We start from the raw sequence: 115343 nt of genomic DNA, 5'->3' as shown, positions 1-115343 counted from the left end.
GGTGCACACCTGAAAGTAACGGATTCAGATGGCAATACAGTGGATGAATGGACTTCTACGGAAGAATCCCATGTGATCAAAGAACTGGTTGTTGGTAAGGAATACACCATGACAGAGACAAAACCGGCAGATGGATATGTCACTGCAGAAAGTATTACTTTCACAGTAGAGAATACAGCAGAGGTTCAGAAGCATGAGATGAAAGATGATGTGACAAAAGTGCAGATCAGTAAGACGGATATCACAGGAGAAACTGAGATTCCAGGTGCAAAACTGACGGTTCTTGACAAAGACGATCAGGTAGTAGAGAGCTGGACTTCCACAGAGGAAGCACACTATATCGAAAAACTTCCAATCGGTAAATATACCTTACGTGAAGAGCAGGCACCGAAAGGATATCTTCTGACATCTGATGTGACATTTGAGGTGAAGGATACCGGAGAAATTCAGAAAGTGGCTATGAAAGATGATACTGCCAAGGGAAAAGTGATTCTTAATAAGGCAGATAAATCGTCAGGAGAACCGCTGAAAGGGGTAGAATTTGAACTCCGTGACAGCAAAGGAAAGGTTCTGGAAACCTTAAAGACAGACGCTGCCGGTCATGCAGAAAGTAAGCTGTATGAGATTGCTACATTTAAGAACGGTAAATATGATACAGCAATCAAGTATTATCTGGTGGAAACAAAAACATTGGATGGATACACACTGGATCAGACCAGGCATGAAGTGACATTTGCTTATGCGAATGACAGTACACCAGTCGTGGAAGTTACTTTCAATCTGACAAATGAGAAACCGGAAGTTCCAGAAACACTGAACACACCGGATACACCACAGTCCCATGAAGAGACAAAGGTATCAAATGCACCAAAAACAGGTGACAGCACGAATATCTGGTTGCCGATTCTGCTTCTGGTAATCTCCACAGGAGGTATGGCAGGACTTTATATCAGAAAAAAGAAAAACAGAAAATAGTAAAGTAATTAATTTGCAGTAAAGGGGGCCCTGAATCAGGGCTCCCTTTTCAATACAACTAATGAAAGAAAGGAACAGAAAACTATGATGAAAACAATGGAAAAAAGACAGGAAGCAAAAAAGAACCAGGAGAAAACTTTAAAAAGAATGATGGCTTATCAGAAAAAAGCTGAGCAGATGATCAGCAGAAAAAGAATGAACCATCACATGATCAGAAAGGGGTAATAACGTATGATGAACAGAAAAGAATTTTATGAATATGTAAAAGATAATGTAAAGGCATATTTGCCAAAGTCTTATGAGGAAGGCGAGATTAAACTTCAGGAAGTTGAAAAGAATAATGGGTTGAAGCTGACAGGTATCACAATTCCAAATGGAGATCAGAGAATTGTACCGACAATCTATCTGGATTCCCTTTATCAGGAATATATCAATGGAAAAGATGTAGATTCTTGTGTTGGTGATGTAGCTGATATGCGTATTGAGGCACAGGGAAAAGCAGAGTTTTTGGATATGGGAGTTCCAGATATTCTTGATTATGAAAAGATGAAAGACAAATTACAGATGAGAATTTGTGACAAAGAATGGAATACCGATCGTTTGGCAGACAAAGTAGTCACAGAACACGGAGATTTTGCAGCTTATTATGCAGTAAATCTGGAAGAAAATGGAGAGGGAATCAGCAGTATTCCAGTAACTGTTTCTCTGATGAACGAATGGGGAGTATCTGGCGAACAGATTCAGGCAGATGCGATGATGGCAGATAAGAACAGAGGAGTGCAACTGGTGGATATGACACAGATTGTCGAATCCATGATTTTTGGAGGAACACCTAAGAATCTTTTGAATGAAAAATTGGATATGGAAACTGTGGAGAATCCAATGTTCTGCCTTACCAATGAATCTAAGATGAACGGAGCTTCCCTGTTACTGCAGGAAGATATTCGAAAACAGATTGGGGAATGCCTGGGAAGCGATTACTTTGTCATCCCATCTTCCGTCCATGAAGTACTGATTCTCCCTGACAATGGTATTTTTCAGGTTCCAGAATTAAATGCGATGGTACAGGAAGTCAATGAGACACAGGTGGAAAGACAGGAACAGCTTTCTGATAAGGTTCAGTTCTGTGATAAAAAGACCGCAGTAATGGAAAATGCTGAGCGCAGGGAAGCTCGTTTGGAGAAAGAAAAAGCAGCCGAAAAAGCGGAAGTAAAAGGTGGAATCCATGGAAAACTGGAGAAAGCTAAAGCAGAGATCAAGGCAAAAGAGGCAGACAAAGTGCTAAAGAATAAGTCAAAAGATCTTGCCGCAGCATTATAAAGAGAAGTAACGATGATTTTTAGGGGACTGTGCTAAGCAGTCCCTGATTTTATGAAAAGGAGTAGCGCATGGCAAATAAATTATATGCAATGGAACAGCTGACGGAAGAGGTGGCAAAAGATGTAGCTGCCAGTCCGCAGGAATGGATGCGGTTCCTAAACACTGCATCCAGACTGTACAAATACACTTTTCCAGAACAGCTTTTAATTTATGCACAGCGACCGGAAGCAACTGCCGTAGCATCCATGGAAATCTGGAATCAGAAGATGTACCGATGGATCAAAAAGGGATCTAAGGGGATTGCCTTGATTGACAATACTTCCGGACCGAAAACAAAACTTCGGTATGTATTTGATGTGCAGGACACTTATAAAGTGCGGAATCTTGGAAAGGATCCTCAGTTATGGAATCTTCCAGTAGAAGGAGAACATCTGGTGGCAGATTATCTGCAGGAGCAGTTATCACTGGAAGATACAGAAGGAGGACTTGCTGAAAGTCTGCATCAGGCAGCGAAGGAGAGTATGCAGGAATGGCTTCCAGATGCATTGGAAGAACTGAGACTGGATGTGACAGGGACATTTTTGGAAGAACTGGACGAACAGAATCAGGAAGTAGAATTCCGGGAACTGATGACCAATAGTGTCTGGTATGTATTACTAAACCGGTGTGGACTGGATGTACAGGAATATCTGGATGCAGAGGATTTTCGGCATATAACGGACTTCAATCAGCTGAAAATATTAGGACATCTGGGAAGTGCAGTCAACGAGATCAGCAGACCAGTCCTGATGCAGATTGGACGATATGTTCTGAATGATCTGGAAAATGACCTGAAAACGGTTGCAAAAGAAAAAGAAGTAGCTTATAATGAATTTAACACGTTAATTCGTGAAAGTAATACGGATAACACAGAAGATAGAGAAGAAAAAAAGGAGGAAACAGACTATGAGAGAGATCAGTTACAGCCAGAACGGAGAGTATCAGATTCCAGATATCAGCCTAGAAGAGACGAGAGGAACCATCGGGAAGTACGGAATGATGAGGAAAGAGTATCTGAGAAACCACAAGGTAGCCAGGTTCAACATTCTGACACTGCAGAACCGTCTGGACAGTCATCTGATGGAGATCGACAGCCAGGCAAGGCAGAGAGTAGACAACCTGATGATCGAACTTCTGGAGAAAGATCCGGCACCGGACAAGATGGCAGACACAATGGCGTGGACCAGACACATGAACCAGATCAAAGCACAGGCAGAGGAAATGGTAATTCAGGAGATTATTTACAATTGAGTCTATTCCCAACACAAGAGGAACAGTTAGGAGAAATAAGGAAAGCGGCAGCTGCATTAGAACAGCCAGCCGCTTTTCTTATTTCTGATGAAGTGGTAGACGATATTCTCCGAACAGGAAGCGGACAGAATAATACACTGTTTCACATTACTGCAAGATTGATCGAAGGTTTGGATAATGAAGAAATGCAAAGCTTCCTGAAAGATGAATATGGCACTGGAGGAAAAGGATTTACCATAGATGGGCAGAAAATCAGTATCTGGTATGACAACGATGGTATCCGTATCCGACGAGGCGACTCAGCAAGAAGAAACTTTGACCGTATCGTTACGTGGGAAGAAGCTGCTGACAGGATCCGGGATATGTATGAGGAGGGAAATTACGTTGATAATCTTATCTCCAATAATGCTATCGAGCAGGAACAGAAAGAAATGACAGATCTTCTGGCACTGCATTTCCGTGATACGAGCAGAAACAGAGAAGAACGGTTGTCTTATTCTGACTGGCAGGACGTAGTGGGGGCGGCTTGGACAGATCCGGAAGAAGCAGCTGCGACTGCCTATCGTTTTGAATGGCTTCAGGAAGATATGGAAAAGAATCCAGAAGATTACCATCGTTGGGAAATCCAGCATAATCCGGAATATTTCCAGCGTTATAAAGATCTCCAGAGGGAGCGTTCCTGGGTGGATCAGCAATTCAAGGTAGAGCGACCGGCACTATCCTTTATCACACAGGATGAAATTGATGCAGTGTTAAGAAGAGGTGGCATTACTGCCGGAGGACGTAACCGGATTTACGAATATTTCATGAAGCACCATGATATGAAAGATGCAGCTGAGTTCCTGAAAAATGAATATGGAACAGGTGGTTCTTCACCCGGAATACCAGGAGCAGGTGCTTCTGACGCATCTCACGATGCAAAAGGATTAAAGCTTGCGAAGGGGAAAATTGGCAACCCGGAGGTAGAAGTTTTATTAAAGTGGAACAAGGTTGCAGAACGTGTTCGCCAGTTAATCCGCACAGATGATTATTTGTCACCGGAAGAAATGGAAAAGTACGAAGAACGACAGGAAGCACAAAGACTGGCAGATTTGGAAGAAGCACAGCAGATGTTAGGAGAACAGCTGGAACAGGATGCTTTGACCGCTGAAGATATAACTGATTTGCAATTAGTTGATTCAGAATATATGTCCGGTTCCAGAACAACAATCCATGATTTTGATTGCAAAGTTAAGGGAGAAGTGAATCGACTTCAATACACATTAGAATATCATGATGATGGAGAAGGTTTCACGATTCATACGGAAAAAGATGATATTTGGAATCGAATGTCAACACAAGAATTGGAACGTCTGGATGTAAAACTTGGACAAGAAGTACTTTATTATCATTATCACAACAAAACTGTAAATGCGGATACCTTAGATGAATTACGGGAAATCAGGGAAGAAATTATGGAGGAAGAGTCCTCGTATTTTAGTGCTATTTCTGAACGTGTGTGGACAGATTATGATAAAAAAGAAAAAGAATTATCGGGAGAAGCTGAGGTATCGGAAGAAAAAGAATCTTTAGAAGAGATGAACGGAATAGCAGAACCGATTCAAGCAACGAACTTCCGCATCACAGATGATGAGCTTGGACAGGGTACAGCAAAAGAAAAGTTCCGTGCCAATATCATGGCTATCCAGTTGTTAAAGAAATGTGAGGATGAGAACCGCAATGCAACACTAGAAGAACAGGAAATCTTATCCCGGTACGTCGGCTGGGGAGGTCTTGCAGATGTATTTGATGAAACAAAAGCTGCATGGGAGACAGAATATCTGGAATTAAAGACTGTTCTTACACCAGAGGAATATGCTGCAGCCAGAGCTTCCACCTTAAATGCTCATTATACACAGCCGATTGTGATTGAAAGTATGTATCAGGTGTTGGAGGATCTGGGATTTACAAAAGGAAATATCCTGGAGCCATCTATGGGAGTCGGGAACTTCTTTGGAATGCTTCCGGAGAATCTGAATCAGTCCAAACTCTATGGTGTGGAACTGGACAGTATCAGCGGCAGAATTGCAAAGCTGCTCTATCCGGATGCTAATATTCAAATCAAAGGTTTTGAGAAGACAGATTATCCTAATGATTTTTTTGACGTGGCGATTGGAAATGTGCCATTTGGTGCATACAAGGTCAATGACCGTCAGTATGACCGCTACAATTTCATGATCCATGATTACTTTCTTGCCAAGACGATAGATCAGTTGCGTCCAGGTGGTGTGGCTGCGTTGATCACAACAAAGGGAACCATGGATAAGGCGTCACCGGAAGTTCGGAAATATCTGGCAGAGCGTGCAGACCTGCTGGGCGCAATCCGACTGCCGAATACAGCTTTTAAGGCAAATGCAGGAACAGAAGTCAGTGCGGATATCCTGTTTTTCCAGAAGAGGGAAAGCCTTACGAAAGAAATGCCGGAATGGATAAATCTGGATAGTGATGTCAATGGTATTACAGTCAATCAGTATTTTGTTCAGCATCCGGAAATGATTCTGGGTGAAATGAAAGAAGTGTCCGGTCCGTATGGTATGGAAACAACCTGTGCTCCAATGGAAGGAGCAGATCTGGAATTACAGTTACAAGAAGCTGTGAAACACATTAAAGGAAACATGGCTCCGGCAGTTGATGTGGAGGCGGAACTGGACGATGTACCGGAGAGTATCCCAGCAGATCCTAATATCCGTAATTACAGCTTTGCAGTTGTAGATAATCAGGTATATTACCGTGTCAATTCTTTGATGAATCAGGTGAAAATGCCTGCAGCTACTGCAGAACGTGTGAAAGGCATGGTTACAATCCGTGATACTGTCCGGGAGTTGATCGCTATGCAGATGGATGAATCCGTCACAGACGAAGAAATCCAGAAACAGCAGGAAAAACTGAATCAGGTATATGATACCTACACAGCAAAGTATGGGGTTATTGGAAGCAATGCTAACAAACGGGCGTTTTCTGATGACTCTTCTTATTGCCTATTGTGTTCTCTGGAAGATCTGAACGAAGATGGAACATTGAAGCGAAAAGCAGATATGTTTACAAAACGAACCATCAAAAAGGCAGTAGCAGTAACCAGCGTAGAAACAGCGACAGAAGCGTTAGCATTATCTTTGAATGAAAGAGCAAAGGTGGATCTGACCTATATGGCACAGCTGACTGGAAAGACAGAAGAAAAAATCACGGAGGAACTGGTTGGAGTTATCTTTAAGAATCCACTGACAGACCAGTGGGAGAGTGGAGATGAGTATTTATCTGGAAATGTCAGAGATAAATTAAACACTGCGAGAACCTTTGCAGAGAGTCATCCGGAATTTACACCGAATGTCCGTGCTTTAGAGACAGTTCAGCCGAGAAATCTGGAAGCATCCGAAATTGAGGTGCGTGTTGGAGCTACTTGGATTGAACCTTCAGATTATCAGGATTTTATGACGGAACTGCTTCATACGCCATGGTATCTTGCGCAGAAGGAAATACAGGTTAAATTCTCTGAAGTAAATGGTGAGTGGAGGATTACAGGAAAGAATGCCGACAGTCCAAGAAATGCGTTTGCCTATGCCACGTATGGAACTGAGAGAGCAAATGCCTATAAGATCCTGGAAGATACCCTTAACCTGAAAGATGTACGCATCTATGATAAGAGTGTCAATGAGAATGGTGATGAAATCCGTGTCCTCAATAAGAAAGAAACCATGCTGGCATCACAGAAGCAGGATGCCATGAAAGCAGCATTTAAAGACTGGATTTTTAAAGATCAGCAGAGGCGTGAACGACTGGTAAAGGTGTACAATGAACGATTTAACAGTATCCGTCCCCGTGAATACGATGGTAGTCATTTGACCTTCCCAGGAATGAACCCAGAAATAGAACTTCGTCCGCATCAGAAAAATGCTGTTGCACACCAGCTTTACGGAGAGAATGTGCTTCTTGCTCATGTAGTAGGAGCTGGGAAGACCTACGAGATGGTAGCTGCTGCAATGGAAAGCAAACGTCTGGGATTATCACAGAAAAATCTTTTTGTAGTTCCGAACCATTTGACAGAGCAGTGGGGAGCTGAGTTCCTACAGCTATATCCAGGGGCGAACATTCTGGTAGCAACAAAAAAAGATTTTGAACCGGCAAACCGGAAAAAGTTCTGTGCCCGGATCGCTATGGGAAATTACGATGCTATTATTATTGGACATTCCCAGTTTGAGCGTATTCCAATCTCTGATGAGAGGCAGGAAGCTATGCTGCGGAAGCAGATTGATGATCTGGAAATGGCAATCCAGAGTGCAAGGTATGAACAGGACGGCGGGCGTTATACCGTCAAACAAATTGAAAAGACCAGAAAAACACTGCACACAAGGCTGGAAAAACTGAATCAGAAAGAGAAAAAAGATCAGGTAGTTACTTTTGAAGAACTGGGGGTTGATCACTTATATGTAGATGAAGCACACAGCTATAAAAATGCGTTTCTTTATACAAAAATGAGAAATGTAGCCGGGATTGCACAGAATGAAGCACAGAAGTCGGCAGATATGTTCAATAAGTGTCAATATCTGGATGAGATTACCGGTGGAAAAGGCATTACCTTTGCTACAGGTACACCGATCAGCAATAGCATGACAGAATTATATGTCATGCAGCGGTATCTGCAGAACAGCAAATTACAAAATATGGGACTTGGATTGTTTGATTCCTGGGCCTCCACCTTTGGCGAGGTAGTAACGAGCATTGAGCTTGCACCAGAAGGGACAGGCTACCGTGCAAAGTCAAGATTTGCAAGATTCTATAATATCCCGGAACTGATGAATATGTTTAAGGAGATTGCAGATATCAAGACTTCCGATCAATTAACGCTTCCAGTACCGGAAGCGGAATATGAAACAGTGGTGCTGAAACCAACGGAACAGCAGAAAGAAATCGTAGAAAGCCTTGGAGAACGTGCAGAAGTTGTCAGAAACGGAGGGGTAGATGCCTCGGTCGATAATATGCTAAAAATCACCAATGACGGAAGGAAGTTAGCATTGGATCAGCGTTTGGTGAACGAACTATTGCCAGATAATCCGGAAAGCAAAATAGCAGTCTGTGCAGAGAAAAGCTATGAAATATGGAAAGATACAGCAGCACAGAAATCAGCACAGTTGATTTTCTGTGATTTGAGTACACCGAAAGGCGATGGCAGTTTCAATGTTTATGATGATTTGAAGAAGAAACTGATGGAGAAAGGTGTACCGGAAAAAGAGATTGTTTTTATTCATGATGCAAATACAGAAGCAAAGAAGACGGAACTGTTTGGAAAAGTAAAATCCGGGCAGGTTCGTTTTTTGATTGGCTCAACAGCAAAAATGGGTGCGGGAACCAATGTGCAGGACCGTCTGATTGCCCTGCATCATCTGGATATCGGCTGGAAACCGTCTGATCTGGAGCAGAGGGAAGGACGAATTATTCGTCAGGGAAATCATAATAAAAAGGTTCATATTTTCCGATATGTAACAGAATCCACATTTGACAGCTACATGTGGCAGCTGATCGAGAACAAGCAGAAGTTCATTTCCCAGATCATGACCAGCAAGGCACCGGTCAGAAGCTGCGAAGATGTGGACGAAGCGGCACTTTCCTATGCGGAGGTCAAAGCACTTGCAACCGGAAATCCGGCAGTAAAAGAGAAGATGGAACTGGATGTGGATGTAGCAAAGTTGAAACTTTTAAAAGCGAACCACATGAATAACCAGTACCGACTGGAAGATGATATTGCAAGAAATTTTCCACAACAGATTGCAAAACTGACAGAGATCATTGACAGCTACAAGACAGACATCGCTCACTTTTCTGAGCATAAAATCACAGATCCAGAGCAGTTTTCTATGGAAATCAGTGGCAAAGTGTTCACAGAAAAGAAAGAGGCAGGAGCGGCACTTCTGGTGGTCTGCAAAGACATTAAGTCTGTAGATGCAGCTATGGACATTGGAAGCTATCAGGGATTCAACATGAGAATCCAATTCGACAGCTGGAGCAAAGAGTTTATCCTGTCTGTAAAGCATGAATCGGTAGCTAAAGTTCGGTTGGGAGCCGATGCTTTGGGAAATATCACTCGTATCAATAATCTTTTGGAAAGTTATCCAGAGAAACTGGCAGAAGCAGAACAACGGATGGAAACGGTACAGGAGCAGATGGCAAATGCGAAAGCGGAAGTCGGAAAGCCATTTCCAAAAGAAGAGGAACTGAACCAGAAGCTGGAGCGGCTGTCAGAATTAAATGCACTTCTCAATATGGATGAACGGGAAGATACAGAAACAGAGCAGTCAGAATCAAAAGAGAAAGAAGAACGGCCGGCACGTGGTTCTATCCATGAAAAACTGCAGATCTATAAAGAAAAGAGTCAGCGGGAAAGTGAAACTGGCAAGGAAACCAGAAAACGGGACTTCGGTCTGGAATAAATAAACAGGAAAGATGGCATAATTTGGTAGAAGAAGGTTCTTCCGGTTATGCCATTTTTTAGAACACAGGAGGAATTTGAATGGCGAGAAATATGATAACAGGAAAAGAAACGCAGAAAATGCAGGAATATACGCAGGAACAGATAGACCGTGCAGAACACATGGGAATAGAGATTCCAGCGGATGTAAAAGAACAGATTTTTGAATATGCAAATCTGATTGGCGAGGAAGAGAAAGTAAGGACGTTGGTAAGAAATCTGACAGATGCAATCAATCAGGCAGATGAAGATAAAGTAGAGGAACTTCTGGATGATGCAAAAATGGATATTCATGACTTACCAGATCCAACCATAGGCAAGCTGGAATTACGTGACTATGGATATACAGCAGAGGATATGGTACCGCTCAGAAAAGAAGCAGCCTTGGATTATCACAGAATGGGTTCTAAGATTTATTGCCTGGACAGTGATGGCGGCAAGGGAGAGTATGCAAGTAAAGAAATGATACAGACGCATGAAGGTCTGTTTGGCATGGAATTACAGATGTGGGAACGGATAAGGGATCAGGATCTGGATTATGCCGATGAAGATTTTGGAGCATTTCAGGAGCCTATGAGTGTCATTGACCAGGAAGAAGCATTGAAATTATACGATGCCGGAGCAGATATCTATCTGATTACTAATTTTTCATCACCGGTCTATGTCACGGAACGCAAGGAAATCGAACGAGGACCGGAGCATTATCAGATGTCTATGACAGAACGGGAGCGTTTTCGTAACCTGGAATGGGAAATGCAAAAATATCCGCAGATTCAGTCTTTGAAAGAGGCAAACCTATTGTTAGGAACAAGGCGAACCTTTGGCATTTATCAGATCAAGGATGATTCACCGGGTGAAAACTATGCATTTATGAATATGAGTTTTATTGAAAGTCATAGTATGCAGATAAAAAAAGAAGATTATAAGCTGGTCTATGTTGGAGAATTACTGGGAAATACGTCACTGGATGATATTTTTGAAAGGTTCAACATTGACAGACCGAAAGACTTCCGTGGGCATTCCCTGTCTGTCAGTGATATCGTTGTTTTGAATGATGGGGAAAAAGTAACAGCTCATTTTGTAGACAGTATCAGTTTTGAACAGCTGGATTCTTTCCTGAATCTGGAAGAACAGGTTCTTAGTGAACTGGCATATGAGGTAGGAGAACGTTATTTTGCTATTCAGAGAACAGAAGAAGGATATGATTATTCCTTTTACGATGAAGATTTCCGCCTGATGGATGGTGGCGTCTATGAAAATGGTGAAATTTCTATTGAAGAAGCGGCAGAGGAACTTCTGAAAGACGAAGGCTGGACTGGAGAACGCATCCGTGGGGATTATGCTCAGTTGATGGAAAAAGTGGAAGAAATGGATGAGGTTGTAATGGCAGAGATTCAGAAAAGCCAGGGCGAATATAAGCCACTGGCAAAGGTAGAAGAACTGGAAGAGGCGAATTACAACATGATTGACAATGTTCTTAACAATATGCCAGCGAAGAAAGAACCGTATCTGGAATACTTTGCCACAGAATGTGATGAGTTCCATGATATGGGAGCTTATGAAAAAAGTACCGATGTTAATCAGATAGCTGCAGTCTATGAAAAATATAGGGAGAATCCAGAAACTGCGTATCTGGGATGCTCAATGGGAATTATTTATCGTGATCCGGAAGACAGTTACTATGATGAAGCTGAATTTGCAATCGTAAAAGGAAATACTGTATTTGGAAATCTGATGGATGATGTTCGATTTTATGGAGAACTTGCACTGGTACGGGAAGGGATTGAGAAAATTCATGAAGCATTGCCGGACTATAAGTATGTACCGATGCGGGATATTCGGGAAGCAATGTATCCAGAGAAGATGACCACAGAACAGCTGGCAGAGGCACTGGATGATATTGCAGAAGCTTTTGATCCGTATGAGTATCGAGATAATGTGGAGAGAGGAGAAAATACGGTACAGGAAGTAATGCTGGATTTACAAAGCGGCAATATTCATTACTATGTTTCTTACTTGAAGGATATTGTAGACGAAGAATGCGACCTGTCTGTTCGTGCAGGCGTATTGATGGAAAGACTGAAAGCCTATGAACCGGAGCTTCCAAAAGATATGGAACCGATGGTGTATGTGAATTATTGTGAGAAAAGTGAGTTTGAGAGTCCAAGATGTCAAAAGTTATCTGATCTGGATTCAAAAACCGTAGAACAGGACAATGCCTGGTATGCTGACCGTGATTCAAACACCAACGAACCAAAAACGACAGCACAGATGTTTTTTACAGTATATTATGCTGAGAAAGGTGACAAAATGCTGCACCATTTTCAGGGTAAGATAGAGATTGGTACCGGAAACGGCGGTATCATCAGTCAGTTAAAGATGCAGAATGAAATGAAATTGACGGATGAAAGCTGGATCAGTTATCAGCAAGGAAAAGGAAATGAAGAGTATCAGAAGTATATGGAAGATCTGACGGATATGCAGAATCATGTGTTGCCGTATTTGCAGAGCTTTTGCAGTCTGGAAGAAAAGGGTGTGAAGGAGAGACGAGAACAGCAGGTAGCAGAGAAAAATGAGAGCAGAGAAGCTGTGCCAAGAACTGGCGTTGAAACAAATATAGCAGTTAAGGACGCAGAGAAAGCTGAAAGAAAGGCAGTAGCACAGAAAAAGGCAATGCCAGGAAAAGAGAAAAAACCGTCAATCCATGAACGATTGGAAATCAATAAGAGAATTATCCAGGAAAAACAGGGAAAAGATAAGCCAGAGAGAGGGGCTGATTTGGGTGTAAGGACAGTGTAGTATAAGCAAAACGAGTCGGAGGTCACGGATGACAACGTGGCTTCCGGCTTTTTTGCTTTGAAAGGTTTGTGCTTCGAAGTTTTATGTGACAAATGAAATAACCTGTGATATTATAAAAATGATATAAGCGAAAATGACTTTTGCGGAAAAGAGAGTATCTTTATATTTTTTTATGCGTATACTTCCTATTATGGGATTAAATGATTGCAAAGTTGATTACTAATATTTTTTCATTATTACAGGTACAATAGAACATGTAATAGCGGAAATGAGGTATAGTTACTTGCAGATAGAGAAGTATATTGCGGATAAAATAACATCTTTATGTGAAAAGCGTGACATCAGCGACTGTAGGTTACACATCCGAAACATTATGATTTATGTATGCGGTCAGTGCAAGACGGTGGTTTAGGAATGAAGCGTGTCTTAGAATATATGGAAATTCCATTTGAAACATGGGAATCTGTAGGACAGATGCGGATGGAATTTGACAAAGAAGGGGAAATGAAAACAGCGTGATATAAAATAGAAAAAAATTATCTTGAGACATCGGTATGCGCCGATGTCTTTTTGTTTTGGTAAAAATGCTGAATTATCTACCACGAAAGTATACAAAGCTTACAAAGATGTATCTTTGCTCAAAAAGACTATATATGGGCGACCTTTTACGGGCAATTTATATAGAATAGAGAAAAGGTGGTAGAAATCATGGATATGAAAACAGCAGTTATATATCGTCTTGAAGAATTGATAAGGCAAAAGGATATTACCGTGAATGAGGCGGCGATACGTTCTGGTGTTCCGCCATCAACGCTGAAGAATATTTTGTATGGGCAGAGTAAGAATGTAGGCGTAGTTACAATCAAGAAATTGTGTGATGGATTAGAAATCACAATACCAGAATTTTTTGGAGATTCCATCTTTGCAGAGTTGGAACCGGAGTTATAGAAGTAAGAGATAATCTCATGGCAAAATTCTGCGGGATGGTTTTTTTATGAAAAAAGGTTAGTTGTAACTAACAATGAGGGAGGATTATGTATAAGATAGCGATTTGTGATGATGATAAAAGATATAGAAAAACGATCAGGGAGATTATAGAGCATGAAAATAGTTTGCCTGAAAATGAAATCAGATTTTATGAATACGAATCAGGAAATGAACTTTTGAAACATACGGATATTCTCCACGAATTAGTCTTTATAGATATCCGTATGCCGGGGCTGGATGGAAACCAAACAGCATTAAAATTGAGAAATTATAACAAAGATGCAGTTTTAATCTTCTATTCCAGTTATTTTGAGCCGACAGTGGACAGTATAAATTTCGGACAGCCCTTTCGGTATATTATGAAGGACTTACACGATACCAGCTTACGCCGGGAAATTGCAGCTATTATGACTGAGGTAAAGAGACGCTTTCTGAATGACTATGCGGTAACGGTGACATCGGCGGGGAAGATAATACGCATACATGTGGAAAATATCTTATATGTTTCCAGAGCCAAAAGAGGATGTGAGATAACCATTGTGAAAGAGCAAGAAAAAGAGACAGTTCGGTGCAGAGAAGCGTTTGGAGAATTATGTGAACAGCTAAAAGATCAGGGATTTGCACAGGCGCATTATAGTTACATTGTTAATTTGGGAAAAGTAGAAGGGTTAGAAAAAGGCGTACTACGGTTGAAATGCGGAATAGAACTGAATGTTTCAAGAGCAAAGAAAGAAGAGTTTACCGAGGCACTGTTTGAATATCTGAGGGAAAGGAATGGTTGATCTGATGAGTTTGCTAAGTGATGCTTTGATTGGCAGTTTCCAAATGCTTATGCTGAATGGTTTAGGAAAGAATATGTTCCCATATAGGATTAAAACCTGTTGGAAAAGGATTCTAATATTTGGCGTAACGGCATTGGTTATTCTTGGTGTGAATCATATAGAGTCTACGTTTATCAATATTATGATGGTTCCTGTCAGCTATACTATTGCCTCTATTGTCATTTTCCAAGGAAGTGTATGGAAGAAAATTATTTTGGCCTGTTGCTATTATATGCTGGCTATAGTACCTGAGTTTTTGTTTGCTGTAATTACAGGGGCTTATGGAGTAACCGGGACAGAAAATAACTTTCATTCAGAGTTGGAAAAGTTGCTGTCACTTTTGTTGATGAGCACAATTACATTTTTATTAGTAAAATGTGTTAACCAGATCACGAGAAAGAAAAATTACCAGACGATTGAAAATAAATTGTTTACTGTGCTGTTAACTCTGCCGGCGGCGACAATTATCATTTTTATGTGTATATATTATTCGCATATTTCTTTTACTGGCGTGAATCGTATCATGATTCCTATTGGGGCAGCATTGTTGTTAATGACGAATATCTGTATATTTGCAGTCTTTGATAAATTAATTGAGAAGTCTGAAGAAGTAAAAAAGATGGAATTGCTTTATCAGAAAAGTAAAGCTGAAAATATCAATCAGAAATATATCAATAAGGTAAACGAAGATAAAAGGGTTTTTCTGCATGATGTGAATAAATTTCTTTGTACTGCGGCGAGTTTGATAGAAAATGGGAAAAATCTTGAACTGGATAGCATGGTGAGACATTTGGGGATCCGGATGGAGGAACTGAAAAATTATAGTTACTGCGCTGATCCGGTTCTAAACAGTATTTTATGTGAAAGAAAATTTGTCGCCGAATCAAAAGGCATATTGTATAAAATCAAGCTTGGAAATAATCTTAGAACAGATTTTATAGAAGACCTGGATTTGATTTCTATTGTGGGGAATCTTTTGGACAATGCAATCGAGGCTGCTGAAAAGACGAAGAAAGACCAACATGTGATTTGTAATATGTATATGGGGAATGAGGGACATCTTTTGGTAATGGAGTTTTATAATAGCTATATTCTTCCGCTGATCAAGGAAAGAGAACACTATATAAGCACAAAGAGAAATCCGGAAGATCATGGAATCGGATTACATACAGTAGGTAAATTGGTTGAAAAATATGGAGGAGTCATGAGGATAGAAGCTGGCGAGGAGGAGTTTTCGGTTAAGATTGTTTTTACAGTTAAATAGTAGAATGCAAAAATCGCCCAAAAAATTACCATTTTAGCCGGGGTAATTGAAATAGGGGCGATTTTTTAGTAGAATCACGAAAAAAAGGAGGCAAATTGCTATGGAAAAAATATTAAATGTAATGACAACTAAAATATTAGAAGGAATCAATGCTTTGGCGCTCAGGCTGACGATGCGTTCAGCGAATCTTGCTTGCAATTGGTTATATTTTCAAGAAGAAGAACCGGACGAGGTTAAAAGACTGAGGAAATTTTAATGCAGAAGAAAGTGGTAGACTGGCTGTATAATTTACAAAGCCGATGGGGGATTCTTAAAGAAGAAGAACGCAGTTTGTATGAATATGCTTATCGACTGCTGTTAAGCAGAATCCTTATATATTCTATTATTATTGCATTGGGTATCATAACGGGAAACTGGTTAGAGATGTTCAGCTTTTTACTGCCATTTGTTATTTTAAGACAGTACGTTGGCGGAATTCATTTGAAAAGATCTGTAAGCTGCATTTGTGTTTCCGGTTTCCTGATTTTTATTTGTGGAAAATATTTAGCAATTAATTTGGAGCTTGGGATTACATTCTGTATAGTATGGCTCATTGCTATTGCTGTTATATTTTTGTTGTCTCCAGTAGACACTGGACACAAAAGATTGGATGAAAAAGAAAGAAAGGTTTATGGGAAATCTGCAAGAAAATTGCTAATTATTGAATTTGTATTGGCTTTCTGTTTTGGTGAAACCGGAATTTTAATAGTTGCTAAAGGGATTGCAGTGGCTCATATAATTTTAGCAAGTGGACTGATTTTAGGCAAAAGCCAAAATTTTTTTGGAAATAAGTTAGGGGTTACTAACTTGTGAAAGGATAAAGGATTGATAGATAATAAAAAACTATTGGGAAACGATAATGATATATTTCAAATTAAGGAAGTTTTAGAAAAATCTTTGGATAATAAATGGACTCAGGAATTTGTCTATTTGTTAAGAAAATTTTTCTATATAGAATATTGGTCAAATGTGGAAAAGAACGAAAGATATACGATCCAGATGATTCAAGAGATTTTAAAAAAGCATTTGGATTTTTTAGATGAAGATAGGGGAACAGAGGAAGTGCTGAGAAAATTTCGAGCAATGCTGCCCTACCTGCAGCAGTTGGTAATATCAGATATGAAAGCGGCATATGAAGGTGATCCGGCAGCGAAGAGTTATGAGGAAATCATAGCGGCTTATCCAGGTCCTTTGGCAGTACTTATTCAAAGGACGGCTAATTGTCTGTATAAATTGAAAGTTCCTATTTTACCAAGAATTATGACAGAGTACGCACATTCAATAACAGGAATAGATATCCATCCAGGAGCAGAAATTGGAGAGAGCTTCTTCATTGATCATGGAACAGGAGTTGTAATCGGAGAAACTGCTGTTATCGGGAATCATGTAAAAATATATCAGGGTGTGACTTTGGGAGCTTTGTCAACTCGCGGAGGTCATAAACAGAAATGGTTGAAACGGCATCCTACTGTTGAAGATAATGTAACAATTTATGCGGGAGCTACAATCTTAGGAGGCAATACAGTGATTGGAAAAAATTCTATTATTGGTGGAAACGCATGGGTAACGCAATCTGTACCACCTTCAACAAAGATATTTTCAGATTTTATGGAGATGAAATTACAACCGATTTCTGGAGGAGGATTAACATGAATCAAAGGCTTTTGAAAAACGGTGAGAATATTAACTCCCAAGATATAACATTATTTTGTTTCCCGTTTGCTGGAGGAGGGGCTTCCGCATACAATTCTTGGGTTCAAAAAATGAAAGGCAAAGTAACTGTTTGTCCGATCCAGCTACCGGGTAGGGAAGAAAGGATTATGAAAAAGCCGTATCATAATATGACGGATATGTTAGATGAATTGGAGGAAATAATATGGGAAAACATAAGAGGACCGTATGCATTCTGGGGACATAGCATGGGCGGAAAGATTGCCTATGAGTTAGAAAAAAGAATGGAAAAAAGAGGAAAGACAGCCCGATGCTTCCTGGTATCAGGAAGTCGTATCCCAAGTATTCCAGAACCCAATCCAATCTATCATCTTCCAGATGACGAATTTAAAAAGGCGCTCGGCAGATTTGAAGGAACGCCAAAGGAGATACTGGAAAACCAGGAACTTTTGGATTTCTTTCTGCCTATGCTGCGAGCTGATTTTACAATGGATGAAACGTATTATGATAAAGATCTTATCACTTTACGCAGTCCGATTGAGGCGTTTGGAGGACGAAAAGATCGGGAAGCAGATGAAGCAGCAATGAAAGAGTGGGGAAAATATACAGAAGGGGCGTTCCACTGCCATATGTTCGAAGGTGGGCACTTTTACATTCGGGAACAGGAAGAAGCTGTTCTGTCAGAAGTACAGAAATGCCTTCTGGGTGTTCCGGATGAAAATTGAATTATACGGAAACCGGGAACTTTTGAATATAGGAAAGCTGGAACTGCATACAGGAGAGGTACACATCTGGAAACTTCGGTGGAGAGAACTGGAAACTTTTTGGAATAGGCATAAACCTATTTTGGAAAAGGAAGAATGCCAGAAGGCGGAACATTACCGTTTTCATGAAGATAAAATGCGTTATCTTGCAGGAAAGATTGCTGTGAGAATGTTATTGAAAGAGTATTCAGGTGAGGACAAGATTGTTTTAAGACAGGGAAAATATGGGAAACTGTACTGGAAGGCACCGCCGGGACAAAGGCAGATCACATTTAACCTTTCCCATTCCGGAGAATGGGTGCTGGCAATATTTGCCAGCCGACAGGCTGTGGGAATTGATGTGCAGGAAATGGGAGAGATCTCAGAATATATGGAGATTGCCAAAAATTTCTTTACGGAAGAAGAGGCGACAGAAATTCAGAAAACAGAAAGCCCTGAACGGTTCTATCAGTACTGGGCAGCAAAAGAGGCGTATCTCAAAGCGCTGGGTATCGGTTTGAACAAGGGAATGGACTTCTTTTCTGTCAGGGAAAACAAGATTATAGAAAAAGGAAAGATAAAATCTGGATGGAAATTATATCCGATTCTGATAAAAGATTATGCCGCATATGCAGCGGTGCAAGAGAAAGGAAGGTAATACAAAATGGCAGGTTACAAAAAGGACATGGAACGATATGAAACTCTGGAAGGCTGGGAAAAACTAAGCATGGGAAAGCAGCTTGATAAATGGGCAACTCAGTACGGAGATAGAATCGCAGTTACAGACAGCGAAGAGAAAATCACTTATTCAGAACTGAATCAGAAAGCAATCTGCATAGGACGGTACTTTATGGAGAAAGGTATCCGCAAAGGGGATAAGGTTCTTGTGCAGCTACCGAACCGGATCTCTTTTGTAAAAGTATTCTTTGCCCTTGCGAAGATCGGGGCTGTACCGATCATGATGCTCCCGGCCCACAGGGAAGCAGAATTAGAGGGAATCATAGCGCTTGCAAAGCCGACCGCATATATTGTAGCCGAAAAATATTTAGGGTTTGACTATGTGAAAATGGCAACGGCTATGCAGAAAAAATATCCATGTATACACAATGTCTTTGTAGATAATGTAGAGAGGGAAGAATGGTTGGAGGCGGAAACAAAAGGGCAGAGAGAATTTCCAGAAGTGGACAGTTACAGTACGGCAGTATTGCTGCTGTCGGGCGGTACGACTGGTGTTCCCAAATTGATTCCCCGTACCCATACAGACTATATGTATAACGCAAGAATGTCCGCAAAGCGCTGCCAGCTAGATGAAAATAGTGTTTATCTTGCGGCGCTGCCGGTAGCGCATAACTTTCCGCTTTGCTGTCCGGGGCTTTTAGGAACCTTGGATGCAGGGGGAAAAGTGGTGCTGGCGCCAACGACCAGCCCGGATGATATCCTAACGGCGATTACAGAGGAGAAAGTAACCATCACAGCTCTGGTTCCGGCTCTGGTTACGGTGTGTATGGAAATGTTGGAATACGATGAGGATTATGATATTTCCAGCCTGAAGATTTTACAGGTGGGTGGGGCGATGCTGGAGGATTCCCTCGCAGATAAGATTATAGAAGAATGGCCATGTACCTTGATGCAGGTATTCGGGACTGCGGAGGGGCTGTTGTCTTTTACCAGCCCGGATGACGATCCTGCCATAATAGCAAGATGCCAGGGGACGCCGGTTTCCCCTGCAGATGAAGTGAAGATCGTAGATGAAAAGGATGAGGAAGTACCGATAGGAGTTTTTGGAGAACTGTTATCAAGAGGACCGTATACGATTGACGGATATTATATGGCGGAAGAAGCCAACAAGACAAGCTTTACAGACGATGGGTTCTACCGGACGGGGGACAAAGCCATGTGGACAGAAAATGGCCGGCTTCGCATGGGAGGGAGAATCAAAGAGCAGATCAATCGGGCAGGAGAAAAGATCATGCCTGCGGAAATAGAGGCATATCTGTGCAAACATCCAAACATTAAGGAAGCCGCTGTTGTAGGCGTACCGGATGAGATGTTAGGAAACCGGATCTGTGCGTTTCTTATGATGGAAGAAGGAAATAAACTGGATGTGCAGGCAATACACCAGTTTTTAAAAGAGATTGGCGTTGCATCTTACAAACTGCCAGATCAGGTGGAACTTATAGAAGAATGGCCGTTGACCAGTGTAGGGAAAATAGATAAAAAAGTGTTAGGACAGATGGCACAGGAAAAATAGGAGATTATAAAGATGGAATACAATGAAATCAAAGAGCAGATCAAACAGAAATTGCCGGTAGAGAAAGAATTTGGAGATTCTGACAATCTTTTAGAGTTAGGGCTTAGCTCTATCGTGATCATGAGGCTTGTCAACCAATGGAGGAAACAAGGAGTAAAGGTTGCCTTTGGAACGCTGATGGAGCATCCGACTCTGAATGAATGGTGGGAGATCATTCAGAAAAGCATGAAGAAAAAGGGAAAGAAAGCGAACGCAGAAGAACAGGTAAGGATGCCGGAAAGAGATATGCGGGAACCCTTCCCATTGACTGATGTGCAGTATGCTTACTGGGCGGGCAGAGAGGAGGGACAGCCCCTTGGCGACATTGGATGCCATGCATATTTGGAATTTGATGGAAACGGTGTGGAGGCTGGACGTCTGGAAGCAGCGTGGAACCAGTTACAGTATCATCATTCTATGTTGAGAGCCTGCTTTACTGAAGATGGGATGCAGAAAATTCAAGAAAGACCGTTTTCCGAAAAATTGCCGGTCAATGATTATTCGAAGATGTTGGAGGAGGAAGCATATAGGAAAGCTAAAGAAGTAAGAGAAAGGCTTTCTCACCGGAAATTGCAAATTGAAAAAGGGGAAGTTGCAGGGGTTGAGCTTACATTGCTTCCGTCAGGGAAAACCCGGATACATATAGATATGGATCTTTTGATCGCAGATGTGCAGAGCCTTCAGATTTTATTAAAAGATCTAGCAGCGGCTTATAACGGAGAAAAGCTGTCCGAAGAATCTAAGGACTGGAATTTTGCCGCTTATCTGGAGAGGCAGGCTGCAGATGACAGGGAAGAAAAAGAAAAAGCAAAAGATTACTGGAGAAAACGCCTTGATACGTTGCCAAAGGGGCCGGAACTCCCGTTGGCAAAACGTCCGGAAGAAGTGAAAAAGACGGTCTTTCACAGAAGGATTGTGAGAATCGCAAAGAAAGAATGGGAAGCGCTGCAAAGCAAGGCGAAAGAGTACCAGACAACGCCGGCAATGCTACTTCTTACTGCCTATGCTACGGTGCTGGAACGGTGGAGCAGAAATAAGAGATTCCTGATCAATATCCCGTTTTTTAACCGTAAGACAGAGTACCAGGGAATGGAAGAAGTAATCGCAGACTTTACTACATTACTGCTTTTGGAAGTGGACTGTGAAAATAATCCTACGTTTCTTGAATTGTTAGGAAGGATACAGAAGCAGCTACATGAAGATATGAAATATACTGCTTACTCAGGTGTACAGGTACAGAGGGATCTGACAAAAAGGTATGGGGATGCTTCAGCAAGCGCCCCAGTGGTATTTGCCTGCAACCTTGGGACACCTCTGGTCAATGAGAGATTCAAAGAAACACTGGGAACCTTTTCCTATATGATTTCCCAAACGCCGCAGGTTTGGAATGATTTTCAGAGCTATGAAGATGAGGATGGCGTACAGCTTACATGGGACAGCGTGGATGCACTTTTCCCGGAGAGTATGGTTGATGACATGATGAAAAGTTTTGAAACCCTGTTACATCAGCTTACAGAAAAAAGCTGGAACCAAAGGTTTGACCTGTTGCCGGAAAGTAGGAGGGAAGCCTTGGAAGAAATGTGCAGGACAGGGGTTCCGGAGAATCCTCAGTGCTTACATACGGCGTTCTTGAAGCGTGCAGAAGAATTTCCGCAAAAGGCTGCCTTGGAAGATACAGGACATGGAAAAACAATCACATACCGTGAGTTAAAAGAACGGGCGCAGGCTGTTGCAGAACATCTTGCCGCAGAAGGTATCCAAAAGGAACCGGTAGCGATTACCCTGCCGCGGGGATATGAACAGATCGTTGCAGCGTTGGGAATCCTCATGTCTGGAAATTTATATTTGCCGGTTAGCTTAAACCAACCAGAAGAAAGGAGAAAGCTGATCCATGAAAAAACAGGTGTAAAGTATGTGATTACAAACGAGGATTGGGAAAAGAAGATCACATGGCTGGAGGAAACCAGGCGGCTTATCTTAGAAGAAATGAAAGAATGTGTTTCTGAGGTGGAATTGCCGAAAGTCATGCCAGAGGACAGCGCTTATATCATTATGACCTCTGGCTCTACAGGAATCCCGAAAGGCGTAGAGATTGCCCATGCGAGCGCATGGAATACGATTGATGATATCAACAAAAAATACCGGGTATCGAAAGAAGATGCAGCTTTGGCAGTATCTGCTATGGACTTTGACCTGTCTGTATACGACCTGTTTGGAGTTTTAGGGGCTGGTGGAACCCTGGTATTGCTGCCAGAGGAAGAAAAGAAAAATGCGGATTACTGGCTGGAACAGATAAAGAAATACAACATCACTATCTGGAATTCCGTCCCTGTCCTTTTGGATATGCTATTGGTGCGTGCGGAAGCCATGGAAGAACAGCTCCCATTAAGGGCAGTTATGCTTTCCGGAGACTGGATCGGGCTGGACCTTCCGGAAAGAGTTTCTGCGTTAACAAATTCTTGTGAATTTATCGCTATGGGCGGGGCAACAGAGGCAAGTATTTGGTCTAATTATCAGAACGTATCGCTTCCACTGCCTGAAAATTGGAAGAGCATTCCATATGGACGTCCGTTAAAGCATCAGGCATACCGGGTTGTGGATGAATTTGGCAGGGATTGTCCTTACTGGGTAGAAGGCGAACTTTGGATTGGAGGATACGGTGTGGCGAAAGGCTACCGGGGCGATACAGAACTTACAGAAAAGAAATTTGTGGTAGATGAGACTGGACGTTGGTACCGTACCGGAGACCTGGGACGATTCTGGCAGGATGAAACGATAGAGTTCCTTGGGAGGCAAGATCACCAGGTAAAGATTCGTGGACACAGGATCGAGCTTGGAGAGACTGAACACGCTATACAGGGATTCCCAGGAGTTGGAAATGTAGTGGTAGATACCTTTAGTGATGGACATGGAAACAAATCTCTGGCAGCGTATATCGAAGCGGAAAAGAAAGAGAATTCTGGAGTAACTGACTGGAAATATGGAGACAGTTTTTTGGATTCTGCGTGGAAGAAGATGAAAGAATCGGTTTCCGATTGGATGACACTTTCAGATGCAGAGAAAAACGCACAGTATGAGACATTCCTTGCTTATGCCGATCAAAAGTGCCTCCACCTTATGCTGACAGAGCTGGAACGGATTGGGTTATTATCCCGCCAGACCAATGGAGGCTTTGCAGTGGTACCTGCCGCAGAAAATAAAATTGTGGCAGAACAGAAAGCGACGGTTTCACGATGGTTGGAAATCTTAAAGAAGGAAAGCATTCTACAGAAAGGGTTAAAAGAAATAAATCTTGAAGTGAAGCCTTTCGGATTACCGGAAGCAGTAGAAGCAGTAGACACCTATTTTGAGAAACTGCAGCCATATCTGGAAGCTATGCTTATAGGCAAAGAGAAGCCTTTGGAAGTGTTTTATCAAAAGGAAGCAGATCTTGCACCGAACAGGCTTTTATCCAGAATTCCAGGACATTCTGAAACGATTAGGGAATTGACAGAGATTTTGGAAAAATTGGAAGAAGTGCCTCATAACGTTCCACTGCAGATTCTTGAAATCGGCACCAGGGATGCGGATATTACCAGGGAGATTTTACATGCACTGGAAGGTGGAACAGTGGCGTATACTTACGCAGATTCATCCAAGTATTTTCTGGAAGAAGCAAGAAGGGAACTTTCAGAGTTTGAGGAAATTGAATTTGAACAGTTTTCTTTGGATGACAGCTTAGATAGGCAAGAGATTATGCCGCATTGTTATGACGTGATTATCACAGCAAATGTTTTGCATAGAAACCATAACGCAGAAAAGGCAGTTGAGAAAATAGCGGAATTATTAAAACCGAATGGAATTTTTTTGATGTCGGAACTATTAGTAAGAACATATCTTCAGGATATTACGGCTGCATTTTTGGAAAATGGATTTGCGGATATTCAGGATGAAAGGAAAGAGAGAGGGTTGGTGACTCCGGATGCTTCTCTGTGGAAAGAATATTTTTTAAAAGCAGGCATGGGAGAGCGCCTGGAGTATGGTGAAAAGTATGGCAGGGGCATCTTCTGTGCCAGACAGGGAGAGAAAGTTCTGGAATACAGCGAAGAAGCCTTGCGTGGATACTTGTTGGGAAAAATACCGGAGTATATGGTACCACAGAACTATCATTTTATGGAAATGCTCCCGAGTCTTCCGAATGGAAAAATCAATAGGAAGCAGTTAAAAGAAGATTTCAAAGGAGAGACACCTGCGATTCGGATCTCTGGGGCGAACACGGAAACAGAAAGGAAACTCCTGGAAATTTGGAAAGATCTCTTTGGCTATAGAGTCCTGGGAATTGATGATAATTATTTTACGCTGGGCGGAGATTCCCTCTTGGCTACCAGGCTGATCTCCGAAGTGCAGAAAACCTTTGGGAAAAAAATATCCATCAGCACGATTTTCGAGACACTGACGGTAAGGGCACTGGCAAGGGCTATCGAACAGTCCGAAGAAAAAGAACAGGGATTGCCGCAGTTACAACCGGATACAGAAAATGCAAACGAAGCTTTCCCGCTGACGGATGTGCAGTATGCGTATTGGGTGGGAAGAAGCGGTGTATACGACTTAGGAAATGTTGCGACACACTGCTATTTTGAACTGGACGCCCAGGATTTGGATATTGAACGGGCAGAAGAAGCGTGGAACCTGCTGATTCAGCGCCACGGCATGATGCGTGTCCTTATCCAGCCGGATGGGAAACAGCGGATACTAAAAGACGTTCCAAGATATCAGATCGCAGTAAATGATATCCGGGAATTAGGAGAAGATGAGAAAGAATATGCCCTGGAAGAAAAACGGGAAATGATGTCCCACCAGATCATTCAGACGGAGAACTGGCCGTTATTTGATGTGCAAATAACAAGGATAGGACAACACAGGCAGAGAATCCATATTAGCTTTGATAACATCACATTTGATGGCTGGAGCATGTTCCATATCCTGAATGAATGGGCAGAAATATACAGAAGCCAGAAAATCGGAACACCGATCACACTGTCTTTCCGGGATTATGTGCTGGGATTAGAAAAGCTGAAAGAACTGCCTGACTATGAGGCGGATAAGAAATACTGGAAGGACAGGCTGGAAAACTTTGCCGATGCGCCGAAACTTCCGACAGCAAAGAATGAAAAACAGGTTACAGACCAAAAATTTCGGCGGCGGACCGCAAAACTGTCAAGGGAAGAATGGGATTCTGTCAAAGCTATTGCTGGCAAGATCGGGGTAACGCCTGCCGTCCTTCTGATCAGTGCTTATGCGGAAACACTTCGTTTATGGAGCAGTAATAAAGACTTTACGATTAACCTCACCCAATTTGATCGGAAACCTGTGCATCCAGAGGTAAATGAGCTGGTTGGGGATTTTACCACACTGACGCTGTTGGAAGTGTGCCAGCAAAAAGGAGGGAACTTTGCAGATCGGGCGAAAGCAATCCAGCAAAGACTTACGGAGGATTTAGAACATTCAACCTATAGTGCGGTTGAGTTTGAACGTGAGTTAAAGAAACGGACAGGTGATATGCAGGGCGTAATTATGCCGGTTGTATTTACCAGTGGGTTAGGAATAGAGCAGTGGAATGAAGGAAAATGGCTTGGAAAACTGAATTATAATATTTCCCAAACGCCGCAGGTATGGCTGGATCATCAGGTGGTAGAGATGGATGGCTGCCTTTGCCTTTTCTGGGATGCCGTAGAGGAACTGTTTTATCCGGGAATGTTGGACGATATGTTCCATACATATATAAGCTTGCTTAGAAACATTGCGGAGAACCCGACGATTGTAGAAGAAGAAAGAAATACGTTAGTAAAAGCTGAAATTTCAGAGAAGCGCCGTATGGCCAATGAAACAGAAAAGATATTTGAGGATAAGACGTTAGATGAATTGTTCTGTGAGGCAGCAGAGAAGTTTCCGGAGAAAGAAGCTGTCGTATCGGTACAGAGAAGAATGACGTACCAGGAATTGAAAGAGGAGGCTCTGTATATTTGCGAGAAGCTTCAGAGAGAAGGTGCCGGAAAAGGAAAAACAGTGGCTGTTCTGATGGAAAAAGGCTGGGAGCAGGTTACAGCAGTATATGGAATCTTATTTGCCGGTGCCGCATACTTGCCAATTGATATCCATAATCCGCAGGAACGTATAGAGAAAATCCTCCATGACAGTGAGACGGAGATTATCCTTACACAGCAAGGCGCAGAAAATCAGATGAGCTGGCTGAAAAAATGGAAAACGCTTCCGGTTTGCGGGAAGAGAGTTGGAGAAACAGTCCAGCAGGTTAAAAATGTACCGGAAGACCTGGCATATGTCATCTACACCTCCGGTACAACAGGTATGCCGAAGGGCGTTATGATAAGCCACCGCAATGCGGTAAATACCATTCTGGATATAAACAGCAGATACCAGATAATGGAAAAAGATACAGCATTTGGTATCTCGAACCTGCATTTTGATCTGTCCGTGTATGATATTTTTGGTCTGTTGAGCGCTGGAGGAACCATTGTACTTCCTGATCCGGAGAGGGTAAAAGATCCGGCATATTGGACAGAAGTATTGAATACAGAGAAGGTTACCGTATGGAACAGTGTTCCGGCTTTTGTGGAGATGCTGGTTGAATATGAAGAGTACCAGAAAAAGCTGCATACAAAGACTCTGAGGCTTGTTTTGATGAGCGGCGATTGGATTCCGGTATCCTTACCCGGAAGAATAAGAAACATTTTTGACAATGTGAAAATACTTGCATTAGGCGGAGCGACAGAAGCCAGCATTTGGTCAAATTGCTTTGAGGTTCCAGAACAGATCCCAGAAAAATGGAAGAGTATCCCGTATGGAAAGCCGCTTGCGAACCAGAGGTATTATATTCTGAATCAGAATATGGAGAACTGTCCGGATTGGGTATCAGGAGATTTGTATATTGCTGGAACAGGCGTTGCACAGGGGTATCTGAATGATGAAGAAAGAACAAAAGAAAAGTTTATTGTTTGGGAAACAACTGGAGAACGATTGTACAGTACTGGTGATATGGGACGGTACTGGAATAGTGGAGATATTGAATTTTTAGGTAGACAAGATCATCAGATAAAAATAGGAGGCTATAGGATTGAGAAAGGGGAAATCGAAAGTGCATTAAAGGGGTTGCCGCAGATCTCTGAGGCAATTGTAGAGCCAGTAGATAATAAACAGTTGGTAGCATTTGTTTGTCTTTATAAATACAGACAAAGAATACAGGAGGCCGATAAAAAATTTTATAATGAATTGGATAAGATAAAAGAAGGGTTATCGCAAGAAGAAGAAAGAATTTTTCTCAAAACATATGGGAAATCTTTAGAGAAAATTTCTGCGTTGATAATAACAGAGACTTTTATAAAAATGGGAATAGCAGAAGAAACATATTATACCCAAGAAAAATTTTATAGAGTATTAAATGTACTTCCTGAATTTGAAAACCTTATGGAAACATGGAAAAATGTTTTAATACAAGAGGAGGTTTTACAGAAAGAGAATGGTCTATTTAAAATCGTTGGAAAGGAAAAAATTAGAAATGCAGTTAAAAAGGAATTAGAAGAAATCCAAGAGCGAGGACAAGTATTAAATTTATATCAAATGCTTGAGCAAAGTATGGCTATAACAATTAATATTTTACGTAATAAAGGGGGAGATGTTGAAGCCTTAATTCAAAATAAATTTAAACTATTACCTACCATACTGGAAGAATTCAGTCCTTTATGCAAAAGGATGACAAAATTACTCTTAGAAATATATGGTAAATGTATAAAAATAAAAGGAAATAGGCTGAGAGTTATAGAAATCGGAAGTAGAATGAAAAATAATACGGTTAGATATGCCGAATTAATAAAAGAAAAGGGAGAGCTATATTATGTTGATGAGTCACAAATATATATAAAACAAGTTCTTAAAGATGTAGGTGTAAATAACATAAAAGGTATAACGTATGATATGAGGGAGCCATATTTTTACTCAGGGGAACTTGAACATAAAGCAGATATTATAATAGCTGACAATACTTTACACAGAAGTTATGATATTGAAATAACAATAGCAAACCTTAAAAAGATGTTGAAAGTAGGAGGGGTTCTTATTATTAGAGAATATACCATTCCCAATAGATTAATTTTTAACTCGGTTGCCTTATTAGAAAAAGGATTTTCTAAAATCAAGGATTGGAGAAGAAATACTTGTATGCCACTTGTAGCAACAGATGATTGGATGAAGTTACTTAGTAAAGCGGGATTTAGTGAGGTGATTTCTTTATCCGAAACAGAAAAAAATGCGAAATACGGAACCGGAGAGACTATTTTTGTGGCGGGAAATTATGACGAAATCAGGGGAATAAAAGAATCTGAGATTTTAGAAAGGCTCCAAGATATTCTTCCTCAATATATGCTCCCTGAAAGAGTATATGATATTCTGCAATTTCCATTATCTCCAAACGGTAAGGTTGATAGAAAAAAACTATTAGATAGTATAAAGATAGAGAAAGATAGCAAAGGCGAGGAATTAAAAGAAGATATGACGGAAAATGAAAAAACTATCGCAAATATTTGGAGAGAGGTGCTCCAAGTAACGAGTGTTGATAGAAATATGAATTTTTTTAAAAATGGAGGAGATTCATTAAAAGCGATAAAACTTGTCAATATGGTAAAAGTACAATTAGGAATTGAAGCTAAAATTAGTTGGCTCTTTGAAGCGCCTACTATTGCACAGTTTACTATACGTATACAAAATGAAGCATCCTCTAAAGATTATAAAGAAGACGAAGGAGAAATATAATAAAGTGGGGAAAAAAGTTATAGTTTGCGGAAGCAGATTTGGACAATTTTACATTGAAGCTTTAAAACAAATGAAAGAAATAGAAATAGTAGGGTTGCTGGCAAGGGGAAGTGAACGAAGTCGAGCATGCTCTACCTATTATAAAATTCCACTATATACAACGGTTAATGAAGTACCAGAAATAGACTTGGCGTGTATAGCTGTAAAAACTAGTGTGCTAGGTGGGCAGGGTACTGCTCTTGCAGAGGAATTTCTGAGGAGAAAAATAAATGTTTTGTTAGAGCAGCCAATTCACTATAAAGAACTGGGGGAATGTTATAAAATTGCGAAAATCAACAAGGTATATTTTGGTCTGGGAAATTTATACCTTAATCTTCCTGCTGTTAAGAATTTTTTGGATAATATTCGACTACTGAAAGCTACGGAGCCAATTTTATACGTTAATATAGAACTGGCAACACAAGTATCTTATCCGGTAATTAGCATTTTGGGCGAAGTGTTAGGAACACTTCGTCCATGGAATGAAATTGGAGTTGTAAATAATAAGATTCCATTTCAGACAAATGTAGTTGAAATTGATAATGTTCCTGTAACTTTTAGAGCACATAATGAAATTGATAAAACGGATATAGATGGTTTTTTACATTTGCTTTTTCAGATTACAGTAGGCTATCCTGGAGGTCGTTTATCACTGATTGATCCACATGGACCAGTTATTTGGTTTCCAAGAATTCATTTTCCTAAAGATGAAATTATTCCTGGCAATTTAAACAATAATTCTCCATTAAATATGCAAGAAGAAAATTATGTCATACTTTATAACAATCAAGAGAATATATATAAAGATATTTTTACAAAGGTATGGCCTAGTGCAATTTCTGGAGATATTGGGAGTGCAATAGAAAGTTCTATGGATAATATAAATATGCAAAAATCTTTAAATAACTCTCAAGCATGGCAGATGTTAATGAAAAATTTTGGCTATCCAGAAATTGTCAATAAAAGTATATATAACTATTATCCGGTGGAGAAATTATTTATAGATACAAAAATCGGCTATAAATTAGAAAATTCATTAATTGCGGGCATGGCAGTCTTTAATAATATTTGTTTGAAAACGATGTATTTTTATTTACAATGTAGTATTAAAGAACGGAATAAGGGGTATACATATGAAGAATTATTAAAAGAAATGCAAGTCATGAAAAAATTTGAGCCAATAATACATCGTTGGATTAATGTATTATCTATCAATAATTATATACGATTTGATAAGTCGAAAATTTATTTTGATAACATAATGAATTATTCAGAATTAGAAAGAATGTGGAGTGCCGGAGAACAAACTTGGAATCAATATGGATTAGGAGAAAAGTCTACATATGACTATTTTAAGAATAATGCGCTACGACTTTTAGAAATTATGAGAGGAGAGATGAATCCTACTTTACTATTATTTCCGAATGGTCAGATGGAGATTGCGACTGATTTATATTCCAATACCGCGATTGCTCTTTATTATAATGAAATTATTGCTAAACATATGCAGAAACAATGCGAAAGGTATAATAAATGTAGGATACTAGAAGTAGGTGGAGGAACTGCCGCTACTACTAAAAGTGTTCTTAAATTGTTGAAAGTCAGTCATGTGGAAAAATATGTTTTTTCAGATGTTTCGGAATTTTTCATTAATCATGCCCAAAAATTATTCCAAGAAATTCCGTTCATGGATTATTTAAAATTAGATATAAACAGTAATTTCAATAACGGAGTAATTAAGGATAATAGTATAGATATACTATTGGCGGTGGGGGTTCTCAATAATGCAAAAAACATAGAGAATACTTTAAAATATATTCGGAAAATTTTAAAGAATACGGGACAGGCAATTATAGTAGAAGCTATAGGTGAATCAGTTCCGATGTTAATATCTCAAGCGTTTATGATGGAAAAAACAACGGATGAACGAAATGAAAAAAATGAAACATTTTTAACATTGGAACAGTGGCATAAATTATTTCAAGAAATTGGGTTTATAGTAAAAGAAAGTTTGCCCGCTGTAACTTCCGATCTATCGGTATATAATCAAAAATTATTTATCCTAGAGTGCAAGTGATATACTGAAAAAACAATAATTTTACAGAGGCTTAAATATTAATAAAAGACTTTATTATATCGAAAGCATTTTTAGAAAGAAGTCTTATGAATAGACTATATGAAAGGAATAAAATAAATATGAAAGTAAACGAGATAATAAAAAAAGCGAGAGAGCGTGGAATAAGCTTATGGTGTGAAAATGGAAAAATTCGTTATTTTAAGCAAGATGGAAAGTTAGAAGAGGATATAAAACAGCTTCTAATAGACAACAAAGAAAATATAATTCGATACTGGGAGGAAGATATTGAACGATTTGAGGTGTTTCCACTTACAGATGTTCAGACTGCATATTTACTAGGACGAAGAGGATCTTTTGAATATGGAGATGTTGCTAGCCATTTATATTTAGAATTAGAATATCCGAGATTAGACGGAAAAAAAGTACAAAAAATATGGAACGAATTAATCACTAAACATGATATGCTAAGAGCTATAATATTACAGAATGGGACACAGAGAGTGCTAAAAGAAGTTAATGAATATCAAATATATATTTCTAATGAGGCAGTGGCAGGAGAAAAAATTCGTAATGAATGGAAAGATAAATTTTATGAAACAGAAAAATGGCCTTTATTTGATATAGGAATTACAAACTATGAAAGAAAATCTATTTTACATTTATCATTTGACTTTTTGATCTCCGATTGGGCAAGTATTTGGAGATTATTAAGAGAGTTTGAAATAAAATATTATGATAAGATTGATAGAAATAAACAATGTGTTATTTCATTTAGAAATTACATTCTAAACGAGAAAGGAATGAAAAATACCCTTAAATATGTTAATGATAAAGAGTATTGGAGAAAGCGTTTAGAAACAATGCCAGAGGCACCAATACTTCCAATACTTCCAGGTGCAAAAAACATAAATAGATTTGTAAGAAAATCCGAGAAATTAAATATAGAAAAATGGGAAACTATTAAAAAATTTTCAATGAAAAATGGTATAACACCTACTGCAGCAGTATTGTCTATCTTTGCAATGTGTATTGAAAGATGGAGTGAAAACAAGAATTTTGCGTTAAATTTGACAACGCTGACAAGAAATAGTAAATATCCCGACATTTATGATGTGATTGGAGATTTTACTAGCGTAAATGTATTAGAAATACGCCTATCAAAAGATATACCTTTTTATGAATTTGCAAAAAGGGTAAATAAGCAACTGTTTGACGATCTCGATCACAATACTTATTCGGGTATAGAAGTAATCAGAGATTTGCGAAAAATCAGAAAAAATCCATCGCTGTTTTATCCGATAATTTTCACAAGTTCTATAGGGGTAGTGGATCTTGATGGGATGGTAGGAAAAATTAATGATAATGGAATTAGTCAAACCCCACAGGCATTTTTAGACTGTCAGGTTATGGACAGTAAAGAGGGGTTATTCATTAATTGGGATATTAGAGAAGGAATATTTGATGAGAAAGTTATTAAAGATATTTTTGAAACATTTATTGAGAGCTTGAATAGATTTTCGGAAATAGAAGAAGTATGGTTTGAACCTGCATGTGTTAAAATTCCTGCCTATCAATTACTGTGAAACAACACCCTCTAGGGGGCAAAAAAGCGCAAACTTCCCCCTCTAAATGTTTAGCCTGTTTTAAACTTGTCTGATAAGCCTATGCGGCAACAACAGGAGCTTCCCAGCCAAGTGCTTTTAACTTTTTAAGATACGCATTGATTTTACGCTCTTTGTTGAACTGATTATAATACTCTGCTCCAAGATCCTTGAAAACCACACCGTCTTTGAGGATGTGATAAATGGCTATGAGCATGGAATGGGCAACTGCAACATACGCCCGTTTTGGTCCTCGATGTGCACTGATTCTCATAAACTGGGCATAGAAGTATGACTTTTTGTTTTTCACAGCAGCATGAGCACAGGTAATTAGAGTTGTCCGCAAGAGAGAATTACCTTTTCTGGTTTTACCTGATTTTCTCTTTTTTGCGCTTTCATTATCACCGGGACATAATCCTGACCATGAAGAGATATGTTTGTCTGAAGGAAAACGACTCATATCTGTTCCAATAACAGAAATAATGGCTTGTGCGCTGGTATTACCAATACCGGTTACATCTTGGATTGCTTTGGATGCCTTCTTTTCTTCAGGCTTCATAAAGTTGTCAATCTCATCATCCAGATTTTTTATGTGAACATTGAGTTCATCCAGATGATTTAAAAGTTCCTTCATCATTCGACGCTGCAGTGGGCTCATGACTCCATTGAGATCATCGATGATCTGTTCTTTGGTTGCTTTCAGATTATGTGCAATGATTTTTTGCGCATACATCTCATCATATTTTGCCTCGTCGATAAATTTTCCGGTGAGAAGGTATTCCAGAATACTGCGTGCACTTTTACCATTGATGTCTGACACAGTACCAGACAGTTTGATATTGGCACCTTCAAGCATTTTCTGGAGACGATTTAATTCTCTGGTACGCTCACCAACGAGACTTTTGCGGTATCGAACCAGTTCCCGCAATTCCCGCTGATCCTTATCAGGGATATAGCTGGGCTGAAGCAATCCGTGCTGAAGAAGGTCAGCAATCCATTCAGCATCCTTTACATCTGTTTTCCGTCCCGGAACAGCTTTCATATGGCGTGCATTTACTACCATAGCGTTCAGGTTAGAGGATTCAAGGATGTTATACAGAGGCTTCCAATAAGAAGCGGTGCTCTCCATGGCGGTCATTTCACAGTTGCCAGATTGGAGCCAGTCTGCCAATTCAAGAAGCTCTCTGGTAGTTGCACCAAACTCACGTACTTCCTGTCTGTTGCCTTTACGAAAGCAGGCAACGATGAGCTTTTTGTGCACATCAATACCACAACAATTGTCGTAAATTCTATCCATACTGACACCTCCAAATAAAATTTACGGCACGGTACTCTGTCTGTTATCATTTTACTGTACGTCCTTCTGCCATAAGAGGCTGGACAGGTGGTGGTGCAAATGAGAGTACCTGAAATCAGTTTAGATAACGGGCTACAGGCCCAAAATTAAAACGATCTTTGCCGTTAACACCAGTATAAGATAGCAAACAAATAAATTCAATCTCTATGCCTGTACAGTTTCATTCATGGTGGTGCCAAGAACGGGCATGGGGGTTTAGATACAAGAAAACATATTAATAATACTTTTAAGAACAGAGAATGTAAGACATTACAGGATCTTTTTCTTAAAAGTACATTAAAGAGCCCTAAAAAAGTTGCTGTGGTAGATGAAACGGGAGAATATACATATGAAGAGTTGCTGTGGCGTGCTTATAGCGTAGCTGAAAAATTAGAAAAGTGTGGTTGCAAAAAAGGAGATTATGTAGGAATTAAATTAGATAAAGGCGTGTTTCAAATTGCAAGTGTTTTGGGAATCTTATTTCTTGGTGCAGCATTTGTTCCTATAGATAATGAACAACCAGAAATTAGGGCGAACAAAATAATGGATTTGGCACAAATTAAATATTTAATTTGTGAAGAAAAACATAGAGACAAAGAAAAATACAATGTGATAACAAAAGAGGATATTCACATTAAAAGAGAATTTGAAAATCCAGCTATAGATAATTTTTTTGATGTAGCGTATGTGATTTTTACATCTGGATCGACTGGGATTCCTAAAGGAGTGGTTATAGAGCAACAGGCTGTTATAAACACTATTATAGATATTAATGAGAGGTTCAAAATACAAGAAGATGATAGTGTGCTTGCTCTTTCACAGCTACATTTTGATTTGTCTATTTATGATATTTTTGGAATGTTAGCATCAGGGGGAACTCTTATAATTCCTGATAAAGCAAGATATAAAGACCCTTCTTATTGGTTAAAATTAATAAAAAAATGGAATATAACGGTATGGAACTCTGTACCAACCTTTATGGAGATGTTTGTTGATTATCTTGATAGATTTTATAACGGAGAAAATTTATCAATTAATAAAGTGCTATTATCCGGCGACTGGATACCGATAAATCTGCCAGAAAGAATCCGAAAATTTTTGAAAGATGTAAAAATATATTCTTTAGGAGGCGCAACAGAGGCTAGTATATGGTCAATTTATCACGAGTGCGAAAAAGGTGAAGTCTATGCTGGTAGTGTACCATACGGAATACCACTAAGTAATCAAGGGTTTAAAATATTAGATGCTAATATGAAAGATTGCCCTAATATGGTTCGAGGAGAGCTTTATATAACAGGGAAAGGATTAGCTAGAGGATATCTAGGAGATCCAGAAAAAACACGGAGTAGCTTTATAAAATTTAATAATGAAAAAATATATAAAACAGGGGACTTCGGCAGGTATTTATATAATGGAGAAATACAATTTCTGGGACGGAAAGACTCTCAAATAAAAATTGCGGGGCATAGAATTGAGATAGGAGAAATCGAAAAAGCGCTTATAGGCTGTTGCCCGGGGCAGAAATGTAGTGTGACTACGATTAACCTAAATGGTGAAACTAAAATAGTTGCTGTAATTGTAGCAGCAGAAAGAGGTCAGAAAGATAAAGAAAGTATTCGGGAAAAACTGAAACAATATCTACCTCACTATATGATACCATTTTTTATAGAATTTGTTAATGAAATCCCATATACAAATAATGGAAAGGTAGATAAGAAAGCAATACAAAAAATTTTTAGCGATAAGCGAGATGAGAGAGAAAAAAATCACAGTTGGAATTTGTCAGATATAATAGAAAATGAAGTGTATTTAATTTTAAAAAAAATATTGAAAACAAAAGAATTACATCTTGAGGACAATTTATTTTATATAGGAGCAGATTCATTAATTATGGCACAAATTGCAGGAGCAATCAAAGAGAATATAATGCAAGAGAGTGCTACTTTTGATGAAATATTGCGACAGATATTGAACAATCCTACTGCGAGAGCATTAATAAAATTTTTGAAAGAGCGGAGAATGGCTTCTACCGATGGATATGATATGGAAAAGAATACGCGGCTTTTAGCTGAAGATAAGCAGGAGGTTTTATATGTCTTTTTTCATGCGGCATTAGGTACAACTAATTGTTATCGTTTTATGGAAAAAGAAATGCGGAGAAAAAAACTAGGCGATTTGCTTTTTATTAATATGGAAAATGCAGATAAATATTGTTCGATAAAGTATAGCGATTTGGTTAATGTGATAACAGATGCCTATGTAGAAAAAATAGAACAACTTAAATATAGAAAGATTAATTTGGTTGGATATTGCTTGGGTGGAATTATTGCATTAAATGTAGCTGTAAAATTATTAGAAAGAGGGAGCAAAATAAATAATTTATTTGTTTTGGATAGTTATCCTGTGTCGGGAAAAATAGAAGATGATTTTATTGATGAAATAATTTTCTTACCAAATTACCAAATAACTTTATCAGAAGTAATAGAAGGAATCGAGGACTATGAATTGATGAAAGTAATTTCGCAAGAACGAGAAAATAATAATGGAAATATACCGGCAAATTCTTTCTCTAATATTCTTCAAACTAGAAAGAATTTAAAAGGATGTACTAAGCTTCTTGAATTCGCTCAAAACAAAAAAGAAGAGCGGTTTAAAAAGTATGCCCAAACAATATCCAAAAAGTTTCAAGTCAATATAAATGCTAAAATGTTAGAAACAGCATTTAGAATTTATCAACATAGTTTTAAAGGTGCTGAAGTAGAACTTCCATTTTATAGTGGAGATATTTGTTTCTTTTCAGCTAGTGAAGAACAAAAATATTTATTCATTGATAAGAATGAGAACTTAGAATTGTGGAATAGTATATGTCTTGGGGATTTTAAAGAAGTAGAAATTCCAGGAAATCATGTCACATGTATTCTTAATGAAGAAAATGCTATAGCTCTTGTCAATAGACTACAGAAGGAGATATGAAAAAATGACAAAAGATATAGGAATCTTAGGGGCTTCCGGGTTGGTTGGAAAAGAAGCATTATATGCATTGAGAAAAAAAGGATATACATTATTGATAGGGGCGCGTAATATCCAGAATTTGGAATATGTGAAGAAAGAACTTTGCATGGATATAGAAATTATGCAAGTTGATGTGTTTATTCCAAAACAAGTCGAAGAGTTCTGCAAACAGTGTAGAATAGTTGTTAACTGTACTGCACCGGCTTCTGCAATTGGGACAAGGATAATAAAGGAATGTGTTAAACTGGGGATTGACTATATTGACCCTTTTGGAGAGGGAGAAATTGAAAGATATGTTGCAGAGAATAATGAATCTATTCAAGAGAAGAAAAACAGAATAATACTATCGGCGGGTACATATCCAGGTTTATCAGAAATTTTGTTTAAGTATGTGGCGGAACAATATGGTAATGAGAATTTATCTATTAAGGAATATTTTTATGGCAATGGCTACTTTTCATATGGAGCAACTTGTGATGTGCTTTCAAGTATGCTTTCTGGTAAGGCAAAAAGTATGAGTTGTGTGCAGAGAGGTAAAATAGTTCCTTATACAACGGAATTCGGTGAAAGTATAGTGATAGATGATGAAATAGGAAAAATATATCCGTATCCTATTATTAGTAAAGAATTTTACGAAGTTTGTAAAAATGCCAAAGTAAAGGAGGGGTGCTTTTTTAATACATTCACGGATATGAATTCAATGGCTACTTTTTTTGAAATAGGTAGTCAAATCTATCACTCTGATAAAGCAGATGTTTACGATTTTGCAGATGAGTTAAAAGCATTATATGACGGAAGGAAAATCGAAAATGAAAAAACTATATTTCTATTTTGGATAGGAGATATGACCGAAACAGTAGCAGAGGGAAAAAAGATAGTTTTTGAATATTTATGTAATTGGAATGCTCTGTCAGGTTATATTTGTGGGCTAACTGCAGAATGGTGTTTGGAAAAACGAATTTCTAAAACAGGAGTATATAGGATACATGAGCTTGAAAACATTGACAAGTTTGTAGAAAGAATTCCATGCAAGGTTAAGAAACTCAAATAAAAAACTATTTGGAGCAAAAAAGACTTTATGGAGTAGACAAAAAAAAAGAAACGATATATTATTATACAGCTGATATTAGTTAAAACTAACCAAAGGAGGATTATAAAAATGGAAAAATCGGTAAATAGGAAATTGAAAGGAAAAGATTTAATAACTATAGGTATTTTTTCTGCTATTTATTTTGTGATTAATTTTGCGTGTATGGTATCTGGCGGTATTCATCCGCTTCTATGGGTGCTAATGCCTGGTACGATTGGTTTATTTGCTGGTATTCCCTATATGCTTAATGCTGCTAAGGTTCAAAAACTTGGTGCAGTTTTTTTAATGGGCTTTATTGCCAGCCTGATTTATTTTGCGACAGGACAGTTTACCGTTGTCATTCTGATTTCAATGGTAATTAGCTGTGTATTGGCAGAAATCACCCGTGCGGTTACAGGGTATAAAAGTTTCAAAGGGAATGCTCTTTCTTATTTATTTTTCTCTTACGGAATGGTTGGTTCCCCGCTCCCGATTTGGTTATTTAAAGAAAGTTTCCTAGCGCAAATTACAGAACAGGGTATGCCTGCTGATTATGTAGCGGCTGTTGAGGCACTTTCTTCTAATGCTATGTTAATCGTGCTGTTTATTGCCCCGGCCATTGGCGCAATCATTGGCGCATACATAGCGAGAGGCTTGTTTAAAAAGCATTTTGTAAAGGCAGGAATTGTATAATGAGCGAAGCCCGTAAAAAACATACACTAAAATTGGATCCTCGTACTGAATTGCTGCTATTGGTTTTGGCAAATATTGTGGCCTTTACACAACATTCTGTATGGGTAGAAATTACATGGGTTGTTTTGCTACTTTTGCTGATTATTGCCTGCGGCTGTAAAAAAGCCGCAGGCAAGTTGGCAATCGCTTTTGGGATTTGCCTGCTTCTGCAATACTACATCTTTCCGAATGGCCCTAAGATTTTAGCAAGCAGCTTTACAATCCTTGTATCATACGCCAGAAAGATTTTCCCTTGCTTGATTGTGGGTACTCTAATTTTGCAAAAAACGCCAGTCCGTGAGTTAATGGTTGCTTTACGGAAATGGCATATCCCGCAAGGGCTTATTATTCCATTATCGGTAACAGTCCGGTATTTCCCGGCAATCAAAGAGGAAATCGGATATATCCGGGACGCTATGAAGCTCCGCAATATTCACGGAACGCAAAAAATAGAGTGCCTGTTAGTTCCAATTATGATTTCAGCGACAACAACCGCAGAAGAATTATCTGCCGCCGCCGTTACAAGGGGAATTGAAAATCCTGCCCCTAAAACGAGTATGATCGTTATGAAATTTGGTATGCAGGATTTCCTGTGTTTAGCACTCGGCATAGCCTTTTGTGTGGTTGCTGTTACAGTAGGATAGGGGGTGTTTGCATGATTCAAATTAAAGATGTTTCTTTTGAATATGAGAAAGAACAAGGAACACTCTCGCATATTAATCTGCAAATCCAGCAGGGGGAGTGTATTCTTCTTTGCGGAGAAAGTGGCTGTGGAAAAACCACCGTTACCAAACTGATCAATGGTCTGATTCCACATTTCGTAGAGGGAGGTATTCTATCAGGAACAACAGAGGTAAACGGGACGGAAGTTGCTAAAACAGAAATGTATCGGCTTGCCGAACAGGTAGGGTCTGTATTTCAAAATCCAAAATCGCAGTTTTTCAATATAGATTCAGACAGCGAGATTACGTTTGGTCTGGAAAACGCCGGAACCGACCCAAAAGAAATTAAGGAACGTTTCGATAAAACCGTTTCTTCCCTAAAAATCGAATCGCTTCTTGGAAGAAATATTTTTTCTATGTCCGGCGGCGAAAAACAAAGTCTTGCTTTTGCTTCTGTATATGCTATGAATCCAGGTATCTTTGTATTGGATGAACCGACAGCCAATTTAGACGCTGACGCCATAGAAATTTTGCGCCAGCAGATCATACAAATAAAGAAAGAGGGCCGCACAGTTATTATAGCAGAACACCGCTTATATTTCCTGATGGATTTGATTGACCGGGCGATATTTTTGCAAAAAGGAAAAATCGTACAAACTTTTACAAGGGAGGAATTTCAAAACCTATCAGAAAGCAAGCGGATTGAAATGGGCCTGCGTAGTTTAGTACACCCGGCCTTAAACCTCAAACCTGCTGATTCCGCAGGAAGCCAGACCGGGTTATCCGTCGAAAACCTCTCTTGCGCTTTTGACAAGCAGCCGGTGTTTCAAGATATTAGTTTTTCGGCTAAACGTGGAGAAGTGCTTGGTGTGATCGGCCATAATGGAGCCGGAAAAACGACACTGACACGTTGCCTGTGTGGTTTGTTAAAAGAGGAAAGCGGAACCATTCGGATTGACGGTGAAAAACTAAATCCCAAACAACGAAACAAGGCAAGTTTCTGTGTCATGCAGGATGTAAACCATCAGCTTTTTTCCGATAGTGTATGGAATGAATGTGAATTAGCCTTACCAGATTGTCCGCCAGAACGGATAGAGGAAATTTTAACAGCCTTTGATTTATTGGATTTTAAAGACCGTCACCCAATGGCGCTATCTGGCGGGCAAAAGCAACGTCTGGCAGTCGCAACCGCAGTTCTTTCTAACAAGTATCTTCTTGTTTTCGACGAGCCGACCAGTGGTTTAGACTATCACAGGATGTTGGAAGTAAGCGATATGATACGGAAACTAAATGAGGAAAATAAGATTATCATAATCGTTTCCCATGATTTTGAGTTTTTGAGCCGCACTTGTGATAAAATATTTGATATGGAGGGAGGCTTTGCAGAAAGGAGGTAATAGAAATGTCTGAATTATTTCAACAGATGAATTGCGGGCCAAACGTGCAAAATGTGATTGAAACCGAGGATTGTAAAATCATGCGCCTGAGTGATGGCTCTGGTGAGGGAATGATGACCCTCTATTCCGTATTTCCGGGCGTATTCCTGATGTATAATGACTTTCACATGAAAGCGTGTGTTTCTGGCTTCCAGACAGACATGGATTTGCTATGTATCGACCATTGCCTGGAGGGGCGTATTGAACAGGAAGTTGGTGCAGACGCATACAGTTACTTGGAAGCTGGCGACCTGCGGATAGACCGGCGGGTAAATCATAATGGAAAGGTTTCATTTCCATTATGCCATTATCACGGTATATCCATCGGTTTTGAATTAAAGATAGCATCACAGGAAATCCCAGACTGTATCAAAGATTTCCCTGTCGATCTGTATAAATTGCAGGAAAAATATTGCAGCACTAAAACGCCATTCGTGATTCCAGGCGAGCCCGCCATTGAACATATCTTTTCAGAGCTGTATCATGTTCCGGCAAAGATAAAAAAAGACTATTTCAAGATCAAAGTTCTTGAACTGCTCTTATATTTAGACGCTCTGGAGTTATCAGGACATACCGAGGAACGGCCTTATTTTTACCGAGGGCAGGTAGAAAAAATCAAAGCAATACAGGCGCTATTGACACAGGATTTAACTAAAAATTATACGATTGAAGAACTTTCTGAACGTTTTGACATTGCGTTGACGCCTCTTAAAAATTGTTTTAAGACTGTATATGGCAGCCCTATTTTTTCCTACATGAGAACTTACCGTATGAATTATGCTGCCTCGTTATTGAAGTCAGATCGAAGTTTAAAGGTGGCAGAAATCGCGCAGCTTGTCGGCTATGACAGCCCCAGCAAATTTGCGTCAGCCTTTCATCAGACAATGGGTAAAACGCCGTTGGAATATCGAAAATCTTTTGTCTGATTAGTGCATAAAAGGCCGCATGGAGCGGAAAGAAAATTAAAATCGTGATAACATTTAGGATGGTTGGCAAGGACTAACCATCCTTTTTCTTGTCAATCAAAAATGTAAGAGAGGTGAACTGTTATGAAACAACAAAAAGAGAGTTGGGTCAAAATCCTGTTTTCTTTTGCTGGCCCATGCAAAGGGAAAATGACACTCTCGGTTTTGTGTGCCGTCCTAAGCGTTGCGGGCGGATTTATCCCGTTTTGGGCGGTGTATGAAATTTTACTTGCCTTTATCAATCGGACTGCGGATTTGCAAGGGATTTTATTTTGGTGTCTGGTTGGTGCGGCTGGCTATTTGATTCGTGTCCTTTGTTTTGGTATCTCAACTATTCTGGCGCATATCTCCGCCTATACAATTTTGGAGGGGATTCGTATGAAAATCGCAGATCGCTTAATGCGAGCGCCTTTAGGAGAAGTGATCGGACGGCGTATCGGTTATTTAAAAAATATCATTATGGATAAAGTTGAGGACTTGGAGCCACCTTTGGCGCACATGATTCCTGAATTGACTTCCAATCTTCTGCTGCCGGTTGCAATTTTTGTCTGGATGTTAGCGATTGACTGGCGCATGGGATTGGCTGTTCTGATTGCGCCGGTTCTGGCTATGATTCCAATGGGCTTTCTTATGAAGAACTTTAATAGCCAATACGCCGCATATATGGAAGCCAACAATCATGTAAACAGCATTATCATCGAGTATGTGGAGGGAATTGAAGTCGTAAAAGCCTTTAATCAAAGTACCAGCTCTTATGAAAAATTTGTGGGAGCTGTTCAGTCTTTCAAAGATTTTACTCTGGCGTGGTTCAAAGGTACATGGAAATCCATGAACTTAATGATGGCAATTATGCCGACAACTTTATTAGGCGTTCTCCCTATCGGACTTTTATTGGTGCAGTCAGAAAGTATTTCACCGGCAGAACTGGCGATGGGGGTTATCCTTTCTCTTAGCATTGTTGGGCCATTGATGAAAGCGACAACTTTCATCAATGAAGCAAAGTCTATGGAATTTGCAGTAGAGGCCGCCAATGAGTTGCTTAATCTCCCGGTATTGCCGGATTCTGGCGAAAGTGTGCCAATTCTACACACAGATACTATGTTGAATCAAGTTTCCTTTTCCTATGACGGCACTCAAGAGCATGAGGTTTTACATAATATCAGTCTAAAAATGCCCCAAGGTAGCTTCACGGCTCTTGTTGGACCGTCTGGCGGTGGAAAATCAACGGTTGCACGGCTGATTGCCCGTTTCTGGGATGTAACTGCGGGAAATATTACGATTGGGGGCAAAGATATAAAGAATATTTCCATTCGTCAATTATCGGAATTGGTTAGTTTTGTAACACAGGACAATTTCCTGTTTAACTGCTCCTTAAAAGAAAACATACGTTTAGGGAATCCAAAAGCCAGTGATGAAGAAGTTTATGCGGCGGCAAAAGCCGCCTGCTGTGATGATTTTATTTCGCGTCTGGAAAAAGGATATGATACATCTGCCGGTGACGCAGGGAAACGGCTTTCTGGCGGTGAAAAACAGCGGATAGCCATAGCGCGGGCGATTCTTAAAAATGCGCCTATCGTGATTTTGGATGAGGCGACCGCGTTCACTGACCCACAGAATGAAGATAAAATCCAGAAGTCAATCATGGCACTGTCGAAAGGTAAAACTCTTTTAGTAATCGCTCACCGGCTTTCTACTATTCAAAACGCAGATCAGATTGTTGTCTTGAAAAAGGGGCAGATTGTTGACTGCGGAAAACAGGAAGAATTGTTGAATCGCTGCCCGCTTTATGCAGATATGTGGAAAGCTCATATAGGTGCAAAAAATTGGTCTGTGGGCGAGAAAAAGGAGGTGTCTGTCAATGTTTAAGTCCATGAAGCGGATTATCCGATGGGCAGGTAAATATAAAGGCCGCCTTTATCTCGGCTCCGTATTTTCATTTTTTAGCAGCCTGACCACCGCAATTCCAACGATGGCCGCTGCCTATGCGCTTGATAAAGCGATAGAGTCTTATTGGACACAAACCACTATAGAAACAGGTTTGATCTGGCAGGTATTATTTATTATCATTGGCTCCATTATTGCTAATTTTATATTGTCTTATCTGCGGGCTGTTTTACAGGAAAGTATTGGATATGAAGTAGCTTCCCAACAGCGAATCCGTTTGGGAGATGTGTTAAAACGAGTGCCTTTAGGGTATTTCGCACAGAACAGTGTAGGTGACATTCTGGCAGGAGTAACCACTGAACTATCCACCCTGGAATTGCAGGGGATGAAAATGGTAGATGTTATCATCAACGGATATGCAAAATTTATCGCTATCGTATTATGCTTCTTTTTCTTTAGTCCGATAGCTGCGGTAATCTCTATTGTAGGTGTTGTCCTTTCCGCAATCGCTTTAAATGGTATTAGCCGTCACAGCGAAAAAACTGCTTCTGCTACTCACAATGCAATGGAAGATATGTCCGGGGCCGCGATTGAATATATCCGAGGATTGTCGATTGTAAAATCTTTTGGACAAGAGGGGGCATCTATTCAAAGTTTCAAAAACGCCAGTAAGGATTTAAAAGATATTCATATCAAAGTGGAAAAAGGTTATACTCCGTTTAACTGCCTTCATCTGTTCGCGTTGAAAATTGCGTCTATGGGAATCGTTTTAGCCTGTGCATGGCAGGCATTGGGCGGGCAAATGAATTTATCTTTCTTTCTGATGTTTGTTCTGTTTTCTTTTGTAATTTTTGGAAGTGTGGAAAGTATCAACGACGCCGTGCACACATTGGGAGTTGTGGATTCTGCTATGAACAAACTAGAGGCACTGGAAAACGTGGCATATATCGACCAGAACGGAACGGATATTACCCCGGCTTCTTATGAGATTCGATTTAAAAATGTGTCTTTTGGCTATGATAATCGGACAGTACTGCATGATTTAAACTTTACAATTCCTCAAAATACGACAACTGCGATTGTCGGTCCATCGGGAAGCGGTAAGTCAACTTTGTGTAATCTGATTGCCCGTTTTTATGACGTAAATAGCGGAACGATTACATTAGGCGGCACGGATATTCGCAGATTCACCTGTGACAGCCTATTAAAGAATATTAGCATGGTTTTCCAAAATGTATATTTGTTCCGGGATTCTATCAAGAACAATATTAAATTTGGCAGCCCTAATGCTACTGACGAACAGATTATCGCGTCAGCAAAGGCCGCCCGCTGCCATGATTTTATTATGGCTCTCCCAGATGGATATAACACAGTGATTGGAGAGGGTGGTTCTTCCCTGTCCGGCGGCGAAAAACAGAGAATTTCGATTGCCAGAGCCATGTTGAAAGACGCTCCTATTGTAATCTTAGATGAGGCGACCGCAAGCATTGACCCAGAGAATGAACATTTAATTCAGGAAGCGATTTCCGCATTGACACATGGAAAAACCATTATCACGATTGCTCATAGGCTTGCAACGATTGAAAACGCAGATCAGATTCTTGTAATTGACGGCGGAACTGTCGCACAAAAAGGAACCCACAAAGAACTGTTGGCACAAAAAGGAACCTATCAGGAATTTATTAAAATCCGTGAACAAGCCGAGGGTTGGCGTATTCAGTAAGCCCAAAAGGAGGATATGATGTCGAGCAAAACAGATACACGCTCAATGCTTCTCAATGATAGCCCGTGGAAATTGATGTTGACTTTAAGTATTCCCGCTATTGTCGGGATGGTAGTTGTCGGGTTTTACAATCTAATGGACGCTGTTTATGTGGGCCAGATGGTAAGTGATAACGCTATGGCCGCTGTATCAGTCGCTTATCCATTTACACTGGTAAACACAGGAATTGCAACTTTGATCGGTGTGGGTTCAGCGTCGATTTTATCTAGGGCCATAGGAAAAAAAGACCAGAGTACCGTGGATAAAATTATGGGAAATCTGATTGCCCTGAATCTGATTTTTTCTATTGTTATTATGGCTGTTGGGATGATCTTTACAAAACAGATACTTATGCTTTCCGGCGCAAGCGGTGAAATTTTAGATATTGCAACCCGCTATCTGCGTATCATATTTGCCGGAAGCCTGTTTGTCAACTTCGCTCAATCCGCTAATATGATTATGCGTGGAGAGGGTCTACTAAAACGCGCCATGCTTATTAACGGCGGTGCTGCTGTCCTGAATATCATTTTAGACCCAATTTTTATTCTTATCCTGCGTCCTTACGGTATGGGAGCCGAGGGCGCGGCTTATGCAACGATTATCTCCCAATTCGTGCAGGCGGCTTTGACACTCTGGTACTTTGTAAAGAAAAGCTCCAATGTTAAAATCAATGGAATCCATCTGGAAAAGACTTTATTTTCAGAAATTTTTGGTATTGGATTCTCCGCCATGCTTATGCAGGTTATGTTATTAGTTCAGCAGACGGTCTTGTATAACGTGGCGGCCCAATATGGCGGTGATACTTGGCAGACAATTCTTGGAGCTACGTTGAGGGTACAATCCTTTGCTTTTATCCCGCTATGGGGCCTTAGTCAAGGGTATCAGCCAGCGGTAGGAACGAACTATGGTGCAAAGCAATATGACCGCGTGAAGTACATCACAAAAGCCTTTGTGATGGCAGCTACCTTACTGGCAATGATTTTTTATCTTCCAATCATGATCGCACCAAAAGCTATGCTCTCGCTATTCATCACAACGCCGGAAGTGGTAACTCAGGGTGTAGGCGATTTCAGACTGTTCTTTATCTCTTACATAGTTTTGGGATTTTGGGTTGTGATTTTAACTTTAATGCAATCGCTGGGACGGGCCTCAAAAGCCAGTATATTAGTGATTTTACGCCAGATTGCTATTTATATCCCGGCAGCTATGATAATGCCGCATATAGCAAATTTAGGTATCCACGGCGTGTTTACTGCTCCTTTGGTAACAGATATTATTGTATTTTGGGTTGCGATAGGGTTGGAATGCACTGAGTTTAAACGGTTAGATATATTAAAAGAACAGAATGAATAACTAATTGAAAATGTCTATCTATTTATAGAAAGGTAATTATGGGTATAATAGGAATTTTGTTGTTAGCAGTAATACTCATCTTTTTGATGACCTGTGTTATTACAGTTATAATCTATCGAATACAATTTGGTAAAAGAGTTAATGCAAAGATAGTTGATATAAAACAGATAGAATTAAAGAGAAAGAAAGTAGAATTTTTCTCAGATTGTAATCGATTGACGGGATATTATTACTGGAATAATCAAAAGGAATTATCTAAAGATAAGATTATATTGTTTATACATGGACACGGGCTTACGCATAGTGATTATCTATTAGAAATATCCGAATTTGTTCATAGAGGATATTCTGTGTTTGCATATGATATGACAGGTTGTGGAGAGAGCGAAGGCAAAGCCTTAAAAGGATTTGCACAATTTGTTATAGATGCTGAAAGTGCTGTATTATATCTTAAAAAAGAGGCAGTGAAAGAGATAGTTGTATTTGGCCATAGTACGGGTGCTTATGCTGCTGCAGCACTTTTGAATATTCAAAACAGTAATGTGAATAAAGCCATTACAGTATCGGCATTTGATATACCGGATCGATTTGTCAGAGGTAGCATGCAAAAATCGATGAAGCTATTTGCATATTTGATACAATTTTGGCTCAAAATTTTTGAGCGAGTCCAATTTGGAAACTATGCATCTCTTAGTGGTAAAGAAGGGATTAAAAAATTTCGTAACAAAGTTCTGATAATACAGGGAGATAAAGATCAACAAGTCCCCTTAAAAGAGTCTTTATATAATCTAAAGGAAGAGTTGGATCATAAACAGGTAGAATTTTTGTTAGTGAAAGATGTAGGGCATTATCCAACTAGAATAAAGAATGCAAACGGAGATGAACTAAATAAACAGGTATTTGATACTATAGAAAAATTTATTGGAGGTAGAAATGAAAGAATATATTAAAAAAATTGTAGAGCGGAGTAATGCTATAACTTGTACAGATGCGATTAGGTTGTATGATAATGAAGAATACTTTTGCTTATATGAAAATGGAAAAGAAATATCGGTAGGTATTGGAAAGTATATTGAAATTTATGCGACGGAAAATTTTATCACTATAATATCTGAAAAAGAAACGATAAAGAAAAAAATAAATGATTTATGCATAGATTTGAAAGCGCTATTAGAGGGATTAGAAATCGAAGATTGGAGAATGTATGGTCTGGCTAATTTTTCACTTGCGAGATATACATATGATTTGAGTTTGGAGCCGGAGACAGATGCTTTATTACATTTTTTTATTCCTGAAAAGGAGTATAGAATTAATGGAAATACAGTAGTACTAAAATCTTTTACAAGGGATGAAATTGAGTGTATGGAAAGGCGATTGGATAGAGTTTTATGTGAAAAGATTGGATTTCCTGAAGATATAAAAGAAAAGTTAGAGATTGCAGATTCGATAATTAATTACGATGAAGACTATTATAAAAAAATCGTTACTACTGGAGTAGAAGAAATAAGAAATAATAATTATCAAAAAGTAATTTTGTCAAGAAAAATACCAGTGGATTGTAAACTTGATATGTTTAAAACCTTTGCGGCAGGAAGAGCTGTTAACACGCCGGCACGTTCTTATATTTGCAAGATGGATGAAATGGAGGTAGTAGGTTTTAGTCCTGAAACTGTAACAGAGATAGATAGAGATGGAAATGTTTATACATTTCCATTAGCTGGGACACGAGCTTTAACAAAAGATGTAGAGGAGAATAAAAGATTACGCGAGGAACTTTTGCGTGATACAAAAGAGATAGCAGAACACGCAGTTTCTGTAAAGCTGGCTGCCGAGGAACTTCAACAGATTTGTGAAGAAGGAACGGTAATAGTTACAGAATTTATGTCTATTATGGAAAGAGGAACCGTACAACATCTGGGTTCAAGGCTTAAAGGGAAAATGAGAAAAGAATTCAATTCATGGCATGCTTTATGTAAATTATTCCCTGCTGTAACAGCTTCTGGAATACCGAAAAAGCAGGCAATAGATGCTATTGGGAGAATAGAGAAAGAACCGAGAGGTTTATATAGCGGAAGTGTATTGATTACAGATCAGGATGGTTATATGGATGCCGCACTTGTCCTGAGAAGTATTTTTCAAAATAAGGAAAAAACATGGATTAGAGTTGGAGCTGGAATTGTCGAAATGTCTAATCCGGAACGTGAATTTACAGAGACACAAGAAAAGGTAAGCAGTGTTGCTGCAACGTTAGTTAGTGTCTAAGCGAAAGGAAATAGTGAATGAAGCTGTATGAATCGGGAGAAGATTATTTAGAAGCAATTCTCATTCTTCAAAAGAAAATGGGAGAGGTACGTTCGGTAGATGTCGCCCGTTATGTAGGAGTTTCAAAGCCTAGCGTATGCCATGCAGTTAATGTTTTATGTGACGGCGGTTTTCTTACAAAGGATGATAAGCACTTTATTTCTTTAACAGAGGAAGGGCGAAAAATTGCAGAGAAAATTTATGAGCGGCATAAGTTTTTTAAGGAACAGCTTATATCTGCTGGAGTCAGCCCCAACATAGCGGAAACTGAAGCCTGCCGTATTGAACACTGTGTCAGTGATGAATCCTTTCTTAAACTAAAGCAGCATCATGAAAAGGATAAGGGATGACGGCGAGAACTCATATATAAATATAGGAGATCCTTTTATAATATTCTGCTTATTATTTTGCGTTTCACGTACAGAAAACGTATGTAATAAGTAGAAAAGAAAAAAGGAGAGATTCTATATGATAAAACGAATCAGAATTGCAATCGACCATGGAAACAGAAATATCAAAACGGTTCATACAGTATTTACGACTGGAATCAGCGAAAGTGATATTAGCCCAGGCAGGAGAATTGATTATTTGGAGTATAACGGAAAATTTTATGTGCCGAGTAACCGGAGAATTCCATATCAGAGAGATAAGACTGCCGATCAAAGATTTTTCTTATTGACACTTTTAGGAATAGCAAAGGAACTGGAATTAAACCCGAATATCGAAAAAGGTGATTTAATCCAAGTTCAAATGCCAATAGGACTGCCGCCGAAGCATTTTGCGGAACTCTATGATAAATATGAGACGTTTTTCTGGGGAACTGGAGAAATGCTTCAATTTAATTATAAGCAAAAAGAATATCATGTAACTATCACAGATGTTATGGCATTTCCCCAGGATTATGCGGCGATTATGCTGCAGCACCGGGAGATACGTTCTTACCCTAAAGTAGTAGGTGTGGACATTGGTGGATTTACAACAGATTATCTGATGTTCCGTTCCGGAATTGAGGATATGGAGATCTGCGACTCTATGGAAACGGGAATCATTAGTCTTTACAACCGGATTACAGCTCGGATGCGTGCGAATTATGATGTGTTGCTAGAAGAAGCGGATATTGACAGTATTATACAAGGAAAAAAGGGATTCTATGAGGAGAAAGTAGTTCGTGCAGTACTGCAAGAAGCGAATCAATGTGATTTATGATCAGGTTTACGAAAAAGAAGAAAATAATAATATCATGATCCGGATTATGAGTAATATATTGGGATCCCGTAACAGCGAGAGCAGAGAACACATCCTGCATATTAAAACAGCAACGGAGATGATGCTGAGACAACTGGTAAAAGTAGCAGATGCTTATCCTTTGACAGAGGCAGATATTGCTTTGATTACAACTACTTCTTCCCTTCATGATATTGGTAAGATTCGTATTCCGGAAGAAATATTGAATAAACCAGGCAGACTTACCGATGAAGAATTTAAGATTATGAAAACCCATAGTGAGCTTGGCGCGGCTATAATTAAGGACATGGATTTTCCACAAGATCATCCACTGGTACATACCGCATGGGAAATCTGCAGGTGGCATCATGAAAGATGGGATGGAAAGGGCTATCCGGATGGATTGAAAGGTGAAGAAATACCAATCTCCGCACAGGTGGTATCAATTGTTGATGTTTATGATGCACTTACAAGTGAAAGATGCTATAAGAAAGCTTTTGATCATGATACAGCGATTCAAATGATCCTGGACGGACAATGTGGACAATTTAATCCCATCCTTCTTAAGTGTCTGAAAGAACTGAGTATTCAGCTTTCAAAAATGCTTAATAAAGAGATGGACGATAATAAATATTCTCATGAAATACAGAGACTTTCGAATGAAATACTCAATGATAAATCCCTGCCGAATCAAAACTATTCACAGAGTGTTGCCAAGGTCATGCAGGAAAAGATAGATTTCTTCAAATCAAACAGTGGATTGAATTCGATTGATTACAATACGATTTCAGGTCAGTTAACTATACTAAACGGAAAACAGAAGATATTATGTCAGAGAAAGAATCCGGAATTTGATCTGTTTAAAGAATTTGGAGTAATTGAAGAAGATGTTCAATATATTCGTGTTTTGTTGCGTCAGACATCTGTGCAAAATAAAGAAATTTCTGTGCAGATAAAAGCAACAGTGGAAAATGACAGTCAGATGTACAAACTGAAATTACATACGCTGTGGTCGCCTATGAAGAAAGATGTATGCATAGGAATTATCGGGTATTTTGACATGGCAAAATAAGTATGAAGATTATAAATATAGAGTGTATGGAATCAATCAAATTCATATGCTCTTTTTCTTTTTTTGATTGAAATAAGTATGCGTGGACTACTTTTGGGTGCGAGTGTGATAGGGTAGCGCAAGAATAGATTAGATGGAAAGGAAGAGGCACCGTTAAGTAGGTACCTCTTCTTTTTAAAGAGCTAGCTCTTTTCCTGATACGGGAACTTGCATTTCTGGAGCATTAAGCAGTGCTGCGAAATTCTGCCGGATGATATCCAGTGTCTTTTGCTTTTTCTGCAATTCCTGTTTTTCTCGGACAGTAGCAGCCTGTTCAGATTCAAGATTTTCAATTTGCTTCTGAATTTTATTAGAGCTTGGGATTCTGGTAACACCGAGATCCTGAAGCTCTTTTTTTAGCGAATCGTGGAGCTGGTATTCTGCCTGATGTTTGGTGCGGTATGCTTTTGGACTTTTAGCAGATTTGCAATCTTCAATCACTTTACGGCAAAGCCGGTAAGAATCACAGTGTTTTTGAATGATTTTCTGCGTGCTCAGTTCACTGTTGATTTGTACTATTCTTTGCTCAGCCGCTTTAACAGAAGCATCAACATCAGAAACATGCTGTTGGAAATCTTCATAATTCAGCAGGTTATTTTCGGAAAGATAGTTGAAGGTGCGGGCTGCTTCTTTCAGGTTATTGAGTTTTGCCCATCGTTCAAATCCTTCTCGATTGCCGGTCGTAACATAAGTGGAGATATTGATATACAGGCGAGCTTCTATGGACAGATGCTTTGGAACTTTCGCTTTGCTACGATTTTTAGCCAGACGGATGCGGACATTTTCTTCGCTATAATAATTCCCAAGAGATTTCATATAAGTGAAATTCTTCTGCTCCGGTGCACGGAAGGATAGATGTTTTCCCTGTCGAACTTCATATCCCGCTAACTGCATTTTTTGTAGAAATTCCTCGTAGTTGATGGAAGTCCAGATTGCCTTATCAACCGCAACACGCAGTTTGGCTTTCCAGCTGGTCCCACGATGATATTCCATGTTCTCTTTATAACTTTTACCTTTTTCTCCGGTTGGCATACTGGTGGTAAGTCCATTTTCATGGCAGATACGATTACTGATTCTGCAGAGTTTATGGTAGCTCCGCTTATTGGAAACATACTTGTGATGATCAACAAAACTTGCAGCGTTGAAGATGATGTGATTGTGGATATGATTTTTATCAACATGGGTGCTGATCACGTATTCATATTTTCCTTTCAGTACTTCGTCTGCAAATTGCTGTCCTAAGCGATGGGCAGTTTCGGCATCAACTTCTCCAGGTTTAAATGACTGGATCAGATGAAATGCCAGGTTATCACCTTTGTCCATTCCATTCTTTTTTGCCATTTCTCTAGTCATAGAAAATTCAAGATCTGCAGTTTCCGGAGAACAGCCAAAACTGGAAACCAGAAGTTTTTCATCTGTTTTATCTGGATTCGTGATGTAGTCCAGAGCTTTCTTGTCTGTTACTTTAATGGGGAAGATCTTAAGATACGCCATAATTCTTTCACCATCTCTTTCAATTCTTGCATTTCTTCCGGATACAGATCTCCGGTGCTGTTTACTTTCTTGGCAATCTGATTAATATTCACACCAATCTTATGCATTTCTTCATATTGTTTTTTTAATGGAGTGGTATCAGTGTTGACGATGTAGCCGTCGATTGCCATTTTACGAAGATAAGCTCCCATGTTTTTGGTTTTTGATTCTATCATCTTTCTGCGGATTAGCTTTCGTTCTTCTTCTGTTACATAAAAATGAATTTCCTTATTTCTCTTTCTTTCTGCCATTGGCATTTTCTCCTTTCACGAGGGCAGTATTATCGTTGCTTTCAGCTTTTTCAATTTAGGGCAGGGTTCCCTAAATTGGGATTTCCCGGAAGTGTATCCTCACTTCCTGTCCTTGCTGTTTTACCCCTCTATTAGTTAAAGTCAGGAGAACCGGGAAAATGCAAAAGAATTTGGCAGGTAGTACCGTTCACGAAAATGTGTTATGATTATGGACAGGATATCAGAAGAATCAGGAGTTGAATAGATTGTGAAGAAAGAAGAGATTTTTAAATATGTGCAGAAGCAATATGGCACAGTTCCAGAATATTTATGGAGTAAATCGCCGGACAGTGCAGTACTGCGACATAAAAATGGAAAATGGTATGCGGTTATCATGACGGTTGACAGAAGAAAATTAGGATTAGAAGGAAACAATCCGGTGGATGTCATGGATGTAAAGTGTGAGCCGGACATGACGAATATGATCATTCAGACTTATGGTTTTTTACCGGGATACCACATGAACAAGCAGCACTGGATTACGATTTTGCTGGATGGTTCGGTCAGTGAAGCAAAGATACTGGATTTCTTGGATATGAGCTATGACCTGATTGACGGGGCAGGCAGAAAGGAAAACAAAGAAATAAGTTGATTTTTTAGTAAAAGAAAAACCGGGGATTGTTCCTCGGTTTTTTTCTCTGACTTTTACATCTTAGTCTTCAACTTGAAAAATATCTTCTACAGGCATTTTCAGGTAATGTGCCAGTCGGATTGCAATCTCAAGGGATGGATTTCTTTCCCCACGTTCAATGCGTCCGATGGTCTGGCTGCAGGAACCAACGGCTTCTGCCAAGTCTGCCTGAATGAGATTTCGCTCTTCACGAATATCTTTCAGCGTATTATTGATTGCCATTCAATCACTTCCTTTGTATTGGATTATCAGCAGATTGAGAAGTCTGCCATTGAACCTACTGGAATCCTGGGATTTCAGCGCCTTTACATTTCCCGATAACTTTTCCGAAAATCTTAAAAGAGTCGGTTTCTAAAATATGGATAGGCTGATATTTCTCATTTAGGGAAATCAGATAAACGCCGTCCGGCTCATCATGTAATTTCTTGATGTAAGTATTGCCATTAAGGTAGAAGATTCCAACTTCTCCATTGGCAATAGAATCTTTTTTCTGGATCCACGCAACATCGCCTGTGTGATACAGTGGCTCCATGCTGTCACCTGATATCCGCACACCAAAGTCTGTCTGCTCAGGGGCAAGATGCCCTACATCATAAATTTCCTTTGCAGAGTCTTCCAGATAGTTTCCGGTACCGGCAGAAACAGGTTCCCAGAATATTTCCACGGGATGACGGAATGGAATAATCTTTGCAGTCGTGCGGGTGAACATATTGGAAGCCTTTAAAATACCTGCAAATTCAATTAGCTTATTTCTGCCTGCTTCATTTAATCCACTCATAATGTTATAGGGGTTCTCGCCAAAGAAAGATTCATATATGTCTTCAATGTCAAGCAACAGGCAAAGTTTCAGGAAAACATGTAAAGATGGTTCCCGTGCATTAGTCTCCCATTTGGAGATTGCCTTTGTAGTGACCTGAATGCCTTCCTGAGAAAGCAGTTCTGCCAGTTCTGCCTGAGAATATCCTTTCTTTTTTCTGTTTTCTGCTAATATCTTCCCGAAATCTCGCATTAGTCCGCCTCATTTCTATTTAAACTTTCTGTATGTAATTATATAGCAAGTCAGAAAGAAAATCAAGAAAAATCTCCGAAAAGGAGAAAAACAACCAACATGTTACTTGACTATCTCCAAAATGTAGATTTATACTTAGTGTACAGAAATTGATAAGATATGAAAATTCAAAAAAGAACCGGAGGTGGGAAATTTGAGTGAACGTATAATCCTGCATAGTGATATGAACTGCTTTTATGCAAGTGTGGAAATGCTGCATCACCCGGAATTTGCCGGGATGCCATTGGCGGTTGGCGGCAATCCGGACGCAAGGCATGGAATTATACTGACAGCAAATTATATTGCCAAGCGAAAGGGTGTAAAAACCGGAATGGCATTGTGGCAGGCAAAACAGGTTTGCCCGGAAATCGTATTAGTGCCTCCGAGGATGGATCTGTATTTACGGTTTTCAAAAATGGCAAGGGAAATTTATTCTGAGTATACGGACAAGATCGAACCTTATGGCATTGATGAAGCATGGCTGGATGTATCAGACAGTGGAAATCTGAAAGGCAACGGAATGAAGATTGCGGGAGAAATCAGCCACCGGATCAAATATGAACTTGGCGTAACTGTAAGCATTGGAATTTCCTGGAATAAGATTTATGCGAAACTTGGCTCTGATTACAAAAAGCCGGATGCCATTACAGAGCTTAATCACGAGAATTACAAAGATATGATTTGGCAGCTTCCGGCGTCAGATTTGCTGTATGTAGGCAGGCAGACAAATAAGAAATTGCAAAAGCTGGGCATCCGGACAATCGGGCAGCTTGCGGAAGCAGATGAAAAGTTATTAGAGAGCCATTTCGGGAAAATAGGAAATGTATTGTGGTCTTTCGCAAATGGCTGGGACGAAGATCCGGTTTGTAAGGAAGGGTATGAAGCTCCGGTAAAGTCCATTGGCAATAGCACCACAACACCGAGGGACTTGGAAAATGATCTGGACGTCTGGATCATTCAAATGGCATTGGCAGAAAGTGTATCTGCACGGTTGCGGAAACACGGGTTTAAATGCAGGACAGTTGAAATAACGGTTCGGGATAATGGCTTGTTCAGTTTTACACGGCAGATACATTTGCGGCAGCCGACGAATATCACAGATGAGATTGTAAAAGCAGCATTTCAGTTGTTTAAGGACAATTATAAATGGGAGCATCCTATCAGAAGTCTTGGTATCCGGGCTTCCGGTCTTGTGTTAGAGGATATTCCGGTGCAGTTGGATTTATTTGGAAATCAGGAGAAAAAAGAAAAGTTAGAAAAAATGGACCGCACTGTAGATGAGATCAGACGACGGTTTGGATATTTCAGCATACAGCGGGCGGCAATGTATCAGGATAAAGTCTTATCCCACTTAGACGCTGGTACGCACACGGTCCACCCACATAGTTATTTTCATGGGTAATGGGAGGGATAGAGTTGAAACAGGCATTAACAAGAAAACAGGAAGAAAGTTATCAATGCATTTTGAAATATAAGGATGAGCATGGGTATCCGCCTACAGTCCGGGAATTTGGAAAGCTGCTCGGTCTGAAATCAGCGTCATCTGCTTTTTCAAGGATCAGGCAGTTGGAGCAGAGCGGATATATCCGCAGGATCCCGGCATCGCCAAGAGCGATAGAAATTTTAGAGTGAGGTGCCGGCATGAATAAAGTATATGTAGATGTAGTGGCAGAGTTTCGCAAGGACGGACAGCTGGTTCCCATATTTTTTACCTGGGAGGATGGCAGAAAATATAGTATTGACAGAATTATAAAAATTGAGAGATGTGCAAGCAGAAAGGCAGGCGGTGTAGGAATGATGTACACCTGTATGGTACAGGGGCAGGAAAGCCATTTATTCTATGAAGTGGATAAATGGTTCATGGAGAGAAAAACAGCATAAGGAGAGATTGGTATAGACGATAGTATTTGGATTATTAACCGGCAGAGGTAGTCACTTTCCCTTTATATCCCTGCAGGTTTTACATAAGAAGATGGACTCCGGTCAGCAAAGGCAGCTCCCACAATGCCTTTTGGATATCCTCTTCTGCAAGTTGTAGTAAGTAATTGCTTCCCATCAAAATCATGGGGAAAGCGAACTGGTCTGAAAGACCGCCAGTTAGTGTGATTGTGATAAGGAGAATAAGAAACAGATGACAGACAGAGATTATGCAATTAAATCAATGAAAGAGATTACATTCCAGATGGCAAGCCATGCACAGGATTATCTGGAAGCTACGATTGAGAGACATTATACAGATATTAAAAAGCTGATGACAGGTTATCAGAAGCTGATTCTGGAGAATCAGATTGTATTAGAAGAACTGGATATGGAGTGTCAGGAGAAAATCAATGAAGATATGGCATATGCGTTGAGTTACCTGAGCATATATAATAATCAACTGAATGTGCCGAAGATGCACCGGGAAATGAATAACCTGATGATCATTTATGGCTTATCTGACATGATCTATCGTGGAATGACATTAGTGAAGTTCTATGCACCGAATGGTGTGATGCTCAGTGAGATCCTTCATTCCTGTTTTTGCAGCCATTACAGTAAGACGGATGTGGAAGTACAGCAGGAGCTGGGAATCGGAAGAACTTCTTTTTATAAGATGAAGAAGCAGGCACTTGGGTATTTGGGATTTTATTTTTATGAGATTGTGGTACCGCAGGCAAAGGATAAAAGATTCAAACCGTCACTGGGCGTTGAGGAAGAGTAGGTGAGTAATATGAGATACGAAGATTCGATGAAAGGCGTGGCTGCTCAGATCATCAAAGAGCAGCAACGAGCCAGCAAAATTAAAAACAACCCGGAAGAGTTCCATTGGCATGATGAATATGCAACATTGAAGTTTTTTCGGTTTATCTGTAAAAATATCGGTAACCTGGGGAATGGAGAAATTGAAAAAATGGTCAGCCGGTTAAAAAGCATAGATCAGAAAGCAGTGGAAAACCATGTGAAGGGTGCTGTTTGGGCATTTGATTATGACAAGATGTTCTGTGTGCTTCTGGAAAATGACATATGCCGGAAGGTGTGTGAAAAGAACAAATATAATAGTTGGATGCAGCTGATTGGAAATTATTGTTTTTAATGGATACAGGAAATATTGGCTTGTGAAAAGCTGGTTTTGATGTTAAGATGAAATTGGGACAGGAGACGTTTAAAACCTGTCTTGACATTAGCAAAGAATGGAGGCGGGAGTGAACGTGACAAAGGAAGAAATTGTGAAGACAGAAGCATTAGAAACACGTTACGAAAGATACAAGGGTATCTTAAAAGACCTTACCATCATGAGCGATGTGTTCATGCGGAACGTATTAAAAAAACGGGAATGTACAGAATATGTTCTGCAGGTAATCATGGATAAAAAGGATCTGAAAGTTATTGACCAGGTTCTTCAGAAAGACTATAAGAATTTGCAGGGACGCTCAGCTGTTCTGGATTGTGTAGTTAGAGATTCTGACGGAAAGCAGATGGATGTAGAAATCCAGCAGGATAATGAAGGTGCATCTCCGAAACGGGCAAGATATCATAGTGGACTGATGGATATGAATACATTAAATCCGGGGCAGGATTTTGAAGAACTGCCAGAAAGTTATGTGATCTTCATCACCAGAGACGATGCACTTGGCTATGGACTTCCGATTTATCATATAGACAGGAAAATAGAGGAAGTCAGTGAGAATTTCAAAGACGAAGCTCATATTATCTATGTAAATTCCAAGAAACAAGAAGATACGGAGTTAGGCAGACTGATGCATGATCTTCACTGTAAGAATGCGGAAGATATGCACAGTAAGGTACTTGCAGACAGAGTATACGAATTGAAGGAAACACAGAAAGGGGTGGAATTCATGTGCCGTGAGATGGAACAGATTTACAGTGAAGGTATTGAAAGCGGTGAAATGCAAAAAGCAAAAGAAACAACGATTGCCCTTGCAGAGATGGGTTTACCTGCTGATAAGATTGCTAAAGCAGTTAAGGTTGGTGTTGATATCGTGCAAAAATGGATTGATGAGAGCATGAGTGTTGCACATTAACAAATGATAAATTTTAATGGAGCTACCAGGGGATACTAATTTTTCTGGTAGCTTTTTTGTTTGTTGCATGTATAAAAAAATGAAATCTAGTTCTATAGAACTATAACTTGATTTGCAGATTCTGTATCTTTCAATTATCCATCAGTATACTAATTTTAGACCGAATTATCGTTCTGGAGGAGGTGTTACGATGGATTTGAAAGCAGTAGGACAGCGAATCAAATCAGCACGAGAAGCAAAAAATCTCACGCAAGAGGAACTGGCTGCATTAGTAAATTTAAGTCCGACGCACGTGAGTGTAATAGAGAGAGGCTTGAAAGTTACAAAATTGGATACCTTTGTTGCAATTGCAAATGCATTAGATGTTTCTGCAGATACTCTTTTGATTGATGTTGTGGCACATTCAGTTACAGGTGTTACCAATGAGCTGACCGAAAAAATAGATAAACTTCCGATCAAAGAGCAGAAAAAAATTATCAAAGTAATTCATACATTATTGGAAGAGTAATATGACAAACTGGGAAGAGCAAGTAGCTCTTCTTTTTTTTGACCTTTTATTCAGCTTTAAGTTGTAAAGTGTCTTTTCATGATAATAGAAATATGCTAAATTGGTTCTATAGAACAAGGTGTAATTCTACTTATATATTGGAGGAAAATGAATGAGAGAGAAAACTATTTATGAGAAGATTGCAGAAAAGTACAACACAACACCAGAAGAAGTACGCAGAGAAATGCAGATAGCCATAGATGCAGGATTTGATAATCCTGATCCGGCTGTGCAGGAAGAATGGAAGAAAATTACACTTAAAGGAGACAGACCCACACCGGAAGAAGTAATCAATTACGCAGTAAAAAAACTAAAAGGAAAATAAAAATATGAAGAAAAAGATAATTGCAGTGAGCTCAGGAGCAGTGATCTTGATAATTGCTGCAGGAAGTATTTATGGGAAACCTGAATCAAGTCATAAGGAAGGTGAACCGGATGTGGTAGGAACATTTTCCGTAAATCGGGATGAAAATTTAACCGTGGTCGCTAACCGGAAAAATATTGAGGATAGAGAAGCGTTTGCAAGAGAGCTTTTGCAGATGTACAAGGATGATTCTTTTCATTCGACAAAATTCTCCACAGACAGGGGATATGCGACGAGTCTTGATATGAACATCTATTTATGGAAAGAGGATATTGAAGATGGGGAATCGGTAATGACAGCCGAATACAGACCTGTAGAATATGGTAAGAACTATGATGTTGTCAATAATCTTGATAAATTTCAACTATATATAGATGGAAAAGAAGTAGAAGAATAACACAGTGAACTTTTTATACTGAAATATGTACGATTTCAATAATGACATGAACTTATGGGAACGTATTGAGGATACTTTGTGAACTTTATCCTGATACAATGATTATGCTGATGAAAGAAGGCATAGATAACTGAATATAGGAAAGAGACGAAAGCCTCAGTAGTTAAGAAAAAACTACTGGGGCTTTTTTTCGTGCCTGAATTTCTCGGCCAATAACTGCGGGTATGTCCCGGCAGGATAAAGGCGGAGCAGGCATGATCCTAAACAGAGGTCCGCCTTCTGGATTTGAAACGAGCAACAAGATTTCAAATTCAGGAGGAACGGATATGTATATTGAACACCCATATTTTTATGAAGGAAAGTACTACGCAAATATTGATGGAGAAATGATCGAGATTACAAAAGAAGTTGCGTATGCGATGAACAATTTTTACAGAAGCAGCAAGGCAAAAAAAGTTGAGATTAAGAACGAAGAGGGGAAAGTCGTGGATAAGATGCTGCGGGAGGTACCTTACAGTGGACAGTCTATTGATGGGGAAGGATTCATGATTGAGGATTTCCCGGATCTGAATTGTGACGTGGAGCACAGTGTACTGACGAAAATGGAACAGCAGGATATTCATAAAGTGATCAATCAGCTGAATACCGAGGAACGCATGATTATTTATGGCATTTTCTTTGAAAATAAGACACAGACACAGATGGCAGAGATTATGGGGATTTCCAGACAGGTATTAGCTTACAAGCTGAAATCGATCCTTAATAAAATGCGTGAAATGTATATGAAAGAATTTTTTTAAAAAATTTTTGAAAATTTTTTGCATCTGCCGAAGTCATTTGACTTTAGTAATTAGAGGAGCTTTAAGGACTCCCTAAATTGCACCATGATAACTGAATATCCAATAATAACTGACGTGACATTTCATACAGTGAGCACGAGGAAGATGCCGCTATAGGATTATAAGGACGTAAGAAACTATTTAGAGTCAATAATGCTGCGAAAAAGCACTGACCAAAGCCAGTCGGCAGGCTGGTGATGCGATGACATGTGTGAGATGCGATACACTTGCAGACCCTGAGAAGTCTGTAACTGGTAAACCTATGAACTGCCAGAGCCTGGAAACGAGAGTTTTTGGGTTGTGGTCCGGAGTTGTAGCATCCGGACAGGTTATTATTCCCTTCCTGCAGATGCAGGAGTAACGATTCGGGGTATCGAGGATAAATAGAATCGAGCGAGCACTGTTTAATAATCAAATTGGCTATAGAGGTTATGCGGCAGAGCTTTCCGTCTTGGAAAGAAACTCTGCCGTATTCCTGTGGAGCCAATATAGCGCTATGAATGCTTTACAAATAAAAAAAGATTGGAGAGATGACAAGTGACGATTCGAAGAGGAGATATCTTATGGGCGGATCTCAGTATGTTCCCGACAACTTCGGTTCAGGGTGGAGTAAGACCGGTGATCGTAGTAAGTAACAACAAAGCTAATACATACAGTTCAGTCATTACAGTAGTTCCGCTGACGTCAAGAATATATAAGAAGCGGTATTTACCAACACACGTATTTATCAGTAAATACGATATGACAGGGATCCGAAAAGGAAGCCTGGCATTGGCTGAACAGGTTATGAGCATTTCTACAAAATGTATTATTGAGAAATGCGGAAGAGTAAATAAGTGGAGCCTGGATCGGGTATTGAAAGCAGTACGGATCCAGATGGGAATGGAAGGAGAAGGGTATGACAGCAGAGGAATATAGAAACTATCTGGATCAGGATTTCAGTGACGTAGATATCAATGAAATGACTGATCTACGGATGATAAAAGCAGACAGAAATAAGCCACTTCAGGAACGGAGAGATATTTTTCTGAATAAAGTAGGAAATCCTTATCTGGTCAGGATCGGTAATATGAAAGTAAAAGTCAGATTTGCCAATAACGGTATATCTATGGAGCAGGCATTCGAGAATATGCTTCTGAGTGTCTGAAAAAGTACTGGCAAGATTGAGGGGACTGTGTTAGAATGTCGGTAAGGACAAATTATGCAGCCCCCTTTTATTACATGGATTTTCTGACGTAATAAAAGGAGGTAAGATATGTATCAGAATATCAATAAAATCTATCATGCCGCCATCTATGTCAGATTATCTAAAGAAGATGGCGATATTTCCAGTTCAGCAAAACTGGAAAGTAACAGCATTTCTAACCAGAAAGCTTTGATTCTGGATTTCCTGAAAGACAAAAAAGATATAGAAGTTGTTTCAGTCCGAGTTGATGATGGCTACTCAGGCTCTAATTTTGAGCGTCCTGCATTCCAGGCAATGCTGGAAGACATCCGGCGTGGGATTGTAGACTGCGTAGTGGTAAAAGACTTATCACGATTTGGAAGGGAATATATTGATTCTGGGAAGTATATCGAGAGATTATTCCCGGCTCTTGGTGTGCGTTTTATTGCCATCAATGACAATTATGACAGTCTCAAGGGAAAGAATCAGGCAGACGAAATCATTATCCCATTTAAGAATTTAATCAATGATGCTTATTGTCGTGACATTTCTATTAAGATCAGGAGTAATCTTGAGATTAAGAGGAAAAAAGGTGAGTGCGTGACTCCGTTTGTAGCATTTGGATACAGGAAGACAAAGACAGATAAGCATAAATTAGAGATTGACCCATCTGCAGGCAGTGTAGTACAGGATATTTTTAAGATGAAGCTGCGGGGAATGAGTCAGGATGCGATCGCTAATCGTTTAAATAAACTGGGTATTCTTTCCCCATTTGAGTATAAAATCAGCAGTGGCAGTCATTATGAAACTGGCTTCCGGCAGAAAGAACAGGCACTTTGGAGTTCCGTTACAGTCCGTAGGATACTGGAAAACGAGGTTTATATCGGAAATCTTGTGCAGGGAAAAAGGACAACACCGAACCATAAAGTGAAGCAGACTTATGTGAAACCGGAAGATGACTGGATCCGGATTGAGAAAAATCATGAGCCACTGGTGAGTGATCGTGATTTTGAAATTGTTCAGAGACTTCTGGGCATGGATACACGTACTTCACCTGACCAAAAGCAGGTATATCTGTTATCCGGAATTGCTGTATGTGCGGATTGTGGTGCACCTATGACAAGAAAGGTTTCCACAGTGGCAGGAAAAAAATATGCTTATTATCTATGTTCCACAAATAAAGAAACAAAACGCTGTTCCAGTCACAGAATACCGGAAAAGGATCTGGAAGATGCCGTACTGGTGATGTTGAAACAGCATATCCAGAACATCCTGCACCTGAAAAGAGTCCTGGAATTTGTTGGTACTGTGCCATTTCAGGAGATCAATATGAAGAAGCTGCAGGACAGGCTGGAGAAGAAAAAACAGGAGACAGAACGCTGTAAGGAGTTACGGATGATGCTCTATTCGGATATGAAAGAGGGCATTGTATCAAAAGAAGACTATGTTGAGCTTCATGCAGCCTATGGAAAGAGGCTTAGAAATGCGGAAGAGAGTATCCGTGCGATCCAGAAAGAAATGGATAGTGAGCTGGAAAAAGCAGACAAAGCCAATACCTGGCTGGATTATTTTGTGAAATATCAGGATATTGAAGAATTGTCCCGCACTGTGGTGGTAGAACTGATCAAGCAAATCAGAGTATATGATAAAAAGAATATAGAGATCACTTTTGATTTTGATGATTGTTATCAGACATTGCTGAATCAATTACCGTCTATAGGAGTTGATACGGTAATAGATGATGATAATAATCTGCAGGTCAAGGTAAAGGAGGTTGTATAAAATGGCACGAAAGAGCAGGAAAAACATTCCGGAAGTAGTCAGCAGTGCAACCGTCCAGACAGAGGTGAGCAGACCGTTCCGGGCAGGATTGTATGCCAGAATTTCAATGGAAACAGAAGAAACATTGGAAAGAGGAACGATAGAAACCCAGGTGGAATTGATGAAAAACTTTGTAGCAGATACGGAAGATATTTCGGTTGCGGAAGTTTATAAGGACTCAGACTATTCAGGTACAAATTTTGACCGTCCTGGATTTGTACAGATGATGGAAGATATCAAGCATGGAAAAATCAATTGTGTTATTGTAAAAGATTTGTCCAGACTTGGAAGAAATTATGTCGAAACCAGCAATTATATAGAGCGAGTATTCCCGTTTTTCCATGTAAGATTCCTGGCTGTGACAGATGATTTCGATTCCTTCAGAGAGGGTGTGGATCTTACAGTTCCACTGAAGAATATTATCAATGAGTTCTATTCGAAAGACCTTGCCAAAAAGAGCAGCAGCGCAAAAAAAGCTCTTTGGAAAAAAGGAAAATTTACAAGTGCCTGGGAACCGTATGGTTACAGAAAGTCAGAAGAAGACCATCATCAGCTGATTGTTGATGAAGAAGCTGCAGACCATCTGAAAAGTATATTTTCTATGTATATGGATGGCAGGAACTATAGTGATATTGCAAGACTGCTCAATAAAGATGGAGTTTTATCACCGACTTTACAGAGAAAATTCTATAAAACCGGTGAAAAGCCGCTTCCGGAGTCAAAACCCTGGAACAATTATGAAGTGAAACGAGTTCTTCAGGATGTTCATTGCACAGGTGATTCTGTATTTGGAAAATATCAGCAAAGTGTTTTTCAGGGAAATAAACAGAGAAACCGACCAGAGAGTGAATGGCTGTATGTGGAGAACACACATGAAGGAATTATAGATAGAGAATTGTTTCAGCAGGTACAATCTAAAATACAGGAATATACGGAAGCGTATAAGAAGAAACATCAGCAGAACAATGGGGCTATTAGAAACCATAATTTCTATACAGGAAAGATATGGTGTGGAGGCTGTGGCAACCGTATGACGTTGTCCAGAGAAAGAAATGGTACATTCTTTTATATCTGCGGAGCCAATACTAACCATAAATCCGGGGGAAAGCAATGCAAAGGGCACAGAGTCAGAAAAGAATATGTGGATGATGATGTGCTTCGCCTGATCCAAACGCATATGAAAACCGTATTGGACACAGAAAAAATGATTCGGGAAATGAATGCAGCTTCCAAAAACCAGACACAGTACCTGCTTTTGGATAAAGAAGTGGGGAAACTTCGACGGGAACTGAGCCGTATCAGTAAGCGTAAATCGGATTTATATGAAGATTACTCGGAACGTTTGATTACAGAAGAAGAGTACATACAGTTTTCTCGGATCTATTCCAATGAAATTGAGAATATCAAGAGCCGTCTGGACACAGTATTGGCGGCACAGGTTCGGTATTCCCAGGATTACCACATTGAAGAAGGCTGGGGAAATGTGATACATACTTATATGTCAAAGCGTAAGTTGACAAAAGAAATGGCAGATGCCTTTGTGGATTCAATTATTATCCATGGTAAGTATGATTATGAGATCAAGCTGGTATATGACGATCAGTTTGCAGATTTACAGAAATTAAAGAAAGAGAAGGAGGCGCAGTCAAGATGACAGATCATAGAAAAACAGCTGTTTATATCCGTTTATCCGCAGAAGATGACAATGTAGATGGCAGAGCCAAAAAAGAGAGCGACAGTGTAACTTCTCAGAGAATTCTGTTAAAATCATTTGTGATTGATCAGCTGGGTGTAGCTGAGGCTGCTATCCTGGAATATGTGGATGACGGTGTCAGCGGCACTCATTTTAAACGGCAGGGATTTCAACAGCTGCAGGATGACATGAAAAGCGGAGAAATCGGCTGTGTAGTTGTAAAAGACTTTTCCAGATTTGGAAGAGACTATCTGGAAGTTGGATTTTATATTGAATATATTTTTCCACTTCTACAGATACGATTTATTTCGATTAATGACAGCTATGACAGTGCAGCAAGCAGCGGAATGACTGGTGGAATGAATGTGGCATTGCAGAATCTGGTATACAATATGTATAGCCTGGATTTGTCCAAGAAAATTTCATCAGCATTGCAGACAAGAACGAGAAATGGTACACGCCTTCCGGTAAATGCCAGATATGGCTATAAAAAAGGAAAAGATGGAAGGCTGGAAGTAGATCCGGAGGCTGCAAAAGTTGTGAAAATGATTTTTAAAATGGCAGCGGAAGGAACAAGTTTTGCAGATATTACAAGGGAATTGAACAGACAGGCGATTGCCACTTGTGATGAGCAGAAATTATCAAGAGGGGACCAGGTGCAGTTCCAGAGGTTTGACACGATCAAAAAGAAACACTGGAGCCCTACGACAGTAGCGGCAATTGTCCGGGATGAGATTTATATTGGAACCAGAATCTGGGGAAAAACACGTTGCAGTATGCATACCGGTCATAAAGCAGTTCTGAATGATGAAACAGAATGGGTTCGCCTGGAAAATCATCATACGGCAATTATAGACAGGGAATTGTTTGAAAAAGCAAATGAAATGCATCCGAAAAAGAAGAGAAGTGTTGCGGAATCACGCACCAATTTTATTCTGGAAAGGCGTAAAAAACAGCCGGCATTACTGATATGTGCCAACTGTGGGCATTCTTTACTAAAAGAAACGGAGCATCTGCTAAAATGCTCAGATGCTCGAACCAATGGAGATCCTGTGTGTCGAAGTCTGGTGATCCGACGGGAACCGCTGGAGGAGAATATCCTTGGGCTTGTTCATCAGTATGCAGCGTCAATGTTGGAAAAAGAAAAGAAAGTATCTTCCAACAGGCAATGCGACTACAAAGAGATCAATACCGCAGAATTGCAAAAACAGAGCCGACAGTTGACCTCGGAAAAGATGAAACTCTATGATGATTACAAAGATGGTCGTATAGATCGTGATTCGTATAAGCAGAGAGCTGGAAAGATAAGTGGACAGCTGGATGAAATAAAACGAAAGATTGAAGATGCGGAGAATAGCAAAAAGCTTCTTGAACAAAATGAACTTTCTGATAAAATAAAACTAAAAGATTTCTTGGGAATTCAGAAGTTCGATACAGAGAAGCTGCGTGAGATTATCAAGGTGATCCGTGTTCATAGTCAGGATGAAATTGAAATCGAATGGAATTTTGACGATATTTTTTCGGAACAGAGATAACTTGAGCAGGACAAGAATGACTTATCAGAAGATAATAAAGGTGCTGGGACTACCTGATGGAAGCGTCAGATAGTCTTCGGCAGAAAAAAATAAAATTTTTTTGTCCTATACTTGACACATCCACACGTATTTCGGCACACATTTGCAACAAGGGCCATTGAGTCAGGCATGAAGCCGCAGACGCTTAAGGCGATTATGGGACATAGCTCATTGTCTATGACAATGGATTTGTACAGCCATGTAATGCCGGACACGAAAGCGACAGAAATGGAATTGATAGCAGTAGCATTTTAACGGGGCAGGCCAGCGGGTCTGCCTTTTTGTTAACATTTAGAATAGTACAAAAAAAGTACAAAATTGCATGGTTAATGATAAACAGCGATAAAAAAACAACCCCGCACAAACCAGCGTTTTTGCAGGGGAATAAACAATCATAAACTTATATAAATAGGTAGCTATATAAGTTTTGTTTTACGAGTGGAAGGTCTCGAACACTCGGTTTGAATCAGCCCATAAGACCTTATTTTTCAGGGCTTTGGAACGAGTAGTAGTATACCACATGGCATGGAGAAAATCAAGAAATACCCAGGACGAAAACCTGCTAGCACAATTTCGTACAACAGTGATTGATAATGCCGCATATATTTGCTACAATTTTATTGGTAGAACATGCAGAAAAAAGAATTAAATATATTGTGCTCATGCATGAAGCAGCAGGATCACTAACAGTAAAGACTTAAAGCAGGATTAGTAGGAGGCGGCATTATGAAATTAGGAATAGTAGGAAGCAATTTTATCAGCGACTGGCTGATTGAGGCGGCCGGGCAGGTACCGGAGGCGGAGATTTGTGCGGTATACTCAAGGAAGCAGGAGACCGGGGATGCATTTGCAGGCAGGCACGGGATACCAAATGTATATACAGATTACGATAAATTTTTGGAATCGGAGATTGACGCTGTGTATATCGCCACACCAACGTATGCACATTGCGGGCAGGCTATTGAGGCGATGAAGCACAAAAAGCATGTCCTGTGCGAAAAGATTCTGGCTGTTAATGAGAGAGAAGCAGCGGCAATGTTTACCTGTGCAGAGGAAAACGGAGTCGTCCTTCTGGAGGCGATGCGCCCGGATTTTGACCCGGCTTATAACCTGATCAGGGAACATCTTCCGAAGATCGGAAAGCTGCGCAGGGTGACGGCAGAATACTGCCAGTACTCTTCTCGTTATGATAAGTTCAGGCAGGGAGAGGTTCTGAATGCCTTTAACCCGGAGCTGTCAAACGCGGCGATTATGGATATTGGGGTATATTGTATTCACACACTGGTCAGAATGCTGGGAATGCCGAAAGAAATAAAAGCGATTTCCACCAAATTAGAAAATGGCTTTGAGGGGAGCGGTATTGTCCTTATGCAGTATGATGACATGATGGCTGAGGCTGTTTATTCAAAGATTACCGATTCTGTGAATCCTGGTATATTCCAGGGAGAAGAGGGAAGTATTCTTATATATGGCATTGCGATGCCGCAGTCTATGGAAATTGTATACAGAGACGGGAAAAGGGAAGCGATTCCCTACACACCGGCTCCAAACAATATGGTATATGAAGTCAGGGAATTTGTAAGGCTTGCGCAGGAAAAATGCAGCGGGCATCCTTATCGAAAGTATTCACTGGATACACTGTGTGTTACGGATGAAGCCAGAAGACAGAACGGGATTGTATTTCATGCGGATTCAGTGTTATAATAGTACCAGTGTGTAATAAAAGGAAAAATTTGATGGAATAAGGAGTATTTGGTATGGATTTAGTTACAATTCGGGAATTATTTAAAAACAAAGAGAAATATCTGGACAAGAAAGTGACAGTTGGGGGATGGATTCGCAGTATTCGTGATTCAAAGACGTTTGGATTTATCGTGGTCAATGACGGTTCTTATTTTGAACCGCTGCAGATTGTGTACCATGACAGTATGGAGAATTTTGAAGAAATCTCTAAGCAGAATGTAGGCGCAGCCATTATTGTTACAGGAACTTTAGTCGCTACACCACAGGCTAAGCAGCCGTTTGAGATTCAGGCAGACGAGGTGGAGATTGAGGGGACCTCAGCACCTGACTATCCGTTACAGAAGAAACGTCATAGTTTCGAATATCTCAGAACGATTTCTCATCTCCGTCCAAGGACAAATACATTTCAGGCGGTGTTCAGAGTGCGCTCTATGATTGCATATGCTATTCACCAGTTTTTCCAGGACAGAGGCTTTGTCTATGTGCATACGCCTCTTATTACGGGTAGTGACTGTGAGGGAGCGGGTGAGATGTTCAGAGTGACTACCCTGGATATGGACAATGTGCCGAAGAATCCGGACGGAACGGTAGACTACAGCCAGGATTTCTTTGGGAAAGAGACAAGCCTGACTGTTAGCGGGCAGCTGAACGGGGAGACATTTGCCCAGGCGTTCAGGAGCATTTATACTTTCGGACCTACTTTCCGGGCGGAGAACTCTAATACCACACGCCATGCAGCTGAATTCTGGATGATCGAGCCGGAGATTGCATTTGCAGATCTGGATGATAACATGGATCTGGCCGAGTCAATGTTGAAATATGTGATTTCTTATGTACTGGAGAATGCGCCGGAGGAAATGAACTTCTTTAATTCTTTTGTGGACAAGGGGCTGCTGGACAGGCTGAAAAACGTGATAAACTCGGATTTTGCGAGAGTAACATATACCGAAGCGGTAGAACTTCTAGAGAAAAATAATGATAAGTTTGAATATAAAGTAAAATGGGGCACAGACCTGCAGACAGAACATGAGCGTTATCTGACAGAAGTGGTGTACAAGCGCCCGGTATTCGTAACAGACTATCCGAAAGAGATCAAGGCATTTTATATGAAGCTCAACGAGGACGGGAAAACGGTGGCAGCAGTTGACTGTCTGGTGCCGGGAATCGGTGAAATCATCGGAGGCAGCCAGAGGGAAGACGATTATGACAAGCTGATTCAGAGAATGAAGGAGATGAATCTTGAGGAAGAGGATTACAAGTTCTATCTGGATCTGAGAAAATATGGTTCAACCAGACATGCGGGGTTTGGCCTCGGATTTGAAAGATGCGTCATGTATCTTACCGGAATGTCCAATATCCGCGATGTTGTACCATTCCCGAGAACTGTAAATAACTGCGAACTGTAGATTTTATTTCCACAAGGGCTGTGGGCCGTCGATCCTATAGCCTGCCGGGATGCCAATATTAGATATTTATTGCCCAGCCGCCTGCGGCGGGGGAAGATGGATTGAGGACGTAACAGACCGGTCATTGTTACGTCCTCAAGTCACTTTTTAACAGTATGTTATTATATGGAGGTACCTATGAAATTTATCCACATTGCCGACACTCATCTGGGAGCGCAGCCCGATGCAGGGACTGCTTATAGTGCGGGACGCGCCCGGGAACTATGGGATACTTTTTCACAGGTGGTTACACTGTGTGAGGAAGAGCAGACAGATGTACTGCTTATAGCCGGGGATCTGTTCCACAGGCAGCCGCTTCTGCGGGATCTGAAGGAAGTAAACTATCTGTTCTCCACATTATCACATACAAAGGTAGTTCTTATTGCAGGAAATCACGATTTTATGAAAAAGGGCTCTTATTACCGGACTTTCCAGTGGAATGAAAATGTGTATCCACTGCTGGGGGAAAGGATGGGATATGTGCTGCTGCCTGACCTGGATCTGGCGGTGTACGGGTTCAGTTATCACGCCAGGGAGATCCGGGAAGAGCGCTGTAATGTGAGGGCCGGGGGACATGCACGATATGAGATTCTCCTGGCTCATGGCGGTGACGAGAAGCATGTTCCACTCAAAAAAGAGGACCTGGAGGCCTCCGGGTTTGATTATATCGCGCTGGGGCATATCCATAAGCCTCAGGCCCTGATCAAGAACTTTGCGGTATTCGCGGGAGCTCTTGAACCTGTGGATAAAAATGATACGGGGCAGCATGGTTTTGTGCGCGGAGAAATAACAGAACAGGGAGTCCGTGTGGAGTTTGTCCCGTGTGCGGTAAGGGAATACATTCATCTGGCGCTGCGCGTGAATGAGCGGATGACGAATGGGAGTGTGAAAGACTATATCCGGGAGACGGTGGAGAAAAGAGGTACGCAGAATCTTTATAAATTTATTCTCCGGGGCCTGAGGGATCCGGATGTAGAGTTTGAAACAGAATACATGGATTTTTACGGGAATATTATAGAGATTGAGGATGAGACTTGTCCTGCATATGATTATCAGGCGCTTTATGAGGAAAACAGGGATAATGTGCTGGGAAACTATATAGAAGAATTTTTGGGATGTGAAGAAGGAAGTGTGGAACATCAGGCACTACAGGCAGGTGTGCAGGCACTTCTGGAGAATAGTCTGTCCTGATCCGGAGAGAGTTGAAGAGTATGGTAATTAAAGAGTTGTATTTGGAGAATTTTGGGAAGTTTTCAGATAAGCATTTTTACATAGAGGAAGGAATCCATGTTTTTTACGGAGAAAATGAATATGGCAAATCTACGGTCTATGCATTTATAAAGGCAATGCTTTTCGGCATGGAAAGAGGGCGCGGACGTGCCGCTCAAAATGATGGGTTCAGCAGATACGAGCCATGGGTTAACCCCAATTACTATGCCGGATCTATGCGGTTTTCCATAGCGGGAAAAAACTTCTTTCTGGAACGGAAGTTTGACAGATATACAAAGAGTGCGGGCCTTGTCTGTGAAGATGATGGGGAAGAATTATCTGTGGATGACGGAGACCTGGACATGCTTTTGGGTAAAATGACGGCCGAATCTTTTGAGAATACTGCGGCCGTGGGACAGCTTAGCGCAAAACCAGGGCAGGGTCTGGCAGAAGAATTGAAAAATTATGCGGCAAATTATTATGAGACAGGAAGCAGTACCGTTGACCTTGGAGGCGCCCTGGAGACTCTTCGCCGGCGCAGAAAAGCTGCGGAACAGGAAATCAGGTCCCTTCGGGAAATGCAGGAAACAAAAAAGGATACAATACGGCAGGAATGCCAGTATGTATCTGAGGATGCCGGGAAACTGCAGAGAGAACTGGAAGAAAATCAAAAGATATTGAAAAGTTTACTGGATGAAAACGCTGAAGATTACGAGGGTAGAGGGCATTTACGCAAAGAGCACCTCCCGGCTGATTCATTAGAAACGATTTCGTTTACGGAAGATGAAGCAGAGAATCACGAGGCAGACCAATATAAAAACTTGATAGCAGTGGGTGGATTAGGAATTGCTGCCGGGGGATTGGGACGGCTCTGGAGCGTACTTGCCGGCAGTGGAGAAGTATTTGCCGGAGGCGGGGCGATCTCCGTTCTGTCATGGATTTTTCTGGCCGCAGGACTGCTGCTTCTCTGTACCGGTGCTGTAAAGTATGGAAAGTACAGGGTGCAGAGCAGCAAGAGGCGAAATGCCGGGCAAAGAGTGGTCACCCGCCAGGAGTATACGGAAAACGATTACGAAAAGAAACGCCAGATCGAAGAGAACAGGCAGAAACTGGAGTGGGAAAATCAAAGAATCAAAGCACAATGGAAAGAGAAGCAGGTAAGATTCCAGAATTTACAGGAGCAGCTGGCCGAGCTGGAAATGCCGGATAAAAGAATCAAAAACCTGCAGAACTGGGGCGCTGCACTGCTGCTTGCCGAGGAAAAGATGATTCAGGCATCCCGTAATATGACGCAGGGGTTTGGGAACATTTTAAATCAAAAAGCATCGAAGATATTAGAACAAATAACCGGCGGAAGGTATACAAAACTTCTTGCAGATGAAAATCTGAACCTGACCTTATTTGAAGGCGGGCGGCGGATACCGGTGGAGAGGGTATCGCGTGGAACCATAGAACAGGTATACTTCGCACTTCGTATGGCAGCCGTGGACATGCTCTATGAAGAACCGCTGCCTGTGATTTTTGACGACGCATTTGCATGTTATGACGAAAAAAGATTAAAATCTACTTTAAAATGGTTGAGTGAACAGCAAAGACAAGTTATAATATTTACTTGTCAAAAGCGTGAACAAGAAATTGTAAAACAATTCTGATAACGGAGTGCAAAAGGGTCAGACCCCTTTGAAAGGAAGATATAGATGAAGATAGAGTTGCCGAGAAAAGTGATTATGATTATCAATAATCTGCAGCTGCATGGCTATGAGGCTTTTGCGGTGGGCGGATGTGTTCGTGATTCTATTCTCTGCCGCAAACCTGAGGACTGGGATATCACGACTTCTGCCAGGCCGGAGGAGATTAAACGGCTTTTTAGAAGGACGGTAGACACGGGGATTGAACATGGTACTGTGACAGTGATGATTGGCAGGGAAGGGTTCGAAGTGACCACATACCGGGTTGACGGACTTTATGAGGACAGCAGGCATCCGAAAGATGTGACTTTTACGACCAGCCTGGAGGAGGATCTGCGGCGCAGGGACTTTACGATTAATGCGATGGCTTATAATGACGAGGTGCGTCTTGTCGATGTGTTCGGGGGGATGCGGGATCTGAACCACCACTTGATCCGATGTGTGGGCGACCCGATGGAGCGGTTTTCGGAAGATGCGCTTCGGATTCTGAGGGCGGTCAGATTTTCCGCCCAGCTGGCTTTTCCAATTGAGAAGAATACCGCGCAGGCGGTGCGAGAGCTTGCGCCTACCCTTCAAAATATCAGTGCAGAGCGGATCCAGGTGGAATTGGTGAAGCTGCTCATGTCCGATCATCCGGATCTGATTCAGGATGCATATGAATTGGGGATTACGAAGGTCATTCTGCCGGAATGGGATGCTATGGTCGGTGTGGAACAGAGAACACGGCACCATAAGTATGACGTGGCAGGCCACACCCTCCAAGCCCTGAAAAATGTTAAGAAGGATAAAATTCTCCGTCTGACTATGCTGTTCCACGATATGGGAAAACCTTCCATGAAGACAACCGATGAAAAGGGGGTGGATCATTTCAAGGGGCACGCGCTTGTCAGTGAGGAGATCGCGCGCAGTGTGCTGCGGCGCCTCAAGTTCGACAATGACACCGTGAAAAAGGTGACCAGACTCGTCTGTTATCATGATTACCGGATCGAAGCCACCCCGCCGAATGTCCGCCGGGCGATGAACCGGATCGGGGTAGAACTTTTTCCCTATTATCTGGCTGTGCGCATGGCAGACGTGAAGGCACAGAGCCCATACAAGCGCCGTGCCAAGATTGAAAATATTGTGGCTATGCGGGAAATATACCAGGAGACGCTCATCAATGATCACTGTGTGACTCTCAGGCAGCTTGCGGTCAGTGGAAGAGATCTGATGAATCTGGGGATGCAGCCGGGAAAGCAGATGGGAGATATGCTGAATGAGCTGTTGGAGCTGGTATTGGATGAACCGGAGATGAACGAAAAAGAAAAATTATGTAATTACGTCAAAGAAAAACAAGGCATATAGCATACTCGGGCTGTCCCTTTCATACATTAGAAAGAGTCAGAATCGTAGAATCAGGGGGCAGCCATGAGAGAGTATGAATTAGAAGTCTTGGAACAATATGATATAGAAGTGAAAGGCACCCGCAAAATAAGGGGTGCGTTTTTTTGCGACACGAAAGAGGGCACTATGCTGTTGAAAGAAGCGGACGTTTCAGACAGGCGTGCCCCTTTGCTTTATGCCGTTCTGAGCAGCCTGGAAAAGGCGGGATATCCCAATGTTGATATCCCGGTCTATAACAAAGAAGGCCAGCTGGTCAGCGTATCCCGGGATGGTTCCAGGTACATGCTGAAAAAATGGTTTTCCGGCAGGGAATGTGATGTTAAAAAAGAATTCGAGATCCTGCAGGCATCCAGGAACCTGGCAGATCTGCATTGCAGGATGCAGTGGCAGGAATTGTGTGATCCGGAAGAAGAAGCGGTGATACGGCCGCCAACGGGCCGGCATCTGCAGGAAGAGTTTGTGCGCCATAACAGGGAACTAAAAAAAGTGCGCGCATTTATACGTAATAAAGTTTCAAAAGGTGCATTTGAGTTTCTATTTCTGGAATATTTTGACCGGATGTACTCGCAGGCGGAGCAGGTGGTCAAAAGACTGAAAAATTCCGGATATGACAGCTTGTACCAGGAAAGCATAGAACATCACAGGCTTGTGCATGGAGATTACAATTATCATAACGTCCTGCTGACCTCAAACGGGCTGGCAACGACAAATTTTGAGCATTTCAGGATTGATGTGCAGGCCCAGGATCTCTATTATTTTCTGCGGAAAGTCATGGAAAAACATCAGTGGCAGGAAGCCCTTGGCCAGTCTATGCTGGATGCCTATCAAAGCATCAGGAAGCTGGACGCAAGAGAGTTGGAATATATCGCCCTGTGCCTAGCCTACCCGGAGAAATTCTGGAAGACTGCGAACACATATTACCATTCTAATAAGGCCTGGATACCTGAAAAAAATGTGGAAAAATTACAGACAGCTATCACCCAGACGGAAGAAAAACTGCGGTTTTTAGAAAATATATTTACTTTCATTTTATAGGCGCCTGTTGTATAATAAGGACATACTATTAAGGCAGGAGGTACCAGTATGGATTACAAAGAGAGATACAATGAGTGGTTGTCAAACCCATATTTTGATGCAGATACGAAGGCGGAACTGGCGAGTATCGGGGAAGATGAGAATGAGATAAAGGAACGTTTTTACACAGATCTTGAATTTGGTACGGCTGGCCTGCGCGGCATTATCGGCGCAGGTACCAACCGTATGAATATTTATACAGTAAGAAAGGCCACACAGGGGCTGGCGAATTATATTATGAAGAGCGGAAATGCCGCAAAGGGTGTGGCGGTTGCCTATGATTCCCGCCGGATGTCACCGGAGTTCGCGGATGAGGCAGCGCTCTGCCTGGCGGCAAATGGGATCAAGTCCTATGTATTTGAGTCCCTGCGTCCAACTCCGGAACTGTCTTTTGCAGTGAGGAAACTGGGATGCATAGCGGGAATCAATATTACAGCAAGCCATAATCCACCGGAATACAATGGATACAAGGTATACTGGGAAGACGGCGCACAGATTACGCCGCCTCATGACAAGGGAATTATGGATGAGGTAAAGGCTGTAGAAGACTATACAACCATGAAGACGATGACACTGGACGAAGCAAAGGCAGCAGGACTTTACGAAGTAATCGGTGCAGAAATCGATGATGCATATATTGCAGAGCTGAAAAAGCAGGTATTGCACCAGGATGCCATCGATGCTGTTGGCAAAGAACTAAAGATTGTGTACAGCCCGCTGCACGGAACCGGAAACATACCGGCGCGCCGTATTTTAAAGGAACTTGGATTCGAGAATGTTTACGTAGTAAAAGAACAGGAACTGCCGGACGGCGAATTCCCTACCGTATCTTACCCGAACCCGGAAGCTGCGGAGGCATTTGATCTGGGGTTGAAACTGGCCAAAGAAATCGATGCAGATATTGTGCTTGCAACAGATCCGGATGCGGACAGGCTTGGCGTCCGTGTGAAGGACAAGAATGGGGATTATCATACTCTGACAGGGAATATGTCAGGCTGTCTGCTCGCGGATTATGAGATCGGACAGCGCAGAGAATTAAAGGGACTTCCGGATGATGGATATCTGATTAAGACGATTGTTACCTCCAACATGGCAGACGCTATTGCTAACTATTACAACGCAGGCCTGATAGAAGTCCTGACTGGTTTTAAATTCATCGGACAGCAGATTCTCGGGTTTGAGACAAGCGGTAAGGGAGAATATTTATTCGGATTTGAAGAAAGTTATGGCTGCCTGATTGGTACCTATGCAAGGGATAAGGATGCAATTGTAGCTACAATGGCTCTCTGCGAGGCGGCAGCATATTACAAAACAAAAGGAATGAATCTGTGGGATGCGATGATTGCGATGTATGACCGTTACGGATATTACAAAGATGATATCCAGTCCATCACGCTTAAGGGGATCGAAGGCCTGGCGAAGATCCAGGAGATCCTGGAGACGCTCCGCAAGAATCCTCCGACAGAGATTGCAGGTTATAAAGTCCTCAAAGCCAGAGATTACAAGGCGGATACCATTAAAGATATGGAGACTGGGGAAGTCACAGCAACCGGTCTGCCAAATTCCAACGTGTTGTATTATGATCTGACAGACGATGCATGGCTGTGTGTAAGGCCATCTGGAACAGAGCCGAAGGTGAAGTTCTATTACGGTGTAAAGGGGACATCTCTTGAAGATGCGGATGCTGTTTCAGAAAAAATGGGTAAAGAAGTCCTTGCAATGATTGACAAGATGATGTAACATATCGTGTCAGGGATAATTTTCCAACTAAAAACCGGGCCTTGGAAATGTTAAAAAAGCCTAAAAAAGTGCCCAAAAACGCGGGAATGCCGGAAAAATCCTTGACAAAAATATGGGAAACAGTTATAACAGTACATAAGGGCTGATCATGTGAACGCCAGTACATGAGCGCCTTTATTAAACTGTTAGAATATTATATTCTAGTACAATAAAGAGGAGGAATTTATCCATGAACAAAACAGAATTAGTAGCAGCTATTGCAGAAAAGGCAGAAATCTCCAAGAAAGACTCTGAAAAAGCACTGAAGGCATTCATCGATGTGGTATCCGATCAGTTAAAAAAAGGCGATAAAGTACAGTTAGTTGGTTTTGGTACATTTGAAGTAAGCGAAAGAGCAGCAAGAGAAGGAAGAAATCCTCAGACTGGCAAGACAATGAAGATTGCAGCTTGTAAAGCACCTAAGTTCAAAGCTGGCAAGGCTTTAAAGGATGAAGTTAACGCTTAATTGTAATGGATCAATAAGAGATAAACATACAGAGAGCACTTATGATGTACGCATTGTAAGTGCTTTCTTTTCTCTTTGAAGAGTAAGATGCATAAAGATGAATGAAAATAAAGTGAGATTACATGAAATCTATTCATAAGCAAGAAAGGAAAAAGAAATGCGGTTAGATAAGTTTTTGAAAGTGTCCAGGCTGATCAAAAGACGAACTGTGGCTAATGAAGCCTGCGATGCGGGGCGTGTGCTTGTAAACGGAAATGTTGCCAAAGCATCACTGCAGGTTAAGCCGGGGGACGTCATTGAGATCCAATTTGGCACCAAGACTGTGAAGGCGGAGGTGCTTCAGCTGCAGGATACGACAAAAAAAGAAGAAGCAAAAGAGCTGTTCCGGTATCTGTAAAAGGAACAGACGGCGAAAGCGCCAGGGATCTTCCGCGGGCGTACATATTTTGATACAACCCCTCATATATATAGTGAAGAGTTCTATAGAAAAGCAAAGTTGAAGGGGGAAAGTGTATGGAAGAGCGGCAAATGCCCAAGGCGCATAAACTCGTTGTAAATAACAGAAAGACAAGTATGGTCACAGGTGTCCTGGATGTTCTTTCTTTTGATTTAAATGAAATCCTGCTGGAGACGGAACAGGGCATGCTGATGGTTAAAGGAACCGATCTGCATGTGAACCGTCTCAGCGTAGAAAAGGGAGAAGTGGATCTGTCAGGCAATATCGACAGCATTGCATATTCCAGCGTAAATCAGGCCGGCCGGCAGAATGAAAATTTCTTTGCAAAACTGTTTAAGTAGGCACGCCTATGATGCTGGGAATCGGAAAAGAAGCGATTATATTTTTTTACGCGGGGCTGTCCGGGATAGTGATACTTTTCAGCTACCAGATACTCAGGTTGATGAGGCGTCTCATACCTCACCATATCGTGGTTGTAAATCTGGAAGATCTGCTGTATTGGCTTGGAGTGAGCGTGTATCTGTTCCGACAGATGTATATGACAACATTTGGTAGTATAAGGTGGTTCTTCATACTAGGTGTGGTATGCGGAATAGTGCTGGCGAATTTCATACTCTCAATTGCGAAAAAAATATACGGGAAAATGAAGAAAAGCCTTGAAAAAAGAAAGAAAAACCGATAGAATGAATTTATTAAGCAGGGGTGTTTAATAAGATGATAAGTTGGGTGAGTATGAATGGCAAATAAGAAATCTACAGGGACGCATCGGCGCAAAAGCCGTAAGCGGAGCTCTGGTTTTGGTTATCATCGGCGCAGTGCAGCCTTAATTACTATGATATTAGTATTACTGGGATGTGTGCTGACGGTGAATGCAGTGACCCTGCAGGCCAAGAACAAGAGCTATAAGCAACAGGAGGCAGAGCTGAAAGCTCAGATCAATGAGCAGAAAGAGCGCGCCGAAGAGATAAAAGAATACGAAGAGTATGTTAAGACAGACGAGTACATAAAAGAAGTTGCTGAAGAGAAGCTGGGTCTTGTTGACCCCAATGAGATTATATTTAAACCGGCTCAATAACAATACTACGAAAGATAAGCTCCAGGAGAATTCCTGGAGCTTTTGTCGTGGTATAGAATATTCCGGCGGATATACCGTATTGCCACAAGCCGGCGGGGGAGATGCGCAATACGGCAGATACCGCAGAGATTGGTTTCTGAAACGAAACTCATATTTATGTTTTACAGAAAATACGAAGAATAGGAGGGGAAAGCATGGAAGAAGGACAAGTATTACATTCCAGCCCCTATGTGGCCCAGATTGAAAAATTTGCAGATTCCCTGAAACAACTGTCCCACACATTTTTAAAACTGGAAGAAAAGAAAAAAACATTCAGCAGCGAAGAAATAGAAGAAATGTTCGAGAAAGTGAAAGGAAAAGTCTGCAAAAACTGTGAAAAGTGTTCCTGGTGCTGGGGAGAGAATTTTGTTCACACCTACCAGATGGGATACGAGATACTGTCGGCAGTGGACAGTTATGGCAATGAACTGAACACGGAGACAAAAAGAAAGCTGCAGCAAAGGTGTATTATGGCTCCCAGATTTCTGCGGGAGATGCTGGAGGCTTTCCATGAAGCGCGGCAGAATATGATCTGGATTAACAGGATTGCCCAGAGCCGGGAAGGGTGTGCCGTGCAGATGGATACATTTGCAGATATGATCCGCAGTACGGCAAAAGAGCTGGAGGACAGCATGTTTACGGACGAGCGTCTGGAGAAGAAGATCAGCGCGCACCTGAAACGGAAAGGAATACGGGTATTATACACGAACTTTTTTATGAACCGCGAAGGAAAGTATGAGGTGCATATAACCGCCCGGGCCATGCAGAATGAATGCGTCACAACAAAGGAGCTGGTCAGGGGCGTATCAGAAGTAATGGGGCGGCGGTTCGTATTGGACGGAGCCCACTGCCAGATGCTGGGGAGAGACTACACAACCGTAGTATGCATGGAAGGCCCCGCATTCTATACATTGCAGGGAGTTGCGCGGATTGGAAAAGGCTGTAGCCAGATATCAGGAGACAACTTCATGATGATGGAGCTGTCCGGAGGCCGTCAGGGAGTTGCCTTATCGGACGGCATGGGTTCCGGAGAAAAAGCGTGCCGTGAAAGTACGCTCGTAATTGAGCTTCTGGAGGAGCTGCTGGAAGCCGGATTTCCGGAAAAAACCGCCATCCAGATGATCAACACAACCTTGGTTATGGGGAGAGAAGAAATACATTTCTCCACAATAGATATGAGTGTATTTGACTTATACACAGGCACATGCGAATTAATAAAAGCAGGTGCGTCCTCCACCTTCATCAAAAAGAAGGACAAGGTAGAACACCTGAGTTCCACGAGTCTTCCAATCGGCGTACTGCACACCATAGAAATAGACTCCGTAAAACGTCAGCTGGAGGACGGCGATTTCGTCATCATGGTAACCGACGGCATCATGGATGCCCTCCCCGTAGGAGAGCAGGACATCCTGCTGGAGACAATCATACAGGGAACCGCCATGAATAACCCAAAAGAAATGGCACATCATATCCTCGAACAGGTACTGAACTGGAATGGGGACGCGGCGCCTATGGATGACATGACGGTCCTGGTAGTCGGCCTCTGGGAGTGCTAGGGGGCGAGCGGTATTAGGCGGAGGGGGGGCGCCTTGGGAAGCGGACATAGTGTCGTCTGGAAGCGGGGGATGACTGTAAGCTGGCGTAGTGTAAAAAAGCAGGAAAACCGGGGCAACCTGGACACATCACGGGAAGCCCTGATGGCTTCCCGCGTTGGGTCCAGGAATTTTTGTGATTCGGAATCACAAAAATTACCCCGGTTTTCCTGCTTTTTTACTTTACGCCAGCTAACAGCCATCCCACGCTTCTAGACGACACTATGTCCGCTTCCCAAGGCTTGGCGCATCCGGCCGTAATAGGCGCCCGCTTCGCGGGTTGCGCACGGACGGGGATGGCGGATGGCTGCAGCCTGCACGGGACGGTCCGGGCTGGGGCGGATTATTGCCGAGGGGTCAAGATGATTCACTGGCCCCGCCAGTGAATCCCCATCAAACTAATTTTCTTAGTAAAAGGATGAACATAGCCTGGCTGAAATGGGGAGGAGAATGCCGGGGAAGAAACGGGGAAGGGCACGGGAAGTGTAGAGCGCACGGTTTAGAAGTACTTACACCAAAGACACCGCCCGCGGGGGATGGGAAGTGATTTTCCAAAATCACTTCCCAGTACATCCTAAGGCGAGAAAGCATCAGGCTTTCTCGCTGCATGATGTACGTGCCCCCGCGGGCGGTGTCTTTGGCGTTAGTACTTCTCCGTAAGCGGGTCACTTCCCGTGCCCTTCCCCGTTTCTTCCCCGGCATCCTCCTCCCCATTTCAGCCAGGCGTACTCCCCCTTGCATTTCCCTCAAAAATTAGTTATAGTTTACTTATGGAAAAGGTTTTGGGGTTTATTGGGCGTTATCAGATGATTGTTAGTGGAGATAAGATTGTCGCAGGTATATCGGGCGGAGCGGATTCGGTATGCCTTCTTTTTGTGCTTCTGGAACTTCGTGAGGAGATGGGGATTGAGATTGTGGCTGTACATGTGAATCACGGGCTCCGCGGAGAGAATGCTAAGCGCGATGAGGTGTTTGTGCAGGAACTGTGCAGGAAACATGATGTAAAATGTGTGGTTTATCATGAAAATGTGGAATCAATTTCCAAAAAACGGAAACAATCTGTTGAGGAGGCCGGCCGTGTTGTGCGCAGGGAGGCTTTTGAGAGGACTTTGCTTGCGTGTGGGGGAACTAAAATTGCTATGGCTCATCATCAGAATGACAACGCGGAGACGCTCCTTATGAATCTGGCCCGGGGAACCGGGCTGAAAGGGCTTGGCGGGATTCAGCCTGTGGCGGGAAATATCATCCGTCCGCTGCTCTGCCTGAACCGCAGGGAGATCGAGCGGTTTGTGGAGGAGATTGGCTGCGGGTTCTGCCAGGATGAGACGAACGAGGAGGATGACTATACGAGAAACCGGCTGCGCCATCAGGTGATCCCTGTTCTGGAAGAACAAGTTAATGCGCAGGCCGTGCGCCATATGAATGAGGCGATGGAGCAGATACGCGGGCTGCAGGATTATATGGAGATGCAGACGGAGCAGGCTTATCAGGACTGCGCGGCCAAACAAAAGGACGGAGGCATTTGCATTTATGAAGCCGGATACCGGAAGCTTCACCGGGTGCTGCAGGGTCTTCTGATCAGAAGATGTTTGACTAGGGCCGCGGGCGCAGAAAGGGATATTACCATGGCGCATGTGGAAGCGGTGGCCGGACTGTTTGAGAAACAGACCGGCAGAAGCAGGGATCTGCCATATTCGGTGAAGGCCGTCAGGAATTATGACGGTGTTGTGCTGAAGAAGAAAACAGATGTGCAGAAAAAGGGTTTCTCCCCTATACAATTACGTGTACCAGGAATTACCCGGGTGCCGGAACTGAATCTGACGATATGCTGTAGTATACTGGAAAAATCGGTTGATTTTTCGGCAAAACAAGCACCCCAAAAAACCTACACGAAATGGTTTGACTATGATATAATAAAAGGTGACCTGATTATCAGGCCCAGACAGGGACGGGACAGCATCGTGATTGATAAAGACGGACGGAGCCAGAAGATCAAGTCCTATTTTATTAATGAGAAGATACCGTCCGAAGAGCGGGACTGCGTTCCGCTGATTGCAGATGAGAAGCAGATTATATGGATATTGGGGTATCGTATGAGCAGTGCCTGCCAGATAACCGTGCAGACGCACCGGGTGCTGGAGATAAAAGTAACGGAGGAAAAAAGTGATGTCAGAGAAGATTACGGTTTTAGTACCAGAAAAAGAAGTTGACGAAAGAATTGAATTTTTGGGGAAACAGATCAGCAAAGACTATGAAGGGCGGCAGGTGCACTTAATCTGCATCTTAAAGGGCGGCGCATTTTTTATGTGCGAGCTTGCCAAGAGGATTACCGTACCGGTATCCATCGATTATATGAGCGTAAGCAGCTATGGCAACAGAACATCATCCAGCGGAGTTGTACGTATTGCCAAAGACCTGGATGAGTCGATCGAGGGAAAGGATGTCCTGATTGTGGAGGATATCATTGATTCCGGAAGAACGTTGTACTATCTGATGGAAACTTTAAGACAGCGCCACCCAAAGAGCCTGCATCTGTGCACGCTTCTGGATAAGCCTGAAAGAAGAGAAAAAGACGTGAAAGTAGATTATGTAGGATTTGAGATACCGGACGAATTCGTAGTCGGCTATGGCTTGGACTACGCTCAGAAATATAGAAATCTGCCATATATAGGTGTGGTGGAAGGAGTAGAATAGGAAGGAGTACACACCATTGAACAACAAAAAGTATAAAAGCATGGGCGGTGCGACATTTCTTACATTTATTGTGATTGTCTTCCTTGCACTGTGGCTTACAAACAGATTCCAGGTGAAAGACCAGGAGATGACAAACCAACGCTTTGTACAGGAAGTAAAAGATAAAAATGTACAGGATGTTATCATTAAGCAGAATAAGACCGCTCCTACCGGTGTTGTGACCGTGACGCTTAAGGACAGCGGGGCTGTAAAACAAGTTACTACATCTGATGTAGAGAAGACGCAGGATATTTTAGATAAGGCGGGAATAGAGTATAAACTGCTGGATGTTCCCCAGGATTCATGGTTTACAACGATACTGGTACCGCTTCTGATCACATTTTTGGGAATCACGGTGATCTTTATGTTTATGAACCGTCAGGGGGGCGGGGCCAATGCCAAGGCGATGAATTTTGGCAAGAGCCGCGCGAAGATGACCACGGATACGGACAAAAAGGTGACATTTGCGGATGTGGCAGGTTTAAAAGAGGAAAAAGAGGAGCTGGAAGAGATCGTAGATTTCCTCAAGTCTCCTAAAAAATATATTCAGGTTGGTGCGAGAATTCCCAAGGGCGTTCTGCTTGAGGGACCTCCGGGAACCGGTAAGACGCTGCTTGCAAAAGCCGTTGCAGGGGAAGCAGGAGTTCCGTTTTTCAGCATCTCGGGTTCCGACTTTGTGGAGATGTTTGTCGGAGTCGGTGCATCCCGCGTGCGTGACCTGTTCCAGGATGCGAAGAAGAATTCCCCCTGTATTATTTTTATCGATGAGATTGATGCTGTTGCAAGGCGCAGGGGAAGCGGTCTGGGCGGCGGACACGATGAACGGGAGCAGACGCTGAACCAGCTGCTTGTGGAGATGGATGGTTTTGGTGTGAATGAAGGCATCATCGTGATGGCGGCAACCAACAGAAAAGATATTCTTGATCCTGCGATTCTAAGGCCGGGACGATTTGACAGGAATGTAATTGTTGGGCGCCCGGATGTGGGCGGACGCGAGGAGATCCTGAAAGTTCACGCAAAGAATAAACCGCTGGGAGACGACGTGGATCTGAAGCAGATTGCACAGACGACGGCTGGATTTACCGGCGCAGATCTGGAAAACCTGCTGAATGAAGCTGCCATCCTGTCTGCAAAAGAGGGACGCGTATTTCTACAGCAGTCCGATATCCGCCATGCTTTTATAAAAGTGGGAATCGGACCGGAGAAGAAGAGCCGTATAGTGTCAGATAAAGAGCGCAGGATTACAGCATACCACGAGGCCGGCCATGCGATTTTGTTCCATGTACTGCCGGATGTGGGGCCTGTCTACAGCGTATCTATTGTTCCGACAGGAGGAGCGGGCGGTTATACGATGCCTCTGCCGGAGAAAGACGATATGTTCAATACAAAGGGGCATATGCTCCAGGAGATTACCGTGTCACTTGGAGGCCGTGTGGCGGAAGAGGAAGTGTTTGATGATATCACCACAGGCGCATCACAGGATATCAAACAGGCAACGGCGATTGCCCGTTCCATGATTATGAAGTTTGGTATGTCTGAACGTCTGGGGCTGATCAACTATGATAACGACAGCGATGAAGTATTTATCGGCCGGGATTTTGGACACACATCAAGGGGCTACGGCGAGAAGGTAGCCAGCACGATTGATGAAGAAGTGAAGAGAATCATTGACGAATGCTATTTGAAAGCAAGATCTATTCTGAAGGAATACGATTCTGTATTACAGGCTTGCGCTAATTTGCTGTTGGAAAAAGAAAAAATTACGAGAAGTGAATTCGAAGCACTTTTTGGAGAGTAGAAGAGTAATGGGGCAAGTACTTCCAGAGGAGGGAGGGCTTGCCCCTAAGGAGGTTTTTTATGAATAAGGACGCACTATTTTGTGATGGAACGTCCAGCTATGTGATTCCTGCAGAGCCTGATGAGTATGAGAAAGTGAAGCTCAAGTTCAGAACGGCGAAGGATGATGCAGATGAAGTCTGTATTTTAACCAAGACTGGTGGGTATAAAATGAAGAAGACAGACTCCCGTGGGGAGTTTGATTATTATGAGATAGATTGGCAGCTGGGGAAAGACCCCTTTTCCTACAGCTTTGGGGTGAAAAAAGACGGGGAGACCTGCTATTATAACAGGTGCGGAGTGGCGAAGGAAATCGTGGATTTCTACGCCTTTGTTATAGTTCCGGGATTCTCTACGCCGGATTGGGCAAAAGGGGCTGTTATGTATCAGATCTTTGTTGACAGGTTCTGTAACGGCGATAAGTCCAACGATGTGGAGGACTGGGAATATATTTATATCGGGGAGCCGTGCCAGAAAGTTACGGATTGGGATCAGCTGCCTCAGGCCATGGATATCCGGAGATTTTACGGCGGGGATCTGCAGGGAGTCATGGATAAGCTGGATTACTTAGAGGATTTGGGCGTGGAGGTTATTTATTTTAATCCGCTGTTTGTCTCGCCGTCCAATCACAAATACGATATACAGGACTACGATTATATAGATCCACACTATGGGAAGCTGGCAAAAGACGGAGGGCTGGTTCTCCCTGAGTGGGCAGCGGATAATATTGAGGCCACCAAATACCAGAAGCGCACCGGTGATAAGGCAAACCTGGAGGCATCCAACCAGCTGTTTATCGATCTGGTGGAGGCTATGCACAGCCGGGGAATGCGTGTGATTCTGGACGGGGTATTCAATCACTGCGGTTCCTTTAACAAGTGGATGGACAAAGAACGGATCTACGAGCAGCAGGCGGGATATGAAAAAGGGGCGTTTGTCAGTGCGGAAAGCCCGTATCGCTCATTTTTCCATTTCTTTAATGAAAGCGACTCTGCCTGGCCGTACAATTATGCATATGACGGATGGTGGGGGCACGATACGCTGCCTAAATTGAACTACGAGGATTCTCCGCTGCTGGAGCAGTATATCATGGATATTGGGAAGAAGTGGGTTTCCCCTCCCTTTAATGTAGACGGCTGGCGTCTGGATGTAGCGGCAGACCTTGGGTACAGCAATGAGTATAACCACATGTTCTGGAAACGGTTCAGGCAGGAAGTGAAGAAGGCCAGGCCGGATGCGCTGATTCTTGCGGAGCATTACGGCGATCCTACGGAATGGCTGCAGGGGGATGAGTGGGACAGCGTTATGAATTATGACGCATTTATGGAACCGGTAACATGGTTTTTGACCGGAATGGAGAAGCACAGCGATGAGCGGAGGACGGATCTCTGGGGCAATGGAGACAATTTTGTGAAAACAATGCGGCATTTTATGGCGACTATGCTGACACCGTCGCTGCAGGTTGCGATGAACGAACTGTCCAACCACGATCATTCCCGTTTTCTGACCCGGACCAACCACATTGTCGGAAGAGTGGAGCATTTAGGCTCAAGAGCAGCGGAGGAAGGGGTCAACCATGCGGTTATGCGGGAAGCAGTTGTGATCCAGATGACATGGATCGGTGCGCCTACCATATATTACGGGGATGAGGCGGGCCTTTGCGGATTTACGGACCCGGATAACAGACGGACATATCCATGGGGAAAAGAAGACCGTCAGATGCTGGAATTCCATAAGGAAATGATCCGCATTCATAAGAGCGAGAAGCCTCTGAGGCAGGGTTCGCTGCGGATGCTGTACTGGGCGGATAATATACTGGCGTACGGCAGATTTCAGGGGGATGAGCAGATTGTGGTAGTCCTCAATAACAGCAAAGAGCTGCGGGAAGTGACGGTACCGGTCTGGATGGCGGAAGTGCCCGTGACGGGCAGGATGGAACGCCTGCTTTACAGTTACGAAGAGGGCTATACGGTGGAGCCGGATGTTTATCTGATCCACAGCGGGGAGGTCGTGCTGAATATGGGACGGCATTCAGCGCTTGTTATGAGAACAAAACGTGAAGATTAAAACGAAAGGATGTTTATGAAACAACTTTATACCAAGTGGGGAAGGGAACTTGACAGGGAGCATGTGCTGGAGGAGTATCCGAGGCCCCTTATGGTAAGGGACAGCTATATAAATCTTAACGGGGAATGGGAATACGCTTTTACAAAAGCTTTTTCCAGGCCTTCGGAATATGACGGACATATCCTGGTGCCTTTTTCTCCGGAATGTGTTCTGTCCGGTGTGGGGAGGCAGCTTCAGCCGAATGAATATCTTTGGTACCGGAGAACCTTTGCTATGCCGCAGCCGGATGACTGCCGGGTTAGCGAAGAGACAAAAAACGGCGGGAAGGGCGGTAGACGGCTGCTTCATTTTGGAGCGGTGGATCAGTCCTGTGTAGTTTTTGTTAACGGCAGGAGGGCGGCGCGGCATACAGGCGGTTATCTGCCTTTTGAGGCGGATATCACGGCATATTTAAAGCCGGGAGAAAATGAAATCGTGCTGGCCGTGAAGGATCTGAGCGATACTTCCTACCACGCCAGGGGAAAGCAGAAGCTGGACAGAGGCGGCATGTTCTACACGGCGCAGAGCGGGATCTGGCAGACCGTTTGGATGGAGGACGTGCCAGAACAGTATATACAGAGTATTCATGCGGAACCGGATTTTGACGGAGGAAAGGTGCGGATTACGGTGGAGGCAAATGCGCATATTCCGGTTGAAATCCGTGTCAGGAAGCCAGGGGTATATAGCAGTCCTATGTGCGCGCCCGTCGACGTGGCAGATGGGAAAACCCAGGAAATACAGGATTGGAGCAGTGCGCAGGGGATGCCGGGAGAGGGCATCGAGGTTTCTCTGCCCGCGGTATGTCCGTGGACGTGTGAGGAGCCTTTTCTCTACTATTTTACAGTGGAATTGGGGGAGGACAGGGCAGAGAGTTATTTTGCCATGCGTACGTTTACGATTGAGCCTGACCGGACCGGATGCCCCAGAATCTGCCTGAACCATAAGGTGCAGTTCCAGAAAGGCGTGCTGGATCAGGGGTACTGGCCGGACGGACTTTACACGGCGCCATCCGACCAGGCGATTATATTCGATATACAGTCTATGAAGGATATGGGCTTCAATATGATACGCAAACATATTAAGATTGAACCTCAGAGATGGTATTATCACTGTGATCGGCTGGGGATGGTTGTGTGGCAGGATATGGTGAATGGGGGCGGAAAGTATAAACCGTGGTTCGTGACTTATGCAGCCACCATATTGTCCTGGAGGAGCCGGAGGATCAGGGATGTGTACACCAGGCTACTGGCCAGAGAAAAAAAGAAGGGCGCCTGGAATTTATAAAGGAGATGAAAGAGACGGCAGAGCGGCTGAAGGGGCACCCAAGCATTGCCGTATGGGTGATATTCAATGAAGGATGGGGGCAGTTCCAGACTGAGGATATGACGCAGATTTTGAGAAAATCAGATCCCTCCCGACTGATCGACCAAGCCAGCGGATGGTTCGACCAAGGAGGTGGAGACTTACAGAGTCTGCACAATTATTTTTTTAAGCTTCGGATAAAACCGGAGGAGAGAAGGGCTGCGGTTCTGTCTGAATACGGCGGATATTCGATGAGACAGGAGGGCCACAGCACCTGCCTGACTCAGTATGGGTATGGAATATATACGGATAGAGGAAAGCTCAACCGGGCGTATAAAAAGCTGGAAAAAGAGGTAGAAGCGTTGATACCCGAAGGACTGTGTGCAAGTGTCTATACACAACTTTCGGATGTGGAAGAAGAAGTGAATGGGATATTTACGTATGATCGTGAGGTTAAGAAGATAGGGGCACGCTCTATATAAGTGCAAAACATATTTGTGGTCTATTGTGTTTTGGAAAATAAAATGTCTGGTTAAGAAATATAGCATGTGAAAATTGTTTTCATATTAGAAATAATGTACAAGGGAATATCACGAAGAAACATTCGTGCGATATTCCCTTGTTTGTCATTTTTGAGACTTTTTTAGAAATTAAGGCATTGAGATTGTGTTAAAAGAGGGAAAAACAGGGGGATTGTCTGGCTAATAAATCTAAGTCGTGAAATAAAATTTCCAAAGAGAGAGAAAAAATATTTCATGAGATATTGTTAAATATATAACGAAATTGTAAATAATACACAAAAATAAAGTAATCAATCTGCTTAATATTGACTTATTGTGAAATAGTGGTAAAATAAAATTACACAATATAACAGCCGAACATGCATGATGAAAGAAAGCTGGCACTAAAAGAAATGAAACCCAGCAGTTCATGAAAATAAATTACATGCATAGAGGCGCAAATATTAAAGGAGGAGTCATTATGAAACTGAGTACGATCATGAAAAAGGGGCTTGCCGTTGGTATGATGGGCATTATGGTGGTAAGTCTGGCAGCATGCGGCGGAGGCAAGGAAGAAGCAAAAACAGATGCCAAGACAGAAGCAAAAGCTGATGAAGGCGGATCCGACGCTAAAAGTGATGTGACACTGAAGTTCCAGCAGTGGTGGGGGGCAGAGCTCCCGGACGGATATTTGGATGATATATGTGCCAAATATGAAGAAGAGACAGGTGTGAAAGTAGAATTATTAACAGCACCCTGGGCCGACACCAAGACAGCGATTACAGCAGGCGCAACGAACGGCACCATCGCAGATATTATCAGTGTAGACGGCGCATGGCTTTCAGAATTTGTTGATATGGGTATTTTGACTGCTGCTGAAGACGCTGGCGTAGACAGCAGTCTTGCAAGCGATACATGGAAAGTTGACGGCACCAGCTATGTTGTCCCGGTTCTGAATTTTGCATATCCAATGTATGTGAACATGGACATCCTGAAGGAGGCCGGAGTTGAAGCGATTCCAACTACATGGACCGAGCTGAGAGATGCCTGCAAGAAGATTACAGCAGCAGGAAAATCCGCATTTGCATTGAACCTGGGTACAACAAACGCAAACGGTATCCAGAATGTCTTCATGGGAACCGGCTGGGGATCAGGAATCAGCCTGAAGGACGACAGCGGCGCGTACAAGACAAAAGACAACGCGGATCTGGCGGCACTTGCTGAGATGTTCAAAGGACTTTATGACGACGGTTCCTTATATCCAGGTATGAGCACATTGGAAGAATCCGAGATGACAAGTAACTTTGCAGCGGGCAACTGTGCATTTACAGTAGCATCTGCAGCTACTATGAGCCAGTTTACGGACATCAATTTTGAAGCTACTACGATTCCGGTAAAAGATGATTACAAAGACCAGAGCGGTATCTGCTATGCCAGCTGGGCTGTAGGTATTACAGAAAACAGTGAAAATAAGGAAGAAGCAGCTAAATTTGTAAACTACCTGCTTGGCGGTATGGATGGAAAAGATGGTTCCGCATCTGCAGGACTGGCAGCTACTATGTCAGCATTCCCGAACAGTACGGTTGCTGAGCCGGATTACAGCGAAGCGCCAAAACAGTTCCAGTCTTACTATGAGTTATATAAGAAGAACTATGTAATTAATGAATTCATTGGCCTTCCTAACGCATCAGATGTTATGACTTCTATGACAAACGATCTGACTACATATCTTGAGGGTGAAATTGACAGCGCTACACTGCTTTCAAATTGGCAGGGGTACCTTGACGAAGCAGGAAAGTAAATAACTTAAAGGTAAATAAGAGTGGGGAGCAGGGGGGAATTCCCTGCCCCCCATTTCTAAAAAGAGGTTTTAACTTTTTTATAAAAGATTTTTGCGTATGAAGTTAGAACAGGATAATAGGAGGGACTGATTTTGAAGTTAACAGCAAAAAAAACTGCACCATACAGATATCTTGCCCCAACAATACTATTAATGATTGTTTTTATGGTTATCCCTATCTGCATGGTAATCGGTTACTCTTTTGTGGATGGGGCTGTCGTCTCAAAGAATCCGGATTTTGTCGGATTGGCAAATTATAAGGCCATATTTGCAGACAGCGAGTATTTAGGCGCAATATCGAACACCATCATCTTTGTGGTGGTAAGCGTTGTTGCACATTTGGTTCTGGGTATGTTATTTGCGATGCTGCTGAATACCAAATATTTTGGGACCAGAACCAAAACAATTGCCCGTGTTATTTATATTCTTCCGTGGGTATTTACGGCATCAGTTGTTGCGATTCTGTGGAAGTTAATGTTACAGCCATCGGGTATTGTTAACTATCTTCTGTCCGTTTTTCCGCAGATATCCCAAAATACGGAGTGGCTGAGTAATAGAGAGCTCGCGTTGGCGGTGATCTGCTTTATCAACATCTGGTGCGGCTATCCGTTTTATATGATTAGTATTCTTGCAGGCCTGCAGGGAATTTCCGGGGATTTGTATGAGAGTGCGGCAATTGACGGGGCAACAGGTGTTAAGAGTTTTCTGCATATTACCATACCACAATTGAAACCAATTTTGATTAGTATCGCAATGTTGGATTTTATCTGGACGCTGCAGTCCTTCAATGTTATCTGGATGTTGACAGGCGGCGGCCCGGTAAATGCAACAGAGACGGTGAGTATATATATTTACAAAAAAGCGTTCCAGAAGGTTGATTATAGTATGGCGGCAACGGCAGCCACAATATTGCTTGTAGTCTGCATATTCGTTGCAATCTTCTATGTGAAACAGCAGAAGAAAGTGAGGGAATAGGAGATGGTTGGAAGTTATAAAAAATCGACGAAGGTCATAGTTTCTATTCTTTTGGTTTTGGGAGGTTTATTTTCGGCATTTCCGATCTTGTGGATGATCTGCTCTTCACTGAAATCCAATTCGGCTATTTTTTCGTGGCCGCCCAAATTTATTGACTCATCAGCCAGTTTAGCGTCCTACATAGCAGTGCTGACGGATTCCACGAAGGTAAGATTCTTCATTAACAGTTATATTGTAGCGGGCTGCGTAGTTCTGCTGACATTGTTTGTGGGAATACTTGCGGCATATGCATTCAGCAGGTTTGATTTTCCGGGAAAAGAGATTTTTAATTCCCTGATAGTCAGCGTACAGTCGATTCCGCCGATTGTACTGCTGATTCCGTACATGGGCATGATTGTTGCAATGAAGCTTTTTAATACATATCTGGCATTGATTCTAACCTATTTGATTACGACACTGCCGTACTGTATCCTGATGATGACGGGTTATTTTAATACCTTGTCCAAGGAGCTGGATGAGGCGGTAATGATTGACGGCGGGTCCAGATGGAAAGCTCTTTGGTCTGTATTAGTGCCCATCTCGATACCTGGAATGGTCTCTGTAGGGATGTACACCTTTATGCAGGCGTGGAATGAATATCTGTTTGCGCTGGCATTGACACAGACAACGGAAATGCGTACGGTTCCGATCGGGATCAACTTATTGATGGGACAGCATGCATATGACTGGAGCCAGATGATGGCTATGAGCGTACTCGGATCCATACCGGTACTGATTCTGTTTATCTTTTTCCAGAAATACTTTATTGCCGGCATGTCTTCCGGCGGTGTAAAGGGCTAATGGAAAATGGATATATTATATTAATTTGAAGAAAAGAGGAGAATGACTATGTTAATGAACATGAAAGAATTACTTGCTGTAGCGAATGAAAATCATTTTGCCGTACCTGCATTTAACATTAGCGACTATAATATGTTTAACGGCATCATGGAGGCGTCTGAGGAGAAGGATGCACCTGTGATTATTGCGATACATCCGGATGAATTAAGCCATATCTCAACGGAGATGGTGAAGGGAATTGTAGAGAGAATACATAATTCTTCCATACCGGCGGTTATCCATCTGGATCACGGCGGAACTTTCGATCAGGTAATTACGGCAATCCGCGCAGGATTTACCTCTGTTATGATCGATGCTTCCAGCCAGCCCTACGAAGGAAATGTTGCAACATGCCAGAAAGTCTGCGAGGCCGCACATGCGGTGAATGTATCCGTAGAAGGTGAACTTGGCACCATTGGAAATACGGATTCCGTAGAGACAACGGCACCTGATGAGATCTTATATACAGACCCGATGCAGGCAAAGGATTTTATTGAAAAGACAGGAATTGACTGTCTGGCAATTGCGATTGGAACATGCCATGGCATTTATCCGAAAGATATGAAACCGGAACTTCGTATTGATATTCTGGATGAAATTAAAAAAGTAGTGGATGTACCGCTTGTACTTCACGGCGGATCTTCTAACAAAGATTCGGAAATCGCAAAATCTGTAGAGCACGGCGTGAATAAGATCAATATTTCCAGCGATATTAAGGCGGCTTATTATGAGAAAATGAGAGAGGTTCTTCAGGATGCATCTCTGCGCGAGCCAAACCAGATTCAGCCGATCTGTGTGGAAGCGATGAAGAAAGTGGCTTTTGATAAGATTGACCTGTTCCAGGCAGCAGGCAAGGCATCATTATACTAAAAAGTTATCCGTTTCAGGATAATTTATGAAAGAAACATTTTATGAGACCGAAGGAGACTGCAGAATGAATGAGAGAATTGCACTAGGCTTTCATACATGTGTAGATTATGAACTGAAATGGGATACACAGGTGGTAGAAGAGCAGATTAAAGCATTTGATATTCATGCGGATGAGCTGAAGCTGGATATCGAGGTTGATTCGGAACGCGCAATTTGGATTATGAGCCTTGCGCATTTGCAGGCGGGAATCGGATGCGAGATGGTTCCTTCCACGTCGGAGGTGTGCATTGAGTTTGCGAATCATTTTGAATATGAAGTGACGCTGGGGGGAACCCCTACCCGCGCGGGAATTATTCTGGACCGATTGGGGTATTCAAGCGTATTGCAGACCAGCTGCTACAATGATCATGTAAAACGGCTGCTGCCGTCAAAGATCCGGGCTCTGCCGGGGGTGGGGCCGGATCAGAATAAGATATATCCGCACGTTGTATTGCAGTGCCATAAGGGCGTGAGGATTCAGGCAAACGACATTGATTTTGTGACTCCCAGAGAGAACCGTATCCTGATCTCGCGGGATGAAGACAGTCTGAATATGCCTGTTCTGCCGGATGAATTCGGTAAGATGATCGGCGGGTGTGAAGTGTTCCTGCTGGGTTCTTTTTCGGAGCTTTTGGATCCGGACGTGCTGAAAGACAGGATGGAGAAGACGAAAAAACTCTTATCCTATCTGCCGGATGATGCAGTTGTAGTCATGGAGGATGGGTGTTATGTGAAGAAAGATTTCCGCAGCTATGTCCACCGGCAGCTGGCGCCTCAGATCGATGTGCTGAGTATGAATGAAGACGAACTGCAGCAGTATATTGGGAAGTCGATTGATATACTGGATCCAAAGGCAGTTGAGGAAGCCGTAAAATATGTTTATGACAATTCGGGCATCAAGCTGATTCTGGTTCATTCTGCCGCGTGGGCGCTGGTCTACGGGGAGAATGCAGGCACAATGAAAGCATCTCTGGAGGGCGGGGTCACGATGGCGTCAACACGCTTCCGGATCGGTGACAATTTTACGCCGGAAGACTATGAACAGACCAAAGATATACCGGTTAAAACAAAAAGCGCAGCATTTTGTGATTGTATGGGAGAGAGGCTGGGAGAGAAGATCTACTGTATCCCCTGTAAAGATTTGAGCTATGTGGAGAATCCCACGGTAGTCGGCCTGGGCGATTCTTTTGCAGGCGGGCTTCTGCCGGGCCTGTTGAAGGAAAACAGACGAAATTAGACATCATTTGAAGGAGAAAACACAATGTATGAAAAAACAGAAAATATATTAAAGATGGCGAAGGAAAGCAACACTGCGGTGATCTCATTCATCTGTATGGATTATACGATGGCAAGATCAGTCGTATATGCTGCAGAGGCAGCCAACACACCGGCAATGGTGATGCTGTACCCGGAGCATGTTACGGTTCAGCACACAACCGGATTTGCCAATTATGCGGCTATGGTAAAGGAACTGGCAGGCGAGGTGAAGGTGCCGATCGGGCTGCATGCGGACCACGATTTTACGTATGATGCCATTATGAATACGATAGGGGCCGGTTTTGAGTCGGTTATGATTGATGGGTCTATGAACGATCTGGAAACTAATATTGCACTGACCAAAAAAGTGGTGCTTAAGGCCCATGAGTCAGGCGTATGTGTAGAGGGCGAGATCGGACATGTGGGAGCTGCCGCTGCTTCTGATAATGCAAATGAGGATCTGTTTACAAAAGCGGATGCGGCAGAAAAATTCTGCAGGGAGACGGGAGTGAATTCCCTGGCTGTTTCTATTGGAAATGCACATGGTGAATATAAAGACACTCCGCATCTGGATATTGCGCGGCTGGAGGAGATCCATGCGGCTACAGATGTATCGCTGGTACTTCATGGAGGAAGCGGTATACCGGACGATCAGCTGCTGACGGCATTCTCAAAGGGAATCAACAAATTCAACCTGGGGACGGAATTTTTAGGCAGATATTATGATGCGGTGGCGGCATTTACCCAGGAGAATGCAGGCAATCCGGATCCGGTTAAGATTATCAATTTGCCGGAGTATGTGCAGTCCAGGTTACAGCCCTACTTAGAGGAACGTCTGAAGACCCTTTGTCATTTCTAGTGCAATGCAGCACTAGGTGAAGAAGGGGAATCGTTCGGGCCTGCCGGAACTGTAACCAGAAGAGCTTATAAAGATACTGTGCGCAATAGAATAATAGTGACAGAGGGCGTCTTATATGATACTATAATAACGATAGTTATTGGGATGTAGCTGCTATAAACAGATGCATTGCGACGTATTTAAGAGTCTAACAAGAATATAAAATATAGCCGTCCTCTGTAAAATTACCGAGTGCGGATTGAAACAAGTATATGGAGTAGAGAGCTTTGAAAAATGATAATATTTTACAGAGGGAAGTCCTTGATGTCATAAAAGAAAAGTACGGAGAAATATTTGCAGCAGAAAAAAAGGTCGCGGATTTTGTTTTGCAGAATCCACAGAAAACAGTGGATTCCAATGTTTCGGAGATTGCAAAGCAGAGCGGAGTAAGCGATGCTACAGTTGTGCGTATGTGTCATCATATCGGATATACAGGATATTATCAGTTTCGGATTACTCTGGCAAGAGACCTGGGGAAGAAACAGTACGAAGGCATGGTAATTCCTAAGAGCACCGGGGCAATAGAAAAATTGTTCCACGACTATGCAGAGAAGCTGATTGCGATTGGCAGGAGAATGGATGCCGAAACCATGTGGAACTGCGTGAACCTGTTAAAAATATGTAATGTGGCACATATTATTGCAATCGGTAATACCTGTTCTGTTTCAAAATATATGGGGTTTCGGCTGGGAAGGCTTGGAATAAGGAGTACATTTGAAGCTTCAGCGGAGTTTTTTATGAACCATATTAACCTTGCGGATCCGGGAGATATTGTGGTAGCGATCTCAAAATCCGGCACGTCAAAACCAGTAGTTCTGGGAATGGAGCTGGCCAAAGAGAAAGGGCTTAAGATCATTGCTATTACAGACTATGTGCAATCTCCGGTTTCAGAGCTTGCAGATTATGTCCTGCTGTCCAGCGGGGAAGACGAACCTTTTAACTACTACAAGGACTATGCGCAAACAAACGTAATGGCAACGATTGACGCACTTTTGAATTTTGTTACAAATGAAGAATGGATTAAGATGAAGCAGGCAGACAGGCCTGAAATGATTTTATCAGAGTATAAAATATAAGTTTGCTATATTAAATAACAGATAGCAGGGACAAGGCGCCCTGCTATTTGGATATTAAGAAAGGATGGGATTATAGTATGAAACGTTCAAGAATAAACGCGGTGATTAAGGACATGGAGGCATTAATCGCAGAACACAGATTTGAAATACCGCCGTTTGCAAAGATGACTGCAGATGAATGGCAGGACATGGGACATGAATACGATGAGATTCGTGATAACTGCCTGGGATGGGATATTACAGATTATGGCCTTGGTAATTTTGATAAGGTGGGATTCTCTCTTCTTACGATCCGAAACGGGAATCAAAAGATGCCGGATAAATATCCCAAGCCATATGCGGAAAAGCTTTTAATGCTGTATGAGGGGCAGACTGCTCCGATGCATTATCACTGGAACAAGATGGAAGACATCATAAACCGCGGCGGAAACGATATCTATATTACCGTGTACAATGGAGCAGAAGACAAATCTATGCTGGATACAGATGTTGTCGTACATACGGACGGAAAAACAGAAGTGGTTCCTGCGGGGACGAAGATCTGCTTAAAACCAGGCCAAAGTATTACGATTACTCCATATATGTATCATGATTTCATCGTTCCGGAGACCGGCGGTTCCGTATTACTGGGAGAAGTATCCATGTGTAATGATGATGAAAATGATAACTGCTTCTATGAACCGATCGGACGTTTTCCGGAAATAGAGGAGGATGAAAAGCCTTACCGCCTGCTATGCACGGAGTATCCGAAGGCGCGGTAATTGGGATGATCGGGCTATAGAAGCCATATGCTTCGCACGTAAGCGGCCGAAATACGGACATTAAGTGCTCGCAGCTATAAAAAATAAAACAGGTTCTTCTGACACAGGAACGGGGCAAATCCCGTACCCGGGAGTCGGAGGAACCTTTTTTGGTGATACAGTAAATTCCGATGGGATTTCCTATACATAAAACCATTCGGGAGAGGCATACGGTGTTCTGAAAATTTAAGTGGCCTGGTTAAAATATGCATAACTGGACATTTAGAGTAAACCAGTCATGTGCTATCATGGCATGTAGACACGCTCTAGGGCAGAAAGGAATGAGGGAATATTATGACTAAGAAAATTGCAGTCATCAATGATTTATCGGGATTTGGGCGCTGCTCCCTTACGGCCGCCATCTCTGTGTTATCGGTCATGGGAGTACAGCCATGTCCGCTTCCTACGGCGGTTCTGAGCGCACAGACAGGATATCCCAGTTACTATTGCGATGACTATACCGATAAGATGCAGTATTTCCGGCGGGAGTGGAAAAAGATGGACGCCCGGTTCGACGGAATCTATACAGGATTTGTGGCCAGTGAGCGGCAGATTGAAAATATTTTTGAATTTTTGGATACGTTTAGGAGAAAGAAGACCTTTCTTCTGGTAGACCCGGTGATGGGAGATAATGGGAAGGTTTATACCATGTTTACAGAAAAACTGTGCAGCCTCATGAAGGAGCTGGTTTTCCAGGCCGATGTGGTGACGCCCAACCTGACAGAGCTTTGTCTTCTGACAGATACAGACTTCAGAATGATCCGGGAATTAACCGATGAGAAGCATCTTCTCGTTGTAGTTGAGCAGATGGCCGCAAATCTGATGAAGAGGGGACCGAAGAACGTAGTGGTAACGGGCATACATTTCCGGGATGCCACGGACGGTGTTGCAAAAATGGGAAATCTGGCGGTAAGCGGAGGAAAGAAGAGTTTTTCCGCGTTTCCATATATCGGGGGAAGTTATTCCGGGACGGGAGATCTCTTCGCGTCCGTTGTTGCGGCGGGGATGGCGAGAGGAGACGAGATATCCGTCAGCATAGAACTTGCCGGAGCTTTTATTGAACGGGCAATCACAGATTCTGTGAGGGAAGGCATTCCGCGCAATGATGGTGTGGATTATGAACAGTACCTTGGTATGCTGCTTCCGGAGCAGTGCTCATAAATGAAAAACAGTATTTTTAATGAGTTTAGAACATATAGAGAGAATTAGTTTAATTAAGGAGAGTGAGACACATGAGGAATAATACATCAAAAATAACGGCAGCCGGACTGTTTGCAGCTATGATTACAATTATGACAGCCTACATCTGCCATATCCCTTACGGGGCAAACGGCGGATACATTCACTTTGGGGATGCGCTGATCTATCTGGGGGCGGTATTCCTCCCCCGGCCGTACGCGCTGGCTGCCGCAGCCATCGGCGGGGGAATGGCGGATCTGCTTACCGCACCGATGTGGGCGCCTGCGACAATTATTATAAAAATGCTGATCACACTGCCATTTACAAGCAGGGAAGGCCGGATTATGGCGCCCAGAAATATCGCGGCTCCATTTATTGCTGCAGTCATCTCCGCGGCGGGATATTATCTGGCGGAGGGGATTCTGTTTGGTTCCTTTGTGGCTCCGGTGGCATCGCTGGCCGGAAGTGCAGTGCAGTCCGGCGGAAGTGCGGTGATCTTCCTTGCGCTGGCAGCAGCGATGGATAAGGCGCGCGTAAAGGATAAGACGCAGAAATTGCTGCATCTGTGCTGATGGCGATACTAGTGCTCCATCCGGCAAGTAATTATACTTCTGCTGTGCCTGCTCCGTGCCATTGCGTCGTTAAAATTCCTAGACGATGGCACCCCATCGCCGTCGGAATTTTGCCTAGCACTGGCACGAACCATGCACAGCAAAAGTATAATTACTCACTGGATGGAACACTAGTTTATTAGATTTGAAAATATTAAGATTAAGAGGAAAATGAGATGGCTGATATTTTATATACGTATAAGAACCAGGTGTATGCGAATATTACAAATTTATGTGACTGCCGGTGTGAATTCTGTATTCGCAGCCACGAGGACGGAGTTGGGGATGCGGAGACCCTCTGGCATAAAAAGGATCCCTCTCTGGAAGAAATCATCGCGGCTATGGATGAGTTTGACTTTCAGGGTTATAAGGAGCTGGTATACTGCGGGTATGGAGAACCGACCTGTGCGCTGGAGAATCTGGTAAAATCCGCAAAATATGCCAAAGAAAAATATGGCGTTTCGGTACGGATTAATACAAACGGGCTGGGTAATCTGTACCATGGAAAAGATATAGTCCCCATACTGGCGGAGGTGGCGGATTCCATATCCATCAGCCTGAATGCGCCTACAAAAGAAGAGTACACCCGGGTTACACGGCCTAATTTTGAAAATGCATTTGAGGCCTTGCTGGAATTTGCCGGGGAGTGTGAGAAAATGATTCCTCAGGTAAAGATGACGGTAGTGGATGTACTGCCGGAGGAGGAGATTGAGGCAAGCAGGGAACTGGCGGAATCCATTGGGGTGGAGCTTCGGGTTAGAAGATACGCGTGAGGGAACGGAAAGGCCGGGAAAAGGGGAAATCCTTTAGGGGCAGCTAAGTAAAACAACATAGGATGTTTCGGGGAAACGGCGTAGCTTTCGGGCTATGCCGTTTCTGCGGAACGGATCTGTAGCAAATCTGCGGAATAATATATACCCAAAGGGCACCCCGCAATGCATGCCCTTCGGGCGGGTCTGCAGCATAGCTGCAGAATAAGGTATACCCAAAGGGCACCATGCAACTCATGTGCTGGCGAGAGGAGCAGCAGTGGAACTGCTGAATAATATATAAAAATGTGATAAACTACACAAAAATGCATATAATTATGTGGAGAGTGTAATTGACTCATTACTTACCGAAGTATATAATAAAAGTGTGGTAATCTACACATCTTTATAAATGATTATGTGATCGGAGGTGTCCATGGAAAGATTTATTATGAGTAAACTGCTGAAATGGAAAAATTCACCTTATAGAAAGCCCTTAATCCTAAAAGGTGTCCGTCAAGTCGGTAAGACTTGGATTCTAAAGGAATTCGGCAGTAGATATTATGAAAATACTGCATACTTTAACTTTGATGAAAATGAAGAGTACCAGCAGTTTTTTGAGACAACAAAAGATGTCAGCCGTATTCTCCAGAATCTTATGTTAGCAAGCGGTCAAAAGATTGAACCTGAAAAAACATTCATAATTTTTGATGAAGTACAGGATTGTCCTAACGTGATTAACTCCATGAAATATTTTTGTGAAAATGCGCCGGGGTATCATGTAGCATGTGCTGGTTCCCTGCTTGGCATAGCATTAGCGAGGCCATCATCCTTCCCTGTGGGAAAGGTTAATTTTTTACAGATTAATCCAATGACATTTTCCGAATTTCTGTTGGCAAACGGAGATGGGAATTTAAAGACTTTTCTGGATCGCATTGATACAATTGAACCTATTCCGGATGCATTTTACAATCCGCTGTATGAAAAGCTTAAAATGTACTATGTGACAGGAGGGATGCCGGAATCTGTACTCATGTGGACACAAGCCAGGGATGTGGATGCAATGCAGGAAGCGCTGTCGGGAATCATCGGAGCGTACGAGCGGGATTTCGGGAAACATCCTAATGTAAGTGAATTTCCAAAAATATCAATGATATGGAAATCCGTGCCTTCTCAGCTGGCCCGTGAAAATAAGAAATTTCTTTATAAAGTAGTGAAAGAAGGAGCAAGGGCAAGAGAATATGAAGATGCATTGCAGTGGCTTGTAGATGCCAGACTGGTCTATAAGGTATTCAGAAGTTCTGCGCCAGGGCTGCCGCTGGCTTCATATGATGATTTGTCAGCATTCAAAATATATCTGGTGGATGTAGGACTTCTGCGCAGGATGGCGTTGCTCGCTCCCACTGCATTTGGAGAAGGAAACAGGTTATTTACAGAGTTTAAAGGGGCATTGACAGAAAACTATGTGCTTCAGACATTGGTTGAACAGTTTGAGGCCGCGCCGCGTTACTGGTCTGTAAATAACCCGCCTTATGAAGTGGATTTTTTAATTCAGAGGGAGAACGATGTAATTCCGGTAGAAGTAAAAGCTGAAACCAATACATCCGGTAAAAGCCTTAAGAAATTTAAGGAAAAGTATAAGGATCAAGTAAAAATCAGAGTCAGATTTTCGCTGGGCAACCTGCGATTAGATGGGGATTTATTAAATATTCCCTTGTTTATGGCCGACTACACGGACAAACTGATTGGTATAGCTTTAAAAGAAATTTCAGAAGACTAAAGTTAGCGGTTTAACTTAACTACGGGTCTAAATACGGCGCAATAAGGTATATAACTGAAAAGCTGTATTGTGCCGGAACATAAGGAAGGGGCTGTCCGGAAATGAAATCTATATACAAGATATTGCTGCAGATCATGTGATCAAACGGCAATATCTTGTATATATAATCCGTTTTCCGGCAGCCCCTTCTGGCTTTTCTAAAGAATTCTTATTTTGCTAATACTTCAACCCCGTCCTCGGTGATCATGACCATATATTCGATCTGCGCGGATAGCCCGTCATCAATAGTATAAACGGTCCAGTCATTCTCTTCATCGATAAAGAAATCAGGACTGCCCTCATTAATCATCGGCTCAATGGTGAACATCATACCAGGCACAAGAAGCATCTCGCTCCCCTTAGGCGTTACATAGCTGACAAACGGGTCTTCATGGAACTGAAGCCCAATGCCGTGTCCGCCGATCTCTTCCACAACGGAATACCCGTTGGCCTGGGCGTGTGTGTTGATTGCATCTGCAATGTCGCCCAGATGTCCCCAGGGCTTAGCAGCAGCCAGGCCCAGTTCTACGCATTCTTCAGTTACCTTTATAATGCGTTCGGCGCGCTCGGAGATTTTCCCCATTTTAAACATACGGGAGGCATCTGAAAAATAGCCGTTCAGAATGGTTGATACATCCACATTGATGATATCGCCCTCCTGGAGAATGATATTCTCATCCGGAATTCCGTGGCATATCTCATTATTTAATGAAGTGCATACACTTTTCGGGAATCCCTGATAATGCAGGGGAGCGGGGATGCCGCCATTCTTTGTTGTTACATCATAAACGATCTTGTCAATCTCCTCGGTACTCATTCCAATGTGGATCTGCGCTGCGACCGCATCCAGCACCGCGGTATTCAAAGCGGCGCTTTCTTTGATCTTTTCAATCTGGAATGGGGTTTTTAACAGCTTGCGGTTCGGGACGATCTCGCCTCTGTCCGCATGAAGCTTTAATTTTTCTTCAATTGCCATGTGGCATTTTTTATATTTCTTTCCACTGCCGCACCAGCAAAGGCCATTTCTTTCCATTTAATACATCTCCTTTTTTAATCATATAATGGAACTGTACCTGCAATCTATCTTTCGAACTGATGGATAAAGAATCCGCTTCTGAGTTTGGGCTCAAACCAGGTGGACTTGGGCGGCATAAGCAGCCCGGCGTCTGCCACTGCAAGCAGCTCCTCCATAGAAGTCGGATACATGGCAAATGCAGCGCCGTCACCCGCCCTGTCTACTGCCTCTGCAAGTACATCAAGCCCCCGTATACCGCCTACAAAGCGGATCCGGCTGTCTGTTTTGGGATCGCGGATATTCAGCAGCGGACCAAGGACTACATTTTGCAGGACGGATACATCCAGCCTGTTCACGGGATCTTCCGAAAAAAGATGCGGATTTGCCGTCAGCCGGTACCAGCGTCCGTTTCCATAAAGTCCGATCTCGCCCTTACAGGAAGGGCGACAGACCTCGTGCCCCATATCGGTAATGTCAAAACCGCTTCTGAGCAGATCCAGAAAATCGTCAAATGCATAACCGTTCAGATCCGCCACCACCCGGTTATAATCGTAGATGTGCAGCTCTTCTGCCGGAAACAGGACGGAAAGGAAGTAATTGAATTCCTCCTCACCGCTGAAGCCGGGATGTTCCTTGCGGCGCTTCAGTCCGGCCTTTACGGCGGATGCAGCACGGTGATGGCCGTCTGCTATATAGATATTATCAATTCCCTCGAAAATATGAGCGATTTGGGTGATATATTCCGGACTGCTGATCTTCCAGACCTGATGCCTGACGGAATCTTCGCTTGTAAAATCATAGAGAGGAGCAGTCAGTTTTACTGCTGCTATCATAGTATCCAGCTCAGGGCGGGCATGGTAGGCTAGGAAGATCGGCCCGGTCTGTGCGCTTAATGTGTCCACATGACGCGTCCTGTCCAGCTCCTTGTCTTCCCTGGTATTTTCGTGCTTCTTGATTCTGTTCTCCATATAATCATCGATCGAAGCGCAGCCCACAAGCCCGGTCTGGGTCCGCCCATTCATCGTGAGGGCGTAGATATAGTAACAGGGATCTTCATCTCTGACGAAAGAACCGTCCTGAATCATCTCCTCCAGAGTGTCTCTTGCCCTGTCATATACAGGCTGTGAATACATATCCGTATCCGGTGCAAACTGCGTCTCGGCTCTGTCAATTTTTAAAAAAGAAAGCGGGTTCTTGTCCACTACTTCCCGGGCTTCTTCCCGGTCATATACATCGTAAGGCAGTGCGGCAATAGATGAAGCCAGTTCTTTTGCGGGCCGCACGCCCTGAAAGGGTCGGATGACTGCCATAATTGTTCTCCTTAATATTTAATCTAAATTTGGTGAAAAGGGTCTGGCAAAGAGTGCCAAAACCCTTTTTATTCTAGCACAAACATAATAAATTTACTATAGGAATTTAAATGTGGCTGTAGTACGAAGGAATCTAAATCGGGATTTAGTCGGCAAGCTTTAGACTTGTCGACGGACGGGGACGCTTCATGACAGGGAGGCTGGAAAGGTGCTGGGGCTGTATATGCCGTTGTGATATGTACCCATGCTGCTAAGTAATTCTTGAACACCCGATGCCGGATAGGCGGGTACGCTGAACATATTACGGGAAATCTGATGATTTTTATGAGCCGTTTCATCTTATCGTAGAGCTGTTCAGAGCCGCCGCAAGAGGCAGACACTTCATAAAATGTTGCGCCGATTTTGTAAATGACTGTTTCATTTGCCGGATTGTCCTGTTTCTGCTTATAATCTGCTGTTTCCTGTTCTTGTTTCCATTCTATTCCTTTTCCGTCCTTCCTTTACTTTGTAATGTGATAAGTTTCTTAGCAAGCATAGGAAAAGGGTACCCTTTTCCGAAAATGCCCTGCATTTTCTTACTCCTACTACGGAAAGCATGGAGAAAATGCCAAACTCATAGAAAAAATCAAAAATCTGTTTTGAAATATTGACAAAGTTTTTGATTTGCAGTATCATATAACAGCGATATATAACAGTGTTACAAACAAGGAAGTGAGACAATGAGCGAAGCAGAACAAACAGCAACACTACACCTAATTCTATCAGCAGCCATGCAGGAATTTCTTGAAAAAGGGTATAAGTCTGCTTCTTTGCGAAACATTGTCAAAGCAGCAGGCGTGACAACGGGTGCGTTCTATGGCTACTACGACAGCAAAGAGGACTTGTTTGAAGCACTGGTAGGCGAACACTACAACTTTTTACTGGAACGATTCTGCAAGGCTCAAAAAGAATTTGCTGAAATCCCGCCAGAGGAACAACCCGACAATCTTACTTCTACTTCCGGCGAGTGTATGTATGAAATGCTCTTGTATGCCTATGAACACTTGAATGAATTTAAGCTCATACTTTGCTGTGCGGAGGGAACACGTTTTTCAAAATTGATTGATGAAATGGTAGAAATTGAAACAAAAGGAACGCATGATTATTTAGCGGTTCTTGAAAAAATAGGCAGAGCTGCACCGCCTATTGATGAACGATTAGAGCATATCTTGATTACAGGAATGTTTAATACTTTTTTTGAGCTGATTATACATGAAATGCCGCTTGAAGAAGCAAAGCATTACTTGAAAGAAATGAGAGCTTTCTATACTGCTGGGTGGATGAAGATTATGGGGCAATAAAAAACGAATAAATTCGTTAGGGCAATCTGCCCTATAATTTTTATAAGTGGGTTAGTTACAACTAACTTCATAAGATCCCTACTAACCAAAATGAGGATATTCGAGGGCAAACATTCTGTTCTCATATCATAAAAATTTTTCAAGGAGGTTTTTTTCAATGAAAAAACAGTCAAATCTATCAAGATTGATGGGCTATGCCGGAGCGCATAAGATTTTAACCTATCTTTCTTGGGTATTGTCCATAATGAGTGCGCTGTTGGCTCTTGTACCTTTTTGGTATATATGGCGTATCATTCACGACATACTGGAAGTTTCCCCTGACTACTCAAAAGCAGGGAATGTTACAAGCTACGGTTGGTCTGCGGTATTGTTTGCGGTTATCTCTATTGCTGTCTATATAGCCGCTTTGATGTGTTCGCACATAAGCGCGTTCCGGGTTGCCGCAAATATCCGAAAAGAACTTATGCGCCATATTACAGCCCTGCCACTTGGAGTAACGGAAAAGTATGGAAGTGGAAAACTGCGGAGAATCGTAAATAGTTCCAGTGCTGCTACGGAAACGTATCTTGCACATAGACTCCCCGACAAAGCGGGGGCGATCGCCACCCCCATAGGTCTGCTTTTCCTGTTGCTTACCTTTGACTGGCGGTTAGGACTTTTAAGCCTTGTTCCTGTTATACTTGGTTTCTTGATTATGATGAAGATGACAGGAGCAGGAATGGAACAAAAAATGAAAGAATATCAAAACGCACTTGCTGATATGTCAAATGAAGCCGTTGAATATGTACGAGGCGTACCCGTAGTAAAGACTTTCGGACAGACAATTTTTTCTTTCAAACGCTTCAAAAACGCGATAGATAATTATGAAACATGGGTAATCGCATACACAAAAGCGTTGCGTCTGCCTATGATGTTCTATACAACGGCAATCAACGGCGTATTCGCATTTTTGATTGCCGGAGGTATTCTCTTTACAAGGGGCGGTGTAACAAATGAACTGTTGCTAAACCTTATCTTCTATATTGTGATTACGCCTGTTATCGGTACGACACTCACAAAGATTATGTTTATGAGTGAGGACGCAATGATTGTAGGGGACGCAATTAACAGGATTGATGAAGTGCTGAACGAAAACCCATTGTCTGAAAGCAAAGTGAATAATATCCCTAAAGATAATGGGATTACATTAGAATACGTTAGTTATAGCTATGACGGAGAGAAAAACGCGCTCAATGATGTATCACTTTCAATAAAGCCGGGACAGACAGTGGCATTAGTAGGAGCGTCCGGCGGCGGCAAGACGACACTTGCAAATCTTGTCACAAGATTTTTTGACCCGCAAAAAGGACGCATACTGATAGGGAATATCGACATACGCGACATTCCGAAAGAAACATTGATGAATAAGGTATCTTTTGTATTTCAGAACAGCCGCCTTATCAAAGCGTCCATATTGGAAAATGTGCGTATGGCAAAGCCTAACGCTACACGAGAAGAAATCGCCCATGCTCTGGAAGCTGCACAGTGCTTGGATATTATCGAAAAATTACCGAATGGCATTGATACGGTTGTCGGCACAAAAGGCGTGTACCTATCCGGTGGCGAACAGCAAAGAATAGCGATTGCCCGCGCAATTTTGAAAAATGCGCCTATCCTGATTCTTGATGAAGCGACCGCATTTGCCGACCCCGACAATGAGGTGCGCGTACAACAGGCGCTATCCACGCTCTCAAAGGGAAAGACAGTAATTATGATTGCGCACAGGCTATCGTCAATCACAGACGCGGATTGCATTTATGTATTGCAAGACGGCGAGGTTGTAGAAAGTGGCACACATAGCGAACTGATAGAGAAAAACGGCATATTCACAAAAATGTGGAAGAATTATTCCGAAGCGGCAGAATGGAAAATTTTGAATGAAAACAAAGGATTGGAGGTAAATGCATGATTAAGACATTACAAAGACGCTTTGCGTTATCAAGACAGGGGGCTGTCGATTTGATAAAAGGCTGTATTGCTTGTGTGGCACAGGATATATCCTTTATGCTCCCTGTTGGACTACTCTATAACTTTGTTATTGATACCATGAACGGGAATGTAAATGGAAACCGTATTGCTTTCTATATAGTTGGTGCTTTGGTTTGCCTTTCCCTTATCTTTGTTGTGACTTGGTTTCAATATAACGCCACTTATTTAGCTACTTATGTGGAAAGCGGTGTAAGGCGTATCTCCTTAGCAGAACAGCTTCGTAAAATCCCGTTATCCTTTTTTGGAAAAAAAGATCTTGCCGATTTGACAAATTCAATTATGGGCGACTGCGCCACACTGGAAACAGCGTTTTCCCATTATGTACCTGCATTGGCAGGCTCCCTTATTTCAACAACGCTGATTGCAATCTGCCTTTTTGCTTATGACTGGCGTATGGCTCTTGCGGCGGTTTGGGTTTTACCGATTGCATTTACAATCACATTCTTTTCAGCACGCATACAGGAATACTTTAACCGTAAATCCGTAGAGGCAAATGTTGCGCTTGAAAGCGGCGTACAGGAGTGTATCGAAAACTTACAGGACTTGAAATCAAACAATGCGGAAGAAAGTTATCTAAAAGGGCTTGACAAAAAAATTGACTATGTAGAAAAACGGCACATTATCACAGAACTTGGGACAGCACTTTTTGTTGTTTCCTCAACACTGATATTAAAGTTTGGGATTGCTACGGTTGCTCTTGTAGGTTCTGCGTTGCTTATTCTTGGGGAGATTGATATTCCGCTGTTCTTTATGTTTTTACTTGTAGCTTCGAGACTGTATGCCCCGCTTGAGGGTGCATTACAGAATCTTGCTGCGATAATTTCTACCAAAACGAACATAAACCGTATGAATGAAATTCTTGACCACCCGATTCAGACAGGAAGCAATGCAATGACAAATAAAGGCTATGACATTGTATTCGACCATGTAGGATTTGCCTATAATACGGGGGAAACTGTATTGCAAGATGTTTCCTTTACGGCTAAACAAGGAGAAGTTACCGCCTTAGTCGGACCGTCCGGCGGCGGCAAAACTACGGTGTCACGCCTTGCCGCGCGGTTTTGGGACATAAACAAAGGAAAAATCACTGTTGGCGGTATGGATATATCAAAAATAGAGCCGGAAACATTGTTGTCGCTGTACTCTATCGTATTTCAAGATGTGACGCTGTTTAACAACACAATTATGGAGAATATCAGAATAGGCAGAAAGGATGCGACCGACGAAGAAGTGATTGCAGCGGCAAGACTGGCAAATTGTGAAGAATTTACGTCAAAGCTACCTGATGGTTATAACAGCATGATTGGGGAAAATGGTTGTGAACTTTCCGGCGGCGAAAGGCAGCGTATTTCAATCGCTCGCGCTTTCCTTAAAAATTCTCCGATCATCTTACTTGATGAAGCAACAGCAAGCCTTGATGTGGAAAACGAAACATTGATACAGGCTGCTTTATCAAGGCTGATAAAGGATAAGACCGTACTTGTTATCGCCCACCGTATGCGTACCGTAAGCGGCGCGGATAAAGTAGTTGTGCTTTCAGACGGTTCTGTTGCTGAACAGGGAGCGCCGGAAAAACTGCTGAATACAGGCAAGATTTACCCGCATATGGTAAAGCTGCAAATGATTAGTCAAGATTGGGGCATTTAGTATGAATATCGAATGGATAATATGTCCTATAGGTCAAAGAAAAACAAGATGGAAGATACGTGGCGATACCGAACTGAAGAACTTTCCTCTGTACTGCCCGAAATACAGGCAGGAAACCCTTATTAACGTCCAACAACTGTTTCCTGTAACGGGCTTTTACGACCATAGAGATGAATACACAAATCATTATAATTGCTTAAATAATTCATATTACCAAAATGCCTATGCGGCTTTATGCTACGTGGGCATTTTTTGTGGTATAGGAAATTCCTCTGGAATTTCCTATACCATAAAAACCCTCAGGGGGATACACACGCCGCAATAAGGTATATAGCCGCAAGGCGGCATCGCGGCGGCGCCAAAGCGTGCAAGCCCCTCATGAGTGAGGGGGGAGTTGAGGTGGGCTTGCCCACTTTGTTCTAATAACCCCCTACTGGGAAGAAAGGGGGTGAAAAAAATGAGCTATTCCAAAGAATATAAAGAGCATATAGAATATACTTTTGCTGCCTTTTGTAAAGTCGAAAGCAAATACCCTTTGAAATCATTGAAAATATATATCAGGTTGTGGCAGAAGAAAAAATCAAACACGGAACAGAGAGTCTGATCAGGATCGCCCAGCTATGAACATGGGGATGTTTTCGTGAGAGAGAAACTTGTCCCGTATAAAATACAAAACATTCTTGAGAAATTACCAGAAACAATACCTGTGCTGTCTTATCCTAGTTTATATAGACGCTGCAGAAGCAGCGGCTTTTGAAGAGAATAACTCGGGCCGCAAGAGACTGACCGGGGTCTGCGTGGGCGCATGAGAAGGAAGGCGGTTATTGATAATGTTGGACTTGGAATTGATTGAGTATGCGGAAAAACGAATTCACAGCAAGGAGGTCTTAAGTAAGGAGCAGATTGTTCAGCTGCTTAGTATTGAGCCTGGAAGCCGGGCATGGGAGGCTCTGGGGCTGGCAGGGCGCAGGGCGGCTAAGGAGCTTACAGGGGAACGGGCCTATCTTTGGGGGGCAATTGGTGTGGATTTTGTTCCCTGTTCTATGAACTGTGACTTTTGTTCGTTGGGAGAAAAATGGGGGATTGTTGGTGAACGGCGGGAATATAATGCAGAGGAGACGGTTCGTCAGGTGCGTGAGTATGCAGAGAACGGTGTGAGGTGGATCGTTCTGCGCACTACGGAGTTTTATTCCCAGGCTCAGCTGGGGGAGATGATCCGGTATATACGGGAACAGGTACCGGGAGCTTACGAGATCGGACTTAACATCGGAGAGTTTGGAGTTGAGACGGCCTACTGGCTTGCAGAATGCGGAGTAGATTTTATTTATCATTCCCTGCGTCTGGGTGAAGGGCGTGACACTCGTTTTGAGCCGCAGACACGTATTGATACGCTGAGGGCGGTACAGGCTTCCCCTTTGAAGCTGGTATTTCTTGTAGAGCCCATTGGAGTGGAGCACACGAATGAAGAGATTGCGGATCTCTGCCTGCTGGCAGCGGACTGTGGGGCGATTGTATCGGGCGCTATGGCCCGGATCCCCGTGCAGGGTACGCCTCTGGGCGTACATCTCCAGGTCAGTGACGAACGTATGGCTCAGATCATTGCCGTGACGCGGCTGGCCTGCGGCGCCTGTGTGCCCGATATCTGCATCCATCCCGGAACTCAGCTGGCTATGGAGTTTGGGGCAAATGTGACCGTGGTGGAGACGGGGGCCATTCCCAGGGATACCTGCTGCTGTTCCGGGGGCAAATGGAATCAGTTTGATACGGTACGGGCCAGGGAATTATTTGAAGCGGCGGGATATACTGTCCATCAGACTGCATAAATGGAATACGATTTTGGAGAGGGAGGAATAAAAAGATGAAAATCGGGAAAAAAGTGATTTCACTGCTCATGACAGGCGTGCTTCTGGGCGGGCTGTGCGCTGGGTGCAGCCCGGTAAAAGAGGGGACAAAAGAACAAAAGAAAGACCCGGCGGCAGCGCAGGGGGCAGAACCGGCTGCCGAAAACATGAAAGCTACGGTGGGTACCTGGAAGACGGCACAGACGCTGACACCATATTTTTATGAGGAGGCACTGGGGGACGGCGCGGTGATTGAGGTGAAGCCGTTTACCAATCCGGGCGATCAGAAGACCGCGCTTCTGGCCGGCAGCCTGGATATGACCGGTACGACTATCCCTACCGCGATTACTGCAGCGTCAAAGGGGGAACCTGTCAAGGTTGTGGTCAGCCTGTGCAATAAATGCTCTGCCCTGGTGGTGGGAGCAGAATCCAAAATAGAGAGTGAAGCGGACCTGAAAGGGAAGACCATTGCCTATGTCCCGGGTACGATGCACCATGTTCTTTTGCTGGATGTGCTGAAGCGGGCAGGGCTGGATCCGGATAAAGACGTTACCTTGGTGCGGATCGACTTTTTCGATATGGGACAGGCATTGTCTGACGGTACGATCGATGCCTTTCTAAGCGGTGAGCCATACCCCTCACAGGCGGTAAAGGACGGCTACGGCAGGATTCTCAGCTATCCATACTTTGACGACAGTATCGGAACCATTAATGCGGGGATGATCGTGACAGAAGATACCATTGAAAAGAACCCTGGGCTGGTTCAGAGTCTGGTGAATGCACATATTAAAGCCACCCAGCTGATGAACAGCGATACGGATGCGTGGCTGGAAAAAGCGGCGTCTTTTGGCACGGACAAGGCTCTTCTGGAGGCATCGGCTAAGAACATAGAGTTGTGTTGGGATATTGATGAACAGTACATTCAGAATACAAAAAACCTGGCTCAGCAAATGCTGGAGCTGGGCATGATCGATACTGTTCCGGATATCGACGCCATGTTTGACCTGAGCTTCCTGGAACAGGCAAAAGAGGGGCTCCAGTGAAACGGGCGTCCCGCAAGGCCGGAGGTTTTGATCCCGCAGGGCTGATTCTTCCGGCTCTGATTCTGATCGTCTGGTTCGCCGCGACGACCTGGGGCGGGATGCCGGCGTATAAGCTGCCCTCGCCTCAGAAATTGCTCTGCGTGCTGGTTGATTTTGCTACGGGGCAGCTTGGGATTACCCCCTATTCCGGAACGCTCTGGGGACATCTGCTCCACAGCCTGAAACGAGTGGCCAGCGGGTTTGGCCTGGCCGCTGTCTTTGGCCTGATTCTGGGTTTTCTAAGCGGAGGAATTCCGTTGGTGCGGCGGCTGGTGGATCCGCTGATCCATCTCGCACGGACGATTCCCGGTATAGGCTGGCTGCCGGTTGCGATCGTCTGGTTTGGCATCGGAGAAGGCAATACACTGTTTCTGATCGCACTGGCCTCTTTCTTCCCAATCTATATGAATACCGCACACGGCACCTCCCAGGTGCCGGAGGTAACCTTGCGCGCCGGGCAGATGCTGGGCGCTAAAGGATTTAGCCTTTTTCGGACGGTCATTCTGCCCGCTGCTTTTCCCGATGTGGCAGTCGGTCTGCGGCTGGGACTGGGAGTTGCCTGGGCCTATCTCGTGCTGGGAGAAGTGACCGGGGTGACCGAAGGTCTGGGGGCGGTTATGACGGATGGCCGGATGCTGGGGCATGTGGACATTGTCCTGGCAACGATGATTGTCATTGCCTGTGCGGGAAAGCTGACGGATCTGCTGCTGCTGGCAGTATGCCGTGCTGTCAGCCCCCAGATGCGTAAAGGAGGAAATAAGTCATGAATGAACAGGGCCTGTTAATCGATCAGATCTGCCAGAACTTTCAAAATGAAAACGGCACGCTTACAGAGGCACTGGATCATATCTCCCTGCACATACGTCCAGGAGAGATCGTTTCCTTGCTGGGACCCAGCGGCAGTGGAAAGAGTTCTCTGCTGAACATCATTGCCGGTTTTGATGAGCCGGTATCCGGAGAAGTGCGGCTGGACGGGGAAAAGGTCACTGCACCCTCAGCTCAGCGGTGCGTCGTATTCCAGACTCCGGCGCTTTTTGAGTGGCTGACCGCCCGGGAAAATGTGGCGTTCGGCTTGAAACGCCGCGGGGCTGCCCCGGGCAGGCAAAAGAAAGAGGCTGATGAGATGCTGCGTCTGGTGGGCCTGCAAGGCTCTGAAGACAAGTATCCCCATGAACTGTCAGGCGGTATGCAGCAGCGCGTGGCGCTGGCAAGGGCATTTGTGCTCCATCCGCGGCTCCTGCTGATGGACGAACCATTTGCAGCCCTGGACGCCCAGCTGCGCTGCCAGATGCAGGACCTGTTACTTCACCTCTGGGAGAGCCGGAAACAGACGATTCTCTTTGTAACCCATGACGTAGAAGAGGCCATCCGTATCTCCCACCGTATCGTCGTCCTGGAACGCAGTCCAGGCAGGATCAGGGAAGAATTCACGGTTCCTTTCCCCATGTCCTTCCGGGCAGGGCTGCTGGGAGACTCTGCGTTTCAGGCACTGCGGAAACAGATTCAGGAGTTCATGTTTACACTATGATCCACAGAAAAAGATTACTTTTATTATTATGAATCGCTTCACGGATGGGGGGACGCTCCATAAATGGATAGCCGAAAACCTCCCGGAGAACATCCATGTCCTTTCAAAAACGCGGCCGCGGACCTAAGAAATTCTAGGCGGG

93 protein-coding genes and 3 pseudogenes (1 of these 96 running past the window's edge) are annotated in these 115343 nt (G+C 42.5%); 89 read left to right on the top strand and 7 right to left on the bottom strand.

All coding sequences use genetic code 11. The features are described 5' to 3' along the window. The 18 genes from ARB69_RS07405 to ARB69_RS07330 form a co-directional block, all read left to right on the top strand. Positions 1-975: the 3' portion of a SpaA isopeptide-forming pilin-related protein gene (locus tag ARB69_RS07405; RefSeq protein ID WP_055152366.1), read on the top strand. It extends 5319 nt beyond the left edge of the window; 975 of the gene's 6294 nt are visible here — the last part of the coding sequence; its start codon lies beyond the left edge, outside the window; it ends in the stop codon at positions 973-975. Positions 976-1059: 84 nt separating this feature from the next. After that, on the top strand, positions 1060-1200 hold the full coding sequence (locus ARB69_RS27140) for a hypothetical protein (RefSeq protein WP_167702486.1): 141 nt from the start codon (positions 1060-1062) through the stop codon (positions 1198-1200). Between the two features lie 6 nt (positions 1201-1206). Further along, positions 1207-2295: a DUF5688 family protein gene (locus tag ARB69_RS07400; RefSeq protein ID WP_055152364.1), complete on the top strand. Its 1089-nt coding sequence runs from the start codon at positions 1207-1209 to the stop codon at positions 2293-2295. Positions 2296-3240: 945 nt separating this feature from the next. Further along, the gene (locus tag ARB69_RS28455) at positions 3241-3585 is read left to right on the top strand and encodes a TnpV protein (protein ID WP_420319453.1); all 345 of its coding nucleotides are present in this window, start codon (positions 3241-3243) and stop codon (positions 3583-3585) included. 185 nt (positions 3586-3770) lie between these two features. Then, complete coding sequence (locus ARB69_RS07395; RefSeq protein ID WP_420319454.1) at positions 3771-10046, top strand: DEAD/DEAH box helicase family protein; 6276 nt, start codon at positions 3771-3773, stop codon at positions 10044-10046. A gap of 80 nt (positions 10047-10126) precedes the next feature. Continuing rightward, positions 10127-12883 carry a YodL domain-containing protein gene (locus ARB69_RS07390; protein ID WP_055152360.1) on the top strand — a complete coding sequence of 919 codons (2757 nt, stop codon included), beginning with the start codon at positions 10127-10129 and terminating at the stop codon, positions 12881-12883. A gap of 708 nt (positions 12884-13591) precedes the next feature. Next, positions 13592-13831: a helix-turn-helix domain-containing protein gene (locus ARB69_RS07385; protein WP_055152358.1), complete on the top strand. Its 240-nt coding sequence runs from the start codon at positions 13592-13594 to the stop codon at positions 13829-13831. A gap of 86 nt (positions 13832-13917) precedes the next feature. Further along, positions 13918-14652, top strand: coding sequence for a LytR/AlgR family response regulator transcription factor (locus ARB69_RS07380; RefSeq protein ID WP_055152356.1), 735 nt, complete (start codon positions 13918-13920; stop codon positions 14650-14652). Then, entirely contained in the window at positions 14645-15955 is a 1311-nt protein-coding gene (locus ARB69_RS07375) for a sensor histidine kinase (protein WP_242857549.1), read from the top strand. Before ARB69_RS07380 ends, ARB69_RS07375 begins: the two co-directional genes overlap by 8 nt. 100 nt (positions 15956-16055) lie before the next feature. Next, positions 16056-16211 carry a cyclic lactone autoinducer peptide gene (locus ARB69_RS07370; protein ID WP_055152354.1) on the top strand — a complete coding sequence of 52 codons (156 nt, stop codon included), beginning with the start codon at positions 16056-16058 and terminating at the stop codon, positions 16209-16211. Beyond that, on the top strand, positions 16211-16807 hold the full coding sequence (locus ARB69_RS07365) for an accessory gene regulator B family protein (protein ID WP_055152352.1): 597 nt from the start codon (positions 16211-16213) through the stop codon (positions 16805-16807). The genes ARB69_RS07370 and ARB69_RS07365 overlap by 1 nt, the downstream gene beginning before the upstream one ends. 12 nt (positions 16808-16819) lie before the next feature. Continuing rightward, complete coding sequence (gene epsC / locus ARB69_RS07360) at positions 16820-17647, top strand: serine O-acetyltransferase EpsC (RefSeq protein WP_055152350.1); 828 nt, start codon at positions 16820-16822, stop codon at positions 17645-17647. Beyond that, a complete protein-coding gene (locus tag ARB69_RS07355) occupies positions 17554-18390 on the top strand; it encodes a thioesterase II family protein (protein ID WP_330377559.1) in 837 nt (278 codons plus the stop codon). Before epsC ends, ARB69_RS07355 begins: the two co-directional genes overlap by 94 nt. After that, entirely contained in the window at positions 18380-19066 is a 687-nt protein-coding gene (locus ARB69_RS07350; protein WP_055152346.1) for a 4'-phosphopantetheinyl transferase family protein, read from the top strand. The genes ARB69_RS07355 and ARB69_RS07350 overlap by 11 nt, the downstream gene beginning before the upstream one ends. A 6-nt stretch (positions 19067-19072) precedes the next feature. Continuing rightward, entirely contained in the window at positions 19073-20659 is a 1587-nt protein-coding gene (locus ARB69_RS07345; protein WP_055152344.1) for a (2,3-dihydroxybenzoyl)adenylate synthase, read from the top strand. A gap of 12 nt (positions 20660-20671) precedes the next feature. Next, the gene (locus ARB69_RS07340) at positions 20672-29500 is read left to right on the top strand and encodes a non-ribosomal peptide synthetase (protein WP_055152342.1); all 8829 of its coding nucleotides are present in this window, start codon (positions 20672-20674) and stop codon (positions 29498-29500) included. A 4-nt stretch (positions 29501-29504) separates the two neighbouring features. After that, on the top strand, positions 29505-31616 hold the full coding sequence (locus tag ARB69_RS07335; protein WP_055152340.1) for a bifunctional Gfo/Idh/MocA family oxidoreductase/class I SAM-dependent methyltransferase: 2112 nt from the start codon (positions 29505-29507) through the stop codon (positions 31614-31616). Between the two features lie 119 nt (positions 31617-31735). Then, positions 31736-33199, top strand: a complete 1464-nt coding sequence (locus ARB69_RS07330; protein ID WP_055152338.1) for a condensation domain-containing protein — start codon at positions 31736-31738, stop codon at positions 33197-33199. Positions 33200-33278: 79 nt separating this feature from the next. Here the strand turns inward: ARB69_RS07330 and ARB69_RS07325 are convergent, their stop codons facing one another. Then, a complete protein-coding gene (locus tag ARB69_RS07325) occupies positions 33279-34514 on the bottom strand; it encodes an IS110 family transposase (RefSeq protein WP_055152336.1) in 1236 nt (411 codons plus the stop codon). A 195-nt stretch (positions 34515-34709) separates the two neighbouring features. Here ARB69_RS07325 and ARB69_RS07320 point away from each other — a divergent pair, with 195 nt between their 5' ends. The 14 genes and pseudogenes from ARB69_RS07320 to ARB69_RS07255 all read left to right on the top strand — a co-directional run. Next, positions 34710-37526, top strand: a complete 2817-nt coding sequence (locus ARB69_RS07320) for an amino acid adenylation domain-containing protein (protein ID WP_330377561.1) — start codon at positions 34710-34712, stop codon at positions 37524-37526. A 4-nt stretch (positions 37527-37530) separates the two neighbouring features. Continuing rightward, positions 37531-38616 (top strand): saccharopine dehydrogenase NADP-binding domain-containing protein, encoded by a 1086-nt coding sequence (locus tag ARB69_RS07315; RefSeq protein WP_055152333.1) that lies wholly within the window; start codon positions 37531-37533, stop codon positions 38614-38616. Between the two features lie 108 nt (positions 38617-38724). Continuing rightward, positions 38725-39327 (top strand): MptD family putative ECF transporter S component, encoded by a 603-nt coding sequence (locus ARB69_RS07310; protein WP_055152332.1) that lies wholly within the window; start codon positions 38725-38727, stop codon positions 39325-39327. Then, positions 39327-40010, top strand: a complete 684-nt coding sequence (locus ARB69_RS07305) for an energy-coupling factor transporter transmembrane component T (RefSeq protein WP_055152331.1) — start codon at positions 39327-39329, stop codon at positions 40008-40010. The genes ARB69_RS07310 and ARB69_RS07305 overlap by 1 nt, the downstream gene beginning before the upstream one ends. A gap of 11 nt (positions 40011-40021) precedes the next feature. Then, positions 40022-41425, top strand: coding sequence for an ABC transporter ATP-binding protein (locus ARB69_RS07300; RefSeq protein WP_055152329.1), 1404 nt, complete (start codon positions 40022-40024; stop codon positions 41423-41425). Between the two features lie 5 nt (positions 41426-41430). Beyond that, on the top strand, positions 41431-42390 hold the full coding sequence (locus ARB69_RS07295; RefSeq protein ID WP_055152327.1) for a helix-turn-helix domain-containing protein: 960 nt from the start codon (positions 41431-41433) through the stop codon (positions 42388-42390). Positions 42391-42513: 123 nt separating this feature from the next. Further along, positions 42514-44295, top strand: coding sequence for an ABC transporter ATP-binding protein (locus ARB69_RS07290; protein ID WP_055152325.1), 1782 nt, complete (start codon positions 42514-42516; stop codon positions 44293-44295). Continuing rightward, positions 44288-46036 (top strand): ABC transporter ATP-binding protein, encoded by a 1749-nt coding sequence (locus ARB69_RS07285; protein ID WP_055152323.1) that lies wholly within the window; start codon positions 44288-44290, stop codon positions 46034-46036. The genes ARB69_RS07290 and ARB69_RS07285 overlap by 8 nt, the downstream gene beginning before the upstream one ends. 18 nt (positions 46037-46054) lie before the next feature. Then, a complete protein-coding gene (locus ARB69_RS07280; RefSeq protein ID WP_055152321.1) occupies positions 46055-47428 on the top strand; it encodes an MATE family efflux transporter in 1374 nt (457 codons plus the stop codon). A 38-nt stretch (positions 47429-47466) separates the two neighbouring features. Then, the gene (locus ARB69_RS07275) at positions 47467-48378 is read left to right on the top strand and encodes an alpha/beta hydrolase family protein (RefSeq protein ID WP_055152319.1); all 912 of its coding nucleotides are present in this window, start codon (positions 47467-47469) and stop codon (positions 48376-48378) included. Continuing rightward, positions 48362-49690: a salicylate synthase gene (locus tag ARB69_RS07270; RefSeq protein WP_055152317.1), complete on the top strand. Its 1329-nt coding sequence runs from the start codon at positions 48362-48364 to the stop codon at positions 49688-49690. Before ARB69_RS07275 ends, ARB69_RS07270 begins: the two co-directional genes overlap by 17 nt. Positions 49691-49707: 17 nt before the next feature. Beyond that, on the top strand, positions 49708-50079 hold the full coding sequence (locus ARB69_RS07265; RefSeq protein WP_055152315.1) for a metal-dependent transcriptional regulator: 372 nt from the start codon (positions 49708-49710) through the stop codon (positions 50077-50079). 118 nt (positions 50080-50197) lie between these two features. Continuing rightward, positions 50198-50935, top strand: a complete 738-nt coding sequence (locus tag ARB69_RS07260; RefSeq protein WP_055152313.1) for a ParM/StbA family protein — start codon at positions 50198-50200, stop codon at positions 50933-50935. After that, positions 50910-52025: pseudogene (locus ARB69_RS07255) on the top strand (HD-GYP domain-containing protein); the annotation flags it as partial. The gene ARB69_RS07260 and the pseudogene ARB69_RS07255, both read left to right, overlap by 26 nt. A 174-nt stretch (positions 52026-52199) precedes the next feature. Here the strand turns inward: ARB69_RS07255 and ARB69_RS07250 are convergent. Continuing rightward, on the bottom strand, positions 52200-53558 hold the full coding sequence (locus ARB69_RS07250; RefSeq protein ID WP_055152311.1) for a relaxase/mobilization nuclease domain-containing protein: 1359 nt from the start codon (positions 53556-53558) through the stop codon (positions 52200-52202). Beyond that, positions 53525-53848, bottom strand: a complete 324-nt coding sequence (locus ARB69_RS07245) for a MobC family plasmid mobilization relaxosome protein (protein WP_055152309.1) — start codon at positions 53846-53848, stop codon at positions 53525-53527. The genes ARB69_RS07250 and ARB69_RS07245 overlap by 34 nt, the downstream gene beginning before the upstream one ends. Positions 53849-54095: 247 nt before the next feature. Here ARB69_RS07245 and ARB69_RS07240 point away from each other — a divergent pair, with 247 nt between their 5' ends. Beyond that, entirely contained in the window at positions 54096-54479 is a 384-nt protein-coding gene (locus tag ARB69_RS07240) for an MmcQ/YjbR family DNA-binding protein (protein WP_055152307.1), read from the top strand. 60 nt (positions 54480-54539) lie between these two features. Here ARB69_RS07240 and ARB69_RS07235 read toward each other — a convergent pair whose 3' ends face one another. Further along, positions 54540-54740, bottom strand: a complete 201-nt coding sequence (locus ARB69_RS07235) for a helix-turn-helix transcriptional regulator (protein WP_055152305.1) — start codon at positions 54738-54740, stop codon at positions 54540-54542. 55 nt (positions 54741-54795) lie between these two features. Then, complete coding sequence (locus tag ARB69_RS07230; RefSeq protein WP_055152303.1) at positions 54796-55527, bottom strand: XRE family transcriptional regulator; 732 nt, start codon at positions 55525-55527, stop codon at positions 54796-54798. Positions 55528-55720: 193 nt separating this feature from the next. Here ARB69_RS07230 and dinB point away from each other — a divergent pair, with 193 nt between their 5' ends. The 48 genes and pseudogenes from dinB to ARB69_RS07000 all read left to right on the top strand — a co-directional run bounded on the left by dinB (position 55721) and on the right by ARB69_RS07000 (position 103371). After that, a complete protein-coding gene (dinB, locus tag ARB69_RS07225) occupies positions 55721-56968 on the top strand; it encodes a DNA polymerase IV (protein ID WP_055152301.1) in 1248 nt (415 codons plus the stop codon). 14 nt (positions 56969-56982) lie between these two features. Next, positions 56983-57198: a DNA-binding protein gene (locus tag ARB69_RS07220; protein ID WP_055152299.1), complete on the top strand. Its 216-nt coding sequence runs from the start codon at positions 56983-56985 to the stop codon at positions 57196-57198. 9 nt (positions 57199-57207) lie between these two features. Then, positions 57208-57447 (top strand): hypothetical protein, encoded by a 240-nt coding sequence (locus ARB69_RS07215; RefSeq protein ID WP_055152297.1) that lies wholly within the window; start codon positions 57208-57210, stop codon positions 57445-57447. A gap of 250 nt (positions 57448-57697) precedes the next feature. Beyond that, on the top strand, positions 57698-58270 hold the full coding sequence (locus ARB69_RS07210) for a hypothetical protein (protein WP_055152295.1): 573 nt from the start codon (positions 57698-57700) through the stop codon (positions 58268-58270). 9 nt (positions 58271-58279) lie between these two features. Further along, positions 58280-58642 (top strand): hypothetical protein, encoded by a 363-nt coding sequence (locus ARB69_RS07205; RefSeq protein WP_055152372.1) that lies wholly within the window; start codon positions 58280-58282, stop codon positions 58640-58642. A 109-nt stretch (positions 58643-58751) separates the two neighbouring features. Then, positions 58752-59591: a PD-(D/E)XK nuclease family transposase gene (locus ARB69_RS07200; RefSeq protein ID WP_055152370.1), complete on the top strand. Its 840-nt coding sequence runs from the start codon at positions 58752-58754 to the stop codon at positions 59589-59591. 190 nt (positions 59592-59781) lie between these two features. After that, a complete protein-coding gene (locus ARB69_RS07195; RefSeq protein ID WP_055152293.1) occupies positions 59782-60099 on the top strand; it encodes a helix-turn-helix domain-containing protein in 318 nt (105 codons plus the stop codon). A 151-nt stretch (positions 60100-60250) separates the two neighbouring features. Further along, complete coding sequence (locus ARB69_RS07190; protein ID WP_055152290.1) at positions 60251-60463, top strand: sporulation initiation factor Spo0A C-terminal domain-containing protein; 213 nt, start codon at positions 60251-60253, stop codon at positions 60461-60463. Between the two features lie 4 nt (positions 60464-60467). After that, a complete protein-coding gene (locus ARB69_RS07185; RefSeq protein ID WP_055152288.1) occupies positions 60468-60899 on the top strand; it encodes a hypothetical protein in 432 nt (143 codons plus the stop codon). 326 nt (positions 60900-61225) lie between these two features. Beyond that, entirely contained in the window at positions 61226-61699 is a 474-nt protein-coding gene (locus tag ARB69_RS07180; RefSeq protein ID WP_174518400.1) for a sigma factor-like helix-turn-helix DNA-binding protein, read from the top strand. A gap of 241 nt (positions 61700-61940) precedes the next feature. Continuing rightward, positions 61941-62099 carry a hypothetical protein gene (locus ARB69_RS07175; protein ID WP_242857548.1) on the top strand — a complete coding sequence of 53 codons (159 nt, stop codon included), beginning with the start codon at positions 61941-61943 and terminating at the stop codon, positions 62097-62099. Between the two features lie 176 nt (positions 62100-62275). Beyond that, positions 62276-62656, top strand: a complete 381-nt coding sequence (locus ARB69_RS07170; RefSeq protein WP_055152284.1) for a type II toxin-antitoxin system PemK/MazF family toxin — start codon at positions 62276-62278, stop codon at positions 62654-62656. Next, positions 62637-62885, top strand: coding sequence for a DUF6870 family protein (locus tag ARB69_RS07165; protein ID WP_055152282.1), 249 nt, complete (start codon positions 62637-62639; stop codon positions 62883-62885). The genes ARB69_RS07170 and ARB69_RS07165 overlap by 20 nt, the downstream gene beginning before the upstream one ends. A 108-nt stretch (positions 62886-62993) precedes the next feature. After that, on the top strand, positions 62994-64685 hold the full coding sequence (locus ARB69_RS07160; protein ID WP_055152280.1) for a recombinase family protein: 1692 nt from the start codon (positions 62994-62996) through the stop codon (positions 64683-64685). Between the two features lies 1 nt (position 64686). Then, positions 64687-66378: a recombinase family protein gene (locus tag ARB69_RS07155; RefSeq protein ID WP_055152278.1), complete on the top strand. Its 1692-nt coding sequence runs from the start codon at positions 64687-64689 to the stop codon at positions 66376-66378. Beyond that, a complete protein-coding gene (locus tag ARB69_RS07150; protein ID WP_055152276.1) occupies positions 66375-67952 on the top strand; it encodes a recombinase family protein in 1578 nt (525 codons plus the stop codon). Before ARB69_RS07155 ends, ARB69_RS07150 begins: the two co-directional genes overlap by 4 nt. 120 nt (positions 67953-68072) lie before the next feature. Next, positions 68073-68246, top strand: a pseudogene (locus tag ARB69_RS28450) (tyrosine-type recombinase/integrase); the annotation flags it as partial. 471 nt (positions 68247-68717) lie between these two features. Beyond that, entirely contained in the window at positions 68718-69695 is a 978-nt protein-coding gene (locus tag ARB69_RS07145; protein ID WP_050639056.1) for a Gfo/Idh/MocA family protein, read from the top strand. 53 nt (positions 69696-69748) lie between these two features. Continuing rightward, positions 69749-71140, top strand: coding sequence for an asparagine--tRNA ligase (gene asnS, locus ARB69_RS07140; protein WP_050639055.1), 1392 nt, complete (start codon positions 69749-69751; stop codon positions 71138-71140). A gap of 177 nt (positions 71141-71317) precedes the next feature. Beyond that, on the top strand, positions 71318-72370 hold the full coding sequence (locus tag ARB69_RS07135; protein WP_050639054.1) for a metallophosphoesterase family protein: 1053 nt from the start codon (positions 71318-71320) through the stop codon (positions 72368-72370). Positions 72371-72390: 20 nt separating this feature from the next. Beyond that, on the top strand, positions 72391-74040 hold the full coding sequence (locus ARB69_RS07130) for an ATP-binding protein (RefSeq protein ID WP_055152274.1): 1650 nt from the start codon (positions 72391-72393) through the stop codon (positions 74038-74040). A 45-nt stretch (positions 74041-74085) separates the two neighbouring features. Continuing rightward, a complete protein-coding gene (locus ARB69_RS07125) occupies positions 74086-75420 on the top strand; it encodes a CCA tRNA nucleotidyltransferase (RefSeq protein ID WP_055152272.1) in 1335 nt (444 codons plus the stop codon). Positions 75421-75483: 63 nt separating this feature from the next. Then, positions 75484-76494 carry a CotS family spore coat protein gene (locus tag ARB69_RS07120; protein WP_055152270.1) on the top strand — a complete coding sequence of 337 codons (1011 nt, stop codon included), beginning with the start codon at positions 75484-75486 and terminating at the stop codon, positions 76492-76494. 48 nt (positions 76495-76542) lie between these two features. Beyond that, complete coding sequence (locus tag ARB69_RS07115) at positions 76543-78273, top strand: phospho-sugar mutase (protein WP_055152268.1); 1731 nt, start codon at positions 76543-76545, stop codon at positions 78271-78273. Between the two features lie 229 nt (positions 78274-78502). Continuing rightward, the gene (locus ARB69_RS07110) at positions 78503-78778 is read left to right on the top strand and encodes an HU family DNA-binding protein (RefSeq protein ID WP_009004621.1); all 276 of its coding nucleotides are present in this window, start codon (positions 78503-78505) and stop codon (positions 78776-78778) included. A 157-nt stretch (positions 78779-78935) separates the two neighbouring features. Then, entirely contained in the window at positions 78936-79175 is a 240-nt protein-coding gene (locus ARB69_RS07105; RefSeq protein ID WP_050639049.1) for an RNA-binding S4 domain-containing protein, read from the top strand. A 116-nt stretch (positions 79176-79291) separates the two neighbouring features. Continuing rightward, positions 79292-79576 (top strand): sporulation protein YabP, encoded by a 285-nt coding sequence (gene yabP, locus ARB69_RS07100; RefSeq protein ID WP_025653684.1) that lies wholly within the window; start codon positions 79292-79294, stop codon positions 79574-79576. An 8-nt stretch (positions 79577-79584) separates the two neighbouring features. After that, positions 79585-79917 (top strand): spore cortex biosynthesis protein YabQ, encoded by a 333-nt coding sequence (gene yabQ, locus ARB69_RS07095; protein WP_055152265.1) that lies wholly within the window; start codon positions 79585-79587, stop codon positions 79915-79917. Between the two features lie 150 nt (positions 79918-80067). After that, on the top strand, positions 80068-80310 hold the full coding sequence (locus ARB69_RS07090; RefSeq protein WP_330377552.1) for an FtsB family cell division protein: 243 nt from the start codon (positions 80068-80070) through the stop codon (positions 80308-80310). Between the two features lie 194 nt (positions 80311-80504). Beyond that, the gene (locus ARB69_RS07085) at positions 80505-81905 is read left to right on the top strand and encodes a SpoIIE family protein phosphatase (RefSeq protein WP_025653681.1); all 1401 of its coding nucleotides are present in this window, start codon (positions 80505-80507) and stop codon (positions 81903-81905) included. An 842-nt stretch (positions 81906-82747) separates the two neighbouring features. After that, positions 82748-84151: a tRNA lysidine(34) synthetase TilS gene (gene tilS / locus ARB69_RS07080; protein WP_242857547.1), complete on the top strand. Its 1404-nt coding sequence runs from the start codon at positions 82748-82750 to the stop codon at positions 84149-84151. Continuing rightward, the gene (hpt, locus tag ARB69_RS07075) at positions 84108-84635 is read left to right on the top strand and encodes a hypoxanthine phosphoribosyltransferase (protein ID WP_050639046.1); all 528 of its coding nucleotides are present in this window, start codon (positions 84108-84110) and stop codon (positions 84633-84635) included. The genes tilS and hpt overlap by 44 nt, the downstream gene beginning before the upstream one ends. A 40-nt stretch (positions 84636-84675) precedes the next feature. After that, positions 84676-86472, top strand: a complete 1797-nt coding sequence (gene ftsH, locus ARB69_RS07070) for an ATP-dependent zinc metalloprotease FtsH (RefSeq protein WP_173020082.1) — start codon at positions 84676-84678, stop codon at positions 86470-86472. A 59-nt stretch (positions 86473-86531) separates the two neighbouring features. Further along, the gene (locus ARB69_RS07065; protein ID WP_050639044.1) at positions 86532-88577 is read left to right on the top strand and encodes a glycoside hydrolase family 13 protein; all 2046 of its coding nucleotides are present in this window, start codon (positions 86532-86534) and stop codon (positions 88575-88577) included. A 15-nt stretch (positions 88578-88592) separates the two neighbouring features. Beyond that, on the top strand, positions 88593-89900 hold the full coding sequence (locus tag ARB69_RS07060; protein WP_330377551.1) for a glycoside hydrolase family 2 protein: 1308 nt from the start codon (positions 88593-88595) through the stop codon (positions 89898-89900). Between the two features lie 5 nt (positions 89901-89905). Then, the gene (locus ARB69_RS28035) at positions 89906-90400 is read left to right on the top strand and encodes a glycoside hydrolase family 2 TIM barrel-domain containing protein (RefSeq protein ID WP_330377550.1); all 495 of its coding nucleotides are present in this window, start codon (positions 89906-89908) and stop codon (positions 90398-90400) included. 499 nt (positions 90401-90899) lie between these two features. Next, the gene (locus ARB69_RS07055; protein ID WP_050639042.1) at positions 90900-92219 is read left to right on the top strand and encodes an ABC transporter substrate-binding protein; all 1320 of its coding nucleotides are present in this window, start codon (positions 90900-90902) and stop codon (positions 92217-92219) included. A 132-nt stretch (positions 92220-92351) separates the two neighbouring features. Beyond that, positions 92352-93233, top strand: coding sequence for a carbohydrate ABC transporter permease (locus tag ARB69_RS07050; protein ID WP_055152261.1), 882 nt, complete (start codon positions 92352-92354; stop codon positions 93231-93233). A gap of 3 nt (positions 93234-93236) precedes the next feature. After that, complete coding sequence (locus ARB69_RS07045) at positions 93237-94073, top strand: carbohydrate ABC transporter permease (RefSeq protein ID WP_055152260.1); 837 nt, start codon at positions 93237-93239, stop codon at positions 94071-94073. Between the two features lie 48 nt (positions 94074-94121). Next, entirely contained in the window at positions 94122-94982 is an 861-nt protein-coding gene (locus ARB69_RS07040; RefSeq protein ID WP_050639039.1) for a ketose-bisphosphate aldolase, read from the top strand. 64 nt (positions 94983-95046) lie between these two features. Then, complete coding sequence (locus ARB69_RS07035; RefSeq protein ID WP_055152368.1) at positions 95047-96258, top strand: ADP-dependent glucokinase/phosphofructokinase; 1212 nt, start codon at positions 95047-95049, stop codon at positions 96256-96258. Positions 96259-96282: 24 nt separating this feature from the next. Next, on the top strand, positions 96283-97137 hold the full coding sequence (locus ARB69_RS07030) for a class II fructose-bisphosphate aldolase (RefSeq protein WP_050639038.1): 855 nt from the start codon (positions 96283-96285) through the stop codon (positions 97135-97137). Between the two features lie 266 nt (positions 97138-97403). Continuing rightward, positions 97404-98252, top strand: coding sequence for a MurR/RpiR family transcriptional regulator (locus ARB69_RS07025; RefSeq protein ID WP_055152258.1), 849 nt, complete (start codon positions 97404-97406; stop codon positions 98250-98252). Positions 98253-98329: 77 nt separating this feature from the next. Then, positions 98330-99013, top strand: coding sequence for a D-lyxose/D-mannose family sugar isomerase (locus ARB69_RS07020; RefSeq protein WP_055152256.1), 684 nt, complete (start codon positions 98330-98332; stop codon positions 99011-99013). 333 nt (positions 99014-99346) lie between these two features. Beyond that, a complete protein-coding gene (locus tag ARB69_RS07015) occupies positions 99347-100213 on the top strand; it encodes a pyridoxamine kinase (protein ID WP_055152254.1) in 867 nt (288 codons plus the stop codon). Between the two features lie 71 nt (positions 100214-100284). Continuing rightward, positions 100285-100803 (top strand): TIGR04002 family protein, encoded by a 519-nt coding sequence (locus ARB69_RS07010; RefSeq protein WP_055152252.1) that lies wholly within the window; start codon positions 100285-100287, stop codon positions 100801-100803. A gap of 215 nt (positions 100804-101018) precedes the next feature. Continuing rightward, entirely contained in the window at positions 101019-101615 is a 597-nt protein-coding gene (locus tag ARB69_RS07005; protein WP_055152250.1) for a TIGR04100 family radical SAM protein, read from the top strand. 412 nt (positions 101616-102027) lie between these two features. Next, positions 102028-103371: an ATP-binding protein gene (locus ARB69_RS07000; RefSeq protein WP_055152248.1), complete on the top strand. Its 1344-nt coding sequence runs from the start codon at positions 102028-102030 to the stop codon at positions 103369-103371. A gap of 208 nt (positions 103372-103579) precedes the next feature. Here the strand turns inward: ARB69_RS07000 and ARB69_RS06995 are convergent, their stop codons facing one another. Together ARB69_RS06995 and ARB69_RS06990 are read right to left on the bottom strand one after the other, a co-directional pair. Then, positions 103580-104443: a methionyl aminopeptidase gene (locus ARB69_RS06995; RefSeq protein WP_050639021.1), complete on the bottom strand. Its 864-nt coding sequence runs from the start codon at positions 104441-104443 to the stop codon at positions 103580-103582. Positions 104444-104490: 47 nt separating this feature from the next. Further along, a complete protein-coding gene (locus ARB69_RS06990) occupies positions 104491-105735 on the bottom strand; it encodes a DUF1015 domain-containing protein (RefSeq protein WP_050639020.1) in 1245 nt (414 codons plus the stop codon). 719 nt (positions 105736-106454) lie between these two features. Between ARB69_RS06990 and ARB69_RS06985 the strand changes: the two genes are divergently transcribed. The 8 genes and pseudogenes from ARB69_RS06985 (at position 106455) to ARB69_RS06955 (ending at position 115201) form a co-directional block, all read left to right on the top strand. Continuing rightward, entirely contained in the window at positions 106455-107075 is a 621-nt protein-coding gene (locus ARB69_RS06985; protein WP_050639019.1) for a TetR/AcrR family transcriptional regulator, read from the top strand. A 157-nt stretch (positions 107076-107232) separates the two neighbouring features. Next, on the top strand, positions 107233-109023 hold the full coding sequence (locus ARB69_RS06980; RefSeq protein WP_055152246.1) for an ABC transporter ATP-binding protein: 1791 nt from the start codon (positions 107233-107235) through the stop codon (positions 109021-109023). Then, positions 109020-110750 carry an ABC transporter ATP-binding protein gene (locus ARB69_RS06975; protein ID WP_055152244.1) on the top strand — a complete coding sequence of 577 codons (1731 nt, stop codon included), beginning with the start codon at positions 109020-109022 and terminating at the stop codon, positions 110748-110750. The genes ARB69_RS06980 and ARB69_RS06975 overlap by 4 nt, the downstream gene beginning before the upstream one ends. Before the next feature lies 1 nt (position 110751). Then, positions 110752-110889: pseudogene (locus ARB69_RS27645) on the top strand (cysteine-rich KTR domain-containing protein); the annotation flags it as partial. 691 nt (positions 110890-111580) lie between these two features. Continuing rightward, entirely contained in the window at positions 111581-112573 is a 993-nt protein-coding gene (locus ARB69_RS06970) for a radical SAM protein (protein WP_050639015.1), read from the top strand. Between the two features lie 35 nt (positions 112574-112608). Beyond that, positions 112609-113634, top strand: coding sequence for an ABC transporter substrate-binding protein (locus ARB69_RS06965; protein WP_173020142.1), 1026 nt, complete (start codon positions 112609-112611; stop codon positions 113632-113634). Continuing rightward, entirely contained in the window at positions 113631-114440 is an 810-nt protein-coding gene (locus ARB69_RS06960; protein WP_050639014.1) for an ABC transporter permease, read from the top strand. The genes ARB69_RS06965 and ARB69_RS06960 overlap by 4 nt, the downstream gene beginning before the upstream one ends. Then, complete coding sequence (locus tag ARB69_RS06955) at positions 114437-115201, top strand: ABC transporter ATP-binding protein (protein ID WP_055152242.1); 765 nt, start codon at positions 114437-114439, stop codon at positions 115199-115201. The genes ARB69_RS06960 and ARB69_RS06955 overlap by 4 nt, the downstream gene beginning before the upstream one ends. The last annotated feature ends 142 nt before the right edge of the window (positions 115202-115343 follow it).

The organism is Faecalicatena contorta (assembly GCF_001404335.1).
Lineage (GTDB): Bacteria > Bacillota > Clostridia > Lachnospirales > Lachnospiraceae > Faecalicatena > Faecalicatena contortus_B.
The sequence above is the reverse complement of the archived record's forward strand: the minus strand, read 5'-3'. Positions and strand labels throughout refer to the sequence as shown.

Bases quoted from the DNA above. Each gene is read 5' to 3' on its own strand.
- ARB69_RS27140 (WP_167702486.1), top strand. From the start codon at position 1,060: ATGATGAAAACAATGGAAAAAAGACAGGAAGCAAAAAAGAACCAGGAG.
- ARB69_RS07400 (WP_055152364.1), top strand. From the start codon at position 1,207: ATGATGAACAGAAAAGAATTTTATGAATATGTAAAAGATAATGTAAAG.
- ARB69_RS28455 (WP_420319453.1), top strand. From the start codon at position 3,241: ATGAGAGAGATCAGTTACAGCCAGAACGGAGAGTATCAGATTCCAGAT.
- ARB69_RS07395 (WP_420319454.1), top strand. From the start codon at position 3,771: ATGCAAAGCTTCCTGAAAGATGAATATGGCACTGGAGGAAAAGGATTT.
- ARB69_RS07390 (WP_055152360.1), top strand. From the start codon at position 10,127: ATGGCGAGAAATATGATAACAGGAAAAGAAACGCAGAAAATGCAGGAA.
- ARB69_RS07385 (WP_055152358.1), top strand. From the start codon at position 13,592: ATGGATATGAAAACAGCAGTTATATATCGTCTTGAAGAATTGATAAGG.
- ARB69_RS07380 (WP_055152356.1), top strand. From the start codon at position 13,918: ATGTATAAGATAGCGATTTGTGATGATGATAAAAGATATAGAAAAACG.
- ARB69_RS07375 (WP_242857549.1), top strand. From the start codon at position 14,645: ATGGTTGATCTGATGAGTTTGCTAAGTGATGCTTTGATTGGCAGTTTC.
- ARB69_RS07370 (WP_055152354.1), top strand. From the start codon at position 16,056: ATGGAAAAAATATTAAATGTAATGACAACTAAAATATTAGAAGGAATC.
- ARB69_RS07365 (WP_055152352.1), top strand. From the start codon at position 16,211: ATGCAGAAGAAAGTGGTAGACTGGCTGTATAATTTACAAAGCCGATGG.
- ARB69_RS07355 (WP_330377559.1), top strand. From the start codon at position 17,554: ATGGGTAACGCAATCTGTACCACCTTCAACAAAGATATTTTCAGATTT.
- ARB69_RS07350 (WP_055152346.1), top strand. From the start codon at position 18,380: ATGAAAATTGAATTATACGGAAACCGGGAACTTTTGAATATAGGAAAG.
- ARB69_RS07345 (WP_055152344.1), top strand. From the start codon at position 19,073: ATGGCAGGTTACAAAAAGGACATGGAACGATATGAAACTCTGGAAGGC.
- ARB69_RS07340 (WP_055152342.1), top strand. From the start codon at position 20,672: ATGGAATACAATGAAATCAAAGAGCAGATCAAACAGAAATTGCCGGTA.
- ARB69_RS07330 (WP_055152338.1), top strand. From the start codon at position 31,736: ATGAAAGTAAACGAGATAATAAAAAAAGCGAGAGAGCGTGGAATAAGC.
- ARB69_RS07325 (WP_055152336.1), bottom strand. From the start codon at position 34,514: ATGGATAGAATTTACGACAATTGTTGTGGTATTGATGTGCACAAAAAG.
- ARB69_RS07315 (WP_055152333.1), top strand. From the start codon at position 37,531: ATGACAAAAGATATAGGAATCTTAGGGGCTTCCGGGTTGGTTGGAAAA.
- ARB69_RS07310 (WP_055152332.1), top strand. From the start codon at position 38,725: ATGGAAAAATCGGTAAATAGGAAATTGAAAGGAAAAGATTTAATAACT.
- ARB69_RS07305 (WP_055152331.1), top strand. From the start codon at position 39,327: ATGAGCGAAGCCCGTAAAAAACATACACTAAAATTGGATCCTCGTACT.
- ARB69_RS07300 (WP_055152329.1), top strand. From the start codon at position 40,022: ATGATTCAAATTAAAGATGTTTCTTTTGAATATGAGAAAGAACAAGGA.
- ARB69_RS07295 (WP_055152327.1), top strand. From the start codon at position 41,431: ATGTCTGAATTATTTCAACAGATGAATTGCGGGCCAAACGTGCAAAAT.
- ARB69_RS07290 (WP_055152325.1), top strand. From the start codon at position 42,514: ATGAAACAACAAAAAGAGAGTTGGGTCAAAATCCTGTTTTCTTTTGCT.
- ARB69_RS07285 (WP_055152323.1), top strand. From the start codon at position 44,288: ATGTTTAAGTCCATGAAGCGGATTATCCGATGGGCAGGTAAATATAAA.
- ARB69_RS07280 (WP_055152321.1), top strand. From the start codon at position 46,055: ATGTCGAGCAAAACAGATACACGCTCAATGCTTCTCAATGATAGCCCG.
- ARB69_RS07275 (WP_055152319.1), top strand. From the start codon at position 47,467: ATGGGTATAATAGGAATTTTGTTGTTAGCAGTAATACTCATCTTTTTG.
- ARB69_RS07270 (WP_055152317.1), top strand. From the start codon at position 48,362: ATGAAAGAATATATTAAAAAAATTGTAGAGCGGAGTAATGCTATAACT.
- ARB69_RS07265 (WP_055152315.1), top strand. From the start codon at position 49,708: ATGAAGCTGTATGAATCGGGAGAAGATTATTTAGAAGCAATTCTCATT.
- ARB69_RS07260 (WP_055152313.1), top strand. From the start codon at position 50,198: ATGATAAAACGAATCAGAATTGCAATCGACCATGGAAACAGAAATATC.
- ARB69_RS07250 (WP_055152311.1), bottom strand. From the start codon at position 53,558: ATGGCGTATCTTAAGATCTTCCCCATTAAAGTAACAGACAAGAAAGCT.
- ARB69_RS07245 (WP_055152309.1), bottom strand. From the start codon at position 53,848: ATGGCAGAAAGAAAGAGAAATAAGGAAATTCATTTTTATGTAACAGAA.
- ARB69_RS07235 (WP_055152305.1), bottom strand. From the start codon at position 54,740: ATGGCAATCAATAATACGCTGAAAGATATTCGTGAAGAGCGAAATCTC.
- ARB69_RS07230 (WP_055152303.1), bottom strand. From the start codon at position 55,527: ATGCGAGATTTCGGGAAGATATTAGCAGAAAACAGAAAAAAGAAAGGA.
- ARB69_RS07215 (WP_055152297.1), top strand. From the start codon at position 57,208: ATGAATAAAGTATATGTAGATGTAGTGGCAGAGTTTCGCAAGGACGGA.
- ARB69_RS07210 (WP_055152295.1), top strand. From the start codon at position 57,698: ATGACAGACAGAGATTATGCAATTAAATCAATGAAAGAGATTACATTC.
- ARB69_RS07205 (WP_055152372.1), top strand. From the start codon at position 58,280: ATGAGATACGAAGATTCGATGAAAGGCGTGGCTGCTCAGATCATCAAA.
- ARB69_RS07195 (WP_055152293.1), top strand. From the start codon at position 59,782: ATGGATTTGAAAGCAGTAGGACAGCGAATCAAATCAGCACGAGAAGCA.
- ARB69_RS07190 (WP_055152290.1), top strand. From the start codon at position 60,251: ATGAGAGAGAAAACTATTTATGAGAAGATTGCAGAAAAGTACAACACA.
- ARB69_RS07185 (WP_055152288.1), top strand. From the start codon at position 60,468: ATGAAGAAAAAGATAATTGCAGTGAGCTCAGGAGCAGTGATCTTGATA.
- ARB69_RS07180 (WP_174518400.1), top strand. From the start codon at position 61,226: ATGTATATTGAACACCCATATTTTTATGAAGGAAAGTACTACGCAAAT.
- ARB69_RS07175 (WP_242857548.1), top strand. From the start codon at position 61,941: ATGACATGTGTGAGATGCGATACACTTGCAGACCCTGAGAAGTCTGTA.
- ARB69_RS07165 (WP_055152282.1), top strand. From the start codon at position 62,637: ATGACAGCAGAGGAATATAGAAACTATCTGGATCAGGATTTCAGTGAC.
- ARB69_RS07160 (WP_055152280.1), top strand. From the start codon at position 62,994: ATGTATCAGAATATCAATAAAATCTATCATGCCGCCATCTATGTCAGA.
- ARB69_RS07155 (WP_055152278.1), top strand. From the start codon at position 64,687: ATGGCACGAAAGAGCAGGAAAAACATTCCGGAAGTAGTCAGCAGTGCA.
- ARB69_RS07150 (WP_055152276.1), top strand. From the start codon at position 66,375: ATGACAGATCATAGAAAAACAGCTGTTTATATCCGTTTATCCGCAGAA.
- ARB69_RS07145 (WP_050639056.1), top strand. From the start codon at position 68,718: ATGAAATTAGGAATAGTAGGAAGCAATTTTATCAGCGACTGGCTGATT.
- asnS (WP_050639055.1), top strand. From the start codon at position 69,749: ATGGATTTAGTTACAATTCGGGAATTATTTAAAAACAAAGAGAAATAT.
- ARB69_RS07135 (WP_050639054.1), top strand. From the start codon at position 71,318: ATGAAATTTATCCACATTGCCGACACTCATCTGGGAGCGCAGCCCGAT.
- ARB69_RS07130 (WP_055152274.1), top strand. From the start codon at position 72,391: ATGGTAATTAAAGAGTTGTATTTGGAGAATTTTGGGAAGTTTTCAGAT.
- ARB69_RS07125 (WP_055152272.1), top strand. From the start codon at position 74,086: ATGAAGATAGAGTTGCCGAGAAAAGTGATTATGATTATCAATAATCTG.
- ARB69_RS07120 (WP_055152270.1), top strand. From the start codon at position 75,484: ATGAGAGAGTATGAATTAGAAGTCTTGGAACAATATGATATAGAAGTG.
- ARB69_RS07115 (WP_055152268.1), top strand. From the start codon at position 76,543: ATGGATTACAAAGAGAGATACAATGAGTGGTTGTCAAACCCATATTTT.
- ARB69_RS07110 (WP_009004621.1), top strand. From the start codon at position 78,503: ATGAACAAAACAGAATTAGTAGCAGCTATTGCAGAAAAGGCAGAAATC.
- ARB69_RS07105 (WP_050639049.1), top strand. From the start codon at position 78,936: ATGCGGTTAGATAAGTTTTTGAAAGTGTCCAGGCTGATCAAAAGACGA.
- yabP (WP_025653684.1), top strand. From the start codon at position 79,292: ATGGAAGAGCGGCAAATGCCCAAGGCGCATAAACTCGTTGTAAATAAC.
- yabQ (WP_055152265.1), top strand. From the start codon at position 79,585: ATGATGCTGGGAATCGGAAAAGAAGCGATTATATTTTTTTACGCGGGG.
- ARB69_RS07090 (WP_330377552.1), top strand. From the start codon at position 80,068: ATGATATTAGTATTACTGGGATGTGTGCTGACGGTGAATGCAGTGACC.
- ARB69_RS07085 (WP_025653681.1), top strand. From the start codon at position 80,505: ATGGAAGAAGGACAAGTATTACATTCCAGCCCCTATGTGGCCCAGATT.
- tilS (WP_242857547.1), top strand. From the start codon at position 82,748: ATGATTGTTAGTGGAGATAAGATTGTCGCAGGTATATCGGGCGGAGCG.
- hpt (WP_050639046.1), top strand. From the start codon at position 84,108: ATGTCAGAGAAGATTACGGTTTTAGTACCAGAAAAAGAAGTTGACGAA.
- ftsH (WP_173020082.1), top strand. From the start codon at position 84,676: ATGGGCGGTGCGACATTTCTTACATTTATTGTGATTGTCTTCCTTGCA.
- ARB69_RS07065 (WP_050639044.1), top strand. From the start codon at position 86,532: ATGAATAAGGACGCACTATTTTGTGATGGAACGTCCAGCTATGTGATT.
- ARB69_RS07060 (WP_330377551.1), top strand. From the start codon at position 88,593: ATGAAACAACTTTATACCAAGTGGGGAAGGGAACTTGACAGGGAGCAT.
- ARB69_RS28035 (WP_330377550.1), top strand. From the start codon at position 89,906: ATGAAAGAGACGGCAGAGCGGCTGAAGGGGCACCCAAGCATTGCCGTA.
- ARB69_RS07055 (WP_050639042.1), top strand. From the start codon at position 90,900: ATGAAACTGAGTACGATCATGAAAAAGGGGCTTGCCGTTGGTATGATG.
- ARB69_RS07045 (WP_055152260.1), top strand. From the start codon at position 93,237: ATGGTTGGAAGTTATAAAAAATCGACGAAGGTCATAGTTTCTATTCTT.
- ARB69_RS07040 (WP_050639039.1), top strand. From the start codon at position 94,122: ATGTTAATGAACATGAAAGAATTACTTGCTGTAGCGAATGAAAATCAT.
- ARB69_RS07035 (WP_055152368.1), top strand. From the start codon at position 95,047: ATGAATGAGAGAATTGCACTAGGCTTTCATACATGTGTAGATTATGAA.
- ARB69_RS07030 (WP_050639038.1), top strand. From the start codon at position 96,283: ATGTATGAAAAAACAGAAAATATATTAAAGATGGCGAAGGAAAGCAAC.
- ARB69_RS07020 (WP_055152256.1), top strand. From the start codon at position 98,330: ATGAAACGTTCAAGAATAAACGCGGTGATTAAGGACATGGAGGCATTA.
- ARB69_RS07015 (WP_055152254.1), top strand. From the start codon at position 99,347: ATGACTAAGAAAATTGCAGTCATCAATGATTTATCGGGATTTGGGCGC.
- ARB69_RS07010 (WP_055152252.1), top strand. From the start codon at position 100,285: ATGAGGAATAATACATCAAAAATAACGGCAGCCGGACTGTTTGCAGCT.
- ARB69_RS07005 (WP_055152250.1), top strand. From the start codon at position 101,019: ATGGCTGATATTTTATATACGTATAAGAACCAGGTGTATGCGAATATT.
- ARB69_RS07000 (WP_055152248.1), top strand. From the start codon at position 102,028: ATGGAAAGATTTATTATGAGTAAACTGCTGAAATGGAAAAATTCACCT.
- ARB69_RS06995 (WP_050639021.1), bottom strand. From the start codon at position 104,443: ATGGAAAGAAATGGCCTTTGCTGGTGCGGCAGTGGAAAGAAATATAAA.
- ARB69_RS06990 (WP_050639020.1), bottom strand. From the start codon at position 105,735: ATGGCAGTCATCCGACCCTTTCAGGGCGTGCGGCCCGCAAAAGAACTG.
- ARB69_RS06985 (WP_050639019.1), top strand. From the start codon at position 106,455: ATGAGCGAAGCAGAACAAACAGCAACACTACACCTAATTCTATCAGCA.
- ARB69_RS06980 (WP_055152246.1), top strand. From the start codon at position 107,233: ATGAAAAAACAGTCAAATCTATCAAGATTGATGGGCTATGCCGGAGCG.
- ARB69_RS06975 (WP_055152244.1), top strand. From the start codon at position 109,020: ATGATTAAGACATTACAAAGACGCTTTGCGTTATCAAGACAGGGGGCT.
- ARB69_RS06970 (WP_050639015.1), top strand. From the start codon at position 111,581: ATGTTGGACTTGGAATTGATTGAGTATGCGGAAAAACGAATTCACAGC.
- ARB69_RS06965 (WP_173020142.1), top strand. From the start codon at position 112,609: ATGAAAATCGGGAAAAAAGTGATTTCACTGCTCATGACAGGCGTGCTT.
- ARB69_RS06955 (WP_055152242.1), top strand. From the start codon at position 114,437: ATGAATGAACAGGGCCTGTTAATCGATCAGATCTGCCAGAACTTTCAA.